This window comes from Bacillus sp. 2D03 (genome assembly GCF_003946765.1).
Taxonomy (GTDB): domain Bacteria; phylum Bacillota; class Bacilli; order Bacillales; family Bacillaceae_G; genus Bacillus_A; species Bacillus_A cereus.
The window spans coordinates 115,343-203,545 of record NZ_RPSJ01000013.1; the positions used below are offsets into that span (position 1 = coordinate 115,343).

Below are 88,203 nucleotides of genomic sequence, written 5' to 3' on the forward strand. Positions count from 1 at the left end.
AGATAATTCATTTTTTAATGTCACTTTCACCTTTTCACCTTTTTTCACCCGAATTTCTGGACCAGGAGATGATCCATTAAATGTCCAGACTGGAACAATAACACCGTTACTTAACTTTTGCTTTTCTTCTTTCGCTATTAAAGTAACTTCTGCTCCTTTTTCAACCTTCAATGGTTTTGTAGCTGTTTCAGTCTGTATTGTTTTTTTATCTTTCATATTTTTATGATCATTTGTTGTATTTGTGGCCAAAGAACATGCAGCAATTAAAAATATTACAGAGACCGTAACAGCTTTTAATACAAATCGCTTCATGGAAAATCCCTCCTTTTTCAAAATCATTATAGAACTTGATTTTCAAGAAAATAAGGAGATGTAATTAGATCTTACGTAAGCTAATTGGAAGATTACTAAAAGTGGAGACATTACAAGAGGCGAATATTTTAGAAATACAAAATGCTTTCCTTGTAGCGACTATATTAGCCGTTCTCGTATTTGTTTTGACGTTATTTCTTAAGAAACAATAACACTTCTATTATTAAATAAGAAAAATGTAGCTAAAATGCTCTTCACAAAAGAACTTAGATTTTTGTATAATAAGAACTAATGTTCTTCACAGACAATAGACTCAAATTACACAAATATATCAAATAGAAGAGGATTGATATACGATGAAAATTGATAGACCAAAAATTTCACCAGAGTTATCTTCAAAGAATTTTCAAGATATTTTTTATGAAGAAGATCCAACATTGGAAGTGTGTGAAATTATAGACTCCACTTTCGAAAATGAATCTGTAGATAGAGTACGATTATATGATGCGGTGATAAAAAACTGTAAGTTTACTAATACAGACTTTAGCAATATTGATATTACAGATGTTTGTTTTGAAAACTGTGATTTATCAAATGTTAATTTAAGCAATTCTTCTGTTCACAGAGTCGAATTTAAAAACAGTAAATTAATCGGAGTAAATTTCACAGAATCTAGCTTAGGAAATGTTAAATTTGAGAATTCAATTTTGAATTTAGCGGCATTTGGAAATTCCAAACTAGAAAAAATCATCTTCAATGAAACTTCATTAAATATTGCAGATTTTTTTGACTGTAAACTTAAAAAAGTTGAATTCCAATTATGTAGTCTTGATGAAGCTAATTTTGATCAGACCTCACTGAAGGGGATAGATATTAGTTCTTCTAGCTTTGATACGCTTACAGTTTCAGTGAACGATTTAAGAGGATGTAAAGTATCAACATATCAAGCTGTTCAGTTTGCAACTTTATTAGGATTAATAATTAAAGATTAGTATTTCGAAGAAAAGAACCCTATCCCGAATCATGGATTTTTTAATTGTCCACGATTCGAGATAAAGTTCAAATAAATTAGTAATGACTTTTTATTATTTAACTACAGCTTGGTTTCCTTTTACATGTTCATTATTTACACTCATAAATTCTTCAATTTCTTCAACTTCTCTAATGATATCTTTTGACAAGTTTTCATACCCGTCTTTCGTTACAAGAATGTCATCTTCAATACGAATTCCAATTGATTCTTCTTCAATATAAAGACCCGGTTCAATTGTTATAACCATACCTTCTTCTAACACTCTATCTTTATATGTTCCTACATCATGTGTATCTAAACCAAGGAAATGGCTGACACCATGATAATAGTATTTTGATAACTCTTCATCTTCTTGAATTAAGCCAATTGCTTTACACTCTTCTGCCAGTACCTTTTTTGTATGCTCATTTAATGCAGCGAACTTTAATCCTGGCTTAATAATCTCTGTTGTTTCTTTTAATGCTTTTAATACAATATTATAAATTTGTTTTTGGCGACTAGAGAATGTTCCATTTGCCGGGAATGTATAACTAATATCAGCGTTATAGTAGTCTTTTTGAGCACCTAAATCTAGTAATACTAAGTCACCATTTTGAATTTGTGCATCATTATCTTCATAATGAAGAACTGTAGCATTTTTCCCACTCGCCAAAATTGTATTGAACGCATGGTACTTAATGCCAGATGATTTCAGTGTAAAATCAAATTGTGCTTCTAATTCATACTCCATCATGCCTGCTTTTGCATGCTTAAGTACGTTGTAAATACCGTCTTTCGTTATAGCAATCGCTTCTTTAATAATTTCAATTTCTTCTTCTGTTTTAAATACTCGTAATTCACAAATGTTCGGATATACATTACCAATTGTTACGTGTGGGTATTTTTCTCTTACATGTTTAGCAAATGCTAATGTTTTTGTCTCCGTACCATTCCACTCACGACTTTCTATATCTAAATATAAATGCTTCGCATTTTCTGTAAAGAGTATATTTGACATTGTCTTTTCAAAGCTATCTAAATATACAACTTTCTTTATACCTGAAATTCCCTCTGCTTCTTCGCTAGAAACTGTTTTCCCAATCCATTTTTCCATTACTGGATCTGACTTTTCAATGAAAAGTGTCTCTTCTACACTATTCCCAACCTTTTTCAGCATAAAAATAACATTTGGTTCATCGATTCCCGTTAAGTAGTAAAAATTACGATTCGGTACAAATTTATAATGTGCATCAGCCGACATATGCGGTGCTTGTCCCGCAAATAAAATCGTAATAGATCCCTCTGGTAATGTGTTTGCTAATCGTTCTCTATTTTGAGCAAAAAATGTTGATTTCATAATAATCCCCCTAGCGTTTTATGTATAATTGTGAAACTAATTATTCAATACACTTCATTCTATTATTGTTATAATTTTTCGTCAATTTTTAACTAAATTTTAGATAGTATTGACACAGACAACTAAACAAGTTACAATAACTATAAATTAGTAAGTTACTAATTTGAATTTAAATAAGAGGTGAACAAAATGCAAAACATTTTATTCCGTATTAATGAATTATCAAAAAAAGAAAGAACGTCTGGATTAACAGTTGATGAAAAACAAGAACAACAAATGTTGCGTCAAAACTATACAGAAACATTTCGTGGAAGCCTAGATTCCATTTTATTAAATACAAAAATTGTTGATCCTAATGGTCTTAACGTTACACCAGTTGCATTACAAGATGCTCAAATACGTTTAAAATTAAGCAAATGAGTTCCGCGCTAAAGAATTTCAATAAAACATAAACAGAGCTGGATTTCCTATATAGAAATTCCCGCTCTGTTTATTGCCTTTTCTAATTTAGTAAACGAGCGATACATCGCAATTCTCCACGACACAATCATCGCAAATGCAAGTAAGAAAAACATTCCGCTTAACTCTGCCAAATCAATTGATTGGCTTAAATATGACTTTAATGCCACGCGTACAGCTAATAAGCCTACTAAAATAAATATGAATGCTTTTGACGGTTTCATATATATTTGTTCGTCTCTTATTTCAAACTTTTGTTGTTTTTATAAGAAATACAGAGAAAATAAGCCCTGCAATAATTGCTTCTATTATTTCTAACGACGTTAATCGGAATTCCGGTAAAAAGTACATCATTGCTCCAGTACTCATAAAAATTGGCGGCAATATAATTTTCTTTTTCGTTACCGGTTTTTTCGCTGCTTTAAAGCGCAGAAACATGACACCAACAGCCATACAAACCGCTAAAATACTTGATAAAAGTGCTATCATACTCTTCCCACTCCTATCTATTTAAAAGACTTTTTGAGCAAAATCATAAACCAAACGAGCCCGATACTTATAATAACATGACCTAATCCAGCCATATGGCTTAAACCGTAAAAGTCAGTTCCATTTACTTGTAGAAGACCTCTCCATAGCATTGTAACAATAGTAAAGATTACTCCTACATTATAAACAACAAACCATGCACAAAAGCTCTTTGTTTCTTGTACATGAAACACTTTACATAAAGCTAAAGCAATTAAAAAGAATACAAAACCGAGCACTAATACATGTGTATGCACTAATTGCAACATTGTGGATCCTTTAATTCCTTGTGCTTTCGAATACTCTCTTGCAAATACACCTGATAATAAACCAATAATTAAGTAAATAAATGCCGCATTATATAATTTCTTCATTCTATTCCTCCTGTTGTAAACTTTCTATATTCGCTGCAATTATTTTAAGCGAAGTTTATGAACGGAGTATGAACAAAATATTACATTCAATTTTTGAAAATAAAAAAGCCATTCCACAAATAATAATTGTAGAATGGCTTTTCAATTTATTTTAAATCTTCTATTGAGAAAGCACCTGGAAGTAATTGCTCAACAGTCACTTCTTTTTCATCACCTTTTACATTCGTTAATAATACAGGCATTTTCGGATCACAGAATTCAGCAATTACTTGTCTACACGCACCACATGGTGAAATCGGTCCATCAGTTTCTCCTGTAATAACTAAGTAACTAAAATCGCGCTCCCCTTCTGATACTGCTTTAAAGATCGCTGTTCTTTCTGCGCAGTTACATAAACCGTAAGAAGCATTTTCTATATTACAGCCAGTATAGATTTTACCTTCTTTCGTAACTAACGCTGCACCAACAGGGAATTTCGAATACGGAATATATGCTTTCGATAACATCTTGTTTGCTTCTTCAATATATTTTTTCTTATCCATATTATTTCCCCCTCAAAGTAAATGAAATAATCATTAGTCAGTAATAACTGTATGAACTAATTTAGGAGCCACTGCTGTTTCAGCGATAGAGATGTTCTCATAAATTTTTGCTTTTACATCTTCTACATTTTCACGATTTGCGTAGATTGTTACGAACGGCTCGCCTTCTTTTACTGCATCGCCAACTTTTTTACGTAACATTAATCCTACTGCTAAATCGATTTCATCTTCCTTCGTTGCACGACCTGCACCAAGTAACATAGCTGCAATACCAATCTCATCTGCAACAATGTTAGAAATAACACCTGAAGTTTTTGCAGGTACATCAATTACATACTTAGCTTGTGGCATTTTTTCTGGATTGTCTACAATTGAGCTATCTCCGCCTTGATTGCTTAAGAACTCTTTAAATTTCTCAGTTGCTTTTCCGTTTTTCATCACTTCAATTAGCATTTCACGAGCTTCTTCTAACGTATTTGCTTTTTTCGCAAGTACGACCATTTGGCTACCTAATACAAGTACTAATTCTGTTAAATCTTCTGGACCTTCACCTTTTAACGTATCAATCGCTTCTTTTACTTCTAGAGCGTTACCAATCGCAAAACCAAGCGGTTGTGACATGTCCGAAATAACAGCCATAGTTTGACGTCCTACATTATTTCCGATACGTACCATTGCATGTGCTAATTCTTTTGCATCTTCTTCTGTTTTCATAAATGCACCAGCACCTGTTTTTACATCAAGTACGATTGCGTCAGCACCAGCTGCAATTTTTTTACTCATAATTGAACTTGCGATTAAAGGAATTGAGTTAACAGTTCCTGTTACGTCGCGCAATGCATAAATCTTTTTATCTGCAGGTGTTAAGTTTCCTGTTTGTCCAATAACAGCTACTTTGTCACGGTTTACAATATCAATAAATTGTTCTTTTGTAATTTCAACGTGGAATCCTTCTACCGCTTCTAATTTATCAATTGTTCCGCCTGTATGTCCTAAACCACGACCAGACATTTTTGCTACTGGTACATCTAAAGCAGCAACTAATGGTCCTAATACTAAAGTTGTGGTATCACCAACACCGCCAGTTGAATGTTTGTCTACTTTAATTCCTTCAATTGCTGATAAGTCGATCGTTTCACCAGACTCAACCATCGCCATCGTTAAATCTGCACGTTCGCGATCTGTCATATCTTTAAAGAAGATTGCCATTGCAAGCGCACTCACTTGATAATCAGGAATACTTCCGTCTGTATATCCATTAATAAAGAATTTGATTTCTTCAGTCGTTAATTCTTTGCCGTCACGTTTTTTTGCAATAATATCTACCATTCTCATTACAATCACCATTCCTTTTTATATTATACGAATCTATTAAAATAATAAGCCAACGATTGTTGCTGATAAGAAACTTACTAACGTTGCACCGAATAGTAATTTCAAACCAAATCTTGCCACTACATTCCCCTGCTTTTCATTTAAGCTTTTAACTGCCCCTGCAATAATTCCAATTGAAGAGAAGTTTGCAAATGAAACTAAGAATACAGATATAATCGCTGTCGTTCTATCTGAGAAATTAAAGTTTCCTTGTGCTAAATCTGTCATAGCGACAAATTCATTTGATACTAATTTTGTTGCCATAATATTTCCTGCATTAACTGCTTCATGCCAAGGCACACCCATAATAAATGCAAATGGTGCAAATACATAACCAAGGATTTCTTGGAATGAGATACCAATTACACCTTTAAATACTGCATTGATGAATGCGATAAGAGCAACGAAACCGACTAGCATAGCTGCTACTGTAATGGCAACTTTAAATCCGTCTATAATGTATTCACCTAATACTTCAAAGAAAGTCTTTTTCTCTTCTTCTTGCACTTCTAACATATCTTCTTCCTCAGTAACCTCGTAAGGGTTAATGATAGAAGCGATAATAAAACCACCAAATAAGTTAAGCACTAAAGCGGTTACAACATATTGCGGTTTTAATAACACCATATATGATCCGACGATAGACATTGAAACGGTAGACATTGCAGATGCACATAATGTATACATTCTTTTCTCTGGCAATAACCCTAGTTGTTTCTTAACTGATATAAATACTTCAGATTGTCCTAAAATCGCAGAAGCAACAGCATTATATGATTCTAGTTTCCCCATTCCATTTACTTTACTTAATGCTAAACCGATAGATTTCACAATAATAGGTAATACTTTAATGTGTTGTAATATACCTATTAGTGCCGAGATAAATACGATTGGCATTAATACACTTAAAAAGAACGAAAACTCTTTTTGATTTACTAGTCCACCAAATACAAAATTCACACCGTCAGCAGCATATTTTAATAACTCTCCAAAACCATCTGCTATTCCGCTAATTAATATATTCCCTACACTTGTATTTAATAATAAAAATCCCAAAATGAATTGTAATATAACCATCGTTATGATTGGGCGATATTTGACTTTTTTTCTATCATTACTAGCAAGCCAAGCGATACCTAAAATCAATACGAGGCCTAAAACACCGATTAAGTATTTCATAAGCCGTCTCCTCCCATTCGTATCCGCTTACATTTTTTCAATTATTAAAGCAATAGATACACTTTACTTTGTGTATCTATCGCTTTTGACTTCATTAATGATTAGTAGTTATCTGTAGCACCTTTTGCATCATTTAATACGATTGCAACACTAGCACTTGCTCCAACGCGAGAAGCTCCAGCAGCTACCATTTTTTCTGCATCTTCACGTGTACGAACACCACCAGATGCTTTTACACCAACGTTTGGTCCTACTGTTTTACGCATTAATGCGATATCTTCAGCAGTTGCTCCGCCAGTTGAGAATCCAGTTGAAGTTTTTACGAAGTCAGCACCAGCTTTTACTGATAATTCACAAGCGCGTACTTTTTCTTCATCTGTTAATAGGCAAGTTTCAATGATTACTTTTACAAGAGCTTTTCCTTTTGCTGCTTGTACTACTTCATAAATATCTTTTTCAACAAGTTCGTTGTCGCCATCTTTTAAAGCGCCTACGTTGATTACCATATCAACTTCAGTTGCACCTTTTGCGATAGCATCTTTTGTTTCAAATGCTTTTGTTTCAGTAGTGCTTGCTCCTAATGGGAAACCGATTACAGTACAAACGTCTACATCATGTCCAGCTAGTTCATCAGCCGCTAATTTTACCCATGTTGGGTTAATACAAACAGAAGCGAATTTATATTCCTTTGCTTCTTCAATTACTTTCATAACATCTTCTTTAGTAGTATTAGCTTTTAAAATTGTATGGTCAATTAACTTTGCAATGTTCATTATCTTCACTCCTCATATCTTTTAACAACTTCATTCTAACTCTTAGTTGAACAAATGTAAATACACTTTTGAAATTTTGTTCATTATTTTTAAAAAGGAATTTTCTTGTAGTAAATAAAGCGCATTCTAACAAAGAACATTTCAAATATATAATCAAAATTTTTATGTTAACAATGGTAGTATGTATCTCCATATCCATAATTATTTTTAAAAAGGCAACTTGTGTTCAAAAAACTCCTATCATTCATACATAACAAAATAAAAGGCGTTCTCAAAATTAACATCTTGAGAACGCCTTTTATTTCTAATCTTTTTGATAATGTAACAATTCTTTTGCTGTATGCTGATCGATAATTAATACATTTGCATACCCGCCACGTAACGCACCATCAATTGCTTTGATTTTTCTATTACCACCTGCAACTAAAATAGAACGTTTCTTTAATTTCAGTTCTTCTAACTCAATTCCAATGGTCCGCTTATTAATTTCTTCACTACTAATATTTCCGTCCCCATCAAAGAATCGTGAACAAATGTCACCGACCGATTGTTTTTTGAGTAAACTCGTTTCACCCTTATCGAAATAACCTAATCGGAATAATAGCGCTTCGTCTCGCACTGTTCCTACAGTGAAAATTGCAATATTCGCTTGCTTCCCCATTTCGATAATATGATGAATATGTCGATCCTGCTCTACTAATTCTTTTGTCACTGCATTATCAAATATAACTGGAAGAGGTAGATTTCTTGGCGTCGTTTGAAAAGCATCTGCAAATAAAGCTATCGTTTCATTCGCATATGTATTTACACTTGAATGACTAATACCACCTTTTAGCTGGACAACCTCTACCCCTTTTACATGTTGCGGTACGATTTTTCTAGCGATTTCATACATCGTCATTCCCCAGCTTACACCAACAATATCACCGTTTTTAACTGTCTTTTCCATATACTCAGCTGCATATTTACTTATATACTCTGTAATCGTTGCATATTCCGGTACTGGAGAAAATACAACATGTGCCTCTAACAAGTTGTATTTTTCTTTCAGTAAATTCCCAACGTTATCTAAATCCGCAAATGGATCAGCGATGCTAATTTGAACAAACCCTTTTTCTTTCGCATACTTTAACAATCTAGAAATTGTTGGTCTTGAAATATTTAATTTGTTAGCAATTTCTTGCTGACTATAATCTGATTGATAATATAATCTTGCAACTTCAACGCTTAATTGTTGTTTATCTTTTTCCATAGTAACTCATTACAAATCCCTTCCTGTATTTCCCTTTCGTTACAAGCATTATACAGCTTTATGCAAAAAAATTCGACTACCGAATTTTATCTATCTGAACTTCTACTACACTTAATATATAATGAAAACTTATTGTGTAGATTTACAAACTCAATATAGATACGCTTGAAACATGTAAATCGATTAACATTTAATTCACATTTTTTCTGTAGTAACGATAACAAAGCCGTTCAATAAGAAACATGAAACATCATCTAAAAACTATTCAAATACCCCTTATAAACAGAAGATACTATTTATAAGGGGTATTTATTCAATTTAATTTTATAAAAATTGGATGGAAACAATGCAAGTTCTCACTTATTTAGAATAAGTGAAAAGATGATGTTTTATTTGTTCAATAAAATAATGATGGTGTATATTATCGTTAGATACTCGACTTGCCATAATAGCCCCCTCCATTGAAGAGGCAAGAAAGGAAGCGAGTGATATAACCTCTATATCTTCTTTAAATTCTTGTTTCTCTATTCCTTCTTTTATGAGAGAAGCCATTAACATTACTGTATCATCATAACCTTTTGCTGCTGCTTTTTGTAATTCTGGAAATACTCCAGTACTTTCAATGGCACTATTAAGTAATGGACAGCCTCCAGCAATAGGAGGATTATTAGCTGCATCTTGATATACAAGGAAAATTGCAAGGATTTTATCAATTGCTGTCTTTTTATTTTCCATTGCTTTATGAAAATGACTCCACATAATCTCACCACTTTTGTCGTAGGCAGCAAGGACAATTTCTTCTTTACTTTTGAATCTACGATAAATAGATCCTTTAGGTAGTTCAGTAGCTGTCATTATATCCTGGATGGATGTGCGAGTTATCCCATTAGTATTAAATAAATATAAAGATGTTTCAATAATTTTTTCTTTAACCTTATCAACTTTAGTCATGCTTTGTAATCCTCCTAATGAAAACGATCCTAATATTCTAGGTAATGTTTACCCTCTATTTTCTTAATTTTTTTGTAAGTATAAATAAGTTGGGAACAGAAATATCTTATCAATCCCTATCTTATGGAAACCTCAAACAATACAGTTTGAAAAGAAGTTAATCAAATTGTATTACCTACATAACTTAAGTGAATTTTCTGTCAAAACAACATGACCAATTGTTTAATTCAGTCATATTATACAACTAATTTCATCTAAAATCGTAGAGGTGTAAAAATATATAGTTAATTTTAACGTATAGACATATGATTATTATATATAATTTTTATCAATATGTTTAGCTAAAGTGTTTGAACTACTCCCACTTTCACTTCATTCTATAAAAGATTAACCATTAATGATTACTGGAATTAAATTGTAACAAAGCAACTGAAATATAAATATATTTGCTTTTTTCCATTTTGATTTTGTTAATACTTTATAAAAAGGGTTTAAAAAACTAGAAACTTGTAGTATCATTAGATTTCGATTCGGACCGAACCGTCCGGTTTAGAATCCTATATAAATATATTTAGAAGGAGAGCGTTATGCAGAAAGAAAAATCAAAAATTATAGGTAATTTAATTATGGGGGCAATACAGTGAACTTTATAAAAATGAATAAAAAAGAAATCATTATGCTAATAATCTTTACACTGTTTGTACCATTTCAAATTGGCTTGTACATACTATTTGGCATATCACTTTTAGCTAATGTCAATTTAGTTGAATCAGAATTTGTTCTGAGTGCCATCGGTTTTACTGTACCTGCTATTGTAGGAATCATTTGCTTTAGGAAAGAAATTATTGAAAGTTTTACTTATTTTAAAGAGAAGACAATTTTGAAAATAGTAAGTATTCCTATGGTAGTTTTATTTACGTTAATTGTGGAACAGTGTGTTATGTATTTTCTAGCAACTGGTCAACCAGAGAACCAAGAGCAGCTCCTTGAAACGGGTGCAGAGGTACCTCTTGTATTTACATTGCTTGTATTTGGTATTCTGGGTCCAATACTTGAAGAAATTGTGTTTCGCCACATATTAATAAATCGTTTTTCTTACCATATTGGTACCGCTATTGCATCTATCATTTCGATTATGATTTTTACACTTCTTCATACGAACCAACTTTCGGATATTGCTATTTATTTACCTGGATCGTTGATACTTACTGCGGCTTATCTTATTTCTAAAAGATCCATTGCATATGTTATAGCGATACATATGTTAAACAATTGTCTTGGTTTCATTCTGTAAGAAACTAGACTTGTTTCTGGTGCCAAAAATACTTTTTCTATGACATAAGAAAGCTAATCAAAAATTATAAAATATTAGGAGAGTGTCAGTCATGATTGTAACAACAACTTCTGGAATTCAAGGTAAAGAGATTATTGAGTATATTGATATTGTAAATGGTGAAGCTATTATGGGTGCAAATATTGTCCGCGATGTATTCGCTTCCGTTCGTGATGTTGTCGGTGGCCGTGTTGGTGCTTATGAAAGTAAACTAAAAGACGCTCGTGATATTGCAATGGGCGAAATGAAAGAACTTGCAAAAGAAAAAGGTGCGAACGCTATCGTTGGTATTGACGTAGATTACGAAGTTGTTCGTGATGGAATGTTAATGGTTGCTGTCAGTGGTACAGCTGTGCGTATATAAGTAAATAAAAAACGGTTCCTCCCTTGGAATTTATACTTTGATGGGAGATCCTGGTTCTGTTGCAGATTTTAAAGAATAAAACGAGAAATAATCAACTTTTTTATTTCTCGTTTTATCTACATATTTATTTTTGGAAAAATAACCTAACTCCAAATACTAACAATACTATGCCCGTAATACCCTCCATTGTACGGTTCACTCTTTCTTTTCTTAAAAAAGTTCTTAATTGACGTATGAGTGAGATGTAAAGTAAATACCATATTGCTGTCAAAGTCGTAAATGTGACTCCTAATAAAAGAAATTGGAGGAAATGATTTTGATTACTCACAATAAATTGGGGTAAAAAACTAAGGAAAAATACAGCGGTTTTTGGATTTAAAATTGCCGTAGTAAATCCTTGTCTAAAGCTTTTAATTGCCCCAATATCCTTAGAGTCCATTTCTGCTGAACCTGACATATCTTCTTTTTTATGTAAGGCACTTTTAATTGACTTTACAGCTAAATAAATTAAATAAACAGCCCCAGCATATTTTATAAATGTAAATAACATAGCAAATTTCATTAAGATAGCAGAAAGTCCTAACGTAGCCATTATTGTATGAATCATCATTCCAGATATCGTTCCTAAAACAGTCTTTATCCCGCCATTTTTACCATGCGAGATAGTATTTTTTGTAACTAGTGCAAAACCAGGACCAGGCATCATTATGATTAGCATTGCTGTAAGGATAAATAATAGATAATTTTCCATGTTGTAGTATTTCCTCTCCAATTTTTAGTTTTGCTTACAGTATAGCTTTTTTCATTAAAACATTACATATAAAAGACTTGATCAGAAATTTATTTAGGTTATTCGTATCAATTTGATTAAATATTACCCAATAGCCACATTGATAAAACATATGACAAACTTATATATAATTACAAGTTCAACTCTCACAAAAAAACAGGATAAAAAAATAAACAGCAGAACTAGTCCACTGTTTACTTTGCCACACCTTCATGTAATTTTTCTGTATAATCCTTTACATCTTTCCAGCTATCTTTCGCTGTATGTAAATCTTCTTTTATAAACGTAAACTCTTCCGGACTAATCCCTTTTACGTTTTGTAGTAAATTATTATATTTTGCACCTACTGTATACCATTGATTTGATATGTTTTGTAGTGCTGTAATTGCTGCATCGATTGTTTCTGTCATGTTTGTTGTTTTATTTTTTACATCAGTCAAAATTACGACTTCTGCTTGTGCTCCTGAAATTCTATCTTTTAAATTGGCGATTTCTCTTTCTGCATTTGCGATATCTTTTTTCGCAACCGCAATCATCGGCCCGCCAGCAAGACATGTTATTAGAGCTACGCAAAGTACGCCACCAGCAATGACCATATCATTACTCTTTTTAATCGAATCGTTATATGTATTTATTTGTTGCTCTAGAGCTGGAATACCAGCATTCGTACTTGCCAATATCGCTGTTAACTGATTTGTATCCTCTTTGAAACTATTTGTATCTTTCGCCATTCTATCGCGAAAAGCTTTCAAATTTCCTAATAATCCATCTACCTCATTTTGATTCTTTACAATATCCGCATACAACTTTTCTAAATCCGCTTTTAATTTTCCGCTATCCTTTTGATCAATCGCTATTAACATGTCATTATAATACGATTGAAAAGTATTATTGTAATTTATAATATTTTGATCCGTTTTCATAATTTGAGGCTTCATATTATTTAACCAATATGCTGCATTAATTTTTGCATCTCTTTGATGCTGAATCATATTCCCTTTAAATTCACTATTAATCGAACTTATTTTACTTAAATCCGTCTCTTGTTGATTTTGAATTAATTTTGCATATGAATCCATTGCAAATATGCTTGATGTCGTTTGTGCCATTACATCTTGGAATCCTGCTGGTCCAAGAGAATAGTTTTTCACATTTTCTTGTAGCACCTTTGCATTTTGTTCTGCTGCAAAAGGATGTAAAGGAAATGCGTTACTCGTTGCCACCCCAGCAATCATTACCGCTAAAAGACATTTTTTATAAAATCGTTTCTGCATATTTTTCACCTATTCTCTTTATAAGGATATCAAAAGCTCCTGCTCACAACTGAACAGGAGCTTCAAATCATTCATCAACACTTAACGCTCTAACGATTCGTATTCAATTATGCTTTTTTCGTGTCTACTACTTTAATATCTTCAGCATAAATCTTTTCTGCATAGTCTTTAATGTTTTTCCAGCTATCTTTCGCAATGTTTAAATCTTCTTTAATGAAAACAAGATCGTTTGGACTAATTGAATCCACATTTTGAAGTAAAGAATTGTATTTTGATCCCATTGTATACCATTGGTTTGAAATGTTTTGCAACGCTGTAATTGCAGTATCAATCGTATTTGTTAAATACTCAGTTTGTGTTTTAATGTTCGTTAACCCAGCTACTTCTAATTGAGCAGTTGTAATTTGTCCAGTTATTTTTTGAATTTCAGCTTGTGCATTGTCAAGTTCTTTCTTCGCTAATACGATACCAGCTGTACCACCGCCTACAGCTGCTGCACCACCTGCAATTAATGCGACTCCTAGCGGTGTTCCTGCGCCCGTAGCAATAACTACTGCACCACCAATAATTGCAATTGGTCCTAGAGCTGTCGCAACAGATGAACCGATAATAATTGCATTATATTTACTAATTGCCTCATTGTACGTTGTAATTTGATTTTGCAGAAGCGGAATTCCTGCATCTTGACTAGCTAATATAGATGTAATTTGATTTGCATCACCCTTGAAGTTTTGCGTATCCGACGTCATTTTATTTCGGAATTTTTTCAAGTCTTCTACTAACTGATCCACTTGCGCTTTATTTTCATTAATACTACTAGATAATCTAGTTAGGCCTTTCGTAAGAGTCGTTTTATCTTTTGCATCTACCGCAGCAACTAAAGTATCATAATAGTTTTGGAATTTAGTATTGTAGTTAATGATGTTTTGATTCGTTGAAATAAGCTGTGGCTTTAATACATCTAACCATTGCTTCGCATTTCCTCTAGCTGTATCTTGGTGCTGAATCACTTTTCCTTTTAAAGCTGCATCAACAGTCGATACATTTCCAAAGTTAACATTACCTTGTTTAATAATTGTTAAAGCATACAGATCCATTACTAAAGCATTTGAACCTGTTCTTTCCATTGCATCTTTCAAGCCTTCTGGTCCTAATGAATATTCTTCATAGTCATTATAAGCTTTTGCTACCGCATGAACTGGAGCTTGTTTCACTGTACTTTCAGCTGCATACGTATGAGCCGGCATAATATTTCCTGCTGCAAATACTGCCATAAGTGCTGATAGAGCCATTACTTTATATGGTTTTTTTGTCATTTTTCTTCTCTCCCTATATCGCTAATTATTTTTCTATTTAATGTACTTCAACGTTTGTAACGTAATCTTCAAATTGATTTGTTTGCTTATTCATTTCATCACTTACTTTTTTAATTTGATTAAAATGTTTTTGAAGTAAACTACTGTCTGTATACGTGCCTTCTTCAACATTTGTTTGAATTTGAATCATATTATTATTTAAAACTTTCCAATCGGTTAATAACGTTTCTAAAGTTGTAATTTGACGATCAATTAATTCTGTAAAGCTATTTACTTGATCTTCAACGAATGTAATTTGAGTCGCCTCTGCTTCAGTTTGTGATAACTTTTGAATAAGTGGCAATAACTCTTTTTGCTTTTGCTGAATGCGAAGAGCTGCTTCCCTCGTTTGACTATCTGCAGCATTTACAATTTCATTACTTAAAGTACCGATAGAAACAAAATCGATTGTTTTCGTTTGTGCAGTTTGATTTGTGATTGTAAATACTTGTTTACCGATATTAATAGAACCTTTAATGATTTCTTGAGGTCTATTCAAAATAGTAGTTAGTTCAGCTTGAATTTCCCCTTGAATTCTTTTAATATCTTCTCTTAATTTCACAATATCTCCACTTGATCCTTGCAGTGTTTTTATTGCTTCATCGGCTTTAATTGATAAGTTGTTACTATCTTTGTCTAATACTGTTTTAAATCGATTTAACTCTAATAAATCTTGCTCCATACTCTCTTGGATGCTCTGTACTTGCAATTGTAATTTTCCATATGCACTCATAAAATCTGCTTTTGCTTGCTGATCTTCATTTACGTTTCCTGCTAGTTCATAGAGCTTACTATAATAGCTATTAAATCTATTGCTGTATCTCATCATCTCTTGATTTAAGTCAATTAGCTTCGGATTATATTCATCAATCCACTCTCGTACATTCGCCTTTGCAAACTTTTGATGATTCGTTAAGCTACTCATCGCATTTACCTTAATGTCTGGCTGTTGCAAAATAATTAATCCGTATGCTTGAATAAGCGGTGATTGTGATCCTAACATTCTAATTGAGTTGGATAATGTATTTGGAGCAATTACATTTTGCGCATATACTGTTTTCACTTCTGTTTGCCCCTCCTTAGCGTAAGCGCTTACAGGAATGAAGCAACTCGTAGATACTGCTGTAACCAATAACCCTGTAATTAAAGTCTTTTTCACTTTAACTCCTCCTATGTATTAGCAACTATTACTATCGCATTTTATTATTCTATTTTCTTGCCCATAATTTGAGATGGTTAAAATAGAGAACGTTCTCACCGTGATCCATGTATGAACCACCTCTCTCGTATTGCTACAGCACTTACTTATCGTCACAAAACATTTTATTATTTTTCATATGTGTTTAGTATGAATAATATTGTATAAATTTTCTATTCCATCGAAATTCTCACATTCACACAGTGAATATATTACTTAAAAATATTATTCATTTTAAACTAAACAACATACATAAATATGAAATTTCGTTTTGTTTTCATATAAGTTTTGTACTGTAAGGTCATTTAAACACAGCTGTTTATATAACGTAAAGAAGTATTTTCATTCCCTTTATTTTCAAGCTTTCATGTCCTTATTTCAAAATATAATCCGATTCACTTTATCGATTGAAATATCTACATATCACAACAGAAAACACCACTTGCAAATAACTGATAAAATTATATTGATATAATTTTTAACCCCGTATGCAATTATGCATAGCATATACACAAAAAGGATAGCTTCATTTTCACGAAACTATCCTTAAAAAATCTTCTTATTTTTTCAAATGATATGGAACTGTCGTAATAACAACATTTCTTTTATAAAGTAAATACGCACGTATGAGTAAACTGGATTGATTATGAAGAATGTTATGCCAACCTTTTTTCGGAATGAACTGTGGTATAACGACCGTAACGCGGTAATTCGATTCACTTGCCTTATATTGCACTGTATCAATAAACTTTGTTAGCGGCTGAATAATACTTCTATAATGAGAATGTAATGTAACAAGCCTTACTTCAGGTTGCCACTTCTTCCATTTCTCTTCAAATTTCTTTTCCTCTTCTCTGTCAAAAGCAACATATACTGCGATAACTTGATCTGCCGAAAGAGATTTTGCATAGTTCAACGAATTTTCTACTACATGCGTCATACCTGCTACAGGAACGACAATTACATTCCCCTCAATTGGAATAAGAGGTTCGCAAGTTTTTAAACTTAATTGATCACCCACTGCATCATAATGCTTCTTAATTCGATGGAATAAGAAGATAATAACTGGTAAGAAAATAAGAATCGACCAAACTTGTGCAAATTTAGTTAAGAAGAACATGCTCATTACGATAAAACTAATAACTGCACCAATTAAATTAATCGTTAATCTTAAAGCCCATCCTTCAGGCTTTTCGCGAAGCCATTTTAATACCATCCCTGTTTGAGAAAGTGTAAATGGAATAAATACACCTACTGCATATAGTGGAATTAAATGTTCTGTTTGTCCTTGGAAAGCTACAATTAAAATAATCGAAGCAACTCCAAGTATAATAATACCGTTTGAGTAACCTAGACGGTCTCCTCTAATCGTAAACATTCTCGGTATGAATTTATCTTTTGCAAGGTTAACCGCTAATAAAGGAAATGCAGAATAACCTGTATTAGCAGCGAGAATTAATATTAAAGCTGTTGTACCTTGTATGAAATAGTACATGAAATTACGTCCAAATGTTTGTTCAGCAATTTGAGAAACAACTGTTACTTCTTTACTCGGAGTCACTCCGTAATAATAAGCTAAAAATACAATTCCTGAAAATAACACAGCAAGTAATGCACCCATTGCAAGCAATGTTTTTGCAGCATTGTTTGGCGCAGGATCTTTAAAGTTCGGAATTGCATTTGAAATTGCTTCAACACCTGTTAAAGCAGAACTACCTGATGCAAATGCTCTTAGTAATAAAAATAAACTAATCCCTGCAACTGGTGTACCAATCGGCGCATGTAAAGTAGGTGAAACATGACCAGTTAAAATATTATATATACCCACACCAATTAATATAAATAGTGCTAAAACGAATAAATAAACAGGATATGCTAAAACGGAAGCTGATTCCGTTACTCCTCTTAAATTTAATATCGTAATTAATATAACAAATATAACCGCAATAATTACGTTATGTGCATGTAAGCTAGGAAACGCAGACGTAATTGCATCTGTACCAGCGGACACACTAACGGCTACAGTTAAAATATAGTCAACTAATAAAGATCCTCCAGCAATTAAGCCTGGATTCATCCCTAAATTTTCTTTTGATACAACATACGCTCCCCCGCCATGCGGATAAGCAAAAATAATTTGTCGATAAGATAAAATAAGGGCTGTCAATAATACTAATACTCCAACAGCGATCGGAATGGAATACCAATAAGCGATCGCTCCAACACCTGCTAAAGCAATTAAAATTTGCTCTGGACCGTAAGCAACTGATGATAATGCGTCAGAAGATAAAATAGCTAAAGCTTTCGTTTTATTAAGCTTTTGTTCTCCAAGCTCTGTTGATTTTAACGGTCTTCCAATTAAAAATCTTTTAATAGATGAAACCAATGCTGTCCACTCTCCAATAATTTTGTACGAACTTTTCTGCTTGTTACAGCCAGTAAACTATTTCTTCAGAAAACAAAAAATGTCTACAAGCCATAGCGAAATAGACTTGTAGACATTATTTTTTTTGTCGCACAAGCTCCACCTTCCTTCTCAATATAACGCTTACGAGGTTAGCTGTCGGATTCGGGCCTATGAGTAGCCCTACCTTTTTCAAGGATTCACCCCATCGGATTATGTACTAATCCGTAAAAACGGGTCCCCCGTACCATGCGGTTTCAGCGATTTAGAAAATTGAAACTGTGGATTATAATACTCCTTTATTTTCAAAAAGTAAACAAAAATTTTTAATAAGAAAAAAATTAAAATGATTGTGCATAATCCACTGAGAAATATACATAATGAATACTAAAAAATCCACAAAGGAGACCCATATGTCTAAAGAAAAGAAGCCTATTTTTTCCGATTCATATTTAGATGCAGTAGCAAATGAAATTAATCAGTTATATGGTAAACGTGAACAGGAAATAAATTTGACAGATAGAACGAAAAGAAATAAATAATTTGTCATACAAAAAAATAAAAAAGATAGCAATACACTTATATATTGCTATCTTTTTTATTTTTTCATACATCTAATTCTATTACAGATTTGTTAAAGGTCATCTCTTCATACACCTTTAAATTTTGATATATAGTGCTTAATAATGGTGCCGTTATAGAAAATTGCTCTGCTACATCCAGTAAATATCCTTGCAAGTGCTTCCCTTCAATAAACGAACCCTTCTCCATATCACGTTGCATCGATGACTTCATATCATACGAAATTTTATCAATCGTTTTCATATGTTCCTGGGCAATATTAACCTTTATTGGAGCTCCTAATACTCTCATGATTTGTACAGATTCCTCAAACACATTACGGATAAAATCACGGCCGCCTTCACTTTCACGGATTGGTCCAATTGGTGCACGCATTAACGTTGTCACACCGGACATTACAGTAATAAATAAATATTTATGCCACATATCTTGCGTAATATTTTCACTTAAAACAAAACTAGATTTCGTACCTGCAAATGCTTTAGAAATATGCTTTACTCTCTCTGAATTTTGAGACTTAATTTCTCCAAACACAAGTCTGTTGGCAGCACTAGTTTGTACAATTTCTCCTTGATCGTTTAACGTCGTCTCGATAAAGCATAAACCGCCAATTACTTTTTCTTCGCCGAATTCTTTTTGTAATAGTGATAAATGAGCGATACCATTTAACAATGGAATGATTACAGTACCTTCGCCAACAAACGGCTTCAAATCTTGAATTGCCTCGTTTAAGTGATACGCTTTTGTTGAAAATAAAATGACATCAAATGGAGAAGTTCTCTCTTCCTTCGTTATTAATTTCGGTTGAAAGGAAAAATCCCCGTTAACACTTCGGATTACAAGTCCTCTTTCCTCTAATTGTTTTTTCCGTTTACTACGAACAAGAAATGTAACATCTTCTCCCTTTTCGACTAATCTGCCACCAAAAAATCCTCCGACTCCACCAGCGCCTAATACTAAAATCCGCATACAGCATCCCCCTTTTCAAAATACAATTTCATAACTTTTAGTATACATAACATTATACATGTCCTCTGCTAAATAAGCTGAATTTTCACTCTCAATCGAGTATAAAACAGTGGTTATTTTCAAATAAATTTGGGCATGTTGTTTCTATAGCATATATGGAAAGGAAACAATGTAGATGGAGGCAATACAAGCAATTGAGGAAAAAGATGTAGCAACAGCTATATTTCAATTTATATTCCCGTTTTCGTTTAAAGCTGGATATGAACAAAATATGTTCCCATTCTTACAAAAAAACGATTTCCGTCCTTTTCGGCTCGATCATCTCGATGATGAAAATACATATTATGGGGAGTTTAAAGTTTCACATCAAAATATGGAAGCATACTATCTTTCATTTACAAATAAAATTCTCTTTCCTCACTCAGAGCATCAAAAGGGCTTGCAACGTTATTCAAAGGACCTTAACTTAACTGGACATTTAACAACAAACCTTATTTCAATTCCATTCAAGATACACTCTATTGATGTAACACTTTGTCCTTATGAACTTGGCTTCTTAACAATTCGAACAGAAGTAAACACTACTCTAAACATGACTTTATCTGAAGCAATCGAATTTGCTGCTCGCTTCCGTGTACTTGAAACTAAAAATGATACAAATGAGACTATTTGTATTGAATGTAACGGAAAAAAGTATTCCCAAGTTGAAAAATTCATTTTTGGTTATTTATTTCATGGCGTAACTGATTTCTTTGAAAAGAAGAGATTAAGAAGTTCATACTTTCAAACCTTCCCTTTCTTCGAAGACCAAAGAATGTACGTCCAAACTTTATTGTCACTAAAAGAAAGTTTGGAACTTAATGAAGTGGATGTTTATCGTACTTCTAGTCTTTCCGGATTAACAAGTGATGGTAAGCCATATGTGAGTGCAAATAACCTTCCTTACATTCATGACTATTTAAAAAAACACGCTTACCAGAGATGGGCTCCAAATCGTTATTTCATAATGGAAGAACATATTTTTACATGTGTAACAAATGAAGGAGAACGCGAAATCGCTAAACTTGCTAGTCAAATGTACGGGGAATTTTATTACGCTTTATTATTAAACCTATTCCATAAAATTGTTTTATTAAAAATGGCAAACGCCTATGCTGAGCTAAACATTGAACAAGATACTAATGAAATAGAGAAATTAATTTATTCGATCAATTCGTTCACTGCTAATTATTTTTCTTTAGAATTAGTATCCCAATCACAAAGTGAAGATATTTTCTTCCGCTTAAGAAAACTTTTTAATATTGAGGTTCTATACTCGAACGCGAAACAAAATCTTGATAGTTTGTTTAAATATCAAGAAAATGTCGCCTCTAAAAAAGATAGCCTTTTATTATTAATTTTAACGCTCTACTCTGTAGTGGGCCAAATGTTAGGGTTTACTATGATTGACCTTTTAAGAAACACCGATTCAAACAAAATATCGTCACCTCTTGAATTTTTCGCTCTATTAATTGCAATTAGCGGCATTGTCATTTCACTTATTTTAGGAGCCCAAAGTTTATACCAATGGGGTCTACAACATAAACGAAGAAAAGCTTGGGTAAAACAAACTGTACTTTCTGCCGTTAAAGAGAAAGAAGATAAAAATTAAAGAAGGTTATTTTCAAATTCTTGGCGCGCTGCAGTAAGTGAAATTTTCATAAGCGATTTTCCGATTATATCGGCGCAACTCGAAATATATCAGCGATTTTTTTAATATATCGACTTGCCGACAAAAACCGACAAATGACAGAACCGGATAATAAAAAAAGGGTGCTCCAAAATTAAACTTGGAGTACCCCTTTTATTATACGAATTCTGTTTACTTCCCTGCTTCGATTTGCTCTAATGCAGCAGCTACTTGCTCTTCCGTTAATTCATGTTGTATTACGTAGCGGTTACGTGGACTTACACGACATTCATGAGAACATGCACGTAAATATTTCGCTTCGTTTTCTTCAGAACATAAAATTTTCTTATTACATTCTGGATTTGAACAGTTTACATAGCGCTCACAAGGTTCACCTGTAAAGTGGTCTTTACCAACAATAACATGTTCTTTTTGGTTTACTGGTACAGCGATACGCTCATCGAACACGTAACATTGTCCATCCCAAAGCTCACCTTGTACTTCTGGGTCTTTTCCGTACGTTACAATTCCGCCGTGAAGCTGACTTACATCTTCATAGCCTTCACGAACTAACCAACCAGAAAACTTCTCACAACGAATTCCGCCTGTACAATACGTTAAAATCTTTTTACCTTCAAGTACTTCTTTATTTTCACGAATCCAATCTGGTAATTCACGGAATGATTCGATATCAGGTTTAATCGCACCTTTGAAGTGACCTAAATCAAATTCATAATCATTTCGTGCATCAATGATAACTGTATCTTCTTGTTTCATTGCTTCATAAAAATCTTTTGGCTCTAAATACTTCCCAGTTATTTCGTGTGGGTTAATGTCATCTTCTAGACGAAGTGTAACTAACTCTGGACGAGGACGCACGTGCATCTTCTTGAATGCATGACCATCAGCTTCATCTATTTTAAATACGATGCCATCAAAACGTGGATCATTGTTCATTGCTTCCATGTATTTCTCTGTTTGTTCTACAGTTCCAGAACAAGTTCCGTTAATACCTTCTTTTGCTACAAGAATTCTTCCTTTTAATTCAAGTGAATTACAAAATGCTAAATGCTCTGCCGCGAATTCTTCTGGGTTTTCAATTGTTGTGTACATGTAATATAGTAATACTCTGTATGGTTTTGTAGTTGCCAATGTATTTCTACCACCTATCTAATTTTTTAAATCATGTATAAGTTAACGTTCATATCAAAACATATATAATAAGAAAATGAATCCCATTTTCTTTTCTTTATACTATTTTCTATCAGTTAACAAAAATAAAAAACAAGATTACACATCAAAACACTATGGTTATGTTGTAATCCCAATATATTATATATCATACAAATGCAATTCCATCAATTAATATGCTGGATTATCGGCTTTATGTTCACATAAATTTCAAAATTGACCCTTTAATTTATTATGTTTCCCCACGTCATCACACCATAAACTCCCAATTTATTTTACGTTATCACACCATCCATTGCGTAAAGGCATATAATTTGCATTAAGGAAACTTTCGTGTTCAAATGAAATTATCACATAACATATTTAAATGTATTGAAATAATGAGTAAGAATAAATACAATAATTTCATCAAGTTAACATTTTAAAGGGGAAAACTACTATGAATAAAGATATAACAAAAGATGAACATCTCCCTTCTGAAAGTACAACTGTACAATCAGCTCATTTAGCTTTAAGTGGAGAAACAAAAGGCTGGAAAAGACTGTTACCATTTTTAGGACCCGCTTTTATCGCGTCCGTTGCTTATATTGATCCTGGCAACTTTGCTACAAATATCGCAGCTGGTTCACAATATGGATATTTACTATTATGGGTTATACTCGCTTCTAACTTAATGGCTGTATTAATCCAAACGTTATCAGCTAAATTAGGAATTGCTACAGGAAACAATTTACCCGAAATAGCTCGTGAAAACTTTCCAAAGCCTGTGTCTATCGGCTTATGGATACAAGGTGAACTAGTTATTATGGCTACAGATTTAGCGGAATTTATTGGAGCTGCTTTGGGGCTTTACTTACTATTTGGAATCCCGATGCTACCTGCCGCTTTAATTACTGCAGCCGGATCATTTATTATTCTTGAGTTTCAACGTAGAGGATTTCGTCCACTAGAAGCTATTATTACAGGAATGATTTTCATTGTAGTAATTGCTTTTGGGATTCAAGTTTTTTATGCAAAACCAGAATTAAGTCCCCTTCTTTCAGGACTATTTATTCCAAAATTCCAAGGTGTAGACAGTATATTACTTGCAGCAGGGATTTTAGGTGCAACAGTTATGCCACATGCAATATACTTGCATTCTGCATTAACACAACGCCGCGTAGTCGGAACAACTGACGAACAAAAGAAAAAGATTTTTCGTTTCGAATTTATCGATATTATTATTGCAATGGTTATTGCTGGAGCAATTAATGCAAGTATGTTAATTGTTGCTGCTGCACTATTCTTTAAAAACGGCTTGCACGTTGAAGATTTAGATGTTGCTTACACTCAATTTACCAATTTAGTAGGTCCTGTATCGGCTGCATTATTTGGGATTGGACTTTTATCAGCAGGACTATCTAGCTCTTCTGTTGGTACAATGTCGGGTGATATTATTATGCAAGGTTTCATTCGCATGCATATTCCGTTATACTTACGCCGATTTATTACAATGATTCCACCATTAGTTATTATCGCTTTAGGTGTAAATCCAACTTACGCTCTAGTCATGAGCCAAGTCGTCTTATCATTCGGTATTGCATTTGCGCTAGTACCACTTATTATGTTTACAAGTAACAAAAAGATTATGGGTGCACTCGTTAACCACCGTATAACAACATTTATCGCTTGGATAATTGCAGCACTCGTTATCATTTTAAATATCTTCTTACTGTATCAAACATTTGTAGGGTAATGAAAAAGGGTATTCCAATTTTAATTTGGAATACTCTTTTTGGATGAAATGATTTTCTTCTAGTTACCACTTATGTATGTCCCTCTTTCCGGCATCATGACACCATTTTCAGTTCGAAAGTAAAGTGGCAATCCTTCCGCAAAAAACATACTTACCTTGGACGGGTCTTGCCTTTGATGATGAATATGTAAATGTGGCTCACTTGAACTTCCTGAGTTACCGACTTGAGCAAGAAATTCTCCTTCATTTACACGTTGTCCTTCTCTAACTTTAATGGACCCTTTCTTTAAGTGGGCAAGAATCAAAAATGTCTCTGTTTCATCTATCCGTAAATATATGTAATTCCCTGCCATTGACTGAAAATCATCCAATCCGGGAATTAAATCTTTTTCATCATTATTGATTGATACAACCGTCCCAGAAGCTGGTGCCATTACTTTCGCTCCATATATTCCGTAATCCTCTAACTTACTACTTTTCACTTCAGCAGGTGGAATGAGGATATCATATGCCCACCTTTCATTTGGCTTTATAACATGATAGTTCGTTTCTAACTGATCACCGCCCCAGCCTATTAATGCTCGTTCATTCAAAGGAACACGAACTACTGCTTTAGGACTCATAGATTGTATATCTGCTGGGTAAGCAATTCTACCTATATTAGCAAACCAACCGACAGGCCAAGCTCCAATGATAGAAAACAGAATGATTAAAAATAGCGTTCTATCTATCCGCTTTCTAAAAATGCCTTTCCAAAAAAATATTATTACTGATCCTATCAAGAGGAAAACTGAAATAAAACTAAAAGCCTGAATATTCCACCAAACAAAAACTGATGTAACACCATTAGCTACATAAACTAAGATCCAACTTATAATTAAAAAAGAAACTATAATCACTAATAAAAATTTCTTCCACATGTCGCATCCCTACTCTCATATCCTTTTTCTCAATGATACAAAGTAAAAATTACGACATATAAAAGAAATACTTACGACTTTCTTACTTTTTTATACTGCGGTAATTTCACAGTGAAAACTGTTTCTTTATCGTTACTACGTACAGTTAGATCCCCTTGATGGAGCTCGGCTATACTTTTTGAAATTGCAAGCCCCATTCCTTTCCCACCAGTATAAGAACTACGTGATTTTTCACTACGATAAAATTTCTCAAAAACGTAAGGAAGGTCCTCTTCCGGAATACATTGTCCAAAATTTTTAATTTCTACTTCAACATTCATTGTTTTATTGGAAATTCCAATTGCAATTTCCTTTCCATCTTTTCCATACATAATACTATTACCTATTATATTTTCAAATAGTCTCACTATAAGTGCCACATCAACTTCTACATACAGCACTTCATCACTTTTAATATAAAAGCTCATATTAACATCATCTAATTGTGGTACAAAGCCAATCATGATTTGTTCAATTAATGCTTTCATATCTACTTCATCTTTATGTAATTCAATCTCTCTATAATTTATTTGACAGTATTCTAATAAATCATCTACTTGATGTTTTAATTCATAACTTTTTCGCTTTAATATACTTACATACTGTTCACATTCTTCTCCATTCGAATGGAGTTTATTTCCTAACAGGTCCGCATAACCGATTAAAGATGTTACTGGCGTTCGTAAATCATGAGAAATATTACTAATCATTTCATTTTTCATTTCCTGTGATTTTTTTTCATTCTCGATAGACTCTTTTAAACTTTTGACCATTCTATTTACATTCGTCGCTAATTCACCAATCTCGTCATTTTTTGAAATAGGTATATGTACTTCAAAATTACCATTACTTATTTCCTTCACGTTCTTATTAATTTCAGACAATCTTTTCATCATTGTTTTTGTCATACATGCAAAGTATGTCGTAGTAAAAATCAAAAAAACTATAAAGTATACAAATGAATATTTTTCCTCTAACGCATTAACATGACTATATATATTTCCAACTAAAATTTGAAGCACTATTATACTTACAGTCGCTAACAAGATGCTACATATGAAAGCTAAAAAAAATTTCGCCCTAATACCCTGTAAAGATCTAATCTTCAATTTTATATCCGACTCCCCAAACATTTTGTATAAACTTCGGTTCTTTTGGATTCTCTTCAATTTTATTTCTCAATCTTGCAATATGAACCATTACTGTATTATTACTTTCATAGGCTCTTTCGTTCCAAACGCTCTCATATATTTCTTCAATTGTAAACACACGATTCTTCGCAGCTGCCATTAAGTGTAAAATATCATATTCAGTTTTCGTAAGATTCATTGTTTCTCCATATAACATTACAGTTCTCGACACTTCATCTATTTCTAAACCTCTAATATTTATTTTATTTTCCATTACTTGGATAGCATTTTGGTTGAAATATGTATACCTTCTTAATTGAGCTTTCACTCTTGCGATAAATTCAATTGTACTGAACGGCTTCACAATATAATCATCTGCCCCAGTACTAAATCCAATTACCTTATCGACATCCGATGATTTCGCGCTTAAAAACATAATTGGTAAACTATGTTTCTCTCTAATCCTTCTACACAATTCTATCCCATCCATTTGTGGCATCATAATATCCAAAATAGCAAGTTGAATACTGTTATTATTTATTATTTCTAAAGCCTCTTCTCCGTTATGAGCACTAAAAACTTTAAAACCTTCTTGCATTAGATTCACTTTTATAAATTGAACAATATCTTGATCATCATCTACAATTAAAATTGAATTTTTCTCCATATACAAACCTCTTTTTAAAATATATTCCACAATCAATTTTATCATAAATTAAAACCATACTCCCCTCTTGAATAATCTTTATTTTCAGACTAGATTATATAATAACAACACATTCTAGTTTCAAAAGAAATGGAGTGAAAGCATGTTTCCTATATTGAAAACAGACCGACTCATTTTAAGAGAACTTACCGAAGAAGATGCACCGCGTATACTACAATGCTTTTCTAATACTAATGTACTGCGCTATTATGGCCAAAAACCGTTACAAGATGTTGATCAAGTGAAACAAATCATTCATAACTTTAAGTTGAGTTACAATGCAAGAAGCGGTATAAAATGGGGAATCGAATTAAAAGACACGAAAGAACTCATCGGTACCATTGGTTTTCATGATTGGTCTTCTGAGCATAAACGAGCCAATATAAGTTATGCCTTTTTGCCTGAACACTGGGGAAAAGGATATGCGACTGAAGCTGTTTCTGAGGTTATATCATACGGTTTCCATACAATTCATTTAAAGCGGATTGGAGCAATTGTATTTCTTGAAAATGAAGCTTCCAATAAAGTACTATTAAAATTAGGCTTTGAAAAAGAAGGCGTTCTAAAAAATTATATGTATCAAGATGATGTCCCATATGATACGAATTTTTACGCTTTATTAAAATCGGTTTAATAGAATTCATGTGTAAAAAACCTTACTTTTAAAAAGTAAGGTTTTTTGTATTTATTCATTAGCAATATAAGCATTCTTATAAGTATAAATACCACCAAATTGATGCTTTTCAATTCCTTTTACATAATCCTTTTGTACATATGCTGAGCCAATATGATAAAGCGGCGCTACCGCAGCATCTTCTAATAATACCTGCTCGGCTTCTCGCAACGCTTCCCATCGGTTTTCCGTATCTAGTACAAAATCCGTTTTCGCTTTCTTTATTAATTCATCGTAATGAACATTAGAATAATTCATTTTATTATTCGGATTCCCTGTCGTAAATAACTCTAAATAACTAATTGGGTCTTTATAGTCAGGTCCCCAATTTGCCATAGTTATATCGTAATCACCTGCTTGTTCTAACTGTAATTTTTGCTTAAATGGCTGTTGTTTAATTTGTATCGCGATTCCTTGCAAATTCTTTTCTAAATCACCTTTTATATATTCTGCCATCCGTTTTGCATTATCTTGTTCAAACGTTAAAAACTCGAGGTTTACTTGCTCTACTTCAAGCTCTTTTTTCGCTTCTTTCCAAATCTTTTGCGCATTTTGCAAATCATATGAAGAAAGATCTCCGTTTTCTTTTCTAAAATCTTTACCGGTCACTTCATTTACATGACCAACTGGTACAAGCCCGCTTGCAGGCTTTGCTCCGTTATTAATAAAGTGAGCAACGAAATCATCCTTATTTAACGCTAATGAAATAGATTGACGCACCTTTTTATTTGCTAACGCGGTATTTTTTTCATTAAAACGAAGCATAGCAATTCCAGGATCGCTCGACATATGTAATTCCTTATTCCCTTTATACTTGTCTACAACTTGCGAATTAATAGGTACTCGATCCAAATCTCCGGCTTCATATAAATTTACAGCTGTCATTGTATCCTTTACGATATGAAAGTTTATTTCGTCTAATTTCACTTTCTTTCGATCCCAATATGCAGCATTCTTCTTTAATTGAAACTCTTGTTCATGCTTCCATTTTTCTAATACAAATGGCCCGTTATATATGAGATTACTAGGTTCCAATGCATAATTGTTTCCTTGTTCTTTCAAAAATGATTCATGCTGTGGTAAGTATATAGGTAGTGCTAACAACTGTAAAAAATACGGAACCGGCTGTTCGAGTTCAACTTCTAACGTATAATTATTTATTGCTTTAACCCCAAGTGCATCAAGAGGCATTGTTCCCTTATTAATCTCTTTCGCATTTTTCACATAAAAGAGCATGTATGCATATTGAGATGCCGTTTCAGGGTTAATTGCACGTTTCCACGCAAATATAAAATCATTTGCTGTTACATTATCTCCATTTGACCATTTTGCATCTTTACGCAAGTTAAATGTATATTTCTTACCATCTTCACTTCTTTTAAACGATTTTGCTACTGCTGGAGTAGGCTGATCTTGATCATTTAATACATATAACCCTTCAAATATGTTTTGCATAACGTGTGCTGATGTACCATCCATCGTTTTCGCAGTGTCCAGAGAAGGAATTTCTTCTGATACTGTTACATTTAACACTTGTTTTTTAACCTCTGTATCACTTTTATTCGCTTTATTATTACAAGCTGTTAATAATAAAGATGTAACAAGTGCCATTACCATTAAATGGCTCTTTTTTCGCTTCATGAGTTGTTCTCCTTAAGTATAAAATATTATAAAGCGTTATATATTATAGCAGAAATATGAACAGAAAGATGCGACATTCTTTTGAATATTTATTCGTTCAAGAAAAAAGCTATCCTTTTAAAAGGATAGCTTTTTCAACTGCCACATAATTAGTTATCTTTGCAAACCTCGTTTATAACGACTTGCTTCAAATATAATACGCTCTTCATCTAACGTTTTACATTCGCCATTCCAAACGACACGTTTTCCGTTAATAATTACATCGCTTATATCTTTTCCACTAGCAGCATACACAAGATGTGATAACACTTCATCTGCTGGTTGTAAATGCGGCTTATTAGATGGATCAATCGTAATAAAATCAGCACATTTTCCAACCTCAAGTGATCCTGTTTGTTTCATCCCGATTACTTCAGCAGCCCCTTTAGTCGCAAGTGTAAGAGCTGTTTCAACTGGTAAAGCTGTTGCATCTTGGTGAATACCTTTTTGTAGTAAAGTCGCTATGCGCATTTCTTCAAACATGTCTAAATTATTGTTAGATGCAACACTATCTGTTGCAATTCCTACTTTTATTCCTGCTTCTAGCATCGCTTTTACATTCGCTATACCAGAACCTAGTTTTAAATTACTATTTGGATTATGAGCTACTCGAACGTCATGTTCTGCTAAAAATGCACGCTCATCGTCATTTAATACTACACCGTGTGCAATAACTGTTGGGCGTTTAAACAATCCGCAGCTCGCTGCATATTCTACTGGACGTTTTCCATATTGTGCTTCAATATCACGTACTTCACGCTCTGTTTCAGAAAGGTGGATATGAACCATCGTTTGATTCTCTACTGCAATCCGTGCGCACTCTTCTAACAATTCTGTACTACATGTATATGGACTATGTGGTGCAACCATCGTAGTTAACATGCCACTTTCGTTATAGTAACGCTTCACATATTTCTCAGCTTCTTCAATCGCTTTCTTTTCATCGTCTTTCGTTCCGAAGCTAAATAAAGTCCTTGAAACAGCAGCTCGCATCCCGCTCCTTGATACCGTTTCCATAATTGCGTCTTGATCTACTCCAATTGGATTAAACATGTCAGAGAATGATGTTGTACCACTTTTCACCATCTCAAGTAATCCTAATTCCGTACTAGCGACCGCAATTTGGGGAGTAAATTGACTTTCCAGTGGCCAAATTCTCGTCTCAAGCCATGGCTGTAATAACATATCATCTCCAATACCTCTTAAAAGACTCATTACAACATGTGTATGTGTATTTACAAGCCCTGGTAAAACCCACTTTCCTTTCATGTCAATTACTTCATCTACTTCAAAATCATTAGCGAATTCTCCGCTCTTTACATCTATAATTTGATCATTTTCTACAATGATATATCCATTTTCTATCACTTCGTTTTGTTCATTCATCGTTACAATTGTAGCGTTTACATAAGTTGTTTTCAAAAGTATTTCCCCTTTCAACTCTATGAAGTTCCCTTTAATAAGTTACCACCATTATAGTAACTTATTAAAGATTAAGAGTCAAAAGATAATTTTAATTCTTTCGTTATTTTTCCCTTCAAAATGCTATATTGCTTTTCATTTGTATCTGCAAATGCTTCTTCCCGATTTGATTCCACACCCAAGTAATTCAGGTTTTCATTGAATTGAGACTCTGTAAAATCAAACCTCTGCCCATCTATAAAGTTATAAAAATGCCACACGCCCCCTATTTTTGTCTTTATAATTTTCCCTCCACATATATCTTGAACGACTAGAGCCGTTACACCACACTGTCCCTTTGCTGGATTTTCAATTGTCCACTTTGAACTTGTTTCAATCGACCACGATTTTATTAGTGCTCCATATATTCTTTTTTCCTTTACATCATCCATTCTAATCTTCCCCTACTATTAATAGTTTTACACATCATATTTCAAAAGAGGCAGTAAACGACCCTTAAAGACAGTTGATGGTGTCTCTCCTATTAACTGTGCTCCCATTTTCAAGTAATATCCTTTTGCATTCGGATCACTATCAATTGTAAAACTTTTTAATCCTAGTTCATTGGCTTTTTCTATTACATACTCCCAAAGTATTTTCCCGTAACCTTTTCCTTTGTAATCAGGATGAATGTACAAGAAATCGAGAGCTTTATCATTACGTAAAAATGAGAAAAAACCAATCTTCGCATTATCGTTTTCTAAAACATATACAAAATTATTTTTTATGTATTCTTCTGTAATTGTTAAATCTTCCTTACAAGCAAATATGAATTCTTCACTATAATCCCACGTTGCTTTTGATTGTAGTGCGAATTCACTTAATTCATTTGCTTCACTTAATAACGCTTCTCTTATCTTCATGATTCTTTCTCCTCACCTTCGATATGTAAACTACTAAATTGATTCGGAAAGCACTTCAAAAAACCTTTTTTTTCATAAATTAGAGATTATTTTTATAAATCTTTATTATAACCAGTACAATTTTTTTAAAGAAAAAGAACGCCATCCCTAAAAGTTGGCGTTCTCTTTTTCTAAAATTTAATCTTCAAACTCACTCATTCGTTTTACTATTTCGTACGATACAAACCTATACAGTTTCTACTACCGCTTCAAGCATTGTTCCATTTTTAGCATAATTCGTATGCCAAGAAAAAGCTTTTTCTAAAATATGAGGAGTTTGTCCACCTCTTGTTTTTGCTTCTTCGTAATAAGCACGTAGTTGATCACGATACATTGGATGTGCGCAATTCTCAATAATAAGTTCCACTCTTTCTCTTGGCGCAAGTCCCCTTAAGTCGGCATACCCCTGTTCAGTAACAATAACATCTACATCATGTTCAGTATGGTCTACATGAGAAACGAAAGGAACAATACTTGAAATGTTACCACCTTTCGCAATCGATTTAGTAACAAAGATAGCTAGGCGTGCATTTCTTGCAAAATCACCAGACCCACCAATTCCATTCATCATTTTTGTACCTAAAACGTGAGTAGAGTTAACATTTCCGTATATATCTAATTCTAATGCAGTATTAATTGAGATTAATCCAAGGCGACGAATAATTTCAGGATGATTGGAAATCTCTTGCGGACGCATCATTAATTTGTCACGATATTTTTCAAAGTTAGAAAATACTTGTTGCATTTTCTCTTCAGAAAGCGTGATAGAACAACAAGAAGCAAAATTGACTTTTCCAGCATCCATAAGATCAAAAACTGCATCCTGTAAAACTTCAGAATACACTTCTAAATCTTCGAACTCGGAATCTAACATTCCATGCAATACCGCGTTAGCAACTGAACCAATTCCTGATTGTAACGGCGCTAAACGATTTGTTAATCGTCCTACTTTAACTTCTTCTCGAAGGAATTCTATTAAATGCTGTGCCATAATAACCGTTTCTTCATCCGGAGGAACAATTGTCGATGGCGAATCCAATTGATTCGTAAACACAATTCCCTTTACTTTTTCAGGATCAATTGGAATACCGATTGTTCCAATTCGGTCATCTGTTTTCACAAGCGGAATTGGAAGCCTCTCCCCTTGTTTACCTGGTTCATATAAATCATGTAGCCCCTCTAATTGCGCGGATTGAGCCATATTCATTTCAATAATAATAGACTTAGCATGTAAGGAAAACGCTAAGGAATTTCCAATTGAAGTGGTTGGAATAATCATTCCGTCCTCTGTAATCGCAACCGCTTCCAAAATAGCGAAATCTATATCCAGAACGTCAGCGCGGAGTAACTCTGCTGTATGAGATAAGTGTTGATCCACAAATAAAAAGTCTCCGTTATTAATTCCTTTTCGCATAGTCGCGTCAGCTTGGAAAGGTAATCTTTTCCCTAAAATTCCTGCCTCAGCAAATAATTTGTCTACATCCGAGCCTAAAGAAGCCCCAGTATAAACATTTACTTTAAAAGATTCATCATTCTTAACTCGGTTTACAAGCGCAAACGGGACTGCTTTTACATCACCTGCACGTGTAAACCCACTTAAGCCTAAAGTCATTCCACTTTGAATCCAGGAAGCTGCTTCTTCAGGTGTAACTACCCGATCTTTTAGACGTTGATCTCTGATTCTATCTAAATTATTCTCCATATGTAATCCCTCTCTCATTGAATATTCATAATTATTTTACACATTTACACTATCAAAATAGGGATTTTAGTATACAATAACGAAAATTCAGACAGAACAGCAAATTTAGGTTCTAAAGCAGAAAAATTTAGAATCCTAGAAGCTTACGGAAATAACTAGCGTATGATTGACTAACTGGTACTCTCTCACCATTATCCATCGAAAGTACAAAAGTAGAATGGGTATCAGGATAAATCGCTTTAATATGATTAACATTTACAATAAACGAACGGTGACATCTAATAAATGAATCTTTAGGAAGCAAGTATTCGAATTCTTGCAGAGAGTATTTATGTGTTCCTGATAACTCTTCTGAATTCACATACGTCTTTTTATCTTTAGCCTCTAAATACATAACCTTTGAAAAAGGGACTGGAATCCAGCCATCTGTTGTTTTTAAAGTAACGACTGACTTTCCATCCGTTAAAGCTGGATAAATTGCCGTTACGCACCCTTCAAGCTTTCCATTGTTTGAAAATGGTACAGCCATTCCATGATAAGGAATACCAAAAACATCCCGATTCATAAACTCAGATGTTTTTTGATTCATCACCATCGCTTTATGAGCAATCGTTCCTTCCTTTATAGGATCCCCAGCGCTAATCTTTAAATCAATTCGTTTACTTGGCCGATAGTAAATATATTCTTTCGTATTCGAAACAGCAATTGAAATTTCATCTGAAAATAATTCACCAACAACATCTAGTAATAAACCTAATGTTCTATCTTCCATTCTATTAACACCTCATTCACTATTATACTACTATTATGAACAGGCATCTGTTTCTTTATAAATAGTTTGATTTTAAATTATTTTTAAAATTAGTTTTATTCACTATTACTTCGTTACTACAAAAAACCTCACTTCAGAAAAGTGAGGTTTCCTCTCATACAATATTTCTTTATTTTTTTAACGACTCTAGAATAAGATTTATTTTTTATTAAGTAAAGTAAATTTAAGAATTTATTGCCCGTATTTCTGTAAAATAAATAATCCCAAACTACAAACAGTTTGGGATTATCTTTCTCATTTATTATGCGCATCTAACCACGAAATTAAATCTTTAAATACTTCATCCTTATTTACTTCATGAAACATTTCATGTCTACCATTTTCATATAAACGTAGTGTCACGTCTTTCACACCACATTTTTTATAGTTTTCATATACTTCTTTTACACCTTTCCCCATATCGCCAACAGGATCACGATCACCAGAGAATATATGTATTGGAAGATTCTTTGGCGTCTTCTTGTATTCTTCTAGTTTATTTACTTCTAATACACCAGAAAATAATTCTCGGTAAAAACTCGTCGTACAAATGAAACCACATAACGGATCCGCAATATATTTATCAACTTGATTATTATCTGAAGATAACCAATCAAATTTTGTACGATTTGGCTTAAAGTTCGAATTGAAGTTTCCGAAAGATAAAAAGTTTAACATTGGACTTTTCGTTTTTGCCCCGCGCAACTTCATTTCGATTGTTGCTACTTTATGACCAATAACTCCTAAAAGCCCTGGATTTCCACCTGTTCCTGAAATCAGAAATCCATCATATAGTTCACCCCTAAGTTGTACAGCACGTCTTGATAAAAAAGAACCCATACTATGTCCAAGTAAAAACAAAGGACTTGACTGCTCTTCTTTTATCCTTTCTGAAACAAAGATAACATCCGTTACAACTTGATTCCACCCTATATTTGGTTCAAAATGACCATAATCTTCTTCTTTTTTTACTGTTTTCCCATGTCCTTTATGATCATGCGCATAAACACCATACCCTGCTTCCAATAAAGCATCCACAAATTCTGTATACACCCCTGCATGCTCTGTCATGCCATGTGCAATTTGAATAATTCCTCTCGGATCTCCTTCTGGTAACCACTTACGCAAATAAATTTCCGATCCATCCAATGCCGTAACGAAACTTTCCTGTACATTCATTTCGTCAGCTCCCAACTCTATTATGTATACCTTTAAGAGAAATGAATATCCATTCACTTTTCTTATTTTATATTATATGTAATTGCTTTCATTATGACAAATGATGTATTTTTCAGACTTGCTTTCAAACTGATCTCTTGACGAACCTGAAATAAAATTATATAGTTACTTACATAAAGTAACTATATAATTTTTAGGAGGTTTCTACTATTATGATGCCATCATTATTTTTAGCACATGGTTCGCCTATGCTCGCTATTCAAGATACAGACTATACACGATTTTTAAAAACACTTGGAGAAACATATAAACCGAAAACAATTGTTATTTTCACTGCTCACTGGGAAAGTGAAGTATTAACGATTTCCTCATCAGATAACGAGTATGAAACAATTTATGATTTTGGAGGTTTTCCCCCTGAGTTATACGAAATCAAATATCGTGCGAAAGGCTCTTCTAGCATTGCATCTATGTTAGAAACAAAATTTAAGAACAAAGGTATTTCAGTCCATCATAATATGACGAGAGGTTTAGATCATGGTTCATGGACACTCCTGCACCGCATGTATCCAGAAGCAAATATTCCTGTCGTACAAATATCAGTAAATCCATTCCTTTCTGCAAAAGAACAATTTAAAATTGGAGAAGCACTTAAAGGACTCGGACAAGAAGATATTTTAGTAATCGGGAGTGGTGTTACCGTCCATAACTTACGAGTACTGAAATGGAATCAAACTACACCTGAAAAATGGGCAATTGAATTTGATGATTGGATTATTAAACATATGCAGAATAACGATAAAGATGCATTGTTTAATTGGGAAAAAAATGCTCCTCATGCACAATTAGCAGTACCAAGAGCAGAACATTTTGTTCCTTTATTTATCGCTATGGGAAGTGGTGAAAATAGCGGTGAAGTCATTCACCGTAATTATGAGCTTGGTACATTAAGCTATCTATGTCTTAAATTTTAAAGAAAAGGATGAAGCAATGATTGCTTCATCCTTTTTTCATTCACTTAGTTAACTAACTTCCAAATGTCGTTTCTCTGATACCTCTTCGTTCTTATTATGAAAATAAACCCAGATACACGCAATAAATAATAGTGATGATGTAGCGAGGAAAACATATTGGAAACCTGCATGCGCTGCAATTTGTCCCCCGAGTACTGGACCAATCATATTTCCTAAAAACTGAAATGATTGATTATATCCAAATATTCTTCCCGTAACATGGGTTGGTGTATGTTGTTTTAGTAGAGTTTGTACGGAAGGTAATAATCCTGCTTGTGCGATACCTAATAAAAATCGAAGAATTAATAGTTGCCAAGCTGAGGTTACAAATGCTTGCGGGATAAAAATAATTCCTGCAGCAAATAACGCTACAACTAACGTTTTTTGAGGACCGATATGATCTGATAATCTTCCTAGTCTTGGTGCTGCCAAAATAACGGCTAATCCTGTCGCTGACATAACTGCTCCCGCAATTGTTTCAATATGTGCAGTATGAGGGCCTACTAAATTTTTCACGTACAATGTAACAATTGGTTGAACTGACATATTAGCAAGTTGAATAATAAATGTTGTAACAAACAAACTAATAATTAAATGCTTCGCTGGGACCATCGTCCATACTTTTTTCGGCTGTGTTTTTTTTGCTTGAGCAGAGTGATTTTCTTCATGCAAGAAGAAAAAAACGATGAGAAAGGAAAGGAATAAAAAAGCTCCTGTAACAAGAAAGACATGACGCATTCCAATTAATTCAGATAAATAACCTCCAAGTAACGGGCCAAGTAACGAACCGCTTACACCACCAGTTGAAATTGTGGAAATTGCCCAACCTGAATGTTCTTTCGGAGTTTCTGCTGCAATAAATGTCATTGCGGTTGAAAGGAAACCAGATACTGCTCCCATTAAAAATCTTAGTGCGACTAATTGATATACATCCGTTACAAACCCCATAAGCGTCATAATAATCGCCATACCGAGGCTAGCACGAATTAGCATCAATTTCCGTCCATGTATATCACCAAGCTTTCCCCATATTGGTGATACGATCGCACCCATTAAAAATGTTACACCAAATGCAAGTCCCGACCACTGTGCAATGCTTGAAGTGCCAGTTACTCCCAATTCCTCAATATAAAAAGATAAGAAAGGAATTACTAAACTCATACCGGCTGCAGTGGTAAAACAACCTAGCCAACAAATCATTAAATTTCGTTTCCAGCTGGCCATTTTCACACCTTCTTTCTTTAGATACCCATTCTACACCCTTTCTTGTAAAAAGTTTAGTAATTTGCTTTATATGCAAGATTTACTACAAAACCCGCTATTTTCTAGTAAAAACCACTACATCTCTACATCATTTTCATAATAAAACCAACTCCTTTAGATGAAGTTGGTTACTTATTATCTATCGATATTAAACGAGCATTACAATTTCTCTCGTAAAACTCAATGGGACCTGCTTGTCCAATAATCGCATATTCATATCCATCTTGCTTCATATTATATAAACAATGATGCAATAATTCTTTTCCTACACCTTTCACACGATTTTGTTTCGCTATGCCCATTGGACCAAACAATCCTTTCTTTCCTCTCACTACATCGTAACAGGCGAAACCAATTATCACTTCCTCCTGCTGTGCAATATAGATAGGTAACTTTTCATTATATGTCCGAAATCCATAATCAACCGACTGTAACCACCGTTCACCAAATTCATCCGCCACAAATCGTGATAACTTATCAAAATCAGAAGGACTAGCTCTTCTTACATGACAAAATAATGTATTATAAATAGATTTAAAACTATTTAAATCAACCGCTAAGTCTCTCGGTGCAGCTGTAATACGTAATATATCTTCTTGCATTTGTGTATGTATAAATTCACCAATATCTGTATCTACACGAAATAATGCATACATAATATGTCCTTCATTGATTACTACTTGCTGAAAGCGTTCCATACGTTTCTTCGCTATTTGTAAAATTTCTATCGCATTATAAGATAGTTTATATTGCTCTATTTTTTTATACTCTTGATTATGTAAATCGAATCGTTTTCGTAACGAAAGTTTTTCTAAAAAATCTGGACCGACTTTATGAAACAAATACATAAATAACTCAGCGCAAACTCCTGTACCTTCTTTACACATACCTATAAACAGATGGACCGGGTGAATTATGCTACACTCACTCTCTTCTGCTGCAATCTCCAATATTTTATGCACACGTTTTGTAAATTGAAATTCCTCCATATGTGTTTCCATCCTCTACTAATTTACTAACAAACCGTAACCATAAATAATTGAAACAATTACACCCGCTACCAATATACCTGGAAGTAAATTTGCCACCTTGATTTTAATAATACTAAGCAAGTTCAATCCAATAGCAGATATCATAATGCCGCCCGCAGCCGTCATCTCCACTATAAATTGGTTCATTAATTCTTCCGGGACAAAACTATTAATTTGTGTTGCAAAAACTGCAATACCACCTTCATATAAAACAACTGGAATCGCCGAAAATACTACGCCAATTCCTAGAGTTGTCGTTAATATAATAGAAATAAATCCATCGATAATTGCCTTGGTAAATAAAATATTATGATTTCCGCGAATCCCACTGTCAAGTGCACCAAGTATCCCCATCGCACCAATTGCAAAAATTAAAGTAGCTGTTACAAAACCTTCTGATATGCTTCCTTTCCCCTTCGATCCAACTTTATTTTCTAGCCAATCCCCTAAATGTTTTAACTTTTCTTCTAATTGTAACCATTCTCCAATTACCGTACCAATCACTAAACTCAGTATGACAACAAGAAAGTTTTCACTTTTTAATGCCATTTGAAGCCCAAGCACAGTAACCGCTAAACCGATTGCGTGCATTATCGTCCCTTTCATACTTTCTGGAATCCTACTAAATAATTTACCAAGTAAAGTACCAAATATAATACAAATCCCATTTACAACTGCTCCTAATATAACCATTTCTCATTCTTCACCCTTCGAATTCTTTATTTCTATATTTTGGTTTATACATTGATTTACAGGTTATCTATATGTTAACTTAATATTGAGAATATTAACAAATGTTTTCCACTACATAACCCGCTGTTTTTTTGTAACTTTAATTACCTTTAATAGATTCAGTGTTAATTTAATTGCGGGATAATATTAAAAGGGAAGGTATATATGAAAACTTTACTAAAACGATTTTTGTTAATAGCCTTTTTCATTACACCGATTGTTTTATTAATCAATTACTCTTTTATTTCAAAAGCAAAAGACAAACCCGATTTGCAAAACAAATCTAGTAAAACCGCTTCAAAAAGCGAAAAGAAAATAGAAGACCAAGAAATCACACTCACCTTCTCTGGTGATACAATGTTTGATTGGCAATTACGTCCTATAATCGAAAAGAATGGGGCTGATTACCCATTCCAACATGTAAAAGAAGAAATAAAAAAAGCTGATATTTCTTTTGTGAATTTAGAATCGGCATTTACAACGAAAGAAAAGAAAGCACCTGGGCAATTGTTTTGGATTAAAAGTGATCCATCTACACTACAAGCTATTAAAAACACTGGATATGACATCGTAAATATTGGGAATAACCACACACTTGATTATGGGCAAGATGGATTATTGGATACGATTTCTCACGTAGAAAAATTAAAGTTCCCTTACATTGGAGCCGGAAAAAATGCAAAAGATGCATATACTGCACGAGAAATGACCGTAAAAGGGAAAAAGTTTAAATTTCTTTCCTTCGTTCGATTTATGCCTGATTCTAATTGGGTAGCTGGTGAGAATAAACCTGGCGTTGCGAATGGCTATGATTTAAATCTTGTAACAAAAACAATTAAAGAACAAAAACAAGATGCAGACTATTTAATCGTCTATATGCATTGGGGCGTTGAAAAATCAAACCGTCCGGTAGAATACCAAAAGCAATATGTACCTAAAATGGTTGAAGCAGGAGCTAACGCGATTGTCGGAAGCCATCCACATTGGTTACAAGGGTTTGAGTATTATAATAAAGTTCCTATCGCTTACTCATTAGGTAACTTTTTATTCCCAAGTTATGTGAATGGAAAAAGCGCCGAAACTGGCGTATTAACTTTAACTTTTAAAGGAAAGGATGTCCAAATGTCATTCAATCCTTATATCATTCGTAACAACCAAGTTTCCCCTGTAAATGAGGAAGAAAAGAAAAAAGCTCTTCAATATTTACAAACAATTTCAACTGATGTAGAAATTGATGATACAGGGAAAATAAAAAATAAACGAAACTAGACAGCTCAAGATCTATTTCTCTGTAATCTACTTTACAGAATAGGTGATAAACATGCTGAAAAACTTATTAGAAAATGTAAGTTTGTTAGAAAATATTTATAAAATGTCTATAGCCGTTCTACTTTTATGTTCAGTTTTTTCTGTTAGATTTCTAAAAAAATAAAACGTGAACGAAAACTTACTACCTTTGAATTTACTATGTATGTAATTATTCGCATTGCGATATTTTTTTGGTTAACTAGCTTTATTCTTCTTGAATTTAATGAGTATCTAGTTTAACTATAAAAAAGATAGAACAAGCACTATATTTCCTCGCTTGTATCTATCTTTTTTATTTAGATGCTTACTCTTCCCTTCTATTAAATAAGCAAATCAAACAAAACAGGGTTTTTATTAAGCTCCATAAATTGAATATTATTTTCTTTAAAGCGAGTAATTAATTGCTCATAATCTTCTTTATGTTTTAACTCTACTCCGACTAATGCTGGACCATTTTCCTTATTATGTTTCTTAATATACTCAAAACGAGTAATATCATCTTCTGGCCCCAATCCTTTATCAAGAAATTCTCTTAACGCGCCTGAACGCTGCGGGAATTCAATGATGAAATAATGCTTTAACCCTTCATAAATGAGAGATCGTTCTTTCATTTCTTGCATTCTATCAATGTCATTATTTCCACCACTTAGCGTACATACAACTGTTTTACCTTTTATTTCATCCCTGTATAAATCAAGTGCTGCAATAGAGAGTGCACCAGCCGGTTCAGCTACAATCGCATTTTTCTTATACAGTTCTAAAATCGTCGTACAAACTTTCCCCTCTGGTACTAAAACGATGTCATCAATTACATCTTTACAAGTTTCAAAAGTTAACTTTCCTACCTTTTTAACAGCTGCCCCATCAACAAAACTATCTATTTTCTCTAATGCGACATTATCATTTTGAAGAAAAGCCTCTTTCATAGATGCAGCTCCCATCGGTTCTACACCAATAACCTTTGTAGTAGGACTAACACCTTTTACATATGTACCAACACCTGATGCTAATCCACCACCGCCGATTGCCGCAAAGATATAATCAACCGGTTTCTCCATATCATGCATAATTTCAACTGCCACTGTCCCTTGACCAGCAACTACATACGGATCATCAAACGGATGAACAAATGTCATTCTATTTTCTTCACAATAACACTGTGCTTCTTGGAAAGAGCTATCGAATGTATCACCAACTAATACAATCTCTGCGAAATCACCACCGAAAAATTGTACTTGTGATACTTTTTGTTTCGGTGTTGTTGTGGGCATAAATATTTTCGACGGAATCTTCAATAAATTACATGTATAAGCAACTCCTTGCGCATGATTACCAGCACTTGCACAAACAACACCGTTTTGTAACTTTTCTTTCGGTAAACTTTGAATCAAATTGTATGCACCACGAATTTTGAAAGAGCGAATTAATTGTAAATCTTCTCGTTTTACATAAACGTCACAATCATATTTCTCAGATAAAACTGTATCACGTTGTAACGGTGTTTTAATAACGATATCTTTCATGCAATTATGAGCCATTAAGATATCTTCAATTTTCACTCTCTCCTTTACCTTTTGCACCATTATATATCATCCTTATCTCTTTTAAATTGGCTCAATCAAAATGTGGGATTTTCAGAACAGCCCCTGTATTCGCCGATGTTACCATTTGTGCATAACGTCCAAGCCAGCCAGTTTTCACTTTCGGTTCTGGTCGTTTCCATTCTTTTTTACGCTTATCTAATTCTTCATTACTCACTCTTACTTCTAGCAAGCGTTCTTCAACATCAATACATACAATATCCCCTTGTTCAAGAAGTGCGATTGTTCCACCAGCTGCTGCTTCTGGTGAAATATGTCCTACTGAAATTCCACGTGAAGCTCCAGAGAAACGTCCATCCGTTAATAATGCAACCTCAGCACCTAATCCCATTCCAGCAATTGCTGATGTTGGTGCTAACATTTCTGGCATACCAGGGCCACCTCTTGGTCCTTCATAACGAATGACAACTACATCTCCTTTTTTCACTTTCCCAAGCATAATGCCAGCAAGTGCCTCATCTTGTGAATTAAAAATAACGCAAGGTCCTTCAAAACGCTTTACCTCTGTTGCACCGCTTTTAATAACCGCTCCATCTTTCGCAAGGTTGCCTTTTAATATACGCAATCCTCCTTCCTCACTATGAGGGTTTTCAAGAGAGTGAATAACTTCCTTATCTTTAATCTCTGCCTCAGCAATATTTTCTCTTAATGTTTGCCCCGTAGCAGTTATTCGATCAAGATGAAGTACTCCTTCTTTCCGGCTCATCTCTTTCAAAATTGCACTAATCCCGCCCGCACGATCAATATCTTCCATATGCCAATTGGAAGCAGGGCTTACTTTACATAAATGTGGTACACGTCTTGAAACGGCATCAATACGGTTCATATCGTAATCTAATCCAGCCTCTTGCGCGAGCGCCAATGTATGCAACACTGTATTTGTTGAACCGCCCATCGCCATATCAAGCGCAAACGCATCATCAATTGCTTCTTCCGTTACAATGTCTCTTGGTTTAATATCTCTTTCAATTAAAATTTTCAATTTCTCTGCTGCTTGTTTAATTAACTCTTCACGTCTTGGATCAATTGCTAAAATACTCCCGTTACCAGGAAGAGCTAAACCTAACACTTCACATAAACAATTCATAGAGTTCGCGGTAAACATACCCGAACAAGAGCCACAAGATGGACAGCCATGATCTTCAATATCTTTTAATTCTTCTTCTGAAATTTTCCCAGATTGATAAGCTCCTACTCCTTCAAAAACGGAACTCAGATCAACAACTTCTCCTTTAGATGTTTTTCCTGCTGCCATCGGGCCGCCTGAAACAAACACAGTCGGAATATTAATACGTAGTGCAGCCATCATCATACCTGGTGTAATTTTGTCACAGTTTGGGATACAAATCATGCCGTCAAACCAGTGTGCATTTACAACCGTTTCTACTGAATCTGCAATTATTTCACGACTCGGAAGAGAATAACGCATACCGATATGTCCCATCGCAATACCATCGTCAACTCCAATTGTATTGAATTCGAATGGTACCATACCTGCCGCACGAACTGCCTCTTTTACAAGTTTCCCAAACTCGTTCAAGTGTTTATGCCCTGGAATAATTTCAATAAAAGAATTACAAATCGCTATGAAAGGTTTATCAAAATCTTCATCTTTCAAACCAGTTGCTTTTAATAAACTACGGTGCGGCGCTTTATCAAAACCTTTTTTAATCATGTCACTTCTCATCTTGTCAAATCCCCTCTTACATATTTTTCATTTATACTCTCTTACTCTATTTCTTTACTAATTCTTTCGGTGCATGAATCCAACTCATCATTTCACGAAGCTCTGCTCCCACTTTTTCTAATTGATGATTTTGTTCTGCTTTTTTCATTGCGTTATACGTCGGACGCCCTGCTTGATTTTCTAAAATCCATTTCTTCGCAAATTCACCTTGCTTAATTTCTGTCAGAACACGCTTCATTTCCTTCTTCGTTTCATCTGTAACAATTCTCGATCCTGTTACATAATCTCCAAACTCTGCCGTATCTGAAATAGAATGGCGCATATTCGTTAATCCACCTTCGTACATTAAGTCAACAATTAGCTTTAATTCATGCAAACATTCAAAGTATGCAATTTCAGGACGATATCCACCTTCCGTTAACGTTTCGAACCCGGCCTTCACAAGTGCAGTTACCCCGCCGCAAAGTACAGCTTGCTCACCGAATAAATCCGTTTCGGTTTCTTCTTGGAATGTCGTTTCAATTACACCCGCCCGTGTACAACCTACACCTTTTGCATACGCTAATGCTACATGTAGCGCTGTTCCCGTCGCATCTTGATGCACTGCGACTAATGCCGGAACACCATTTCCTTCTTGATATACACGGCGAACGAGATGACCTGGACTTTTTGGCGCAACCATTGCTACATCTACGTAACTTGGCGGATTAATTTGGCCGAAGTGAATGTTAAATCCATGTGAGAAAAGTAACATTTGTCCTTCACGGAGATTCTCTTCTACTTCTGTTTTATATACATGTGCTTGCTGTTCATCTGGCAATAATATTTGTACAACTTGTGCGGTTCGAACCGCTTCTGAAACAGACATTACTTCAAATCCATCTGCTTTTGCTACTTCATACGATTTACCAGGTCTAACACCAACTACAACTTCCACACCTGAATCACGTAAATTTTGTGCCTGCGCATGCCCTTGAGATCCATAACCAATTACCGCAACTGTTTTCCCTTGTAATAACTCTACATTTGCATCTTTCTCATAATACGTTTTCATACTCCATACACCCCTTATAATTTATTTACTTGCAGTACATCAATTAATTTTTTCAACTGACTAACAAGTAATGTCGCTTCATTTTCAGTACAAACTGCTGTGAGTTTCATTTCAGAAACGCCACTCGTATCTCTTTCGTTTAAATGTAAAGAAGAAATATAATAGCCACGCCGAGCAAAAATTCCACTTATACGTAATAAGACACTTGGCTCGTTATGAATAACGAGTGAAAAAGTATGACTCATTCTTCCCACCTCTTCATAATCATTTCGTTATTCCCTTTGTTTGGCGGAACCATCGGAAATACGTTTTCACCTTCTTCTACACAAAAATCAACTACGACAGGACCTTCGTGAGCAAATGCTTCTAACACCACTTGTTTCGCCTCTGTTGAATTTGTCGCCCTTAATCCCTTCACTCCATAAGCTTCTGCCACTTTCACAAAATCTGGTGAGCCAATTTTTGACTCTGATAAACGATTTTCATAAAACATTTCTTGCCATTGCCTTACCATCCCTAAAAATTTGTTATTTATAATAAATACTTTTACAGGGATATTATTTTCAGCAATTGTTTGTAGTTCTTGAATGTTCATTTGAAAAGAAGCATCACCTGCAATACAAATGACAAGTTCTTCTTCTTTTGCAAACTGAGCACCAATTGCCGCTGGGAACCCAAACCCCATTGTTCCTAATCCTCCAGAGGTAAGGAACGTCCGAGGTTTTCTTGCTTTATAGAAATGAGCAGCCCACATTTGATGCTGTCCTACTTCTGTTGTGACAATCGCTTCACCATTCGTTAATTCACTTACTAAGTTGATCACATGCTGTGGTTTTAACTCAGATTCTTTTTGCTTATAAGAAAGTGGATATTCTTCTTTCCATGCCTTTACTTTCTGAAGCCATTCATCTGTTTGTGTATAAATAGACATATGTAACAACATGTGTAACGCTTTTTTTACATCACCAACAATCGGATGCTCTACAGTTACATTTTTATGAAACTCAGAAGGATCAATATCAATATGTACTTTTTTCGAGTGCGGAGAAAAAAGTTCTAATTTTCCTGTTACACGATCATCGAAGCGAACACCTAATGCAAGTAGTAAATCACATTCTGTTACCGCCATATTAGCAGCGTATGTCCCATGCATACCAAGCATCCCTAGAAACAATGGATCTCCCGGTGGATATGCACCAAGTCCCATTAAAGTTGAAACGACTGGAATACGGTTCTCCCTTGCGAATTCGAAGAGTTCATCGGATCCACCTGAATGAATGACACCTCCTCCAATATAAAGAAGTGGACGCTTTGATTTTGAAATTGCTTTAGCCATCTCTCTAAGTTTCATGCTGTCTGGTACAAGTTCTGGTTTGTACCCCGGAATATCAACTTCTTCATTAAAGAAACTGGTGACTTTTGCATTTTGAACATCTTTTGGAATATCAATTAATACTGGTCCCGGTCGTCCGCTTTTGGCGATGTAAAAAGCTTCTTGCACAATTCGTGATACATGATTTACATCACGAACTTGGTAATTATGCTTCGTAACAGGTACTGTAATTCCGACAACATCCGCTTCTTGAAATCCATCTTTACCAATTAAAGGCGTTGCAACTTGGCCGGTAATGACAACTAAAGGAATCGAATCCATATAAGCGTCTGCTAAGCCCGTAACTAAATTTGTCGCCCCTGGGCCAGAGGTAGCAAAGACTACCCCGACCTTCCCAGAAGCTCTCGCATATCCTTCAGCCGCATGAATGGCAGCTTGTTCATGACGAGTTAAAACATGTTTCAAACCACTTTCGTATAACGCATCGTATACTGGTAAAATCGCTCCGCCTGGATAGCCGAAAACGGTCGTTACACCCAATTTCTTCAAACCTTGAATCACGTGCCCAGCGCCTGTCATTTCTTCACACTGTAACTTCTCATACGCTGTATACTGCTGCTTCATTTCAATTAACTCCTCTCCTTATTTATGCTAAGCTTTCCGTCAGCCCGGGAACACGTACTCCTCTTTCTCTCGTTAATTTTTTAAATTCTTCGGTCAATTGTTTCGTTACACTTCCTGGTTTCCCATCTCCAATTTCTCTCGAATCAACTTTTACAACTGGAATTAACTCCGCTGCTGTTCCTGTTAAAAATACTTCATCCGCTACATATACGTCATGGCGAGTGAATGGTCTTTCCTCACACGGAATACTCAGTCGTTCACATAGCTCGATAACACTATTTCTCGTAATACCTTCTAATGCCCCTAAATAGGATGGCGGGGTTAATACTTTTCCATCTTTCACAACGAAAACATTATCGCCAGAACCTTCACAAACATATCCTTGTTGATTTAACATAAGAGCCTCTAACACTCCTGCTTGTGCCGCCTCAATTTTTACAAGTACGTTATTTAAATAATTCATTGACTTAATACGTGGATCTAACGCGTCTGGCGTATTACGTCTTGATGCAACAGATACAACGCTTAGCCCATTATCATAAAATTCTTGTGGGAATAACTTTAATTGTTCTGCAATGATAATTACGCTCGGCTTCACACAACTTCTCGGATCAAGTCCTAAGTCACCTTTTCCTCTTGAGACAATTAAGCGAATATAAGCATCAGCGTATTCATTTTTTTGGAGTGTATGTAAAACTGCTTCTTCCATTTCTTCTACCGTCATTGGAATTGTTAGTAAAATAGATTTCGCTGATTCATACAATCGTTTCACATGTTCTTTTAAACAAAATACATTTCCTCCGTAACTACGAATCCCTTCAAATACACCGTCTCCGTATAAAAAACCGTGATCATACACTGAAACAACTGCCTTTTCTTTTTCTACAAATTCCCCATTCATGTAAATGTACTGGTTTCCCATCTCACATCGCTCCTCTTTTTTCTCTATTTTTGCAATCTATTTCTACATCGATTGCTGAGATGAGTATTTTTAACAGAATATTCAGTATATAACCCTTAAAAATATACTCGTCTCAACAATCGATTACTTACATACTTGTAGCAATCCATTGCTGAGACGAGGGAATCGTGGTACCACTCAGCTTCCTTATACTTCTCACGAAACATAAGCTCTGCAAGTCCAATTAGACTTTTGTTTTTCTATCGGGAACAACCCCGCTACTTTTTACTAGTTTTCAAAAGTAGTGCTCCAAGGTGATTTTCAATGATTGAATTGTTACCACCCTCACAGCCTCGGGGCAGCTCTCTGAAACAATCTTTATCATTTACTCTCCTCTTCTACGCATTCTCTTCTTCTATTTTTAAAAATAAAAACTCTCGCCTCAGCAATCAACTACTACAATTTAGTAGCTTTGATTGCTGAGGCGAGAGTTTCGCGTTACCACTCAGCTTCCTTATACTTCTCACGAAATATAAGCTTTGTAGGTCCAATCAGACCTCCGTCCTTTTACCGGAGACGATGCCGCCGCCCTCTACTCAGTTTCCCTTTCGCAAGCGATGCTCCGAGGTGATCTTCAATGATTCGATTGTTACTACCCTCACAGCCTTGGAGTAGCTCTCTGAAACGATCATAATCATCTACTTTCCTCTTCTTTGCATATACAACATATAAAGTTAGAAAATTCTTAATTAACTTTTATTTGTTACACGTATTATAGGACGTTGTTCTTTTCGTTGTCAACATGTTTTTTCAAAAAAAAATCAAAATTCATTCTATTTATTTTTTCTCAAATCAAAATTGGAATGCATTACTTACATACACTCATATATTACTTAAGTATGTTTGCATTACTACATAAAGAAAAACTTATAAAGTTTATGAGGAGATGAGGAAACTATGTTAAAAGGGAAAGTAGCGTTAGTTACAGGAGCAAGCCGAGGAATTGGACGAGCGATCGCTAAACGTTTAGCAAATGACGGTGCATTGGTTGCTGTTCATTACGGTAATCGAAAAGATGACGCTGAAGAAACTGTTCAGGAAATTCGATCAGATGGTGGCCAAGCTTTTTCTATCGGCGCAAATTTAGAATCCTTACACGGTGTAGAAAACCTTTATAAAGCTTTAGATACTGAATTACAAAAGCGCACTGGTGAAACACAATTTGATATTTTAATAAACAATGCTGGCATTGGTCCTGGTGCTTTTATTGAAGAAACGACTGAACAATTTTTTGATAGAATGTTTTCAGTAAATGCAAAAGCACCATTCTTTATCATTCAACAAGCACTGCCACGTTTACGTGACAATAGCCGAATTATTAATATTTCATCCGCTGCCACCCGCATTTCTTTACCTGATTTTGTTGCATATAGTATGACGAAAGGCGCTATTAATACAATGACTTTTACGCTAGCAAAACAGCTTGGAGCACGAGGAATAACGGTGAATGCAATACTTCCAGGATTTATTAAAACAGATATGAATGCAGAACTCCTGAGCGACCCGATGATGAAGCAGTACGCTACTACTATTTCCGCTTTCAATCGCTTAGGTGAAGTAGAAGACATTGCCGATACTGCTGCATTCCTTGCTTCTCCAGACAGCCGCTGGGTAACTGGACAATTAATTGATGTGAGCGGAGGATCTTGTTTATAAAAAACATATATTTTCAAATCTTTTTTATTGCGCAATAAAACAATTTATATAATACTATATAAAACATATACATTTAGGAGGATTACAGCAATGTCCGAAAAAACATACGAACTCGCAACCTTCGCAGGCGGTTGCTTTTGGTGCATGGTAAAACCATTTGATGAACTTCCTGGTATTCATAAAGTACTTTCTGGCTATGCAGGAGGTCATGTAGAAAACCCAACATATGAACAAGTAAAGGCTGGAACATCTGGACATTTAGAAGTTGTTCAAATTACATTCGATCCTTCTATTTTTCCTTATCAGAAATTACTAGACTTATATTGGCCACAAATCGATCCAACTGATGATGGCGGACAATTTTTTGACCGTGGTCCATCTTATCGTACCGCTATTTTTTATCATAACGAAACACAAAAAGAGCTTGCTGAAAAATCAAAACAAGCTCTTACAGAAAGCGGTATGTTTAAAGATCCAATCGTGACTGAAATTCGTCCTGCTGCACCTTTTTACGCAGCAGAGGAATACCACCAACATTTCTATAAAAAGAATCCAAAGAAATATGCTACTGAGCAAAAGGAATCTGGTCGTGAAGACTTTATTAAAAAAAATTGGCAAAAAAAATAATAAAAACGCATCGTGCTTTTTTTATACGATGCGTTTTTATTTTTGATAAAAGTACCATACAATGATGAGAACAACCGCTGTTAATGCCCAAAGCGCTACTTCATTTTTCACTCTACTCTTTTTCTTAGTCATTTCATCTCCTCCTAATAGCAATACAACGTATTCAAGATTTCCTCTGTTTCATTGTCCACCTTATATACATAAATACATCCTTACCAATCCTTATAACAAGACCACCAATGATTCCGATTGCAATTGAAATTACTAACATTTGTCCAAAGCTAAAAGAATTTGTGTACGTTATGTAAAGAACGATACATATAAGTAAAACATCCGGTAAAGAAAGCAAAAACTTTTTAAGCATTTCTTTATCTCCTCTATACTTTATTTATATCTTCTACTGTAATTTTGAAATATAGTTTGTTCAAAAATTCCATTTAGACCCTCATTTTATGAAAAATAATAAGAATCCCTTTTCAAAAGAGATTCTTATTCAGTAGATTTAAGTTTAATTATTTTCTACATATCCTATTCCATAATTACTCCTAAAATAGAATAATATTACTAATAATTGATTGTAAATTGACTATTTGCCAGGCAACCGAATGTCGCGCCAGCTACCTACATCGCATTGGCCAAATTCATTATTACCTACCGCGACCACCGTGCCGTCTGATTTTAGTCCGACTGTATGTGCACAACCAGCCGCTATCGCTACAATATCGCGCCAATCGCTTACGTTACATTGACCATACTCATTCCAGCCCACCGCCACCACGGTACCGTCTGATTTTAGTCCGATTGTATGATTCGTACCAGCCGCTATTGCTACAATATCTATCCAGCCACTTACATCACACTGGTTATGTTTATCATTCCCCACTGCTGTCACCGTACCGTCTCGTTTAAGACCAACAGTATGAAGATACCCAGCCTTGACCGCTACAATACCTCGCCAGCTACTTACATTGCATTGACCATATCGATTATTCCCCACAGTCGTCAATGTTCCGTCCAATTTGAGACCGACTGTATGCCAGTCACCCGCTGTGACTGCCACAATACCTTGCCAACTGCTTACATTGCATTCTTCTTCTTTATTTCGGCCCACCGCTACTACCGTGCTATCCGATTTAAGGCCAATAGTACGACGCCACCCTGCCGCAACCGCTACAATATTATGCCAATCGTTTACATCACATTGTTCATGCTTATTCCAACCCACTGCTACCGTAGTACTGTCACATGTAAGACCGATTGTATGAGCATTACCCGTGTTCGTTGCCATATGAACATTGCCCACTGCGACTGCTTCAATATCTCGCCAGCCACTTACATTACATTCCCCTTCTTTATTCCGGCCCACCGCTACTACCGTGCCATCCGATTTAAGGCCAACAGTATGACAACGCCCCGCCGCTATCATATCTTTGGGCCATCGCTTCACTTTTTCTTTCGATAAAAGGTAATCCATGTTTTACCTCCTTGCATATAAGCAACTGTATCATAATAGATATTTTTATCAAATTTCATTATAAATCTACATTTACAAAGAAAGCTTATTTTACTTCTTCAAAAAATAAAAACCTCCAGTTTAAATACTAGAGGTTTTCTCTTTATTTCTTCAAGCGGTCAATAAAATCGTTCAATTTATCTAGCGATTTCATATTCTGATTGCAAGCTACACCATCTTTGCAAATGTAGTTTCCCTTTTTAACGAAAGTTCCTGGTACATCGCCTTTAATTTCAACTAAAAACATTCCTACTTCTTCATGCCCATGACATAATGAACAAATGCTTTTTTTATTTAAACTTTGGAACGTTCCTTGCAGACCAACAAATTTATTTTTATCATTTTTCGCTATAATAAATTTCCTGCTTGATCCCTTATCAATCCAGCTTAAATAAGATATTTCTTTCATATCCATTTCTTCCATATCAGGAAGTTTTAACTTTTTCGCCTTAGGAAATAACTTTTTTAATGTTTGTGCTGTAACTTCTTGAAACGGAATTACATACGGATTTATTTTCATTAAAAATGATTCTGCATCTTCTCTATTTTGAACTGTTAATACCGTATCAATTAACTCTTTCTGTTCATCCGTTAAATTCTCAAATACATGTATTATCTTTTCAATCGCAAGCGATTTTAACGCTTGAATTACACCTCTATCATTTGCCGTTGCATGCCCGTTTGCTAAAATATAAGCTTGTGATTTTATAAAATTATATTGATCACTTCTAATAAACGCTTCCATCTTTATCACTCCATACAAATTGTTGATCTAGTTTTATTGTATACAATGATTACGTTTTTTGATATGTAAAAGATAACTTAGAAACAAACATTACATATATGACTTATTCTCTACCGCTGCATTTCCTGACAAAAGAAGCCATCATCTGTTTTCCATTCCGCATATAATACGTCTTCAAATTTAGTAATTCCTTTTTGCTTTATTTGTTTATAAAGCCACCCTTCATCAAATCCCGCTTCCCTCAAATTATCCTTAACTACTTTTCCATCACTAATTAATGAAATTGGTAAGTATACAGGCTTATGTTTTAAACTTAAATCATTTACAGTAGGAGATTCGTATTTACTTTTTTTCAAAACGCTTATGTTTCCGTTAGGTTCCAATATCATATATTCAACTTCTCGGATTGAAAATATATCTTTTTGTTGCCTAAGCATTTGTTGTAATTGGTTTATATCCAAATGATTTACGCTTAATTGTTCACGATCAATCTTTCCATTACGAATAATAATTGAAGGATATCCTTCAAAAAACCTTCTTGTCCCTCTTACTTTTTGTGTTATCACTTCAATAGTATAAATTAAAATTACCCAAACAAATACTGAATATAAAATAGACCATACTTTAATTTTAGGATCATATATTGAATTTCCAACGAGCTCACCTAGGACGATTGCAGAAATAAAATCAAAGGGCGTTAGCTGAGATATTTGTGTTTTCCCTAATATTTTTGTAGCAATTAATAGAACAAAAAAACCAATTAAAAGCTCTATCGTTATTTGTCCAATATGATTCATATATGTTCACCTTTCTACTCTTCAAATGTTCTGTATAGCATTTAATAAAAAAAACGGCACATTTTTTCTATTATCATGCCCGTTCACACTTCATATATCCAATACATATAAAACAAAAAGAGTCTGATTCAAAGTAATATATGAATCAGACTCTTTTCCTCTTATTTAGAATACACAATCTTTTTAATCGTTTCCCCAGAAAGAAAATATTCTTCTGCAAGTTGATGAATAGCAATCCCACTTTTAAACGCTTCTTTAATTGCTTTATTTCTTTCATCTAATTGTTTTCTTCCGCCAGATCGTGTACCCCATTTATAATGTTTCGTTTCTTGTTTCGGAATATAAATTGTTTCACCTTGTATATACTTTTGAATTTCAGTAATTAAACTCTCTGGTAAAACAGCATTAGCTTTTACGTATTTCATTTCTGCTCGCCCCTTATTTTTTATGATTCATTTCAATAAGGTGCAAAGCCAAATATAAAAAATGATACGAGCTCATATAGGCGATTGTATATTACTTGTCTACCTCACGCAAAGTATCGCCATTTCCATACTTGGCTTTGCATGAGACGTTGCAGTGTCTGGCAATTGAATTATAATCGCCATATAAACACCTCCTAATATACCTTTTGCATTTTATTATATGATAAATTCCTTCTCCTTGCATCCACACCCTTCTTAAAGCACGAAATTACTTAGTTTGATATAATACTTTTTAATTGAATCAAAAATCATTGTGAGGTTACGTTATGAAGAAAAAAATTATCATTACGATCGTTACACTATTCTTTATTATCACGGCATTATTCGGAACATACAAATTGATGAACGCAAGAAGCTTTCAATTATTTGGAGATTTAACACAACGCGTAGAAACAAATGAAAAAGTGATCGCTTTAACTTTTGATGATGGCCCTACTAACAATGTAAAACAAATATTACCGCTACTAGATAAATACAACGCTAAAGCTACTTTCTTTTTAATTGGAAATGAATTAGAGAAAAATCTATCGTTAGGAGAAGCTATCGCGCAATCTGGGCACCAACTTGGAAACCATACATATTCTCATAATAGAATGGTTTTCAAAACACCTTCTTTTATTAAAGATGAAATAGAAAAAACGAATTCATTAATCCGCCAAACAGGATTTACAGACGCAATTGATTTTAGGCCCCCTAACGGAAAAAAATTAATTGGACTACCCTATTATTTAAATAAAAATAATATCGAAACGATTATATGGGATCTTGAGCCCGATACTTTTTATAAATCTGCGGCTGATAAAATTAAATATGTTAATAAAAATGTAAAACCAGGTTCTATCATTTTATTGCATTCTATGTATGATGAGTCTAATGAAAATTTACAAACGATTGAAGGTATTTTAGATTCTTTATCTAAGAAGGGATATCAGTTCGTAACGGTAAACGAACTGCAAAAAAGAGCAAAATAAAAAGGTAGCGTATCTTTGTATGATACGCTACCTTTCTATTTATATAATGCCAAGTACATTTAAGAATACGATAATAATCGCAATTGGTGCGATAAAGCGAAGTAAGAATAACCATAACACAAATAGTTTGTATCCTTTATTTTTACTTACACCTAGCTCTTTCATTAATACATCTTTCTTCATTTTTAAAGGAACAAAGATAGAAACTAATAATACACCAAGTGGCATTAATACGTTACTTACTGCATAGTCCGCTAAATCAAAGACTGTCTTCCCGAAAATCTTCAGATCACTTAATATACCGAATGATAATGCTGATGGTACCCCAACAACGAAGATTAATAACCCTACGATTAAGGCCATTTTTTCACGTTTCCCTTTACCTTTTGATGTTAACGATGCAACACTAATTTCTAACATCGAAATTGCTGATGTAATAGTAGCAAAGAAGAATAGTAATAAGAAAACGATGAAGAATAATTTTCCGAATGCCATTTTACTGAAAATAGCTGGCAGTACGATAAATAATAGCCCAGGTCCTTGAGATGGTTCCATTCCAAATGCGAACACTACTGGGAAAATTGCAAGTCCTGCAAGTAATGTAATAACAAGAGTTAAGGCTACGATAGAAAATGCTGAACGTGGTAAGCTTTCTTCTTTCGGTAAGTATGAGCTATACGTTACCATAACGGCTACCCCGACAGATAATGAGAAGAACGATTGCCCCATTGCGTATAATATAACTTCTGATGTTACATGTGAGAAGTCAGGTTGTAAGAAGAAACGAACTCCTTCTCCAGCACCATCTAACGTAAGTGCACGAACGATTAAAACAAAGAATAAAACGAATAATGCTGGCATGAAATATTTATTTACTTTTTCAACACCATTTTGTACACCTTTACTTACGATGAAAATAGTAATTAGGATGAATAATAGCTGTGACCCAACTGCTAAATATGGATTGGAAATGATTTCACCAAACGTAGCTTCGTATGCCCCATTTCCTTCCCATAGTCTACCTGTAATTGCATTCCATAAGTATAATAAAATCCAGCCTCCTACAACACTGTAGAAAGAAAGTAGTATGAAACAAGTTACAATTCCTAATTTCCCTAACCATGGCCATAATGTTTTTGGTGCGATTTCTCTATATGCATCAACGGCCTCTTTTTGTGTACTTCTTCCGATAACGAATTCAGCTAATAATAGTGGTAAACCAATTAATAATGTGAAACCGATGAAAATAAGGAAGAACGCGCCGCCCCCTCCAATTCCGGCCATGTACGGGAACTTCCAAATCGCCCCTAGACCAATCGCTGAACCTGCTGCAGCTAATACGAAACCTAATTTCGATGTCCATTGCTGTGAATTCATTTGTTAATCTCCTCTCTGTCTCTTTTTCTTTGTTACAATTCGGTATTTATATTGTTCTATCAATACTCTTTTCTAATACGTTCACTTCCTCCCTAATAATAAAAAACGCCCCTACGTAATATACGTAGGGACGACAAAAATATCGCGGTACCACCCTAGTTGTGAAGAATACTAAGAAACCACCTAAATAAAAACGCCCCTACGCAAAAACGTAGGGACGATAAAATATCGCGGTACCACCCTAGTTATGAAGCCACACCAAAGTTAGGCCCTAAATAAAAAACGTCCCTACGTAAATACGTAGGGACGATAAATATCGCGGTACCACCCTAGTTGTGAAAAATCTTCACCACTTTATTTGATAACGGTATAAACTACCGTCTTTCATTTCCTCATAATGTGAGATTTATGAAAGATGCTCCAGGACGAACTTCATGAATAATCTATATACTGATTCACACCAACCATCAGCTCTCTGAAATAGGGAGATATTCACTACTATACCCTTTCATTGCCCAAATATTATTTTCCGAATTGATTACTATCATTTTTATCACACATTAAAAATAGTGTCAACTTATATTTTGAATTTTTATGTATTACAATCTATTTAAAAATTCAAAATGTAAGTTTTAGTTTAGAAAACAGGTGGATTAGTACATAACGAATTCTAATAGGCAATAGAAAAAGAATTACGTATTATTGATACTTATTCAATAATACAAATCATCTAGAAACATAACCTGTCTCTCTGTATTCATTTTTTAAGAGTTTGATGGATACCAAGAAAATTTCACATCACTATCCAGTGGTCTATTTTTCGTTTCTTCTTTAATTACACGAAACCATTCATTTAGAATTTGAGTTTTGGGCAATTGAGCAGCAAGGTTATCTTCCCAAATTATATGTGAGAACCAGGCTTTCGTTTCCCATTCAAACTGCAATTGTGCGAACGAAATTATAGGGTGATCAGCTTCACGAAATTGCTCATTTACTGCATTTGAAACTTCTGGAGCTTGCGGTAACAACTCGTTCTGAATTGTATTTCTTATCGTCTCATTTTCGAGCTGATCCCAGAAATACAATTGCCCATTTATTTGATAAAAAATATCAAATGAGGCCTCACCTTTCTTCAAGTTCAATAATACGAAGGCACGTTCCACATCATTGTCAGCCGCCTTTACAGCATTAACAATTATATTTTGTGCCATTGATACCCAGTAACTAGTCGCTTCCTCTACCGGTGATTCAACATACAATTCTTCACTTAATTCATGAAGAGTAGCTTCTTGCTCATTTACTTTTTCAACTTTTTTAAAAAACCTATTAAAAAAACCCATAACTTCCCCCTTATCACTATTTTCTATTTCACAAAACAAAAAATAGATTTTTCTTGCTCATCCACATTTACTCCTGGCGCGTATGTATGAACTTGTTGCAACACTTCTTCTATTAGCAACTCTAACTCCTGCACACTTTTTTCTGGATTCCCTATTAATGTGTCCGCCATACGTTCATATAATTTTTCAGGTTTAATAGTCATTCGTTCCACATTATTAGGCATCCATTTAAACGCTGGATGATGTACGTACATTTTATTCAAACCAAATAAAACACCGAATACGTTCCTTTGTACTTCGCAAATAACGTCATAAAGCATAAGCCAATCTTTCCGTTTTAAAAGCGCCTTTCGATTGTGCCAACGATTACTTAACCATAGATTTTCTGAAATCATCCGTTTTACTAGTTCATCTGGATATGCCGCTACTTTTTCTTTTAATTCATTCACTTTCCCTTCTCCATACAAACTAACACCATCATGAACGGATGATACAATACATTGTTTTTCATAATTTATATCATATTGATCCACCACATCCGAAATTACTTTCTCTACTGTCTCTGTTAAAAAGTTACTAATCTCTAATTTAATTCCCTCTTTCGTTAAATACGTTTCCGACCATTCTTCTTCCTCATACGGATGATACGATAATATTTTCCCATCAATATGATAAATAGGGGCCCTACGATCCTCATCTTCCGGCGGTGTTGACCATAAAATATGTAATTCTATATCTGAATGTTCATCTTCAAGCTTTCTAGCTACTGAACCCGCTAAAATAATGGCTTCTACTTTCGGATTTTGCCTATAAATCTCTGACATCTCTATCGCTTTCTCTTTTAATCCCATTTCATTTCCCCCTAAAATTGCAGTAATCCCCTATATTTCATTTATCTATTTCAATATTACAGCTTGCATTACCTTTTCAAATTCCTACTTAATCATATTTCTATCCAATAGCGCTGAATAACTTCATCAGTACGAGAAGAAACTACTTCATTTTCTAACACACCGCCAACCTTTTGAATCGTTTTAGCAGAACCGATATTGGATTTATCGCAAGTTATTAATACTTTCTGCAATCCTAACTTTTGCGCTTCAGCTAATGCAAGTTGTAGTTGTTTCGTAGCGTAACCGTGGCGACGTTTATTTGGATGGACACTATATCCAATATGACCGCTTTCCCGTAATAATTCTGGATTTAATCTATGTCTAATATTCACAAAACCTATAAGTTCTCCTTTTTCAAAACTTAAAAACTGACTAGATGGCACTCGATTAGCTAGTAAATTTTCTCCTAGTTCTTGTTTACTCACTTTTTCAAACCATTCATCAAGAGAATCAAAGTTTTGTAAAGAACTACTTCCATGTGGTTGTTCCCCTGAGTGTAAAAACGCTTGTCTATACGCCGTAATATGCTCACTATATTCATGTATTGGTTTTAATAGTTTCATTGTTCTTCTCCCCCTCTTCATTCCATAAAACAAACACCTTAATAGCAGCTATTCACTATTAAGGTGTTTCTATCCTTTTTATTCAAATAACCCCATACTCAAATAACGTTCACCTGTATCAGGCGCAATACATAAAACTTTTTTACCAACGCCTAGACGTTTCGCTATCATAATTGCAGCGTAAACAGATGCTCCAGAAGATGGCCCAACTAATAATCCTTCTTGTCTAGCTAAATTTCTCATTGTCGTTAAAGCCTCTTCGTCTGCAATTTGAATAATTTCGTTATACACTTCTGTATTTAAGTTTTTCGGAATAAATCCTGGGCTTGTTCCTACTAGTTTATGAGGACCTGGTACACCACCTGATAAAACGGGAGATCCTTTCGGTTCCACTACTGCAATATATAAGTTTGGTAATTTCTCTTTTAACGTTTCACCAGTCCCTGTAATCGTTCCGCCTGTTCCTGCCGTTGCAACAAAAGCATCAAGCTCTCCATCCATTTGTTCGTAAATTTCAAGTGCAGTCGTATAACGGTGAATATTCGGATTAGCTGGATTTTCAAATTGTTGCGGGATAAAACTATTCGGTATTTGTTTTTGCAGTTCTAATGCCTTCGCAATTGCTCCTGGCATTCTTTGTTCTGCTGGTGTTAAAACTACTTCTGCCCCGTATGCTTTCAATAAATTAATACGCTCTTTTGACATATTGTCTGGCATAATTAAAATCGCTTTATACCCTTTAGCTGCTGCGTTCATCGCTAAACCAATTCCTGTATTCCCACTTGTCGGTTCAATAATTGTATCCCCTGGTTTAATGAGACCATTTTCTTCTGCAACGTGAAGTAAATTATAAGCAGCACGGTCTTTCACACTACGTGATGGATTAAACATTTCTAGTTTCACATACACGTCCGCTGCGTCTTCCGGAATAAATTTAGATAATCGGACGACAGGTGTATCTCCTATTAATTCTGTTACGTTTTCACATAATTTCATAGTGCATCCCCTATTCTATCGTTTTCTTATCACTTGGTAATAACCATGAAGTAAGTCCAATTAACGGTAAACAACTACATAATATCATAATGAACTGAAGGCTATATATATCAGCTAACTTTCCTAGTACTACAGCGCCTAGAGCACCAAGGCCGAACGCAAGACCTACAATTAGACCTGATACCATCCCTACTTTTCCCGGAACAAGCTCTTGCGCGTATACAACAATTACACTAAAACTACTTGAACTAATAAAACCGATACATAAAAATAAAGGTACGACCCACACAAGTGAGACATGTGGTAATAACAGCGCAAGTGGCGCTGAACCTAACATTGAAAATACGATGATGTTTTTCTTACCAAATCGATCTGCTAACGGTCCCCCGAAGAAAGTGCCTAACACACCAGCAATCATAAATGCGAATACGAAATACTGGGCATTTTTTATAGATAAACCATAATGCTCAATTAAGTAAAATTGATAGAAATTCCCGATACCGGCACCGTACCAAGAGCGTACAAAAGTAAGAAAAACAAGAAGTATAATAACAAATTTAATGTGTGTACTTACAATTGCATTTTCCGCCTCAAGCGCAGCTCTCTTCTTCCTTCTTACAGCGCCGGTTGCTAATTCATTTTTGTACCAATTCGATACGAAAATTAATAATGCAATTCCTACTGCTGCAAATGCTGTAAAACCTAATGAACCAATTTGACCGAGTGGAACGAAAATTAGCGCTGTAAAAATAGGAGCTAAAGAATTCCCCGTGTTTCCCCCAACTTGATAAATCGCTTGCGCTAACCCTCGTTTTGCACCTGCCGCCATATACGCAACACGAGCGCCTTCTGGATGAAAGACTGCGGAACCTAAGCCAATAAATAAAACAGAAATAATAACAATAATAAAGTTTGGTGCAAACGCGAGTCCAATCATTCCAAGCATACTTGAAAACATACCGAGTGGTAATAAAAATGGTGACGGCTTCTTATCTGAATACATACCAAACACCGGTTGCATAATCGATGACGTCATATTTAACGCAAACGCAATCCACCCTACTTGCATATAGGATAAATTCATCGTTTTTTCCAAAATAGGAAACAACGCCGGCACAACTGCTTGCATCGAATCATTTAAAAAATGTCCGAAACTAATCGCAAATAATATTCGATATATTGTCGGTGTTTCTACTGTGTTTTTTTGTGAAACTGCCTGCATATGTGAATCGCTCCTTTCTGTACAAAATATATATTTATTACAGTAGGTGTAATAAATTCTGACTTTTGAAACATTTCTATTCTATACTGCTTTCATTTCTTTTTCCAGAAATATAACTTAACTCCCATCATTGACTTGCATCCTTGTAACTTTCAGCAGTAAAACATTATAGAAAAAGGCAACCCAATCACAAACTGGGTTGCCTCTTACATTAAATTGCAAAACGCTTATACTTCTCGTAATCGCTCGTCTTACATTCCACTTCTAGTTTCGTACCTTCATTTTCATAACTCGTTGATAAAACGTGCGCATGATTATTGAAATACGAAACTACCTGTCCTTGATCATACGGAATTAACATTTCACATTTCGTATATTCTTTATAAATATGGGAACGAATCATTTCTACAAGCTCTTCAATTCCAACATGTTTCTTCGCAGATAAATACACGCGGTCTTCTTGTACTTTCGGAATTTCAACATCCACCATATCTGATTTGTTATAAGCATAGATCGTTGGAATATTTTCTACTCCAATTTTCTTTAACGTTTCATTTGTAATATCAATTAATTGTTCATAATTTGGATTTGCGTAATCTACGACGTGAATAAGTAAATCTGCTTCCGCTACTTCTTCTAACGTTGAACGGAACGCCTTCACAAGATGATGTGGTAATTTACTTACAAATCCAACTGTATCTGTTAATAAAAATGATTTATTATCTGGCAAATCAATATTTCGTACAGATGTTTCTAACGTCGCAAATAACATATCTTTTTCAAATACTTGTTTTTCTTCTGTACCATTATAAATTTCAAGCATTGCATTCATCGTCGTTGACTTTCCTGCATTCGTATAACCTACTAATGCTACAACAGGTATTTCATTTTTCTTACGTTGCTTTCGCTGCGTTTGACGCTGGGCAACGAGCGCTTCTAAATCTTTATTCAAAACTGAAATTTGTTCTTCAATTTTACGACGGTCTAACTCTAACTTCTTCTCACCGACACCTTTATTTTTCGTACCAACGCCGCCACTCTGTCTCCCTAACGATTCACGAAGACCGATTAAACGAGGCATCATGTACTGAAGGTGTGCTACTTCTACTTGTAGCTGTGCTTCTTTCGTTTTCGCACGTTGCGCAAAAATATCTAAAATTAAAATGGTACGATCAATTACCTTACAATCTAAATCCTCTTCTAAATTTCGAATTTGTGAAGGAGATAATTCATCATTAAAGATGACCATATTCGCATCTATTTCTTGTACATACGCTGCTACTTCTTCAATCTTTCCTTTTCCGATATAATGCGATGGATTTACTCGTTGTAAATTTTGCGTTACTTGCCCAATTACCTCTACATCACAGGCTTCCGCAAGATTTGTTAACTCTTCCATCGAATATGCAAAATCATCTTCATTACCTACATTTACTCCAACTAAAACTGCTCTTTGTAATACTTCTTCCATATATTTATTCCTCCATTTCGATTACGTAAAATAAAAAACACAGGTCGCTGCCTGTGTTTTCGTAAACGGATAAGGGTTCACCAAAGAAATAGAAGAAAGCTATGCTTTCATCCTATTTTATAGTCAAAAAGTCCCAAGATCATATACGTATCCACAATAAGCGTTCACCTATACAATCCCATTCTATTTATAAAGGCAAAACAAAAAGAGGGCGTATTCGTCCCTCCCTCTTTGTCACATATAAGCTTAATAAAGGGTTCCTTTAAAATAGGCAGACCAATCCCGTTCACTCTGTACACAGACAGAGCCTTTGAGCGCTATTCAATTATTGGCACAAAGTATTGAGACGTAATCTGATTAAGATCAAAGGAAGCCCCTCCGTTCATTTTAAGTTACATAAAGTGTAGCATAAGTAATTCGCTTTCACAAGGTTTAACAACCTATATCACACTAAAGAAAATCGTCATTTTTTGCGAGTTTTTCTCACAATAAAAATAACAAAAGCAATTATCAATTTTAGAAACTTCTCGTATATTATTTTTACAGCACTCGCCAAATTCCTTCATAGTAAGTTAAGTATTATCGTTTTAATACAACAAAAATCTATATTGACATTTTTATAGTCTGATATTAGTATCAGGTTATAAAAAATAAAAATTAGGAGATGTTCCTATGCATTCTAAATCTCGTATTACTGCAATTGGTACTTATGTTCCAGATCAAATATTGTCTAATAACGATTTAGAAAAGATGGTCCATACGAATGATGAATGGATTGTACAAAGAACAGGAATGAAGGAAAGAAGAATCGCTAGCGAAGAAGAATATTCCTCAAACTTAGCCATTAAAGCAATTAAAAATTTATGTACAACATATAAGAAAAACTTAGAAGATGTCGACTGTATCATTGTCGCTACTACTACTGCTGATTACGTTTTCCCTAGTGTTGCTTGCCAAATACAACAATACTTCAACATACCTCATACACTAGCTTTTGATTTAAATGCAACTTGTGCTGGTTTTACATATGGACTACACGTCGGTAATAGCTTAATCACTTCTGGATCACATGAAAAAATACTTGTCGTAGCGACAGAGACATTATCTAAAGTTACTGATTATACCGATAGAACGACCTGTATTTTATTCGGTGATGGTGCTGGAGCTATTTTATTAGAAAGAGATGAAGACACCCCAAGCTTTATCGCTGCTCACATGGGAACAAACGGTGATGGCGGCATTCATCTATATAGAACAAACTTATCTACTACTATGAATGGCACACCACTGCAAACAAATGAAAAAATCGTTCAAAATGGAAGAGAAGTATATAAATGGGCAACACGTACAGCGCCAAAAGGCATAAAAGATTTAATACATACCGCAAATATGCAAGTAGATGATATAGACTGGTTCATACCCCACAGCGCTAACTTACGAATGATTGAATCTATTTGCGAAAAATCTCAAATTCCAATACAAAAAACATTAACGAGCGTGGAATATATGGGGAATACCTCTTCAGTCACCATTCCACTCGCTCTAGATTTAGCTATAAAAGAAGGGAAGTTAAATAATGGAGACACACTTTTACTATACGGATTCGGTGGTGGTCTTACACATTTAGGACTTATTGTAGAGTGGAATTTAATTTAAGTGTATAAAAAGAGGCTCTAGTCAGTAACTAGAACCTCTTTTTCATTTAATTTCTTGCCCCTTTTCGAGACCATATCACAACAGGAATAAGTAATAACGCTAACACGCCTCCAGCCAATGACAATGCCGCATAACTTGAATTCGCTACTACCATACCTGACATCGCTCCACCAGAAGCTCCAGCTAGCGCAATAAAAACATCTATTTTCCCTTGTGTTTTAGCACGTGTAGACGGTGTTGTGGAATCAACGATTTGTGCTGTACCACTAATCAATCCGAGGTTCCATCCTAGCCCAAGTAAAGACAGAGCAACGATTAATAGTAATAAAGAATCACTTGGTGCTATCGCAGCTATGACACCCGCTGCAAGTAAAATCACTCCACCAGCTATGCTCATTGTAGTTCGGCCAATTTTATCAATTAACATTCCTGTAACGAGAGATGGAAGATACATTGCACCTACATGAAAACCTATCACAAGTCCTACTGCACTTAAACCGTGACCGTGGTGTCCCATATGAACTGGCGTCATCGTCATAATCGCAACCATCACGATTTGCGTAAGTATCATTACGATTGCTCCAACTGTAATATCTCGTTTATTTTCTTTCACTTCTTCTGTTATTGGTTGCCCTTTATATGTATGTTCCTGTTTATATCTTTCTATTATGTTAGCAATAATTAACGGATCTGGACGAAGCATAACAAAAAGAACTAGACCCGCCAGTATAAATGCTGCTGCCGATAGTATGAACGGACCTGCAAGTTTAGGAACTCCAATTGAATGCGCAAAACTACCCATTACTCCTACTAAATTTGGTCCTGCAACTGCACCGAAAGTCGTCATTACCATCGTAATACTAACAGCCGTTGCTCTCTGCTTCTTATCTGCTAAATCTGTACCTGCATAACGAGCTTGTAGATTCGTGGCTGTACCGGCACCATATATGAGTAAAGAAATAAGTAAAAGAATAATGCTATTCGTTAAAGCTGCCATTACAACACCAATTGCTCCAAATCCACCTACTATAAACCCTGTTGCAAGACCTATCCGGCGTCCATATCGTTGCGAAAGCTTCCCTACTATGAAAGCTGCTAATGCTGATCCTAATGTAAACATAGCAGTTGGTAATCCTGCAAATGCATCTGTTCCAAGCATTTGCTGTGCAAGAAGTGCTCCCACTGTAATACCAGCAGCTAGTCCTGCACCGCCAAACATTTGTGAAATGCTGACGATTATTAACGTTCGTTTGTATAGTTTTTGTTGCTCTTCTTCTGTGTACACATGATTATCTATTAAAGCCCCTGCCTTATCTAGCAATTCCCCTTCCTCCTTTTAAAATTAATCCCTCTTGTTAATGTACTATGTATAACGTTACATATTCAATGGCATTTTCCATTCATCCCTTTCATTCTAAAAAACTTTCTAATCATACTCGACTTATCCCATGCTATATTAAAAATACTACTATTCACAATATGCAAGGAGAAAACAATGAAAAAACAGGCTAATAGCAGCCTGTTTTCCTTTACGCTTCTTCTACTATCCTTCCCTTTCTCTTTTTACTCCAAGCTTTCCCTTCCCAAAACAACAAACTTACGAAAGCACAAATTAAAATAATTGGCACACTTGCTTTATATAAATCTGTAAAACTCATTGCCATCTGATTCTTGGCATAATGATTCACATCACTCGAAAATGTGAGTACCTCTTTCTTTATACTTTCCTCTTGTTTTTCAACTTCTTTTGTTACTTGCCTCATAACTTCTTCTCTTTTTACATCCCTATATTCTACTGGAACTTTTCTTAATATTTCATCCGTCTTGTCGCGAATCAATTCTTCCTTTTTCTCTTTACTTAACCCCATTGTCATTGCATTTTGTTTCTTATTTATATTCGACTCTAAACTTTGATTCTCTATTTTTTCTTTAGTCATTTGTAAAATTTCAGTTTGCTCAGTACTATTCACATGAATATTCCGCACCTTTTCTTCTGCATAACGATATACTTTTTCTTTATTTATAGTTAAATTATGAGTTAAGTTAGAGACAAATATTGCGACCGCCAATACAATTCCAACCTGTCGTAACATTGATACAACACTTTGAGAAGCAGTTAATAATTCTCCTTCAAACGAAGACGCACTTAAAACTGTAATTGGCCCCACTACTAAGCCATATCCGACACCTAATATCATACATGGAATAATAATTTCTATATTTGTTGAATGAACATCAATCATTTGCAACCAATAGTAGGAAAGCCCCATAACAAGAAATCCTGACAAAATAATAGTTACTTTTCCGAGTTTTTTAATTAAAGTTGCTGCAACTGGTGAGACAAAAAATATCATCGCTGAAATAGGTGTCACTAAAAAAGCCGCTTCAATTTCCGTTCGACCTTGTAGTTTCGTCAAGAACGTTGGAAGCAATACAGTAACTCCAATTAAAAATAAATTACTCAATATAACAACGATTGACGCTCCGACAAACATTCGATCTTGAAATAACTTTAAATTCACCATTGGGTTATGAATCTTTCGTTCTACTAAAATAAATAAAATAAGAGAAATAGTGCTAATTGCATAACAAGACAAAGCAATATTACTTTGCCATCCCCATGTATTACCTTTTACTAATATGAGAGTAAATGAAAAAATTGCTGTGCTACTTAATAGTAGTCCTATCCAATCTATTTTTGAGATAATACGTTCTTCATTTTTTATTTGTAGCATGATGCAACATAACACGATTCCTATTATACAAACCGGAACATTAACGAAGAACACCCATCTCCATCCTAAATTTTGCGTAATAATTCCACCTATTACTGGCCCCATAGCAGCTGACAATCCTTGTGTTACTCCTAAAATTGCAAGTGCAACATGCCTTTTAGCTAACGGCATAGCTGATACACCAATTACCATACTTGTTGGAAATAAAATTGCTGCCCCAATACTTTGTATAAAACGAGAAAAAATAAGAAAATCACCTGTATTAGCAAAAGCGCAAAGTATCGATCCACCCCCAAAAATCACCAGACCAAGAATATACATCTTTGCTTTTCCAAAGATATCAGCTATCCGCCCTAACGGAATGGCAAGTACTGCAATCGTCATTGTATAAACATTTAATACCCAAGACATCTTTTCTAATGAAGTATTTACACTCGATTGTATTGCCGGTAAAGCTATATTCATAATTGTCGTATCAATCATACAAAGAAAGATACCTAGACACATTAAAAAGACAATCTTAATACCCTTTGATTGCTCCATCTTTATATACCCCTTTATTTATTGTGAATGCGTTTTTCATTCTTCTGTTTTATTGTTTTCTTTCGCCTCTAACTCTTCTAATTTTTTCTTCAAAGTCTCCACTTGTGCACTATACGATGCAATACCTACATCTAGTGAAATTTCTTCGACGAAAGTAATACCTATTCTCCACTTTTCATATTTCAATCGAAGATCTGCAATGTACGCTTCTTTTCTTTCAATTTCATCTTTAATCCATTTTTTTATTGTTACATCATCACTATAGTTGCCAAAATACATTCTCATTAAAAAATCCGAACGTAAAACATCCTTCTCTATAGGCGTCTGCATGTATTGATAAAATTCTTCACGCCCCTCATCTGTAATAAAGTACATTTTCTTATTCGGTTTTCCCTCTTGCATGACAACCTCTTTTTTTATTTTCCCTTCATTCTCCAATTGCCGTAATGTTGGATAAATCATTCCAAAACTTCCATCAAAAAAATGAGTAAATACGTCTTCAAACACAATTTTAATATCGTAACCAGACAATTCCTTTTCCATTAATAAACCTAAAACAACATCTCTTCCCTTCAAAGTAAAACCCCCACATAGTATATAATCAATAATCATATTAACATTGTTAATATGATTATTGATTATATATCTTATTCTGTTAATTGTAAAATGTTTCTAAATAAAAAAGCCCCATAATTTGGTTTCACCAATTCACAGGGCCATTTTCTTATTTACTCTTTAACACCTACACCTTGCAAAACTTCAATATCCTCTTTCATTTCATAATAATAAGAAGGCAATTCTATACCATGTTCTAAGAAATAATCCTCAATGAATGAAATAATAATTTTTAACGTTTTCACACGAGCATACAATTTATCGTTACTTTCAATAATATGCCACTTTGCATTTGGCTTACTTGTTTTTTCAAACATGTCTTCCATTGCTTCAACATACTCATCCCATTTTTCACGATTACGCCAATCTTCGTCTGTAATTTTCCATCTTTTCAAAGGATTTTTCTCTCTATCTTTAAATCTCTTTAACTGTTCCTCTTTACTTATATGGTAGAAGAACTTCCCTATTATGTAATGGTCATCTGTTAGTAGTTTTTCAAAATCATTAATCTCATCATATGCTCTCATCCACTCTTCCTTTGTAGCAAATCCTTCAACACGCTCAACTAACACACGACCGTACCATGAGCGATCAAAAATGGTGATTTGCCCGTACTGTGGAATTTTGCGCCAGAAACGTTGCAAATAATGGTAACGTTTCTCATGAGGTGCAGGCGCTCCAATTGGATTTACTTGGAACCCACGCGGGTCAAGATGTTCCGTCACCCGCTTAATTGCCCCACCTTTACCAGCCGCATCCCATCCTTCCATAACAAGCATAACCGCGATTTTTTCTTCTTTCAAAATTTGCTGTAATGCTAATAAGCGCCTTTGATATTTTTCTAATTTCTTATTGTACTTAGATTTTGATTCAATTTTTTTCGTTAATTCTACTTTAGCAAGATGTCCATTTTCCATAAAACAAATCCCCCTTGTTGTATGACAATGTTATTTTAACATATTTTTGGTAATTTTTTCATATCCTAAAAAAACTGTGTAGAAACATCTCTACACAGCTTCCTTCTCTAATTTCACATATATAAGCACATTTAACTACATTAAAATAAATAATTTATACTGAACTCTTAGTATATTCTTTTTATTAAAACGTAAAAATAGTCCTTTTAAAAAGGGCAGCAATCTAAGTATAGAAAAACAAATTTATTCTTTTTTACTACATACGTAATTATGCCGGCTATAAGAGTATTGAATAAGATATTGATTCACTACTCTTATAGCCACTTTACATTATATGGTATATTTACTCGTAAAAAGAAGATAATAACAAGTAAATCCATTAAAGAATGGGAGCTCTAAAAAAATGAAACGAAAAATATTAACTCTCTTTACACTTTTATGCTTAGCACTACCAATACAAGCTAGTGCTTACACATTTCAGTCACTACCGATTGCGTCAAAGTCTAAACAATGGTATGTCGAAATTGATAAATCTCATAACTCAAACAAGCAAGCAATCCAGCCAAAGCAAGGTGTATTTGATACGTATAGTTTACTCGTAAAAAACATCGGTCATGATGTATCAAACGTATCTGTGGAAATACTTGATAACAACCCTACCTCTAAAGCTACCTTTAAACCTACTACACCTAATGAAAATATTTCTAAAAGTCATACAAGCTTTGACTACATGGTATTCCCATTAGACTTTAATAGTCATAATTTTAAAGTTGTAATCACTTGGGAAGAAAAGAATTTCTCTTACAATGGCCATCCGGTAAATGAAGGTAAAAAAATGAAACAAACATTTGTATTTAATGAAGACTAAGTCCTAATTTCTTTAGGGCTTAGTCTTCTTTTTTGAAACCTGCTTGTATCGCTTCCGTCACTTCTTTTGTGATTTCTAATTTTGTTGTGCCAAATATGTACGGACAGTTTTTCATTACAAAGGTGTTTTATTAATACTAGTTGATTATATGCTAAGTTATTTTCTATATAGGTCTAGCCCTCTTTTCCCATATAATCAATTAAATCGACGAATACTCGGTACAGACAATGCTATTCCAATTGTTAAAATTACTAAACTAGCTAGTGTTATAATAGTTATTTCGCCACCTATGACAGTAGCTAACCAGCCTACAACTACATACCCTAATGGCAATAAAGCAAAAGAACCCAACATATCAAGGCTTGCCACTCTTCCGAATGCTTCTTCTGGTACAAGCTCCTGTAAACTCGTTTCCCAAATAAGTCCAAATATCATCATGCCAAATCCTTCAATTGCCATTAAGAATATTAAAGCGGGTGCCCAAGAAATGAATGGCATAATTAATAAAGCAATGCCACTCATTAAAACACCTCCATAAGCCAGTAATCCTCTCTTATGCCATCGCTCTTTCCCACCAAATATTACTGCGGCAATTATAGCCCCACCACCAGAAAAGGCCATGCCAAGCCCATACACGTAAGCTTCAAAATGATGATGAACATTAAATAACCATGGAATTAATACGACGATAATGCCGGCATAACAAATATTTATAAAAGAAAAAACTAAAATTGTAATCCACAGCCACGGATGACTTTTTAAAACTAAAACACCTTCCATAAACTCTTGTTTGTAAGTAAGCTTACTCTTTTCAATGGGTTTTACTTTTTTAAACTTAATTTCTTTTAAAAATAATAAACATAAAAATGATAATAAGTACGTTGCTGCATCTAGTCCGAAACCTATCCCTGCAGATGCAACCGATACGATTAACCCACCAAGTGCTGGCCCAATCAATCGTATACCTTGATTACTCATTTGAGTGAGTGCGTTAGCTGCATTACGAATTTCAGGAACGAATACTTTCGCCCTTACAGCAGAATATGCTGGTTGGAATATCCCTTCCATAATTCCGTATATGGCAACGAGAATATATAAAATCGTAATTGTTAATAAATCCATAAATATAAGCGATGCAAGTAATAGCATTAATATACAGCGGATTATATCCGTAAATAACATTAATTTAACCCGATCAATTCGGTCTACAACTAAACCTGCAAACGGTAAAGCAAGAATATTAGGTAGCATGTACATTGCCATCGTCATCCCCATTACAACTGTTGAGCCAGTTAATGAATACACAACAACTGGAAGTATGACCATAGTTATCGAACTACCTAAGGCCGAGAGTAATTGTCCAATCCATAAAAACTTAAAGTGCGTTGATACTTTAACTGGTAATAATAATTTTCCAATATAACTTAAACTTTTCTCCTTTTGTATTTCCCCTTGCATGTCTCTCTCCTCTTTTCAAATGACTATAGAATACATAATATACGACTGAAAATTCATAATATTATATTTCCAATTATATAAGAAACCATTATGTTATGGTAAAATTATCAAAAAAATATAAAGGAGAATGCATCATTATGCCTCCAAATTCACATAACATCGAACACCAAATCTATACAATGTGTATGATCCAGCGCAACAATGAAGTTTTACTCGTAAAACGACCCAATCATCGAGGTTTCCCTGGCTACATAGCTCCTGGCGGCAAAGTAGATTTTCCCGAAAGTATCGTTCAAGCCGCTATAAGGGAAGTAAAAGAAGAAACCGGATTACTTGTTTCGGATTTAAATTTTAAGGGATTAGATGAATATGTAAATCCGAAAGGGAATGTTCGGTACATGGTATTTAACTACTGGACAGACTCATTTGAAGGTGAACTTCTTTTAAACCCACCTGAGGGCAAATTATTATGGATACCAATCGATACAGCACTAAAGCTTCCTATGCAAGATTGGTTTAAAGAAAGATTCCCATTATTTTTTGAAAAAGGCACCTTTGAAATTCAACGTGTTTGGGATAATGAGCTAGATAAACAAGTTGCTATAACAATTACACATACGTAAAAAAGCTTGGAATCTCTCCAAGCTTTTCTTACTTCTCCTCTCCTTTCTTAATCTTATAATCAATTTCTAAAAACTTAACTCCAAATATCCACATTCTATGATTAGCTTCTAGTATGTGATCCGTGCGCTCTTTTATAATAAAAGTCTCTGCTAACGGTAAACGGATTGTCAAGAACCGAGTATGTAAATAAATCCCCTCATCTCCCTGACCATTTTCTCTTAACTTACTAGTAATAATTAAATCATGACTATCATTATATAGTTTCAAAATACCAGTCATATTCGAATAAGGTAAAGGTAAGGCGATATTCATATATGTCTCATTCTTATTTGTATGCTTTGAATAAAGAGCTACAAAAATAGATTTACCTGCTTCATTTTTTCTTAGCCAAGCCCTTACATTCTCTCTTCCATCTTTCTCATCTATGACACTAATGATAGAGCCATGCATCGTTTCCCAATTGCCGCCCATTCCTAAATGTATTTGTTCTACACGCTTACTCATTTTCTCATAGCAAAGTGCGAACGGACGGAACCAACGAGCCCATTTAATATTCGATTGCAATTCATACTCTGCTGTATTTTCATAAAAATGAATAATACTTAAAGGAACCTTTGTCACATCAAATGCCTCACTATGAAAGTCATTTACTTTATCAACTAAACCGTTGTATTCCTTACTGTCTACTAAATTGCTGCTATATAAATAAGCCTCACCAATTGCCATATTTCCTCTTAACTTACTTATTGGTTTCCCATAGTATTTATAATTCGGAACACTCTTTTCAATCACCCAGCCGATAAATGCCGGTAACGCTACTCCAATTCCGTTGACAACACCATGAATCCAAACCATTTGAGCAATTGTAATCGTCAAGACATGCTTCAAATTCCCGTATGAATATATAAGTGAGAACATAATTGTAACCATGAGTGTACTAGACGAAACGATTAGAAGAATCTTTGCACTGATAGCATTAAATTTTGCTCTCCAAACATAAAATCCATACCCATAAATTGCACATAAATATAGGAACACTGCAAAAAATTCAAATATTCTTGAGTATGTAATTCCTATTGCAACTGTCATAGGTGAAATCATGATGATAAACATAATAGCATCATACACTTTACTTCTCTTTTCTCTTTTTCTCCCTATTAAACCAGCTGATAATGGCAATAGAAACGCCGAATAATGAAAATGTGCAGCTGTGAGTAAAACAATGTCAGAGCTAAAATGCATAATTGAAAGTTTTGCTACTGAAGCAGAAAACCAAAAACCACCTAAAAACAAATAAATAAACGCACTATCTATGGCGATCTCTTCTAACGGCTTCCATCCTCTTTCTAGCAATCTACTTACACCAAATAACGCAACAATTCCTGTATATACAAACCAAACTAGCGCAAATAAATAGTGATTTGTGACGAAAGCTAACATTGCACAAATTGCTGCGATTGGATATAAAAATGATACGGATTTATAAAATAATAATTGCGATCCATCTCTTTTTCTTTTATCAATAATACAAAATGACATTGGTATAAATAATAAAACAGATAATAATATAATTGCTTCAACAGGATTTATATTCGACCACTCACATATTAGAAAAACAACATAGCAAGCAAGCCCAAATATTATATTTTTCATATCGTCTATTCCCTTTCCACAAATGTTCCCTTATATGAAAAAAGCGAACCAATTAACGGGTTTCGTACTTGTACATGAATTCGAAAACATTGTAGTGTTTCATCATAACTTTCAACAATTTTTGCCTCACCATACAAAAATTTTGGTAACGGCATTTTTCTTCCAAACATATAAAACCATTGTTTCTTTGAAGAAATATGCATTGCCCCTAACTCATCGATATGAAAATGCAGTGTAGAAACGAGTAAATGTGGTTCACCAAAATAATCTACAATTTCATTTTCGTTTTCATCCAATTGCATAACTGCATTAAAATATCTTTTCTTATTATGAAAATAAAAAGTACGGTTCCACCTTACTAATTCTTGTCCATATTCATCTCGCTCAGCTATGTTTTGTATCGTAAATGGAATTTCCTCTCCTCGTTCCGAGAAAAACATTCGAAACTTCGATGCAATTTTCAATATAAATTTCACGAAAAAAGAGCCACCGTAAATTTCATCCATCTTTCCTTCCCCTGTAAAACTATTCTCTTCTGTAATCGCATAACGCTTCTGCAATTCAGGATGAAGATTTTTATAGGTATCCCCTAATAATCGTTCATACATATTAGCCATATACTTATCCCTTTCTCGTCCTCTTGCAATTTTTCGCGCTTGGTAAATCGAAACTATTTATATAACCGACAATTGATAACCCCATTAAAAGAACATTTAATGTAATCGGATTAAACGGTCCTGTAAAGCTTGCGATATTCGTAAATCCTGCCGCTAACGTTAAAACTAGTAATACAATAATATGCAGTATAAATAATTTTCGTTTTGTTAGTGGCAACAGCCATACGACACCGAAAATTATTTCTAACCCCCCAATTATTTTAAGTATACATACACTACTTTCATTTGAACCGATTAATAAAGAAAGCATCTTTACTTCTTCTGAATGAGTAAACAGTAGTTTTGGCACTATCCCTTGATATATCCATACAAAAGCAAATAAAGAACATACGAGCCAATACGTCATTGTTCTTCTAATTAGTAACCTAGGATGAAGCCCCTTTTCTAACCATAATTTTAAGGCATCAAAACTCCAAGCAGTCGCCCAACCTAATAACGGACGAAAAATATAGGAATCTATCACATTTCCTATACGACCAAATCTTGTATCATAATCATATTGTGTCTCAAAATGGATGTATTCTTTATTGGGCGTATACTTCCAATAACCACGTCCTATTTGAATAAGAGATAATGTATTATCCGTCCAAAATTTTAAAGAAGAAATTCTTTCACCAGTTTCTTTTCTTATTTCACCTATTGATTCCCCTTCTCCAACTATTTCAAGCCCAAATCCAATCTTTGTTTTATACAAAAACTTCTGTGGTTCTCCTTCTTTTTTCTCTAAATACGAAATTTCAGTAAAGCGAGCATCCCACTCTGTATGTATATCTGGTTCTTGCGTATATTCCCATAATTTTTCCATCGTCGTGTTCATTTTTGTCGCAACATAAATAGGCTGTTTCCTTTTCATTCTCCCCACCTCCTATGCACTATAAGTTTAATGTACATGCAATGAATTTATTTTGCTACATTTTTCACAAACTTCCTCAAAAAAGAAAGAATTTTTAAAATATATATAAAACACTTGATTCCCCGAAAAATTTAAATTATTATAAAACAAATGTTACCAACAACTTCATAAATCAAACACTCTCGCCTAAAACGTGAGATAGAGGTTGCGATACTTATGAGTATTCTAATGGAGACACAGAGATGTCTATGAACTTAGATGAAAGGAAGTATTGCCGAAATTGATAAATTTCTCTGCATTTATCAATTGGGGCTGTTTTCGAATAGAAACAGAACTGTCATATGTACAGACATGTACGTATGAAGAGCTATCTACAAAAAAGAGATATCATTTTTTTATGATATTCCTTTTTTGGCGGTTTTTTTATTAGCTCCGTTTTCTGTTTCCCTTTTCCTGTAACAGCACCATCCTCACTTATTTGAGATGGTGTTTTTTGTTTGTCTTTCTGGTAACTACAGGAGTATTGGGATTTATATATTTCCTAATCTATTCTTAAAAATAGACGAAAGAAGGAATTTGTAATGGAAACAATTGTTCAAAAATTTGGTGGCACTTCTGTCGGAAGCGTCGAACGCATTCAACATGTAGCAAATTTAATTATTGAAGAATATGAACGAGGTCATAGCATTGTCTCTGTCGTTTCAGCAATGGGAAAAAGCACAGATGAACTTGTCGCACTCGCTAACGCTATCACAGAAAATCCAAATAAACGTGAAATGGATATGCTTCTATCTACAGGAGAACAAGTAACTATTTCATTATTAACAATGGCACTGCAAGCAAAAGGCTATCATGCAATTTCATTAACAGGGTGGCAAGCAGGTATTACGACAGAATCTGTACATAGTAGTGCACGGATTACTGACATTCATACAGATCGTATTCAATCTTATCTTGCTGAAGGTACGATTGTTATCGTAGCTGGTTTCCAAGGTATAAGTGTAGACAATGAAATTACAACGCTTGGCCGTGGTGGCTCTGATACGACTGCTGTCGCATTAGCTGCTGCACTTAAAGCAAAAAAATGTGATATTTATACGGATGTGACAGGTGTATATACGACGGACCCACGAGTTGTAAAAGATGCTTACAAATTAGACGAAATTTCTTATGACGAAATGTTAGAGCTTGCTAATCTCGGTGCCGGCGTATTACACCCGCGCGCTGTTGAGTTTGCTAAAAATCATAACGTAGTTTTAGAAGTTCGCTCAAGTATGGAACAAGAAAACGGAACAATTGTAAAAGGAGAATGTAACATGGAACAACAATCAATCGTTAAAGGTATTGCATTTGAGGATAACATTACACGTGTCACAATTAAAGGATTAGAACAAGGCTCGCTTTCAACAGTTTTCTCTACATTAGCAGCAGCACACATTAATGTAGATATCATCATTCAAAGTATTACAAATGAAGGAACTGTACACCTCTCCTTCTCCATTCATTCGAATGATTTAAGAGAAACTTTAGAAGTTTTGGAACAAAATCAAGAAACTCTTCACTATGAATCTGTAGAACATGAAAATCACTTAGCAAAAGTATCAATCGTAGGATCTGGCATGGTATCTAACCCAGGTGTCGCTGCAAATATGTTCACTACTTTAAAAGAAGAAGATATTCATATTAAAATGGTAAGTACATCAGAAATTAAAGTGTCTGTCGTTATTGACCGCCTTCATTTAGTAACAGGCGTTGAGGCGCTGCATCAATCATTTATGGCGAAAATTGAGCCTTTCGTGCAAATGAGCTAATCTGATATATTTAGTAATACTAAAAAAATCTGATTAATGTATTACATTCCTATTAAATAAAAAGCTGTTCGTTAACAAGATGCTATATGACATATTAAAAAACACCTTGTCACATTTTCCTATACTGTGACAAGGTGTTTTTGACTGAAAGGAATTTGTAACTACTTAGTAGTATAATTACGGGGATAATTAAATAATAGACTTTTATACATAAGGAGATAAGACTATGGCAAAAAACAAATTACTACGAATGGACAATGTCAGCATCGTTGTAGAATCCCTTGATAACGCAATCTCTTTCTTTGAGGAGATTGGCTTGAATCTCGAAGGTCGAGCCAATGTCGAAGGTGAATGGGCTGGTCGCGTAACTGGACTCGGTTCTCAGTGCGTAGAGATCGCTATGATGGCCACTCCAGATGGCCACAGCCGAATTGAACTTTCGCGATTTCTCACCCCTCCTACTATATCAGATCACCGAAATGCTCCTGTAAACGCCCTCGGTTATCTACGCGTCATGTTCACCGTTGAAGACATTGACGAAATGGTATCGAGACTCACTAAGCATGGTGCAGAGCTCGTTGGTGAAGTAGTTCAGTACGAGAACTCGTATCGTCTCTGCTACATTCGTGGAGTCGAAGGAATTTTAATCGGTTTAGCGGAAGAACTCGGTAATAAATAAGTAATGTTTTATAAAAAAGAGGGAATAGCTCTATATTTAAGCTATTCCCTCACTTCTATTAAAACAGATGAATGTTTTCTTTCTTACAAGCTGCACGTAAATCGTCAGGCCATACAGAAGATTGAACTTCACCGATATGAGCTTTACGTAAGAAGTACATGCACATTCTTGATTGTCCAATGCCACCGCCGATTGTTAATGGTAGTACGTCTTCTAGTATACCTTTATGGAAATCATACTCACGTTTGAAGTCTTCACCAGTTTTCGTTAACTGCTCATCAAGTGATTTACTATCAACACGAATTCCCATTGATGATAATTCAAATGAAGATTGTAGTACTGGGTGCCAGAATAAAATGTCACCGTTTAATTTCCAATCGTCATAATCAGCTGCGCGTCCGTCGTGCTTTTCACCTGAACGAAGTGCATCACCAATTCCGATAATGAAGACTGCACCATGTTCTTTCGCAATTGCATGTTCACGATCTTTCGGTGTTAATTCTGGATATTTATCTTCTAATTCTTGAGAAGTAACGAAAACAATTTCTTCCGGTAAATACTTTCCAAGGAACGGATATTTTTCAAATAAGTGATCTTCTAAATCTTTGAATATTCCATAAATTGTTTGTACTGTTTTTTGTAAGTAATCGACAGTACGCCATTCTTTTTGAACGATTTTTTCCCAATCCCATTGGTCAACGTAAATGGAATGCGTTGCATCAAGTTCTTCATCACGACGAATCGCGTTCATGTTTGTATATAAACCTTCACCAGCTTCATATCCATATTCATGTAATGCAAATCGTTTCCATTTCGCTAGTGAATGAACAATTTCTAATTCTTCTCCTGAATGTAACATATCAAATTCAATTGGACGTTCTACACCGTTTAGGTGATCGTTTAATCCTGATTTTTTCGTTACGAATAATGGTGCAGATACGCGGAATAGTTCAAGGCGTTTTGCTAATTGGTCCTCGAAAAATGTTTTAACTTCCTTAATTGCAATTTGAGTCTCTCTTACTGTCATTAATGATTGATACATGGTGGTTTCCCCCTAAAATGTTTGGATGTTGTGAAAAGAAGCCAACAAAAAAAGCCCTTCTTTCCCAAAAAACTGGGACGAAAGGCTTTGGTTCCGCGGTACCACCCAAATTAGCAACAGAGGTTGCTCACTTATACAATACGGAGATGAAATATCTCGATACTGTTCTTCTTGTAACGGCGAAGTTCCCGGCTAAGTCTACTTTCCTATAAAGGATTTCGGTTAGCAACTCCAGGAGGTTCTTCATAATAGGCTTCGTATCAGGCTCACACCACCCCTGACTCGCTTAAACTACGTCCTACTACTACTCGTCCTTTCATAGTCGTTTTGTTGTCACATCTCTGAAACATTTTATTAATGATTATTCTATACAAAAAATAAAGAAAGTCAACAAAAAGTTTTAAAATATTTTTCAATTCTTTATTTTACGGCTTTATTGATTGTTGTTAATTTAACATCTTTACTTTTTCTGCCTCGTCAATCCAAAAAATGTTTCACTGACCGAAACTAACGTATACACAATAATTAATGTGATCGTTCGGAATATAGAATCCGCAGTATTTCTTATTATTTTCATTTTCTTTATAATTCCTTTCAGTTTACTTGCAATTTCATGATATACTATAGCATTCAAGCAGTTTATTTTTACTTAAAGCAATCATAGTCATTTATAAAGAGTATTTTCTAAATCATTGACTATTATCAAATAAGATTTTTATATAACGGAGTGATCATATGAGTAAAACGAAAGCAAAACCGAAAAAAGGTGTAGGACAAGGTACAGGAAGTAAAGGATGGAACCGTTGGCAATCAAGTGCAAAGAAAAAGGCAGCTGCAAAGCCATACAAAAGTAAAGGTACAAAGAAGTAATTTAAATAACATTTGATTTCTTTACTTTGCACAAAACAAAATATAATTATTACAACAAAAAGCTATGCTTTCACATGTGAAAGCATAGCTTTTTCATATTAAATCATTAAAATATCTCGTATTTCTTCCTCCGTGATGGATGCTAATTTTTCTTCTCCCGGCTCAATCACTTCAGCAATTAAATTTTTCTTACTTTCTTGCAGTTCATGCATTTTCTCCTCAATTGTTCCGTGGGCTACTAGCTTTATAACTTGCACTGTATTTTTTTGCCCCATTCGATACGCTCTATCGGCCGCTTGTTGTTCAACAGCTGGATTCCACCATAAATCGTATAATATTACTGTATCTGCACCAGTTAAATTAAGTCCGGTACCACCAGCTTTTAAAGAAATGAGAAATAGATCCCCTTCTCCTTCGTTAAACCGATCGCACAGCTCTACACGTTCCTGCGCTGGTGTACTCCCGTCTAAATAAAAGTATGGAATTGCTTGGTGATTTAACTCACGACCAATAATGGAAAGCATCTTCGTAAATTGAGAAAAAATTAATATTCTCTTTCCTGTACTTCTACATTCCTCTAAAATCTCTAACAGTTGTTCAAATTTAGCTGAACTTCCTTTGTAATCATCAACAAATAAAGCAGGATGACAACAAATTTGTCGCAATCTCGTTAAACCAGCTAAAATTCTAATTTTATTTTTACGTAACGTATCTTTGTCTAAATGCTTTAACGTTTCTTCCCTTAGCTTCGCTAAATAAGCAGCATAGAGACTCTTTTGATCGGGTAATAACTCCGATGATTGTAAGTGCTCTATTTTCTCTGGCAACTCATTTAATACGTCCCCTTTTAATCGTCTTAATACGAATGGTTTCACTCGCTTCGCTATATCTTCACGCCTTAAATCACCGAACTCTTTTCTTCCTGGTAATAATTCTGGGAAGACGACATGGAAGATAGACCATAGCTCTTCTAATGAATTTTCTACAGGTGTACCCGTTAGCCCAAAACGGTATTCAGCTTGAATTGTTTTCACAGCTCTTGCCGTTTGCGTTGTAGGGTTTTTAAACGCCTGCGCTTCATCAAGGAATAGTGTATGAAATGGTCTTGCATACAATCTTATATCTCTTCTCAGTAATGGATATGACGTAATTACGACATCAAATTCCGTTATATCTTTCAAAATTTTCCGGCGCTCTGCTTGGTTTCCATCTGCAATAACTGCTCTAATATGCGGGGCGAATTTTTTCAATTCACTAAACCAATTATAAACAAGAGATGATGGTGAAACGACTAATATAGGTAGTTTCTTTTCTCGAATCTCAGGCAAAACAGAATCTATAAACGCAATGCTTTGCAACGTTTTTCCAAGTCCCATATCATCTGCTAAAATACCCCCAAAACGGTAATGAGCAAGTGTTTTCATCCATTCGAACCCATATACTTGATACTTTCTCATTTCTGCATTTAAAGTATTTGGCACAGCAAAATTTAATTTTTTCGGGTTTTGAATGTTTTCTACTAACTCTTGAACAGAATCATCTAAACTTAAAACATTGCCTTCATGAAGTCCGTTCATCCATTTTACACTCCGAATAAGTGGAACATTTACCTCTTCTCCATGTAAAAATTCTTTCCGAATACCTGATTCTTTTATAAACTGATTAATTTCATTAAACTCTTTACTCTCTAGCGATAAAAACGAACCATTCGCCAATCGATAATATTTACGTTTCTCTTCAAGGGCCGCTAATACACCTTTAATTTCTGCTTCTGGTATTCCTTTTATATCAAAACGAAATGACAACCAATCAATTCTTTCTTTTCTTCTCACTCTAATAAGAGGAACTGCATCCCCTTTACTAATTCGCAATTTGATTGCTGTCGTCGCATAAATATCAACTAAACCTTTTAATGTTGGCACGACGTGATATAAAAAATTATACTCAGCTTCTTCATTATGCATAAAGTAACCGCCTTCTGTTTTTGCAAAAGCACTTTCACTCATAATGTCTAAAATCTCTTTTTCCTTTTTCTCATCACGATTAAAAACAGACGGCTGTCCATCCTCTTCTAGCGGATTAATCATGACGTTCCCATAGTGAAATTCAAGACCTGCTAATAAGCGATTTTTCACGCGGTCTAAATACAATTTCGCTTTTAGCGAAGGTGTTTCAACACGATCCGATATTACTTCATCAATGTGTACAGTTCCGAGCTTCATTAATCCTGGTACAACTTTCGCGACGAAATGTTCCATCTTACTTTCTGGAATATAAAACTGATTACTATTTGAGCGACTCATCATCTTTTGTAATTCAATAAGTCGCATACAATCTTCAATGTGTAAGTGATATAATTTCCCATCGTAAAGTGCATTGTTATACATATCCATAACTTGTACACGATTTAAACCATCTATATGAAGTGTAAATCCGCCATTATTTCCCTTCGTAAATTCAAAGTGTAACGGCAACAACCCTTTTGAAACTTGTAATCCCTGAAACAGTTGTTCATTTTGTTTCAGCTGTACATATTCAACTTTAGAAAGTGAAAAGAGCATATCTTTCCATGAAGCTGGTGGTATAAATATCATACTTTCATCTTGTTTCGCATGTACTTCTAGCGTATCTTCATACATTTTTTCATTATGATACATTTTAATGAGCTGCTGAATAATTGCATCCGTTTCTTGTTTAAAACTATGTACATCTGGTGTATATGTAAATTCATTTGAACAATGAAAAGATTCCCTTTTCTCCACCTTAGAAAGAAATTCTCTAATATGATTTATGAAATACACTTTGGCAAGTTTCAATTGAATTCCAAGAAGAGCCCCACCACTTCTCGTAGCTACTGGTGTACATATAAACTCAATATCTAATATTTCACGTGTATCAAAACGGTGTTGTTTACTTTTTGGCCTCAGTGGTTTGTCTGCAAACAGCTGAAACATACCACTTGTCAATTGATCATTTCTGCTACTAGTGGAGCTCATTCCACCTGTTTGTTGATTATAGTTTATTTGTATTAATACTGCTGCAACATGTTGACAGTACGTTTGAAAAGACGCTAATGAAGGACAACTACATTTTGCAACAACATCACCCTTTTTGGCTTTTGCTACTGTAACATGGAAATCCTCGTTCCCTTTTACTGTCGCCTCACAAATTTCTTTATTTTCATCGTACTGATCTATTATCACTTTATTTGATTTATAATAGGCTTCACCTCTTTTATATGAGGTCTCTCCGCACACTTCTTTAATAATCGATTTATTCAATGTGAAACTCATCGCTTTGACACTTCCTTAATATAAAACCATTTTCTCTTACTTAACATTTTACATGCTCCACGAGAAAATATAAAATGTTGATTTAACAAAAGAAGATGCTTATTTATAAGCATCTTCTTCACTCTATCTCCATCAACCTCTTCGCCTCAAAATACAATACTTGAATAAACTTCTTCGTATTAATTCGCGTATGACCAGAAGATGCGAGTTCATCTTTCGTCATTTCTGTCATCCGTTTTCTAACTACGGTAAAATCGAAAAATTTTGGAGCATAGCTTTCAAATTTTGGATTTGAAAAGTCTGTTAGTCCTAAAGAAGCCAAATGATTTAACGACTGATAAATAGCTCGACGTACTCTTTGTTCAGACGCTTTTTTCTCTTTATCAATATCCGCCTCTAAAGCTATATCCCCTAATTTCCTTATCGTAATATGATGAAAAATTTCTTTTAACGCAGGAAAGCCAAAGTCAAATGTCTGTGCCTTTTCTTGACCATATAAATATTCCAGCATACTAAGTAAATCTTTACTTCCATTCTCTCCCGCAATACCGAGTTCTGATAGTAAAAAGCGCCCTAAATCCCCTATCTTTTTTCCTTCTTGTACTGGTTCAGTACGCAATTGCGGTTTTTCCCACTGAAACACGTTATTCAATGATTTTTGAATATCATGTATAGAACGCTCCAATCTAATACGCTCTATCACTTTGCGTACAACAGATACAACTTCGATTTTGTTTAATGGTTTTGTAATATAATATTCTACCCCAAGTGTATATGCCTCACCTATAAGCTGCTTCGATTCCACTTGAGAAATCATAATAATTTTCCCCGTGAAAGTTGACGCAATGTGACGAACTGTTTCAATTCCGTCCCTCATCGGCATCAACAAATCAATAAATAAAATATCTACTTTTTTAAAATTTAGTTGATCCGCTTCAATAAAAGCTCCGTCATCCGCCTCACCAATTACTTCTCCAAGATCTCCATCTTCAATAATTTGCGAAAGCATTGAACGAAAAACTTCATCATCGTCTACGATATAATAAAACAAATCTATTCCCCTTCCCGCTTTAAACTATCCTCTGGTAAACAAACGATAAACTTACATCCTCTTTTATTTTCTCGGTCTTCTAATTTCACTTCTCCGCCTAGCTCTGTTACCATTTCATTTATGTAAGAAAGCCCAATACCAGTTGACGGTGTTCCCGTTTGATCATACTTGGAAGTAAATCCTGGCTTAAATACTAATTTCTTATACTTTTGTGTAATACCAGGCCCATCGTCAATTACTTCAAAAAATATATGCTGATTTCTTTTATATAGCTTAATAATAACGAAACCTTTATCTTCAATTGCTTCAACTGCATTTGCAACTAAGTTATTAAAAATTGATAGCACTGTATACACGTGGTATGCAGCATGCTCACCTTCTATATGTTTAGAAAAACGTATATCCTTTTCTAGCATTTCAGCATACTTCTCGTTTATTCTAACAATCATCTCTGCTAACTCATGTCCTTCTACATATTCAGCCACATTTTTATCTAATAACAGTTTAGATAACCCTGCAAATATCCTTTGATTATCCTTTTTTATTTCATGCACTTCCCCCGCTATTTTCAATGCTGTTTTACTACTTGAATCAGCGCTTACTTGTAAATTTCGATATAGTTGATATGCTTCTTGTGTAATTAACTCCGCATTTTGTAACGTCTTTTTCAAATGAACAGATTCCACATATAAATTAGAAAGATGCATTAACATATTTTCATTTTCTTTTCGAACTTGCGATTCTTTTAATTTCGTTTCATATAAATTCATCATATTTAAAAAACCAAGTGCAAAGAAACTACGAAAAATAGCAATAATAATAAGTTTATTCACTTCAGAAATCGTTATTGTTGTACCTAGTACTAACATGTGATAAAACGCAAGTTCTGACATACTTGCAACAATTTCAATTGAAATTCCAAGGCATCCAATAATGATTGGTTTCTGATGGAACTTATTTACCCTACAAAGCGAAAAAAAACTGCCATAAATAAAATAATAGAAGAACACAGGATAACGCAAATAAAATGATTCTGTCATATGAAATGAACCTTGCATGATCCAGTCAAGACATACTCGGAATAAGACTACAGATATACCAACAAGAATACCTGCAACTCCTGCTGGTACTCTTCTTAAAAATAATAATAAAAAGAAGAATAGCGGTGTACCGAAGCTAACTCGAAACGTATCATTAAAGGGATGAAAGTTCAGCTCCCCAGCAATCGGAACAACGACCATTAATATAATTAAAAGGGACATATCTTTCTTCCATAATTGATTCCAATTCAAAGGTGCCACTTCCTATACTTTTTTCAGTAGTAAAAGCGAAAGCCCGCTTATTGTTATAAACGGGCTTTTTTTCTATATTCTAACCTTTTCTACCGCTTTTATTTGGCGATACTCTGGCTTCCACATTGCTTCTTTCACTGCCATCTTGATATCGTTATCACTTAAGTTCACTCTTGCAACACCTTCTGCAACTGCAACTTTAGCTACTTCAATTGCAACCATTTCTGAGATATTACGTAATTCTTCGACCTCTGGTAAAATAGGTGCGCCTGGCTGACTTGTATCTACCATACTTGCAACTGCTTCAGCAGCTGCTGCGAACATCCCATCCGTCATAACGCTTGCACGTACTACAATTGTTCCAAGACCAAGCCCTGGGAAAATAAGTGCATTATTTGATTGCCCGATAACGTACGTTACACCGTTATACGTAACTGGTTCAAATGGACTTCCTGTTGCAACTAACGCTCTTCCTTCTGTCCACTCGATTAAATCTGCTGGTTTTGCTTCAGCAAGTGGCGTCGGATTCGACATTGGTAAAATAATTGGTCTTTCTACGTGAGAAGCCATTTCTTTAATAATCTCTTCTTTAAATGCACCTGCAACAGTAGATGTACCAATTAAAATTGTCGGTTTTACATGTTTCACAACTTCAGCAAGTCCGATCACATCATTTTGCTTCCACCCACTTACTTCTACTTCTTTTCTTGCGTACGGAATTTGGAAATCAAGAAGATCTTCCATATTATCTGTAACTAACCCGTTACGATCAATACACCAGAAACGCTTATATGATTCTTCTTCAGATACGCCTACGCGAACCATTGCATCTCTAACTTGATCTGCGATACCGATTCCAGCCGTACCAGCACCAAATACAACAACGCGGTGTTCACTTAGCGGTACACCAGAAGCTTTCACTGCCGATAATACTGCCGCAAGTGAAACTGCACCTGTACCTTGAATATCATCATTAAACGTACAAACATCATGACGATATTTATCTAAAATTTTTCGTGCATTACGAGAGCTAAAGTCTTCCCAATGTAAAAGTGCTTTCGGGAATTGTTTGTTTACCGCTTGAACAAATGTATCAATAAATTCATCGTAAGATTCACCTGTTATACGAGGGTGACGATTTCCAATATAAAATGGGTTGTTTAATAGTTCCTCACGGTTTGTACCTACATCTAATATTACCGGTAATACGCGGCTAGGATCGATTCCAACTGCGGCAGTGTAAACAGCTAATTTTCCGATTGCGATATTAATACCGCCAACACCCCAATCACCAATTCCTAATATACCTTCTCCATCTGTTACAACGACTAAATCAATGTTCTCAGCTGTTGCACCAATATTGGCAAACGCTTCTTCAATACCTGATGGGTCGTTAATTGATAAGTAAATACCACGTGGTTTACGATATTCATGACTATACCTTTGAATTGCTACACCGACAGTTGGTGTATATACAATCGGTAACATTTCACGTAAATGATCTGTTAATATACGATAAAATAATACTTCATTTCGATCATGTAACGCAGTTAAGTATACATTCTTTAATAAATCATCCGGCTGCGAACTAAATTGTTCGTATGCTCGGCGTGCCTGTTCTTCTAACGTTAAAACCGCTGGCGGTAATAACCCTTTTAAACCTAACTCTTCTCTTTCATTTTGTGTGAAAGCTACCCCTTTATTTAAAAGTGGTGTTGATAATACTTCTGCTCCTCTTAATGTTGTTTCTAATGCACCATTAGAAGCTACTGTAAACTTGCTCATAACATCCCTACCTCTATTCATATATAGCATTTCTATATTGTAAACAAAAAAGAGGGGTTTGTCCCCCCTCTTCTTTTAATTTTTCTTTAAAAGAGTTGCTCCTGCAATCCCTGGGTGTGTCATTTCGAATGGATCTAGAATTAACTCTAAGTCTTCTTGTGACAGTACACCATTTTTCACACAAAGTTCTCGAACGGATTGCCCTGTCGCGATTGCTTCTTTCGCAACGCGAGCTGCTGCTTCATAACCGATATGAGGGTTCACGGCTGTAATAATTCCTACACTTTTCTCAACATACTCTTTTAAGCGATCTTCATTCGCTTCAATTCCTTTTAAGC

The 88,203-nt window shown here is 34.6% G+C and carries 80 protein-coding genes, 2 pseudogenes, 2 riboswitches and 3 other annotated features (1 of these 87 running past the window's edge); of the genes and pseudogenes, 20 read left to right on the forward strand and 62 right to left on the reverse strand.

What is annotated here, in order from left to right:
* A protein-coding gene (locus EBQ15_RS24765) for a multicopper oxidase family protein (protein WP_000820010.1) crosses the window boundary here: on the reverse strand, positions 1-312 show its 5' portion. 1,329 nt of this gene lie to the left of the window's left edge; only the first 312 of its 1,641 coding nucleotides appear in the window; its start codon is at positions 310-312; its stop codon lies beyond the left edge, outside the window.
* Positions 313-668: 356 nt separating this feature from the next.
* Between EBQ15_RS24765 and EBQ15_RS24770 the strand changes: the two genes are divergently transcribed.
* Positions 669-1,304, forward strand: coding sequence for a pentapeptide repeat-containing protein (locus tag EBQ15_RS24770; protein WP_000687269.1), 636 nt, complete (start codon positions 669-671; stop codon positions 1,302-1,304).
* A 93-nt stretch (positions 1,305-1,397) separates the two neighbouring features.
* On the opposite strand, the gene EBQ15_RS24775 is transcribed toward EBQ15_RS24770, so the two are convergent.
* Complete coding sequence (locus tag EBQ15_RS24775) at positions 1,398-2,681, reverse strand: aminopeptidase P family protein (protein ID WP_000842967.1); 1,284 nt, start codon at positions 2,679-2,681, stop codon at positions 1,398-1,400.
* A 189-nt stretch (positions 2,682-2,870) separates the two neighbouring features.
* Between EBQ15_RS24775 and EBQ15_RS24780 the strand changes: the two genes are divergently transcribed.
* Positions 2,871-3,101 (forward strand): DUF896 domain-containing protein, encoded by a 231-nt coding sequence (locus EBQ15_RS24780; RefSeq protein ID WP_001179616.1) that lies wholly within the window; start codon positions 2,871-2,873, stop codon positions 3,099-3,101.
* A 47-nt stretch (positions 3,102-3,148) separates the two neighbouring features.
* Here the strand turns inward: EBQ15_RS24780 and EBQ15_RS24785 are convergent.
* The 8 genes and pseudogenes from EBQ15_RS24785 to EBQ15_RS24820 form a co-directional block, all read right to left on the reverse strand.
* Positions 3,149-3,629, reverse strand: a pseudogene (locus EBQ15_RS24785) (CcdC family protein).
* A gap of 17 nt (positions 3,630-3,646) precedes the next feature.
* On the reverse strand, positions 3,647-4,042 hold the full coding sequence (locus tag EBQ15_RS24790; RefSeq protein WP_000737864.1) for a DUF2871 domain-containing protein: 396 nt from the start codon (positions 4,040-4,042) through the stop codon (positions 3,647-3,649).
* Positions 4,043-4,188: 146 nt separating this feature from the next.
* Positions 4,189-4,584: a cytidine deaminase gene (locus tag EBQ15_RS24795; protein WP_000358532.1), complete on the reverse strand. Its 396-nt coding sequence runs from the start codon at positions 4,582-4,584 to the stop codon at positions 4,189-4,191.
* A 33-nt stretch (positions 4,585-4,617) separates the two neighbouring features.
* On the reverse strand, positions 4,618-5,919 hold the full coding sequence (locus EBQ15_RS24800) for a pyrimidine-nucleoside phosphorylase (RefSeq protein ID WP_001983022.1): 1,302 nt from the start codon (positions 5,917-5,919) through the stop codon (positions 4,618-4,620).
* A 36-nt stretch (positions 5,920-5,955) separates the two neighbouring features.
* Positions 5,956-7,137 carry a NupC/NupG family nucleoside CNT transporter gene (locus EBQ15_RS24805; RefSeq protein ID WP_000876192.1) on the reverse strand — a complete coding sequence of 394 codons (1,182 nt, stop codon included), beginning with the start codon at positions 7,135-7,137 and terminating at the stop codon, positions 5,956-5,958.
* 101 nt (positions 7,138-7,238) lie between these two features.
* A complete protein-coding gene (deoC, locus tag EBQ15_RS24810; protein WP_001017442.1) occupies positions 7,239-7,910 on the reverse strand; it encodes a deoxyribose-phosphate aldolase in 672 nt (223 codons plus the stop codon).
* A 304-nt stretch (positions 7,911-8,214) separates the two neighbouring features.
* Positions 8,215-9,162: a sugar-binding transcriptional regulator gene (locus tag EBQ15_RS24815; protein ID WP_000409785.1), complete on the reverse strand. Its 948-nt coding sequence runs from the start codon at positions 9,160-9,162 to the stop codon at positions 8,215-8,217.
* Between the two features lie 360 nt (positions 9,163-9,522).
* A complete protein-coding gene (locus EBQ15_RS24820; RefSeq protein WP_000169648.1) occupies positions 9,523-10,113 on the reverse strand; it encodes a TetR/AcrR family transcriptional regulator in 591 nt (196 codons plus the stop codon).
* Between the two features lie 640 nt (positions 10,114-10,753).
* Here EBQ15_RS24820 and EBQ15_RS24825 point away from each other — a divergent pair.
* The gene (locus EBQ15_RS24825) at positions 10,754-11,407 is read left to right on the forward strand and encodes a CPBP family intramembrane glutamic endopeptidase (protein WP_001009301.1); all 654 of its coding nucleotides are present in this window, start codon (positions 10,754-10,756) and stop codon (positions 11,405-11,407) included.
* Between the two features lie 91 nt (positions 11,408-11,498).
* Positions 11,499-11,810 (forward strand): heavy metal-binding domain-containing protein, encoded by a 312-nt coding sequence (locus EBQ15_RS24830; RefSeq protein ID WP_000637518.1) that lies wholly within the window; start codon positions 11,499-11,501, stop codon positions 11,808-11,810.
* 124 nt (positions 11,811-11,934) lie between these two features.
* Here EBQ15_RS24830 and EBQ15_RS24835 read toward each other — a convergent pair whose 3' ends face one another.
* The 5 genes from EBQ15_RS24835 to EBQ15_RS24855 all read right to left on the reverse strand — a co-directional run bounded on the left by EBQ15_RS24835 (position 11,935) and on the right by EBQ15_RS24855 (position 18,813).
* Positions 11,935-12,561 carry a LysE family translocator gene (locus EBQ15_RS24835; protein ID WP_000433001.1) on the reverse strand — a complete coding sequence of 209 codons (627 nt, stop codon included), beginning with the start codon at positions 12,559-12,561 and terminating at the stop codon, positions 11,935-11,937.
* 233 nt (positions 12,562-12,794) lie between these two features.
* Entirely contained in the window at positions 12,795-13,874 is a 1,080-nt protein-coding gene (gene nheC / locus EBQ15_RS24840; protein WP_001171981.1) for a non-hemolytic enterotoxin NHE subunit C, read from the reverse strand.
* Between the two features lie 107 nt (positions 13,875-13,981).
* On the reverse strand, positions 13,982-15,190 hold the full coding sequence (nheB, locus tag EBQ15_RS24845; RefSeq protein WP_000162981.1) for a non-hemolytic enterotoxin NHE subunit B: 1,209 nt from the start codon (positions 15,188-15,190) through the stop codon (positions 13,982-13,984).
* Positions 15,191-15,227: 37 nt separating this feature from the next.
* Complete coding sequence (gene nheA / locus EBQ15_RS24850; RefSeq protein WP_000751823.1) at positions 15,228-16,388, reverse strand: non-hemolytic enterotoxin NHE subunit A; 1,161 nt, start codon at positions 16,386-16,388, stop codon at positions 15,228-15,230.
* A gap of 598 nt (positions 16,389-16,986) precedes the next feature.
* Positions 16,987-18,813 carry an APC family permease gene (locus EBQ15_RS24855; RefSeq protein WP_000254884.1) on the reverse strand — a complete coding sequence of 609 codons (1,827 nt, stop codon included), beginning with the start codon at positions 18,811-18,813 and terminating at the stop codon, positions 16,987-16,989.
* A 144-nt stretch (positions 18,814-18,957) separates the two neighbouring features.
* Positions 18,958-19,104, reverse strand: a riboswitch (cyclic di-AMP (ydaO/yuaA leader).
* A 140-nt stretch (positions 19,105-19,244) separates the two neighbouring features.
* On the opposite strand from EBQ15_RS24855, the gene EBQ15_RS31825 reads away from it, so the two are divergent.
* Complete coding sequence (locus EBQ15_RS31825; RefSeq protein ID WP_000031873.1) at positions 19,245-19,373, forward strand: hypothetical protein; 129 nt, start codon at positions 19,245-19,247, stop codon at positions 19,371-19,373.
* A gap of 64 nt (positions 19,374-19,437) precedes the next feature.
* Here EBQ15_RS31825 and panE read toward each other — a convergent pair whose 3' ends face one another.
* Complete coding sequence (gene panE, locus EBQ15_RS24860; protein ID WP_001221893.1) at positions 19,438-20,382, reverse strand: 2-dehydropantoate 2-reductase; 945 nt, start codon at positions 20,380-20,382, stop codon at positions 19,438-19,440.
* A gap of 175 nt (positions 20,383-20,557) precedes the next feature.
* On the opposite strand from panE, the gene EBQ15_RS24865 reads away from it, so the two are divergent.
* Complete coding sequence (locus tag EBQ15_RS24865) at positions 20,558-22,033, forward strand: hypothetical protein (protein ID WP_000387420.1); 1,476 nt, start codon at positions 20,558-20,560, stop codon at positions 22,031-22,033.
* Between the two features lie 210 nt (positions 22,034-22,243).
* Here the strand turns inward: EBQ15_RS24865 and trhO are convergent, their stop codons facing one another.
* A complete protein-coding gene (gene trhO / locus EBQ15_RS24870) occupies positions 22,244-23,203 on the reverse strand; it encodes an oxygen-dependent tRNA uridine(34) hydroxylase TrhO (RefSeq protein WP_000246214.1) in 960 nt (319 codons plus the stop codon).
* 478 nt (positions 23,204-23,681) lie between these two features.
* On the opposite strand from trhO, the gene EBQ15_RS24875 reads away from it, so the two are divergent.
* Positions 23,682-24,977 carry an Nramp family divalent metal transporter gene (locus tag EBQ15_RS24875; RefSeq protein WP_001030677.1) on the forward strand — a complete coding sequence of 432 codons (1,296 nt, stop codon included), beginning with the start codon at positions 23,682-23,684 and terminating at the stop codon, positions 24,975-24,977.
* A 59-nt stretch (positions 24,978-25,036) separates the two neighbouring features.
* Here the strand turns inward: EBQ15_RS24875 and EBQ15_RS24880 are convergent, their stop codons facing one another.
* The 3 genes from EBQ15_RS24880 to EBQ15_RS24890 all read right to left on the reverse strand — a co-directional run bounded on the left by EBQ15_RS24880 (position 25,037) and on the right by EBQ15_RS24890 (position 27,733).
* Entirely contained in the window at positions 25,037-25,897 is an 861-nt protein-coding gene (locus EBQ15_RS24880; protein WP_000265531.1) for a M23 family metallopeptidase, read from the reverse strand.
* 71 nt (positions 25,898-25,968) lie between these two features.
* Positions 25,969-27,069, reverse strand: a complete 1,101-nt coding sequence (locus tag EBQ15_RS24885; protein WP_050427511.1) for a HAMP domain-containing sensor histidine kinase — start codon at positions 27,067-27,069, stop codon at positions 25,969-25,971.
* Positions 27,035-27,733, reverse strand: coding sequence for a response regulator transcription factor (locus EBQ15_RS24890; RefSeq protein WP_000414524.1), 699 nt, complete (start codon positions 27,731-27,733; stop codon positions 27,035-27,037). Before EBQ15_RS24890 ends, EBQ15_RS24885 begins: the two co-directional genes overlap by 35 nt.
* A 142-nt stretch (positions 27,734-27,875) precedes the next feature.
* Between EBQ15_RS24890 and EBQ15_RS24895 the strand changes: the two genes are divergently transcribed.
* Positions 27,876-28,406, forward strand: a complete 531-nt coding sequence (locus EBQ15_RS24895) for a GNAT family N-acetyltransferase (protein ID WP_000483976.1) — start codon at positions 27,876-27,878, stop codon at positions 28,404-28,406.
* Between the two features lie 51 nt (positions 28,407-28,457).
* Here EBQ15_RS24895 and EBQ15_RS24900 read toward each other — a convergent pair whose 3' ends face one another.
* The 7 genes from EBQ15_RS24900 to EBQ15_RS24930 form a co-directional block, all read right to left on the reverse strand.
* Positions 28,458-30,086 carry a peptide ABC transporter substrate-binding protein gene (locus tag EBQ15_RS24900; protein WP_000823521.1) on the reverse strand — a complete coding sequence of 543 codons (1,629 nt, stop codon included), beginning with the start codon at positions 30,084-30,086 and terminating at the stop codon, positions 28,458-28,460.
* Positions 30,087-30,239: 153 nt separating this feature from the next.
* The gene (locus tag EBQ15_RS24905; RefSeq protein ID WP_001999581.1) at positions 30,240-31,565 is read right to left on the reverse strand and encodes a bifunctional S-methyl-5'-thioadenosine deaminase/S-adenosylhomocysteine deaminase; all 1,326 of its coding nucleotides are present in this window, start codon (positions 31,563-31,565) and stop codon (positions 30,240-30,242) included.
* 53 nt (positions 31,566-31,618) lie between these two features.
* On the reverse strand, positions 31,619-31,978 hold the full coding sequence (locus tag EBQ15_RS24910) for a YunG family protein (RefSeq protein ID WP_000342921.1): 360 nt from the start codon (positions 31,976-31,978) through the stop codon (positions 31,619-31,621).
* A gap of 27 nt (positions 31,979-32,005) precedes the next feature.
* Positions 32,006-32,449: a GNAT family N-acetyltransferase gene (locus tag EBQ15_RS24915; protein WP_000701892.1), complete on the reverse strand. Its 444-nt coding sequence runs from the start codon at positions 32,447-32,449 to the stop codon at positions 32,006-32,008.
* Positions 32,450-32,675: 226 nt separating this feature from the next.
* On the reverse strand, positions 32,676-34,190 hold the full coding sequence (locus EBQ15_RS24920; RefSeq protein ID WP_000429809.1) for an acetyl-CoA hydrolase/transferase family protein: 1,515 nt from the start codon (positions 34,188-34,190) through the stop codon (positions 32,676-32,678).
* A gap of 127 nt (positions 34,191-34,317) precedes the next feature.
* Positions 34,318-34,962, reverse strand: coding sequence for a LytTR family DNA-binding domain-containing protein (locus EBQ15_RS24925; protein WP_000390207.1), 645 nt, complete (start codon positions 34,960-34,962; stop codon positions 34,318-34,320).
* Positions 34,963-35,256: 294 nt separating this feature from the next.
* A complete protein-coding gene (locus EBQ15_RS24930; RefSeq protein WP_001102590.1) occupies positions 35,257-36,180 on the reverse strand; it encodes an alpha/beta hydrolase in 924 nt (307 codons plus the stop codon).
* A gap of 212 nt (positions 36,181-36,392) precedes the next feature.
* Here EBQ15_RS24930 and EBQ15_RS24935 point away from each other — a divergent pair, with 212 nt between their 5' ends.
* The gene (locus EBQ15_RS24935; protein ID WP_000982921.1) at positions 36,393-37,154 is read left to right on the forward strand and encodes a DODA-type extradiol aromatic ring-opening family dioxygenase; all 762 of its coding nucleotides are present in this window, start codon (positions 36,393-36,395) and stop codon (positions 37,152-37,154) included.
* 48 nt (positions 37,155-37,202) lie between these two features.
* Here the strand turns inward: EBQ15_RS24935 and EBQ15_RS24940 are convergent, their stop codons facing one another.
* The 3 genes from EBQ15_RS24940 to EBQ15_RS24950 all read right to left on the reverse strand — a co-directional run bounded on the left by EBQ15_RS24940 (position 37,203) and on the right by EBQ15_RS24950 (position 40,180).
* Entirely contained in the window at positions 37,203-38,417 is a 1,215-nt protein-coding gene (locus tag EBQ15_RS24940; RefSeq protein ID WP_000179300.1) for a multidrug efflux MFS transporter, read from the reverse strand.
* A 167-nt stretch (positions 38,418-38,584) separates the two neighbouring features.
* Complete coding sequence (locus tag EBQ15_RS24945; protein ID WP_000390845.1) at positions 38,585-39,445, reverse strand: GNAT family N-acetyltransferase; 861 nt, start codon at positions 39,443-39,445, stop codon at positions 38,585-38,587.
* An 18-nt stretch (positions 39,446-39,463) separates the two neighbouring features.
* Complete coding sequence (locus tag EBQ15_RS24950) at positions 39,464-40,180, reverse strand: DUF554 domain-containing protein (RefSeq protein WP_000236033.1); 717 nt, start codon at positions 40,178-40,180, stop codon at positions 39,464-39,466.
* Positions 40,181-40,384: 204 nt separating this feature from the next.
* Between EBQ15_RS24950 and EBQ15_RS24955 the strand changes: the two genes are divergently transcribed.
* The gene (locus tag EBQ15_RS24955; RefSeq protein WP_000854538.1) at positions 40,385-41,488 is read left to right on the forward strand and encodes a CapA family protein; all 1,104 of its coding nucleotides are present in this window, start codon (positions 40,385-40,387) and stop codon (positions 41,486-41,488) included.
* Between the two features lie 52 nt (positions 41,489-41,540).
* A pseudogene (locus tag EBQ15_RS24960) lies at positions 41,541-41,767 on the forward strand (hypothetical protein).
* 80 nt (positions 41,768-41,847) lie between these two features.
* Here EBQ15_RS24960 and ilvA read toward each other — a convergent pair.
* Genes ilvA through ilvE form a run of 6 tightly spaced genes read right to left on the reverse strand, consistent with a single transcriptional unit; the run spans position 41,848 to position 48,748 of the window.
* Positions 41,848-43,110: a threonine ammonia-lyase IlvA gene (gene ilvA / locus EBQ15_RS24965; protein ID WP_000250322.1), complete on the reverse strand. Its 1,263-nt coding sequence runs from the start codon at positions 43,108-43,110 to the stop codon at positions 41,848-41,850.
* A 31-nt stretch (positions 43,111-43,141) separates the two neighbouring features.
* On the reverse strand, positions 43,142-44,815 hold the full coding sequence (ilvD, locus tag EBQ15_RS24970) for a dihydroxy-acid dehydratase (RefSeq protein ID WP_001255818.1): 1,674 nt from the start codon (positions 44,813-44,815) through the stop codon (positions 43,142-43,144).
* 46 nt (positions 44,816-44,861) lie between these two features.
* Positions 44,862-45,869: a ketol-acid reductoisomerase gene (ilvC, locus tag EBQ15_RS24975; protein ID WP_000861134.1), complete on the reverse strand. Its 1,008-nt coding sequence runs from the start codon at positions 45,867-45,869 to the stop codon at positions 44,862-44,864.
* A 14-nt stretch (positions 45,870-45,883) separates the two neighbouring features.
* The gene (locus EBQ15_RS24980; RefSeq protein ID WP_000019916.1) at positions 45,884-46,114 is read right to left on the reverse strand and encodes an ACT domain-containing protein; all 231 of its coding nucleotides are present in this window, start codon (positions 46,112-46,114) and stop codon (positions 45,884-45,886) included.
* Positions 46,111-47,826: an acetolactate synthase large subunit gene (ilvB, locus tag EBQ15_RS24985; RefSeq protein ID WP_000813471.1), complete on the reverse strand. Its 1,716-nt coding sequence runs from the start codon at positions 47,824-47,826 to the stop codon at positions 46,111-46,113. Before ilvB ends, EBQ15_RS24980 begins: the two co-directional genes overlap by 4 nt.
* A gap of 22 nt (positions 47,827-47,848) precedes the next feature.
* The gene (ilvE, locus tag EBQ15_RS24990; RefSeq protein WP_000528156.1) at positions 47,849-48,748 is read right to left on the reverse strand and encodes a branched-chain-amino-acid transaminase; all 900 of its coding nucleotides are present in this window, start codon (positions 48,746-48,748) and stop codon (positions 47,849-47,851) included.
* 149 nt (positions 48,749-48,897) lie between these two features.
* Positions 48,898-49,137: a binding site (T-box leader), on the reverse strand.
* A 547-nt stretch (positions 49,138-49,684) separates the two neighbouring features.
* Between ilvE and EBQ15_RS24995 the strand changes: the two genes are divergently transcribed.
* A complete protein-coding gene (locus EBQ15_RS24995) occupies positions 49,685-50,443 on the forward strand; it encodes an SDR family oxidoreductase (RefSeq protein WP_000911815.1) in 759 nt (252 codons plus the stop codon).
* Positions 50,444-50,533: 90 nt separating this feature from the next.
* Positions 50,534-51,070 carry a peptide-methionine (S)-S-oxide reductase MsrA gene (gene msrA, locus EBQ15_RS25000; RefSeq protein WP_001291881.1) on the forward strand — a complete coding sequence of 179 codons (537 nt, stop codon included), beginning with the start codon at positions 50,534-50,536 and terminating at the stop codon, positions 51,068-51,070.
* Between the two features lie 163 nt (positions 51,071-51,233).
* Here the strand turns inward: msrA and EBQ15_RS25005 are convergent, their stop codons facing one another.
* The 5 genes from EBQ15_RS25005 to EBQ15_RS25025 all read right to left on the reverse strand — a co-directional run bounded on the left by EBQ15_RS25005 (position 51,234) and on the right by EBQ15_RS25025 (position 54,550).
* The gene (locus EBQ15_RS25005) at positions 51,234-51,434 is read right to left on the reverse strand and encodes a hypothetical protein (protein ID WP_000913386.1); all 201 of its coding nucleotides are present in this window, start codon (positions 51,432-51,434) and stop codon (positions 51,234-51,236) included.
* Between the two features lie 222 nt (positions 51,435-51,656).
* Entirely contained in the window at positions 51,657-52,544 is an 888-nt protein-coding gene (locus tag EBQ15_RS25010) for an RCC1 domain-containing protein (protein WP_000385094.1), read from the reverse strand.
* Positions 52,545-52,686: 142 nt separating this feature from the next.
* A complete protein-coding gene (locus EBQ15_RS25015) occupies positions 52,687-53,328 on the reverse strand; it encodes a FusB/FusC family EF-G-binding protein (protein ID WP_000387073.1) in 642 nt (213 codons plus the stop codon).
* Between the two features lie 110 nt (positions 53,329-53,438).
* The gene (locus EBQ15_RS25020; RefSeq protein WP_001015535.1) at positions 53,439-54,125 is read right to left on the reverse strand and encodes a DUF421 domain-containing protein; all 687 of its coding nucleotides are present in this window, start codon (positions 54,123-54,125) and stop codon (positions 53,439-53,441) included.
* Positions 54,126-54,286: 161 nt separating this feature from the next.
* Entirely contained in the window at positions 54,287-54,550 is a 264-nt protein-coding gene (locus tag EBQ15_RS25025; RefSeq protein ID WP_000878325.1) for a CD3324 family protein, read from the reverse strand.
* 326 nt (positions 54,551-54,876) lie between these two features.
* Here EBQ15_RS25025 and EBQ15_RS25030 point away from each other — a divergent pair, with 326 nt between their 5' ends.
* A complete protein-coding gene (locus tag EBQ15_RS25030) occupies positions 54,877-55,581 on the forward strand; it encodes a polysaccharide deacetylase family protein (protein WP_000726856.1) in 705 nt (234 codons plus the stop codon).
* A gap of 39 nt (positions 55,582-55,620) precedes the next feature.
* On the opposite strand, the gene EBQ15_RS25035 is transcribed toward EBQ15_RS25030, so the two are convergent.
* The 7 genes from EBQ15_RS25035 to hflX form a co-directional block, all read right to left on the reverse strand.
* Positions 55,621-56,958 (reverse strand): sodium-dependent transporter, encoded by a 1,338-nt coding sequence (locus EBQ15_RS25035; protein ID WP_001088185.1) that lies wholly within the window; start codon positions 56,956-56,958, stop codon positions 55,621-55,623.
* Positions 56,959-57,257: 299 nt separating this feature from the next.
* Positions 57,258-57,479 (reverse strand) — a binding site (T-box leader).
* Between the two features lie 243 nt (positions 57,480-57,722).
* Positions 57,723-58,298 carry a hypothetical protein gene (locus tag EBQ15_RS25040; RefSeq protein WP_000505548.1) on the reverse strand — a complete coding sequence of 192 codons (576 nt, stop codon included), beginning with the start codon at positions 58,296-58,298 and terminating at the stop codon, positions 57,723-57,725.
* A 23-nt stretch (positions 58,299-58,321) separates the two neighbouring features.
* Positions 58,322-59,149, reverse strand: a complete 828-nt coding sequence (locus tag EBQ15_RS25045) for a DUF4037 domain-containing protein (protein ID WP_000523202.1) — start codon at positions 59,147-59,149, stop codon at positions 58,322-58,324.
* Between the two features lie 92 nt (positions 59,150-59,241).
* A complete protein-coding gene (locus EBQ15_RS25050) occupies positions 59,242-59,754 on the reverse strand; it encodes a GNAT family N-acetyltransferase (protein WP_000771269.1) in 513 nt (170 codons plus the stop codon).
* 78 nt (positions 59,755-59,832) lie between these two features.
* On the reverse strand, positions 59,833-60,750 hold the full coding sequence (gene cysK, locus EBQ15_RS25055) for a cysteine synthase A (protein ID WP_000762273.1): 918 nt from the start codon (positions 60,748-60,750) through the stop codon (positions 59,833-59,835).
* Between the two features lie 10 nt (positions 60,751-60,760).
* A complete protein-coding gene (locus tag EBQ15_RS25060) occupies positions 60,761-61,972 on the reverse strand; it encodes an MFS transporter (protein WP_001149411.1) in 1,212 nt (403 codons plus the stop codon).
* 211 nt (positions 61,973-62,183) lie between these two features.
* Positions 62,184-63,443 carry a GTPase HflX gene (gene hflX, locus EBQ15_RS25065; protein WP_000393282.1) on the reverse strand — a complete coding sequence of 420 codons (1,260 nt, stop codon included), beginning with the start codon at positions 63,441-63,443 and terminating at the stop codon, positions 62,184-62,186.
* Positions 63,444-64,115: 672 nt separating this feature from the next.
* Between hflX and EBQ15_RS25070 the strand changes: the two genes are divergently transcribed.
* Complete coding sequence (locus tag EBQ15_RS25070) at positions 64,116-65,099, forward strand: ketoacyl-ACP synthase III (RefSeq protein ID WP_000555755.1); 984 nt, start codon at positions 64,116-64,118, stop codon at positions 65,097-65,099.
* A 46-nt stretch (positions 65,100-65,145) separates the two neighbouring features.
* Here EBQ15_RS25070 and EBQ15_RS25075 read toward each other — a convergent pair whose 3' ends face one another.
* The 4 genes from EBQ15_RS25075 to EBQ15_RS25090 all read right to left on the reverse strand — a co-directional run bounded on the left by EBQ15_RS25075 (position 65,146) and on the right by EBQ15_RS25090 (position 69,909).
* Positions 65,146-66,420: an MFS transporter gene (locus EBQ15_RS25075; RefSeq protein ID WP_000884516.1), complete on the reverse strand. Its 1,275-nt coding sequence runs from the start codon at positions 66,418-66,420 to the stop codon at positions 65,146-65,148.
* Positions 66,421-66,628: 208 nt separating this feature from the next.
* Entirely contained in the window at positions 66,629-68,377 is a 1,749-nt protein-coding gene (locus EBQ15_RS25080; protein ID WP_000438105.1) for an MDR family MFS transporter, read from the reverse strand.
* 36 nt (positions 68,378-68,413) lie between these two features.
* The gene (locus tag EBQ15_RS25085) at positions 68,414-68,953 is read right to left on the reverse strand and encodes a PadR family transcriptional regulator (protein WP_000678329.1); all 540 of its coding nucleotides are present in this window, start codon (positions 68,951-68,953) and stop codon (positions 68,414-68,416) included.
* A 152-nt stretch (positions 68,954-69,105) separates the two neighbouring features.
* Positions 69,106-69,909, reverse strand: coding sequence for a polyphosphate kinase 2 family protein (locus tag EBQ15_RS25090; protein WP_000427332.1), 804 nt, complete (start codon positions 69,907-69,909; stop codon positions 69,106-69,108).
* A gap of 403 nt (positions 69,910-70,312) precedes the next feature.
* Between EBQ15_RS25090 and EBQ15_RS25095 the strand changes: the two genes are divergently transcribed.
* Positions 70,313-70,777 carry a hypothetical protein gene (locus EBQ15_RS25095; RefSeq protein ID WP_000823343.1) on the forward strand — a complete coding sequence of 155 codons (465 nt, stop codon included), beginning with the start codon at positions 70,313-70,315 and terminating at the stop codon, positions 70,775-70,777.
* Positions 70,778-70,972: 195 nt separating this feature from the next.
* On the opposite strand, the gene EBQ15_RS25100 is transcribed toward EBQ15_RS25095, so the two are convergent.
* Entirely contained in the window at positions 70,973-72,235 is a 1,263-nt protein-coding gene (locus EBQ15_RS25100; RefSeq protein WP_001161171.1) for an MFS transporter, read from the reverse strand.
* A 137-nt stretch (positions 72,236-72,372) separates the two neighbouring features.
* Between EBQ15_RS25100 and EBQ15_RS25105 the strand changes: the two genes are divergently transcribed.
* On the forward strand, positions 72,373-72,858 hold the full coding sequence (locus EBQ15_RS25105) for an 8-oxo-dGTP diphosphatase (RefSeq protein WP_001134949.1): 486 nt from the start codon (positions 72,373-72,375) through the stop codon (positions 72,856-72,858).
* A 28-nt stretch (positions 72,859-72,886) separates the two neighbouring features.
* Here the strand turns inward: EBQ15_RS25105 and EBQ15_RS25110 are convergent, their stop codons facing one another.
* Genes EBQ15_RS25110 through EBQ15_RS25120 form a run of 3 tightly spaced genes read right to left on the reverse strand, consistent with a single transcriptional unit; the run spans position 72,887 to position 76,042 of the window.
* Entirely contained in the window at positions 72,887-74,512 is a 1,626-nt protein-coding gene (locus EBQ15_RS25110; protein ID WP_000789372.1) for a YndJ family protein, read from the reverse strand.
* Between the two features lie 5 nt (positions 74,513-74,517).
* Complete coding sequence (locus EBQ15_RS25115; protein WP_000002650.1) at positions 74,518-75,129, reverse strand: DUF4166 domain-containing protein; 612 nt, start codon at positions 75,127-75,129, stop codon at positions 74,518-74,520.
* 4 nt (positions 75,130-75,133) lie between these two features.
* Positions 75,134-76,042 (reverse strand): DoxX-like family protein, encoded by a 909-nt coding sequence (locus tag EBQ15_RS25120; protein ID WP_000823949.1) that lies wholly within the window; start codon positions 76,040-76,042, stop codon positions 75,134-75,136.
* Positions 76,043-76,233: 191 nt separating this feature from the next.
* Positions 76,234-76,420, forward strand: a riboswitch (Lysine riboswitch).
* Positions 76,421-76,623: 203 nt separating this feature from the next.
* On the opposite strand from EBQ15_RS25120, the gene EBQ15_RS25130 reads away from it, so the two are divergent.
* Positions 76,624-77,853, forward strand: a complete 1,230-nt coding sequence (locus tag EBQ15_RS25130; RefSeq protein WP_000448024.1) for an aspartate kinase — start codon at positions 76,624-76,626, stop codon at positions 77,851-77,853.
* 226 nt (positions 77,854-78,079) lie between these two features.
* The gene (locus EBQ15_RS25135; RefSeq protein WP_001107257.1) at positions 78,080-78,532 is read left to right on the forward strand and encodes a VOC family protein; all 453 of its coding nucleotides are present in this window, start codon (positions 78,080-78,082) and stop codon (positions 78,530-78,532) included.
* 58 nt (positions 78,533-78,590) lie between these two features.
* On the opposite strand, the gene asnA is transcribed toward EBQ15_RS25135, so the two are convergent.
* Positions 78,591-79,574, reverse strand: a complete 984-nt coding sequence (gene asnA, locus EBQ15_RS25140; protein WP_000284914.1) for an aspartate--ammonia ligase — start codon at positions 79,572-79,574, stop codon at positions 78,591-78,593.
* Between the two features lie 70 nt (positions 79,575-79,644).
* Positions 79,645-79,903: a binding site (T-box leader), on the reverse strand.
* A gap of 406 nt (positions 79,904-80,309) precedes the next feature.
* On the opposite strand from asnA, the gene EBQ15_RS25150 reads away from it, so the two are divergent.
* The gene (locus EBQ15_RS25150; protein ID WP_000047588.1) at positions 80,310-80,444 is read left to right on the forward strand and encodes a DUF3934 domain-containing protein; all 135 of its coding nucleotides are present in this window, start codon (positions 80,310-80,312) and stop codon (positions 80,442-80,444) included.
* A 98-nt stretch (positions 80,445-80,542) separates the two neighbouring features.
* On the opposite strand, the gene EBQ15_RS25155 is transcribed toward EBQ15_RS25150, so the two are convergent.
* The 5 genes from EBQ15_RS25155 to EBQ15_RS25175 form a co-directional block, all read right to left on the reverse strand.
* Positions 80,543-83,737 carry a DEAD/DEAH box helicase gene (locus tag EBQ15_RS25155; protein WP_000011049.1) on the reverse strand — a complete coding sequence of 1,065 codons (3,195 nt, stop codon included), beginning with the start codon at positions 83,735-83,737 and terminating at the stop codon, positions 80,543-80,545.
* Between the two features lie 118 nt (positions 83,738-83,855).
* On the reverse strand, positions 83,856-84,788 hold the full coding sequence (locus EBQ15_RS25160; RefSeq protein WP_000500299.1) for a response regulator: 933 nt from the start codon (positions 84,786-84,788) through the stop codon (positions 83,856-83,858).
* A gap of 2 nt (positions 84,789-84,790) precedes the next feature.
* Positions 84,791-86,089 (reverse strand): sensor histidine kinase, encoded by a 1,299-nt coding sequence (locus tag EBQ15_RS25165; RefSeq protein WP_001999566.1) that lies wholly within the window; start codon positions 86,087-86,089, stop codon positions 84,791-84,793.
* 63 nt (positions 86,090-86,152) lie between these two features.
* The gene (gene malS, locus EBQ15_RS25170) at positions 86,153-87,865 is read right to left on the reverse strand and encodes an oxaloacetate-decarboxylating malate dehydrogenase (protein ID WP_001987072.1); all 1,713 of its coding nucleotides are present in this window, start codon (positions 87,863-87,865) and stop codon (positions 86,153-86,155) included.
* Between the two features lie 75 nt (positions 87,866-87,940).
* A partial coding sequence (locus EBQ15_RS25175; RefSeq protein ID WP_118043439.1) for an aspartate ammonia-lyase occupies positions 87,941-88,203 on the reverse strand: 263 nt, incomplete at its 5' end.

Coding starts and splice junctions, on each gene's coding strand:
- EBQ15_RS25040 (WP_000505548.1), bottom strand. CDS start 58,298: ATGGGTTTTTTTAATAGGTTTTTTAAAAAAGTTGAAAAAGTAAATGAG.
- EBQ15_RS24910 (WP_000342921.1), bottom strand. CDS start 31,978: ATGGATGATGTAAAGGAAAAAAGAATATATGGAGCACTAATAAAATCG.
- EBQ15_RS24930 (WP_001102590.1), bottom strand. CDS start 36,180: ATGAATGTACAGGAAAGTTTCGTTACGGCATTGGATGGATCGGAAATT.
- EBQ15_RS24880 (WP_000265531.1), bottom strand. CDS start 25,897: ATGTGGAAGAAATTTTTATTAGTGATTATAGTTTCTTTTTTAATTATA.
- EBQ15_RS24775 (WP_000842967.1), bottom strand. CDS start 2,681: ATGAAATCAACATTTTTTGCTCAAAATAGAGAACGATTAGCAAACACA.
- cysK (WP_000762273.1), bottom strand. CDS start 60,750: ATGAAATTATGTGAAAACGTAACAGAATTAATAGGAGATACACCTGTC.
- EBQ15_RS25020 (WP_001015535.1), bottom strand. CDS start 54,125: ATGAATCATATTGGACAAATAACGATAGAGCTTTTAATTGGTTTTTTT.
- EBQ15_RS25120 (WP_000823949.1), bottom strand. CDS start 76,042: ATGAAAAGGAAACAGCCTATTTATGTTGCGACAAAAATGAACACGACG.
- EBQ15_RS25015 (WP_000387073.1), bottom strand. CDS start 53,328: ATGGAAGCGTTTATTAGAAGTGATCAATATAATTTTATAAAATCACAA.
- EBQ15_RS25035 (WP_001088185.1), bottom strand. CDS start 56,958: ATGAATTCACAGCAATGGACATCGAAATTAGGTTTCGTATTAGCTGCA.
- EBQ15_RS31825 (WP_000031873.1), top strand. CDS start 19,245: ATGTCTAAAGAAAAGAAGCCTATTTTTTCCGATTCATATTTAGATGCA.
- EBQ15_RS25060 (WP_001149411.1), bottom strand. CDS start 61,972: ATGCAGGCAGTTTCACAAAAAAACACAGTAGAAACACCGACAATATAT.
- EBQ15_RS24945 (WP_000390845.1), bottom strand. CDS start 39,445: ATGGAGGAATTTCAATTTACAAAACGTGTGCATAAAATATTGGAGATT.
- EBQ15_RS25010 (WP_000385094.1), bottom strand. CDS start 52,544: ATGGATTACCTTTTATCGAAAGAAAAAGTGAAGCGATGGCCCAAAGAT.
- nheC (WP_001171981.1), bottom strand. CDS start 13,874: ATGCAGAAACGATTTTATAAAAAATGTCTTTTAGCGGTAATGATTGCT.
- EBQ15_RS24995 (WP_000911815.1), top strand. CDS start 49,685: ATGTTAAAAGGGAAAGTAGCGTTAGTTACAGGAGCAAGCCGAGGAATT.
- EBQ15_RS25095 (WP_000823343.1), top strand. CDS start 70,313: ATGAAACGAAAAATATTAACTCTCTTTACACTTTTATGCTTAGCACTA.
- EBQ15_RS24780 (WP_001179616.1), top strand. CDS start 2,871: ATGCAAAACATTTTATTCCGTATTAATGAATTATCAAAAAAAGAAAGA.
- EBQ15_RS24820 (WP_000169648.1), bottom strand. CDS start 10,113: ATGACTAAAGTTGATAAGGTTAAAGAAAAAATTATTGAAACATCTTTA.
- EBQ15_RS25030 (WP_000726856.1), top strand. CDS start 54,877: ATGAAGAAAAAAATTATCATTACGATCGTTACACTATTCTTTATTATC.
- EBQ15_RS24815 (WP_000409785.1), bottom strand. CDS start 9,162: ATGGAAAAAGATAAACAACAATTAAGCGTTGAAGTTGCAAGATTATAT.
- EBQ15_RS25100 (WP_001161171.1), bottom strand. CDS start 72,235: ATGCAAGGGGAAATACAAAAGGAGAAAAGTTTAAGTTATATTGGAAAA.
- EBQ15_RS25090 (WP_000427332.1), bottom strand. CDS start 69,909: ATGGAAAATGGACATCTTGCTAAAGTAGAATTAACGAAAAAAATTGAA.
- EBQ15_RS24890 (WP_000414524.1), bottom strand. CDS start 27,733: ATGGAGAAAAATTCAATTTTAATTGTAGATGATGATCAAGATATTGTT.
- EBQ15_RS24830 (WP_000637518.1), top strand. CDS start 11,499: ATGATTGTAACAACAACTTCTGGAATTCAAGGTAAAGAGATTATTGAG.
- EBQ15_RS24940 (WP_000179300.1), bottom strand. CDS start 38,417: ATGGCCAGCTGGAAACGAAATTTAATGATTTGTTGGCTAGGTTGTTTT.
- EBQ15_RS25005 (WP_000913386.1), bottom strand. CDS start 51,434: ATGCTTAAAAAGTTTTTGCTTTCTTTACCGGATGTTTTACTTATATGT.
- msrA (WP_001291881.1), top strand. CDS start 50,534: ATGTCCGAAAAAACATACGAACTCGCAACCTTCGCAGGCGGTTGCTTT.
- ilvE (WP_000528156.1), bottom strand. CDS start 48,748: ATGGGAAACCAGTACATTTACATGAATGGGGAATTTGTAGAAAAAGAA.
- EBQ15_RS24950 (WP_000236033.1), bottom strand. CDS start 40,180: ATGGTTATATTAGGAGCAGTTGTAAATGGGATTTGTATTATATTTGGT.
- nheB (WP_000162981.1), bottom strand. CDS start 15,190: ATGACAAAAAAACCATATAAAGTAATGGCTCTATCAGCACTTATGGCA.
- EBQ15_RS24885 (WP_050427511.1), bottom strand. CDS start 27,069: ATGTTTGGGGAGTCGGATATAAAATTGAAGATTAGATCTTTACAGGGT.
- EBQ15_RS25130 (WP_000448024.1), top strand. CDS start 76,624: ATGGAAACAATTGTTCAAAAATTTGGTGGCACTTCTGTCGGAAGCGTC.
- EBQ15_RS24915 (WP_000701892.1), bottom strand. CDS start 32,449: ATGAAGATAAGAGAAGCGTTATTAAGTGAAGCAAATGAATTAAGTGAA.
- EBQ15_RS24865 (WP_000387420.1), top strand. CDS start 20,558: ATGGAGGCAATACAAGCAATTGAGGAAAAAGATGTAGCAACAGCTATA.
- EBQ15_RS25050 (WP_000771269.1), bottom strand. CDS start 59,754: ATGAAACTATTAAAACCAATACATGAATATAGTGAGCATATTACGGCG.
- EBQ15_RS24770 (WP_000687269.1), top strand. CDS start 669: ATGAAAATTGATAGACCAAAAATTTCACCAGAGTTATCTTCAAAGAAT.
- EBQ15_RS24835 (WP_000433001.1), bottom strand. CDS start 12,561: ATGGAAAATTATCTATTATTTATCCTTACAGCAATGCTAATCATAATG.
- EBQ15_RS24925 (WP_000390207.1), bottom strand. CDS start 34,962: ATGGAAGATAGAACATTAGGTTTATTACTAGATGTTGTTGGTGAATTA.
- ilvC (WP_000861134.1), bottom strand. CDS start 45,869: ATGAAAACGTATTATGAGAAAGATGCAAATGTAGAGTTATTACAAGGG.
- EBQ15_RS25150 (WP_000047588.1), top strand. CDS start 80,310: ATGAGTAAAACGAAAGCAAAACCGAAAAAAGGTGTAGGACAAGGTACA.
- EBQ15_RS24900 (WP_000823521.1), bottom strand. CDS start 30,086: ATGAAGCGAAAAAAGAGCCATTTAATGGTAATGGCACTTGTTACATCT.
- panE (WP_001221893.1), bottom strand. CDS start 20,382: ATGCGGATTTTAGTATTAGGCGCTGGTGGAGTCGGAGGATTTTTTGGT.
- ilvA (WP_000250322.1), bottom strand. CDS start 43,110: ATGGTGCAAAAGGTAAAGGAGAGAGTGAAAATTGAAGATATCTTAATG.
- EBQ15_RS25105 (WP_001134949.1), top strand. CDS start 72,373: ATGCCTCCAAATTCACATAACATCGAACACCAAATCTATACAATGTGT.
- malS (WP_001987072.1), bottom strand. CDS start 87,865: ATGAGCAAGTTTACAGTAGCTTCTAATGGTGCATTAGAAACAACATTA.
- EBQ15_RS24895 (WP_000483976.1), top strand. CDS start 27,876: ATGTTTCCTATATTGAAAACAGACCGACTCATTTTAAGAGAACTTACC.
- EBQ15_RS24800 (WP_001983022.1), bottom strand. CDS start 5,919: ATGAGAATGGTAGATATTATTGCAAAAAAACGTGACGGCAAAGAATTA.
- EBQ15_RS25115 (WP_000002650.1), bottom strand. CDS start 75,129: ATGGCTAATATGTATGAACGATTATTAGGGGATACCTATAAAAATCTT.
- EBQ15_RS24795 (WP_000358532.1), bottom strand. CDS start 4,584: ATGGATAAGAAAAAATATATTGAAGAAGCAAACAAGATGTTATCGAAA.
- EBQ15_RS25025 (WP_000878325.1), bottom strand. CDS start 54,550: ATGAAATACGTAAAAGCTAATGCTGTTTTACCAGAGAGTTTAATTACT.
- deoC (WP_001017442.1), bottom strand. CDS start 7,910: ATGAACATTGCAAAGTTAATTGACCATACAATTTTAAAAGCTAATACT.
- EBQ15_RS25110 (WP_000789372.1), bottom strand. CDS start 74,512: ATGAAAAATATAATATTTGGGCTTGCTTGCTATGTTGTTTTTCTAATA.
- EBQ15_RS25070 (WP_000555755.1), top strand. CDS start 64,116: ATGCATTCTAAATCTCGTATTACTGCAATTGGTACTTATGTTCCAGAT.
- EBQ15_RS24920 (WP_000429809.1), bottom strand. CDS start 34,190: ATGGAGAATAATTTAGATAGAATCAGAGATCAACGTCTAAAAGATCGG.
- EBQ15_RS25135 (WP_001107257.1), top strand. CDS start 78,080: ATGGCAAAAAACAAATTACTACGAATGGACAATGTCAGCATCGTTGTA.
- EBQ15_RS24790 (WP_000737864.1), bottom strand. CDS start 4,042: ATGAAGAAATTATATAATGCGGCATTTATTTACTTAATTATTGGTTTA.
- EBQ15_RS25155 (WP_000011049.1), bottom strand. CDS start 83,737: ATGAGTTTCACATTGAATAAATCGATTATTAAAGAAGTGTGCGGAGAG.
- EBQ15_RS24955 (WP_000854538.1), top strand. CDS start 40,385: ATGAAAACTTTACTAAAACGATTTTTGTTAATAGCCTTTTTCATTACA.
- ilvB (WP_000813471.1), bottom strand. CDS start 47,826: ATGAAGCAGCAGTATACAGCGTATGAGAAGTTACAGTGTGAAGAAATG.
- EBQ15_RS24935 (WP_000982921.1), top strand. CDS start 36,393: ATGATGCCATCATTATTTTTAGCACATGGTTCGCCTATGCTCGCTATT.
- EBQ15_RS24980 (WP_000019916.1), bottom strand. CDS start 46,114: ATGAGTCATACTTTTTCACTCGTTATTCATAACGAGCCAAGTGTCTTA.
- EBQ15_RS24875 (WP_001030677.1), top strand. CDS start 23,682: ATGAATAAAGATATAACAAAAGATGAACATCTCCCTTCTGAAAGTACA.
- EBQ15_RS25045 (WP_000523202.1), bottom strand. CDS start 59,149: ATGGGATTAAAAGAGAAAGCGATAGAGATGTCAGAGATTTATAGGCAA.
- ilvD (WP_001255818.1), bottom strand. CDS start 44,815: ATGAGAAGTGACATGATTAAAAAAGGTTTTGATAAAGCGCCGCACCGT.
- EBQ15_RS24805 (WP_000876192.1), bottom strand. CDS start 7,137: ATGAAATACTTAATCGGTGTTTTAGGCCTCGTATTGATTTTAGGTATC.
- EBQ15_RS25080 (WP_000438105.1), bottom strand. CDS start 68,377: ATGGAGCAATCAAAGGGTATTAAGATTGTCTTTTTAATGTGTCTAGGT.
- asnA (WP_000284914.1), bottom strand. CDS start 79,574: ATGTATCAATCATTAATGACAGTAAGAGAGACTCAAATTGCAATTAAG.
- hflX (WP_000393282.1), bottom strand. CDS start 63,443: ATGGAAGAAGTATTACAAAGAGCAGTTTTAGTTGGAGTAAATGTAGGT.